The sequence below is a fragment of the Deinococcus wulumuqiensis R12 genome, from assembly GCF_011067105.1.
Lineage (GTDB): Bacteria > Deinococcota > Deinococci > Deinococcales > Deinococcaceae > Deinococcus > Deinococcus wulumuqiensis.
In genome coordinates this window covers 475,429-586,839 of record NZ_CP049357.1, presented here as the reverse complement: position 1 = coordinate 586,839, position 111,411 = coordinate 475,429, and the positions used below count along the sequence as shown (strand labels likewise).

Below are 111,411 nucleotides of genomic sequence, written 5' to 3'. Positions count from 1 at the left end.
CCCAGGCGCTCCAGTTCGCGGCGGGTATCGCTGATGCGGTCGCACTCCTTCAGGCGCAGGGTGGCGACATTTTCCCAGGTCGTTTCGCCCGTGGCGAAGGCGGCGGCGGCGGTGAGTGCCTGCACCGCGTCGGTGAACAGGTCGCCGTCGCGCCGCACGGCCCGCAGCGGGCGGCCCCCGCGCACGGTCAGGGTGTCGCCCTCCCGCACGATGTCGGCCCCCATCTCGCGCAGCACGTTCACGGCTTCCTTTTCGCCCTGCAGGTCGTGTTCGCGCAGGTTGGACAGCCGCACCTCGCCGGGCAAGATGGCCGCCGCCGCCAGAATCGCCGCCGAGCCGGGGTAGTCGCCGGGCACCAGCACCCGTCCGGGGCGGTAGCTCTGCCCGCCGGGAATGGAAATGCGGCTGAGGTCGTCACTGGCCCGCGCCTGCACGCCGAAGGCCGCCAGCGTGTCGAGGGTTTGCCTCAGCGGCGCGTGGCTCTTGATGTCTCCCGTCAGCCGCAGTTCCAGCCCTTGCGACAGCAGCGGCCCCAGGAACATCAGCGCGGAGGCGTACTGGCTGCTGCGCTCGGCGCTGACCTCGACCATTCCGCCGCGCACCGGGCCGGAAATGCCGATGGGCAGGCGTCCTTCCACGCTGCTCACCTTCGCGCCCAGCCGCTCCAGCGCCGCCAGCAGGTCGCCCTGGGGCCGCTTGCCCAGCGAGTCGGGGTAGTCGGTGACGAACGTGGTGCCGATGGTCAGGGCCGCCACGCCCATCAGAAAGCGGGCCACCGCGCCCGCGTTGCCGGGGTTGAGGGTCACGCCGGGCCGGGGACGTGCTCCGAAACCGCGTATGACGGCATCGTCACCCACCCGTTGCACGCCTGCCCCCCAGTCGCGCAGGCAGCGCAGCATGGCCTCGGCGTCCTCGCTGGTCGCCGCGCCCACCACGCGGGTTTCGCCCTCGGCCAGCGCCGCCGCCAGCAGGTAGCGGGTGGTGTAGTTCTTGCTCGGCTGCGCCCGCAGTTCGCCGCGCAGCGCCCGCGCCGGGTGAACGATGACATCGAAGGTGGCGGGGAGACGGTCGGTCATGGGGGCAGGGTAAAGGGAGCGGCGGCGAAACGTGGCCGGGCTGTCTGTGCGGGAAGGCTGTTTTCAGCGCGCCGGAGGCTCGGCAGTCACCCTGCGCGGGTCCGGCACTTCGCATTCCGGCCCTGCCCCGTAGCCCAGAGGCGCGAGGTTGTCGCCGCAGCGGGCGACGTAGGCCCGCGCATAACTTTCGGCAAAGCCTTCCACCGCCGGGCGGTAGTACTCGCCGTACACCGCGCCCTGCGCCCCGATGCCGCCGTGCCCGTACTCCAGCACCGAGGCGTCCAGGCAGTGCCCGACCTCGTGCGCCAGCAGCAGCGTGCGCTGCCGGGGGGTGCCCTTCAGAAAGTAGTCAAGGTCCAGCATGACCAGGCAGCCGTGCCCCACCGGAACGGTGCAGCCCACCAGTTTGGCCGAGCACACGCCGAACTCCTGGCGCGACACCAGCCGCACCGCGCCCTGGGTGTCGCCCACCCGAAAGTTCCAGCCGTCGGCGCTCAGCACGCGGGGCGAGCAGGCCGGGAGCAGCGCGAGAAGCGGCGCGGCGAGGGCGAGGGGAGGAAGGCGGAGAGGCATAGGTACAGTGTCGCACCCCCGTCCTCGCCCGTCGGCGGATGCGCCGGGCGGGGCGACGGGGCTACTCTGACCCCATGAAAGCCTTCGCGCCCGGACAACGCTGGACCTACCGCACCCGCCCCGGCGAGGAGACTTCGACCCTGATGGTGCTGGGGCGAGACCAGAGCGCGGCGGGGCAGGTGGCTGTCAGTGTCCGCATCGAGGACATCGTCCTGCGCCCGCCCATCGGCGGCATCATCACGGAGCTGATGCACGCGCCCATCGAGGAAACGGCGCTCCGGCAGAGCGTGACCGAGCTGCTTCAGGAGGGCCTGCCCCTGCCCAGCGACCTCGGCAGCTACGAAACGTGGCGGCTGGAATTTGAAAAGGGCGGCGCCGGGGCCTTCGACCTGCCGCTGGCCGACACCCTCGACCTGATTGACCGCGCTGCCGAGCATCAGCCGCCGTCCTTGCAACACCCGCTGTTTCGCAAGACCAACGTGCAAATCATCGCGCCCTTCGAGGAGGAGGAAACGCCCGCAGGTCACAGCCAGGGCCGGGGCGGACAGGCTTAAAGCAGTTCTCCAAATGGAGGCGTCTGTGGAAGGGCACCCCAGACGCCTCCATTTTCCGTCCTGCTTATACGGATTCCGCTTAATTCCTGCACAGTCGGGAAAGCGCCGCCTGTGCATCCATATCGCGGAATCCGTATTTTTTCCTACTCGCATCCGCTCGGATTGAATCTGAAACTACCAGATTCAATCGGAATCCGTATTATTGTTTTGCACTCGCTTCGCTCGCCAAAACGCTGTGCCATCTTTCTGTCAAATGCTCTCATCTGCGGCGAGCAGCTCCGGCGACCCGACCTGCACCCGGTTGCGCCCAGCAGTCTTGGCGGCGTAGAGCGCCCGGTCCGCCACCAGAAAGCAGTCCTCCAGGGAACCTGAGCCGCGCCGGGTCACGCCGATGGAAACGGTCAGCGGCTGGCCCCCCAGGGCAGGAAACGCGGTCTGCTCCACCGCCTGCCGCAGCCGCTCGGCCAGCAGCTCAGGCGCAGCGGTCCCCGGCGCCCGGAAAATGACTGCGAATTCCTCGCCGCCGTAGCGGTAAGCCTGGTCGTGACCGCGCAGGCGGCTGCGCAGGAGCTTGCCCAGCTGGGTCAGCACCTCGTCGCCCGCCGCGTGACCGAACGTGTCGTTGACCTTCTTGAAGTGGTCGATGTCGATCAGGCACAGCAGGTCCGCCTCGTCCATCTGCGCGAGGTCGCGGTCGAACTGCCGGCGGTTGGGCAGCGCCGAAAGCACGTCCCGGTGCGCCTGCCGCTCATAGGTCGCGATGAGAGAGAGCAGCCTGTAGCGGTTACGCTGAATGCCCAGACTGACCAGAAAGCCCGCGTAGGTCATGACCAGCAGCGGCAGGTAGACGGTGAGCAGGGCCGCCGGATCGCCCCGCAGGACCGGAATCAGAATGCCGTTGGGCATGAACACCAGCAGCAGGCGCCACCACAGCGAGCGCCAGTCCAGTCTGGGCGCGGACAGGTCGACCGAGCGGTGCAGCAGGCCGCCCAGCAACACCACCCCCACGGCGCTGAACACCGCACTCCAGACTCCGACCCCACCCAGATGAAAGCGGTAGAGCAGCAGCGGAATCAGGGCCAGCAGCCCCGCCCACACGCCCTTGCGGAGGGCCAGGTAGGCGATAGGCACCGCCCGCATGTCGATGATGACGCCCGGCGCCACCTCCGCCGGATAGAGCATCAGGGCAATCGCCATCACTGCCAGCAGCAACAGCCGCGGCACATGAACGGCCGTGGCGTTGATGTCTTCCGCACTCTTGTACGTCAGACTCAGCAGATACATCATGGTGGTCAACAGACAGAAATTGATGATGAGGGTCAGCAGCATGCGGCAAGCTCCTTGCTTCGGAACGGGACGACGGGATGAGGAACTCTACAAATGACCCTCTTTCGGAACTCGCACCGGGGGCGCCGCTCGGGTCTTCATGTTCGTGTCGGCCCGGTGTTCGCCCCCTGCCCCGAATCCCTCCGCAAGCCCCCACCTTACAGTCCCCAAACCCGCCTCCCGCCTACAATGGGGGATGTGCGTCTCTCGGCCCTGTCCACCCTGAATTACCGGAATCTCGCGCCTGGGACGCTGGATTTTCCGGAAGGCGTGACCGGGATTTATGGGGAGAACGGAGCCGGCAAGACCAACCTGCTCGAGGCCGCCTACCTCGCGCTGACCGGGCAGACCGACGCGCCCCGCATCGAGCAACTGATTCAGGCGGGCGAGCAGGAAGCCTACGTGCGGGCCGACTTGCAGCAGGGCGGCAGCCTCAGCATTCAGGAAGTCGGGCTGGGGCGCGGGCGGCGGCAGCTCAAGGTGGACGGCGTGCGGGTGAGGACCGGCGACCTGCCGCGCGGCGGGGCGGTGTGGATTCGCCCGGAAGACAGCGAACTGGTGTTCGGGCCGCCCTCGGGGCGCCGGGCGTACCTCGACTCGCTGCTTTCGCGCCTGAGTGCCCGCTACGGCGAGCAACTGTCACGCTACGAGCGCACCGTGTCGCAGCGCAACGCGGCCCTGCGCGGCGGCGAGGAGTGGGCCATGCATGTCTGGGACGACGTGCTGCTCAAGCTCGGCACCGAAATCATGCTGTTTCGCCGCCGGGCGCTGACGCGGCTCGACGAACTCGCCCGCGAAGCCAACGCGCAGCTCGGCAGCCGCAAACCCCTGGCCCTGACCCTGACCGAAAGCACCTCGCCCGAAACCTACGCCGCCGACCTACGGGGCCGCCGCGCCGAGGAACTCGCACGCGGCTCCACCGTGACCGGTCCGCACCGGGACGACCTGCTGCTGACCCTGGGCGACTTTCCGGCGAGCGACTACGCCAGTCGGGGCGAAGGCCGTACGGTGGCCCTCGCGCTGCGCCGCGCCGAACTCGAACTGCTGCGCGAAAAGTTCGGCGAGGACCCGGTGCTGCTGCTCGACGACTTCACCGCCGAACTCGACCCGCACCGCCGCCAGTACCTGCTCGACCTCGCCGCCAGCGTGCCCCAGGCCATCGTGACCGGCACCGAACTCGCCCCCGGCGCGGCCCTGACCCTGCGGGCGCAGGCAGGACGGTTCACGCCGGTGGAGAGGGCAGAGGGTGAAGGGTCGAGAGGAGAGGGCAGCGCATGACCCCCGCCCTTCACCCTCCCCCCTCCCCCCTCAACTCTCTGCCATCTGCCATCCGCCATCTGCCCTCCCCCCCCGGAGACCTCCCATGACCCGGCGCAGAAGCGGTCCCCTCGACATGTCCACCCTGATGGGCGCGACACTGGGCAAAGGCAAACTCGGCTTCGGCGTGCAGCGGGCGCGGGCGCTGCTGCTGTGGCCGCAGGCCGTCGGCCCTGAGATTGCCCGGATGACCCGGCCCCGCTCGGTGCAGGGCGGCACGCTGTTCGTGGAAGTGCGCGACAGCGCGGCGGCGCACCACCTGACGATGCAGCGCCACCACTTCCTCAAGCGGCTCAACGAGCTGCTGGGCGAGGGGCAGGAACTGAACGACCTGCGGTTTTCGGTCGGTCACATCCGCCCCCCGCCCGACGCCCCCCGCGCCGCGCCGCTGCCCGCGCCGGACCGCGCCCGCGCCCGCAAGCTGGTGCAGGAGGTCACGGACCCGGACCTCAAACAGGCGGCCCTGAAAGCGGCGGAGGCCGTGACCCGCGCCCGGCGCTGGCGCGAGGAACAGGGCTGGCGCGAGTGCCCGGTGTGCGGCGAACCGACCAAGGCCCAGCCCTGCCGCGACTGCGCCCTGACGCTGGACGACCCGCTGGTGCGCCGGGCCTCGCGGCTGCTGCTGCGTGACCCTGAGCAGCTCGGCGGCGTGCGCGAGAGGCTGGGCGACAGCGGCGCGAACGGAGCCAGGCACCTGGCGCTGCGGCACCTCGAAGACCAGCTCGACGTGCTGGCCCTCGAATGCGCCCGCAGCGGCGGCGACGAGGGCTACGTGGTGTTTCTGAAGGCGCAGGCCGAGGTGTACCTGTGTCTCAAACTCGGCAAGGCGAGAACGTCGCTGCGCCGACCCGACCGCCAGCATCTTCCCGAAAAGGCGCGGCAGGTGCTGAGTGCGGGGACAGGGTCATGAGCCGCATCGAAGCGCGCAAGCTGCGCCACATCGACGCCTGTCTGCTGCCCGAAAGCCAGTACCAGAAGGTGAAAACCGGCCTGGAGGCCGTGCCCTGGCCCTACCGCGCCCTGCCGGAGGGCAATCTGGACGACATCAAGCTCGACACCGTGTTTCTGGGGCGCCGCCTCCAGGCTCCGGTCCTCATCGGCGCGATGACGGGCGGGGCCGAGAAAGCGCGTTTCATCAACCGCAACCTCGCCACCGCCGCCAAAACCCTCGGCCTGGGCATGATGCTCGGCTCTCAGCGGGTGATGCTGGAACACCCGGACACCTGGGAGTCGTTCAACGTGCGCGAGGTGGCCCCCGACGTCCTGCTCATCGGCAACCTCGGCGCGGCGCAGTTCATGCTCGGCTACGGCGCAGACCACGCCCGCCGCGCGGTGGACGGGGTCATGGCCGACGCGCTCGCCATTCACCTCAACCCCCTTCAGGAAGCCATGCAGCGCGGCGGCGACACCCGCTGGCAGGGCGTGGCGTACCGATTGAAACAGGTGGCGCGGGCGCTGGACTTCCCGGTCATTGTCAAGGAAGTCGGGCACGGGCTGGACGTTCAGACGCTGCAAGCCTTATCGGACGGCCCCTTTGCCGCCTACGACGTGGCGGGCGCGGGCGGCACCAGCTGGGCACGGGTGGAGCAACTCGTCGAACACGGGCGGGTGCGCACGCCCGACCTGTGCGAACTCGGCGTGCCCACTGCGCAGGCGCTGAGGCAAGCGCGGGAAACGCTGCCACAGGCGCAACTCATCGCCTCGGGCGGCATCCGCACCGGCCTGGACGCCGCCCGCGCCCTGTCGCTGGGGGCCGAGGTGGTGGCGGTGGCGCGGCCCCTGCTCGAACCCGCGCTGGAGAGCAGCGAAGCGGTCGAGGCGTGGCTGCGCGACTTCATTCACGAGTTGCGGGTGGCGCTGTTCGTGGGCGGTCACAAGGACTTGAAGGCGCTGCGAAAGCCGGGTTGATACGGATTCCGCTTAATTCCTGCACAGTCGGGAAAGCGCCGCCTGTGCATCCATATCGCAGAATCCGTATTTTTTCCTACTTGCATCCGCTCGGATTGAATCTGAAACGACCAGATTCAATCGGAATCCGTATGACTCATGAGTTGCATTTATGCAGCCTGCCCAGTTTTTGCCGACAGCAACGTCAGTTCAGCAGCATCCAGGCGGTAAAGGGCCGCAAGGAGCGTGCGGCGGACGACGTGCGGCATGAGGACGAGGCGGACTTCTTCCCCCGCTTCACTCAGGGTCAGGCACCAGGCCGGGCATTGCCCCCCTGTCATCCCTGCCCTGAATTGCTGGTAGAGGGCCAGAGAAATGCTAAGCCACACGAGAAAGATCCAATTGTCGATGCCCGTCTCCGTTCGGAGACGGGTTTCCTTTAGTCCAAAGTCATGCTTGGCCGATTTGAAGAAAGACTCGATGAGCCACCGTCTTTTGTGGCGTCTGGTCAGTGTTCGCGCCGTTCCCGGTTGCGTGTCAAGCACGTAGAAACGCTTCATCTTGTCGTTACGCGGCAGGTCTACCCAGGACACATAGAGGGGCACCCCCGGTAAACCGGCCAGTTCAACACATTCGCCGCGCCCTGCCTCCTTGAGTTGACGACCATCAGCCAAGAGGAGGTTAGACCGGCCACCGATACTGATGTGCTCAAACCCCCACCAACGCAGCAAATCCAGTGCATCTGCGCTGTAGAAGCCCGAATCCATCACCAGGAACTGAGGGAGATCTCCCCAGAGATAGGGGTGAAAGCGCCGGATGAGCTTCAGGGCCAACTGGATCGGTGTTTCTTCCTGTGCTGGGTCATAGATGGCGTGGCCCATCGGAAAGCTGAGCTTTCCGATGCTGACGTGGATGACGACGAGATGGAGACCGAACACACCGTTGTAGGTTCGCGTGTACGGGAGGCTCTTTCCCGTTTTCTCGATGCTGGTCAGGTCCACCCGAATCACCAACCAGGGTTTTTGACCACGCAGACGGTCATAAGCAGCACGGAGAGCCTTCACTTGGAAGCGCAGACGCGCTTTTTCCAGTGGTTGGGTGTTCATTGTATTGAGCAGTCGGCTGACAGTGCTGGGTGAGCAGGTCTTGACCTGACGGAGTTGCTTGCGACTTCCCCCTTCGAGAAACATGCTCAAGGTGCCCTCGAACGTGCGCCATTTCGTCGGGGTCAATTCGGCCTCCAGGGCGCGGTAGAATTCCTGTACGTCTGGGAGCGAGTTTTTCTTTTTGGTCACGCAAGACAGAAAAGCACGTCCCAGACGTGCTTATTGGGACTATTCACTCAATGCAACTCATGAGTATGAGGCTTCGGACGAAGGGGAAGCGCCCGAACATTTGACGGAAGAAGGCCCGCGCGCCCCTCTCCCCTACGCCAGCCGCCGCTCGACCCGGCCTCCCACGCCCGTCAGCAGCTCATATTCGATGACCTCGCCCCAGCGGGCCACCTCCGTCGCGGTCAGGTCGCCTTCGCCCCACAGCTCGGCCCAGTCGCCGGGCTGCACGTCCAGCCCGGTCACGTCCACCATGAACTGGTCCATGCAGATGCGCCCCAGCACCGGGCGGCGCTCTCCGCCGATAAGGACTTCGGCCTTCAGCGTGGCGTTCCGGGGGTAGCCGTCGGCGTAGCCCATGCCGACCACCGCGACCTCGGTTTCGCGCTCCGCCCGCCACAGGGCGCCGTAACTGACCGTTTCGCCGGGATACACGGTGTGGTGCTGGTTGACCCGTGCCCGCACGGTCATCACCGGGCGCAGCGGGCAGACGCGGCGCAGGTGCTCCGGCACGTAGCCGTAGGCCGCCAGCCCTGGCCGGGCCAGACTCATGCCCTCTATCTGCCCGAAGCTGAGGACGCCGCCCCCGTTGGCGCAGTGGGCCAGGGCCGGGGGCAGCGCGTCCAGCACGGCGCGGAAGCGGCCCAGCTGGGTCCGGGCAAAGGTCAAATCGGGTTCGTCCGCCGTGGCGAAATGGGTGTAAATACCTTCGAGTTGCCCGCGTCCGGCCAGCGCCCGCCCCACCGCCACCGCGTCGGCGGGCCGCGCCCCCAGGCGGTTCATGCCGGTGTCCACCTTCAGGTGCGCCTGCGCGTGGGCAGGCAGGGCGTCCACCTCGGCCAGCGTGCCCACCGGCAACCGCACGCCGAGGTCGGCCAGCGGCCCCACCTCCTCCGGCGCAGGCGGCGTGAGCAGCAGCACCGGCCTGCCCAGGTTCAGCCGCGCCAGCGTTTCGGCCTCGGCGGGGGTCGCCACCGCCAGCCCCCACACGTCCGGGTGCGCCGCCGCCCGCCGCGCGACAACCTCCATGCCGTGCCCGTAGGCGTCCGCCTTGACGGGCAGCAGCAGCCGGGTGCCGCTGCGCTGTGCGAGGGTGCTCAGGTTGTGGTCAAGGGCAGCGGCAGAGATGTGGGCGACAGCGCGGGACAGCATGGGGGGCAGGATAGGCCCGGAGGGGAAGGGCTGTCGAATCAGCGCGAACAGGGAGACGCTGCCCCAAACGCTCGCCGCACGTCACGCACGACCCACCTTTCCCACTCCAGCGCCCATGAAGAACTCGCCAGACGCCGGACGACTTGCCCGGCACCGTTGTAATAGAGGCGCAGGGTGTCGCTTTGCCCCCAGATATCGTTGCGTTCGATGAGAACGAAGTTGACCCGGCCCTGACCGTCCAGATAGGCGGAGAGCTTGACGAACGAGTCGTCACTGCCGCCCGATTCCACATATTTGCGTGGAACACCGCGCCCGTCGGTCCAGAGGGTCCGTTCGGAATTTCGGGCGGGACCGCAGTAACCGAAATCCTTGTGACTCGCCCTGAATTTACCCGCCGCAACTGCCGCATTCACCGCCTGATAGTTCTGCCGAATCCCTGGAATCGGGTCCGCCGCCGCCCCCTGTGCCTGGGCCAGAGCCAGCAGCGCCACTGTGAAAGCCACTCGTCTCATCTTTTACCCCCAGAAAAAAGCGGCCAGCCCGCAAGCCAGCCGCCCCCTGACCGCCCTCACTTCCTGAGCAGTTCCAGCACTTCCCGCGCACTTTGCATGATCGGCGTGCCGGGGCCGAAGATGCCCGCCGCGCCCGCTTCGCGCAGGGCCGGGTAGTCCTGCTGGGGAATCACGCCGCCGACGACCACCAGAATGTCGTCCGCGCCCTCGGCCCTCAGCGCCTGAATGAGCTGCGGCACCAGCGTCTTGTGGCCCGCCGCCTGACTGGAAACGCCGACCACGTGCACGTCGTTTTCGACGGCCTGCCGCGCCGCTTCCTCGGGGGTCTGGAACAGCGGACCCACGTCCACGTCGAAGCCCAGGTCGGCAAAGCCGGTGGCAATGACTTTGGCGCCCCGGTCGTGCCCGTCCTGCCCCATCTTGACGACCAGAATGCGCGGGCGGCGGCCCTCGGCTTCGGCAAAGGCGTCGATGTCGCGTTGCAGGGCCGAGAAGTCCTCGTCGCCCTCGTAGCCCGCCGCGTAGACGCCACTCAGCGTCCGCACCTCGGCCTGATGGCGGCCCCAGACTTTTTCCAGCGCGTCACTGACTTCGCCCAGCGTGCAGCGCACCCGCATGGCCTCCACACTCAGCGCCAGCAGGTTGCCCGTGCTGCTGCGGGCGGCTTCGGTGAGGGCGGTCAGGGCCTTTTGCACCGCTGCCGTGTCGCGCTCCGCCCTGACCCTGTTCAGGCGGGCAATCTGCGACTCGCGCACGGCGGCGTTGTCGATGTCGAGCACGTCCACCGGGGTGTCCTGCGTGGGGCGGTACTTGTTGACGCCCACAATCACGTCCTCGCCCCGGTCGATGCGGGCCTGTTTGCGGGCCGCCGACTCCTCGATACGGAGTTTGGGCACGCCTGACTCGATGGCCTTTGCCATGCCGCCCAGCTGCTCCACCTCGCGCATCAGTTCGCGGGCCTTGTCTGCGAGGTCGTGGGTCAGCCGCTCCATCAGGTACGAGCCGCCCCAGGGGTCGATGACGTGGGGAATGCCGGTTTCTTCCTGAATGATGAGCTGCGTGTTCCGCGCAATCCGGGCGGAAAAGTCGGTGGGCAGTCCGATGGCCTCGTCGAAGGAGTTGGTGTGCAGGCTCTGCGTGCCGCCGAACACCGCCGCCATCGCCTCCACCGCCGTGCGGATGACGTTGTTGTAGGGGTCCTGCTCGGTCAGCGACCAGCCCGAAGTCTGGCAGTGGGTCCGCAGGGCGCGGCTCATGGGGTTTTTGGGCTGAAACTGGCTCATCAGCTCGTCCCACAGCAGCCGGGCGGCGCGGAGCTTGGCGACCTCGGTGTAGAAATTCATGCCGATGGCGAAGAAGAAGCTCAGCCGGGGCGCGAAGGTGTCCACGTCCAGCCCCTTGCCCAGCGCGGCGCGGACATATTCCAGGCCGTCGGAGAGGGTGTAGGCGAGTTCGAGCGCGGCGTTGGCCCCGGCTTCCTGGAGGTGGTAGCCGGAAATCGAAATCGAGTTGAAACGCGGCATATGTTGCGCGGTGTACTCGATGATGTCGGCAATAATCCGCATGGACGGCTCGGGCGGATAGATGTAGGTGTTGCGCACCATGAACTCTTTGAGAATGTCGTTCTGGATGGTGCCGGACAGCTCGTCGAGCCGCGCGCCCTGCTCCAGCCCCGCCACGATGTACCCGGCCAGGATGGGCAGCACCGCGCCGTTCATGGTCATGGAGACGGACATCTCGCTGAGCGGAATGTCGTCGAACAGGATTTTCATGTCCTCGACGGAATCGATCGCCACGCCCGCCTTGCCCACGTCGCCCACCACGCGGGGGTGGTCGGAGTCGTAGCCCCGGTGGGTGGCGAGGTCGAAGGCCACCGACAGGCCCTTTTGCCCCGCCGCTAGGTTGCGGCGGTAAAAGGCGTTGGACTCCTCGGCGGTGGAAAAGCCCGCGTATTGCCGAATCGTCCAGGGCCGGGCCGCGTACATGGTGGCGCGGGGGCCGCGGGTGTAGGGCGGCAGGCCGGGCAGGGTGTCGGTGTTCAGCCCCGCCGTGTCGGCGCGAGTGTAGAGCGGTTTGAGGGTCAGGCCCTCGGGGGTTTCGCGGCTGAGCGTCTCCGGCTCGGCCCCTTTCAGGTCCTTGCGGGCGACGGCTTTCCACGCGCTCAGGTCGGTCATGGGTGGTGTCCTCCGTTGCCGCTATTTTGGCACGCACGGACCGAACGGACGTTTGGCAGGAAACAGGGCCGCAGGGCAACGAACCGCCCCCGGCTACACGGACCAGGGGCGGAAAAGGGAAAAACTCGGGCGTCAGTTCGCGCCGATCAGACCGTAATGCCCGTCCTTGCGGCGGTAGACCACGCCGGTCTGCCCCTGCATATCCTGAAAGACGTAGAAGTCGTGGCCCAGGGCTTCCATCTGCACCACGGCGTCCTCGGCGGACATGGGCCGCAGCTCGAAGCGCTTCTGGCGAACGATTTCGGGATGAAACTCGGTCACGTCGTCCATATCCCCACCATTTGCCACCGCCGCCTCGGCGGGACCGGGCAGGGGTTCGGGGCGGCCCTCCTGACGCTGCTTCATGTAGCGGGTCTTGAATTTGCGGAGCTGGCGCTCAAGCACGTCACTGGCCTTGTCGATCGCCGCGTACATGTCCGCGTGGTGCTCCTCGGCGCGGATGATGCCGTGGGGCACGTTGAGCTGCACCTCCACGCGGTTGCGCCGCTCGTTGTTGCGAACGTCGCGCACCGTCAGGGTCACGCGGGCGTCGGTGATCTGGTCGTTGTACCGGTCTAGGCGCGAGAGCTTTTCCTGGACGTACTCGCGCATGGCTTCGGTGACTTCGACGTTGCGGCCAGAGAGCTGATAGATCTGCACGGTTCACGCTCCTTCACACCGGAACACCTCGGGGGAAAGACCTGACGAACTCTGATGTTCCGGTGCCCGCACTCTAGCCCGCGTGTCAGCCTGCCGTCAGGGAAAAGCCTTACAGCGCGGCGAGGGGGCAGACGCTATGCTGGAGAACGGCCCGGAAAAACATTTGACCGCCCCGCGCTGCTCTACACTGGAGCCGACCATGAAGGTGGACCGTCAGGAACAGGACGAAGCCCGGCGCACGCGCATCGCTCGGGCGGCCTTCGAACTCTTCGCCCGCACCGGGCTGGACAGCGTGAGCGCCCAGGACATCGCCCGGGCGGCGTTCGTCAGCCGGACCAACCTCTACCGTTACTTTCCCAGCAAGACCCATATGCTGCTCGCGCACTTCGAGCGCACGGTGGGCGAAACGCGGGCCGAGGCGCTGCGCCGCCTGAGCAGTGGCGCGGCCCCGCAGGCCGTGTGGCAACTGGTCACGGCCCGCATGGCCGACCTCGGCGTGCGTTACCAGCACCTCGTGGGCGCGGTGGGGCAGGCGGTGCTGGGCCGCAGCCGACCCGGTGAGGGCGCGGCGGGCGGCCCCCTGGCGCAGGAGTGGCAGACGGCGCAAACACTGGTGAGCCTGGTCGAGCCGGTGCTCAGCGCCATGCGGCAACAGGGCAAGCTGCGGCCCGACGCCGACACCCGCTTTCTGGCGGCGCTGCTGGTGGACGCCTGCCTGATGTCGCTGCTGCACGGCGGGCACCGCAACCAGCGCGAGGTGCTGCTCGACTGGCAGGACCGCTTCCTGCTGCTGATGCAGGGGGCGCTGCAACCCAAACCGGGCACGGGTGCCCTGCCACCTCTGGACCCGCAGGGCGACGACCCTCCCGGCAACTCGCACGAATCAGAAAAATAGATTTCCCATCAGGTCTATTTTTTAGTTTCGAGGAAACGCTTTCGATCACCTCGAGATGCGCTAAGTATAATTAAGAGATGTAGAAGCATCGGCCTGCTACTCGAGAAGCATGGCGGCCTCATGCGGGGGTGACCTTGAGCTGGCCTTCATCGTTTAGCATGGGGGCCGATGAGTGTCGGCACTTCCGCTTCCCCAACGCCCCGCGTGGCGGTGGTCATTCCGGCCTACAACGAACAGGAGACGGTGGGCAACGTGGTCCGGGCCGCCCTGACCCTGACGCCCGAGGTGGTGGTGGCCTCCGACGGCAGCGCCGACGCCACCGCGCAGGTGGCCCGCACCGCCGGGGCCAAAGTGGTCGAGCTGCTGGAAAACGCGGGCAAGGGTCCGGCGCTGGCCGCCGCCCTTCAGGCCACCGACGCCGAATATGTGGTGATGCTCGACGCCGACCTTCAGGGCCTGACCCGCGAGCACCTCGACGTGCTGCTGCGCCCGGTGCTGGACGGCTCGCTGGACATGACCATCGGCGTGTTCGCGGGAGGCAGCTTCGCGTCGGACTTCGGCAACAAGATGACCCCGCAGCTCAGCGGGCAGCGGGCCTGCCGCCGCGACTGGCTGCTGGGCGTGCCCCGGCTCGCCACCGAGCGTTGGCCCGAACCGGCCATCACCTCGCACCTCAAGGCCACCGACGCCCGCTGGGCCTACGTGGAACTCCCGCAGCTCGCGCAGGTGCTCAAGGAAACCAAACGCGGCTTCTGGAGCGGACTGGGCGCCCGCAGCAAGATGTACGGACACCTGCTGACCTTCTGGGTCCGCAAACGCCGGGGGGAATAGGTCTGTCCCGGCGGGAAGCAGTTTCAGAGAATTGTTCTAGGGTAGGTCCATGAAGCTGACCGACGACCGGGGCGAAAACGTCACTCTCGACATCTCCCGCGACGAACTGACGGTGCTGGCGGGCGGCCTGCTCACCGCGCTCGACCTGCTCAGCCGCGCCGACGCCGCCGAGGACTTGCGGCTGCACCTGGAGGCCGAATTTCATGGGCGGGTGGGGGTCAGCCGCGCCTCGGCCACCGCGCTGCTGACCGAACTGGTGGGCATCATTCAGGCCGGGGAAGAATCGGCCCGCGCCTGAAAGACCATCACTTCGCTGGCCTCGGTCAGCGGGCCGCCCTGAAAACTGCCCGTCACACGCGGCGTTTCAAAGCCCGCGCAGCGCAGCAGCCATTCCATCTCGAAGCGGCTGAAATACCGCTGGGTCAGCGTGTGGTGGGCGCGGCGCAGGGTGCCGTCCGGCGCGGCAGTGTCGGCAAAATACTCGGTGGTGATGAGCTGCCGGGGCGCGTCGTGGCGCTGCAATAAAAAGAGGTCGGTGCGTGAGCCGTCCGGCGCGTGAAAGGTCTCGCCTTCGTGCCGCAGCGTGTTCATGGCCCCGAAACGTGGCACGTACAGGTCAAAGACGAACTGCCCGCCAGCTGCGAGATGGGCGCGGATGTTTTGCAGCGCCGCCAGCTGCTCGGCGGGGGTGTACAGGTGCATCAGGGCATTGAACGGCGCGACAATCAGGCCGAAGCGTTCGTCGCTGCGAAACGTCTGGACGCTGCCTTCCACGATGTCGAGGGTGACGCCTTCCCGCGCCGCCCGCGCCTGCGCCCTGGCCCGCATTTCGCCGCTCGGCTCGACGCCCAGCACCCGCACGCCGCGCCGCGTCAGAAAGGACGTGACCCGCCCGCTGCCCGCGCCGATTTCCAGCACCCGCCCCCCGACACGCTCGGCCAGCCCCGCGTAGAAGTGCAGGTCGTCGCGGTAACTGTCGTACTGCTGGTCGTAGATGGACGCGAGGTCGTCGTAGTTCATGGCTTTCGAGTTTAAAACTCTCAGCCGTAGAGCCGCAAAAACTCCGCCCGCGTCAGCACACTCAGTTGCGGGGCTTTGGCGTTCGGGTCGTTGCCGTAGGCAAGGCGCAGCACGTTGGCCCAGCGGCGCAGGCGGCGGGCGTCGGCGGGCGGCAGGTCGTGGTTTTCGAAGCCCAGCAGCCCCAGCAGCGGCGACACCGCCGAGAGGCAAAAGACATACTGCACGTCCGCGTATTCGGGCCGGGTCTGAAGTTCGCGGGCCACCACCCGGAAATCCTCGCGCCGGGCCTGCCGCACCGAGGCGCGGGGGCCGAGGTCCACCAGAATGGGGTTGTTGACGTGAAATTCCAGCGCCGCTGCTCCATGCGGGATGGGGGTACTGTCCGCCAGCCGCGCCCCGCTCAGCGGAAACGGCACGCGGGCGATGCGAAAGAGGTTGTCGGCCCGCCCGCCCGCAAACCGAATGCCGCCGAGGCGGTCGAACACCGCGTCCAGCGCCAGAAACCCGCGCCGCTTGAGGCCCGGCCAGCCCTGCGGCCCCGCGCCGTCCAGTTCGTCCAGCGTCACCGAGCGGTAGCCCCGCGCCTTCAGGTCGGTCAGCAGCCCCGGCAGCAGCGGCCCCGTGACCCGCGCCCCCGGCCCCGCGTCGTGCAGGACGACCACCGCGCCGGGCACGAGCAGCGCCGCCAGACGTTCGCGCACCGTTTCGGGACTGGACGCCGGGTGCCAGTCGCGCCCCTCGATGCTCCAGTGTGCCCCGCGCACCCCGGCCAGCCGCTGCCCCAGCCACGTCCCCAGCGTGTAGGCCCCGTGCGGCGGACGGTGAAGACGGACAGGCCGCCCGGTCACTTCCGACAGCCCGCGCACGGCCCGCAGCGGGTCGAGCGCCGCGCCCCAGGGCGTGCGAATCCAGGCGTGGACGTGCTTTTCGGCGTGTGCCTCGACCTGATGCCCCTCTCCCAGCATCCGCCGAATCAGGTCGGGGTGTGCCCGCGCCCGGCCCGCGATGACGAAGAAGGTGGCGTGCATTCCCGCTTCCCGCAAGGCGTCCAGCACGGCAGGCGTGGTGACCGGGTCGGGGCCGTCGTCGAAGGTGAGCGCCACCTCGCGCCGCGCCCGTTTGCCCTCGTGCACCAGGCCGAGGTTGCCGACCTGCACCAGCAGATACGGCAGGCCGATGTACAGCCCAGCGGCCAGCAGCGCACGCTTCAGACCGCGTTTCATGCGTTCCCCAGGCGCCCGAGGATAGCCCCGGCCACCCGGTCCGCCGCGTCGGGAATGCCCACCGCCCGCGCTCCGGCACTCAGGCGGGCGTGTTCGGCGGGGTCGAGGGCACGCAGCACCAGGGGCCGGATGTCGTGCCGCTTTCTGGCCCACAGCCCCGCCCCGTGCCGTTCCAGAAAGTCGGCGTTGTACTCCTCCTGTCCGGGAATGGGCCGGTAGACGACCATCGGCACGCCCAGCGCCGTCGCCTCGGCCACCGTCAGCCCGCCCGCCTTGCCCACCACGAGGTCGGAGGCCGCCATCAAGCGGGGCAGGTCGCGCCGGAAGCCGAGGTGGTGAACCGTCGCCCCGCCGATGGTCTCGGCCCCCTCCCCCTGACGCGAGGCGGGCACCAGCACCTGCACGGCGCGGCCCAGGTTGCCGAGTTCGCGCAGCAGCTCCTGCGGCTGGTAGTGCCCGCGCCCGCCGCCCGAGAGCAGCAGCAGCGGCAGCTCGGGGCGCAGGCCCAGTTCGGCGGCGAGTTCACGGCGCAGCGTCTCACGGTTCAGGTTCAGCACCTCGCGGAAGGCCGGGGAAATGGGAATGCCCGTCACCTCCACCTGCTCGGGCCGCACGCCGCGTTCCAGCATCTGCCGCCGCGTTTCTTCCGAGGCGACCATGAGAAGGTCGGTGTCACGCCGCGCCCAGTGGAGGTGTGCGCGGTAGTCGGTGACGATGAGCGTGTTCAGAAAGCGCTGCCCGGTTCGCGCCCGCAGGGTGTCGCACACGGCGGCGGGCGCCCAGAAGCTGTTGATGACGACCTCGGGCCGCAGCTGGCGCAGTTCGTCCTTGAAAGCACCCATGCCCAGCCAGGTGAACATGCGGCTGATGACGTTCCAGGGCTGGTCCTGGTCGGTCAGCCAGTAAAAACCCCGGTACAGCCAGGGGGCGTACCGCAGCTCGAATTCGTAGAGGTCCACCGTGAAACTGCGCTCGAAGGCGCTGAGGTACTCCACCGAATCGTGTTCCGCGCCCGTCAGCTCCACGCCGCGCTCGGCGAAGGCCTGCTTGACCGCCCGCTGCGCCTGGTCGTGCCCCGCACCCAGCGACACCGACATGAACAGGGCACGCAGGGTGCGTTTCACGTTCGCCTCAGCAGCCACAGGCCACCCAGCGCAAAGACGACGTTGGCGAGCCACACCCCGACTTCGGGCAGTCCCGGCAGCATTCCCGCCAGGGTCAGCCCCACGCTGAACAGCAGGTAATACGCCACCGCGATGACGAGCGCCACCCCCAGACTCACCCCCAGCGTGCGCCCGAAGCGCAGGGCGAAGGGCAACGCGGCCAGCACCAGCACCAGATTGGCGAAGGGGAGCGCCAGCTTGCGGCCCAGATTGACCCGTGCCGCTTGCCGCTCGGCGGCGGGGACATCGGGGGCGGTCAGTTTGGTGACGAGTTCGGGCCAGCCTTCCGCGTCGGCCCCGATGGCGTCGGCGTACTGCGCCAGTGTCTGTTTGCGCGAGAGGCCCGTGTCGAGGTTGAGGGGCGAGGCCGCGTCGGGGGCCATCTGCACCAGCGGAAAGACGCTCTGCACGGCCTCACGGAAGGCGGCGGGGTCGTTGTCGGGCACCTGAGCCAGCGCAGCGGCGGCGGCGTAGTCCACCCGGTAGACCTGATACCCGGTCAGCGACAGCTGGTTGTTCTCGAATTTGCCCGCGTCGGCCAGCACAATCATGCCCTGACGAAAGTTGTCCTTCTGCCACTGCTCGACCCGGACGCCCTGCATCTGGCGGGTTTTCGTGTCATAGCCCTGCATGGAGAGGGTCAGGCCCTGGCCCAAGTCCACCGTCTTGCCGACGAGTTGCGACAGGCCCGCGCCGGTCAGGGCGTCCCAGTACAGCCCGCGCGTTTCCACGTTGGCGCGGGGAGCGACCCAGAGGCTCAGCCACACGCTGAGGAGAGTGACCAGCAGCCCGATGACCGCCGCCGGGCGCGTCACCTGCCCCAGCCCGATGCCCCCGGCCTGCACCGCCACGAGTTCGCGCTCGGTGTTCATGCGCCCGAAGGCCACCACCGTCATCAGCACCACCGCCATCGGCAGCACCTTGACCAGCGTGTCGGGCAGCTGATACCCAATCCAGCGGGCGATGAGAGCCACCGGCACCCCGCTGAGCCACTGGCTGGACACGAAAAAGTACCCGAAGCTGAGAATGGCCGTAAACAGCAGCGTGCCCGCCAGCAGCGGCGGCAGCAGCTCCCGGGTGGCGTAGCGGGTCAGGCGCGTCATGGGCGGGGGGTTCCGGGGCGGGGCGGGAAGGGGAAAAGCACGGGAAAAGTCTAAGGGTCTAAGGGTCCAAGGGTCTAAGGGCAAAGCTTAGACCCTTGGACTCTTAGACCTTTAGAGCATTTGACAAAAAGACGCAACGTCTTTTTGGCGAGCGGAGCGAGTGCAAAACACTGAGCAGGGCGGAGAATGGAGGGATGCGCGGTGCCATTCCGCGCATCACGTAATTCGGAGAACTGCTCTAGACCTACTTCGCCACCGCGAACAGAATCTGCATCTCCGCCGCCACCTCGCCGTCCACCTCGGCGCGGCAAGTGGTTTTGCCCAGGCCCCGGCGCAGGAATTCCAGTTTGGCGTGGAGGTGCAGTTGGTCGCCGGGAATCACTTTGCGCTTGAAGCGTGCGCCCTCGATGCCTGCCAGATACCCGATTTGCCCCGGTTCCATCTGCCCGTGCAGACAGAACATGCTCGCCTGCGCCAGCGCCTCGGTGATCAGGACGCCGGGCATGACCGGCTCGGTGGGAAAGTGACCCACAAAAAACGGCTCACCTATGGTCACGTTCTTGATGGCGTGAACTTCGCCGTTTTCGATGCTCAGCACACGGTCTACCAGCACGAAGGGGTAACGGTGCGGCAGGGCGCTCAGGACATCCTGAATCAGCAGGGGGGTCATGGAGGACATGGTAAGGCCAGCCCTCAGCCCTGCGGCGCCGAGGGTTCGGGCACGGCCGCTGGTGCCGGGCGGCGCAGGGTCGCCAGCGCGAGGGCCGTACTGGCCAGGAGCGTCAGCACCAGCGCGCGCACGAAACCGCTCGGGCCGGGACCCCCCAGCGCCACGCTGCCCAGCGAGCGCAGCCACAGCGGGCCGCTGCCACCCAGCACGGCGAACATGCCCAGCGCGAGGGCCGCAAGCAGGAGGCCCACGAGGAACAGGAGGAAGGAGGGAAGCCAGCGCATCGGGAGCATTGTAGCGGTCAGCGCTGATCACGCACATAATCGTCATAGACTCTTTCCAGCAGTTCTGCCCGACCAGCACGCGGAAAACGCTTTGCCTGCCCCGCCACGAGGCGCTCCATCGCCGCCCGGTCGCCCCGAAGTTGTGAAAGAACTTTCCGTTCCCACATCGCGTCCTTCCCCTTCGGCACGGTCACTGCACGGCCTGCCTGACGGTCGAAGGTCGCCTGCACCGCCGGGTCTAGCCAGCGTACCTTCGGCGTGTTCCGGCTCCGTGACGGCTTTTCTCTGGTTCGGGTCAGGAGCATGACCAGCAGCAGCAAGGCCGAAAGACCGACAATCAGCAGCAGGGTGTCCACGACGCCGAAGCTAGAGAAAGAACTCGTACAACACCATGACTCGCTTCGTCAGATAAAGCGACGACCTAACGAGTGTTAGCTTAAACTGGTGCCATGTCAAAAGCAGTCATCGTGGCGGCCTCGCGCACGCCGACGGGGAAATTTCTGGGCGCTCTGGCGGACGTGCCAGCCGTCGAACTGGGAGCCATCACCCTGCGTGAAACCCTGAAACGCTCGGGCCTTCCCGCCGAATTGGTCGAAGAAGTCATCATGGGACAGGTCGTCCAGGCAGGCTGCGGGCAAAACCCCGCGCGGCAGGCGGCGATGCGGGCGGGCGTGCCCCAGGAAGCGGGCGCACTCACCATCAACAAGGTGTGCGGCTCTGGCCTCAAGGCGGTCATTCTGGCGGCCCAGAGCATCCGCGCGGGCGACCAGAGCGCGGTGCTGGCGGGCGGCATGGAATCCATGAGCAACGCGCCGCACCTGCTCCCCGGCGCACGCAAGGGCTATCGCCTGGGCCACGCGCAGGTGCTCGACGCCAACACGCACGACGGCCTGTGGTGTTCCATCAACGACGAGGGCATGGGCCTGACCGGAGAGCGCGTGGCCGAGAAGTACCAGATTGCCCGCGAGGAACAGGACGCCTACGCCACCGGCAGCCACCGCAAGGCGATTTCCGCCCAGCAAGGAGGCCGTTTCAAGGACGAAATCGTGCCCGTGACCGTCAAGGGCCGCAAAGGGGACGTGGTGGTGGACAGCGACGAAGGCCCCCGCAGCGACACCAGCGAGGAAACGCTGGGCAAACTGAAGCCCGCCTTCAAGAAAGACGGCAGCGTGACCGCCGGAAACGCCCCCGGCCTGAACGACGGTGCCGCGTCCCTGATGGTCGTCAGTGAGGAACTGGCGAAGGCACACGGCCTTACGCCCCTGGCCGAAATCGTGGATTACGCGACGGGCGGCCTCGCCCCCGAGTGGGTGATGATGACGCCTGTTCCGGCCACGCAAAAGCTGCTGAAGAAAATGAATATCGGGGCGGGCGACGTTGACCTGTGGGAACTGAACGAGGCGTTCAGCGTGCAGAGCCTCGCTGTGGCCCGCGAACTGGGCCTCGACCCGGAGCGCGTGAACGTGAACGGCGGCGCAGTCGCCCTGGGCCACCCCATCGGCGCGAGCGGGGCGCGGATTCTGGTCACGCTGCTTTCGGCGCTGAAACAGCAGGACAGGGAACTGGGCGTGGCGACCCTGTGCATGGGCGGCGGCAACGGGCTGGCGCTCGCCGTGCGGCGCGTCTGAGGGTCTAATACGGATTCCGCTTAATTCCTGCACAGTCGGGAAAGCGCCGCCTGTGCATCCATATCGCGGAATCCGTATTTTTTCCTACTCGCATCCGCTCTGCTGCGCAGCTTTGCAAGTCGGATTGAATCTGAAACTACCAGATTCAATCGGAATCCGTATAAGAGTCGAAAGGTCCAAGGTTGCCCCTTTTTGACCCTTAGACCCTTCGACTCTTAGACTTCCAACATCATGACGACCCTCTGGTTTATCGAAAGTACCTACCTGAAAAGCGGCGACGAACTCGCGGCGGTCACGCCCCTGCACCGCGCCTGGCTCGACCAGCACTATGTCAGCGGCGTCTTTCTCACCTCCGGGCGCAAGGTGGACGGCACCGGCGGCGTGCTGCTGGCCCAGGCCGAGAGCGAAGAACAACTCCGCGACATTTTCAAGGAAGACCCCTTCGTGCTGAACGGATGCAGCGAGTACCGTTACACCGCCTTCAACCCCGTCAAGCGCGGCAAGGCGATTGAGCTGGAAGGCGTGCCGCTGGTGGAGTGAGAGAGGTCGGAAAACGACGACCTTGAGTCCCTGAGGCGGAGCAACTGAAAGGAGCGACCAACAAATGAAATTCGGAGTGATCGGAGCAGGGCAGATGGGCGGCGGCATCGCGCAGGTGGCGGCGCAAAGTGGATTCGACGTGGTGGTTCACGACCAGAAGCAGGAATTTCTGGACAGAGGACGCGGCGTCATCGAAAAGAGCGTGGGCAAGCTGCACGAGAAGGGCAAACTGACCGACACGCCCGTAACCGTGCTGGGCCGCATGAAATTCACTACGGATTTGCAGGACTTTGCCGACTGCGACCTGGTGGTCGAAGCCATTGTGGAGAACCAGCAGGTCAAGAACGACCTGTTTGGGCGACTCGGGCAGATCGTGAAGCCGGAAGGGATTCTGGCGAGCAACACCAGCTCCATTCCGATTACGGCGCTGGCGTCGGCGTCGGGCCGCCCGGAGCGGTTCATCGGAATGCACTTCATGAACCCGGTGCCGCTGATGCAGTTGGTGGAGGTCATTCGCGGGTATCAGACCAGCGACGAAACCGCGCGCATTGTGACCGAAACGGCGCAGAAGATGGGCAAGACGCCGCTGACCTGCAACGATTTCCCCGGCTTCGTCAGCAACCGCATTCTGATGCCGATGCTCAACGAGGCCATTCAGTGCGTGATGGAAGGCGTGGCCGACAAGGAAGCCATCGACGGCATCATGAAACTGGGCATGAACCACCCGATGGGGCCACTGACGCTGGCGGATTTCATCGGGCTGGACACCTGCCTCGCCATCATGGAAGTGCTGCATCAGGGCCTCGGCAACGACAAGTACCGCCCCAGCCCCCTGCTGCGCAAGATGGTGCAGGCCGGGCTGCTCGGGCGCAAGAGCGGGGAAGGGTTTTACAAGTACTGATACGGGTCTGCCAAGCTGCGCCGCCTCGATCAGGGGCGGCCATTTTTTACCGCACTCGTCCCAGAGATGAGCAGGGTGCGAATGTCGGCCCTGTGACGGTCTAAAGGATAGGTCAAGGACAAGTGGCCTGCCAACCGTCAGACTGCAGGCCATGAAACTCCTCAAGACCGCTGCTGTCCTTGCCGCCCTGGCGCTGCCTGTCGCTGCTTCCGCCCAGGACAGCAACACCACCGACACCACCCAGACCACCACCACGACCACCGAGGAGCGCGGCTTCGACTGGGGCTGGCTCGGTCTGCTGGGTCTGGCCGGCCTGATTCCCCGCCGCCAGGAGCCTGTGCACACCGTGCACACCACCACCAACACCACCCGCCGCTAAACGAGCTTTCAGGCTCCTCCCCGTCCTGACCAGGGCGGGGTTTTTCTATGTGCCGTGTCTCCTGGGCCGACTTCATGTTGTTATACGGATTCCGCTTAGAGCAGTTCTCCGAATTACGTGATGCGCGGAACAGCACCCCGCATCACTCCATTCTCCGCCCTGCTCCGTGTTTTGCACTCGCTCCGCTCGCCAAAAAGACGTTACGTCTTTCTGTCAAATGCTCTAATTCCTGCACAGTCGGGCCTATACAGTTGGGAAGGCGCCGCCTGTGCATTCATATCGCGTAACCCGTATTTTTTCCTACTCGCATCCGCTCTGCTGCGCAGCTTTGCAAGTCGGATTGAATCTGAAACTACCAGATTCAATCGGAATCCGTATTATATGGCTTCGAAAAATAGATTTCCCATAGATCTATTTTTCCGAGCGGGGCGAGGAGAAGAAGTTACGGGTTTGAACGGAACCGGACTTGCAAAGCTGCGAAGCAGAGCGCATTGAGGCGCTGTCCCTGGAGGCGCGGAGTAGAGTTCAAACCCGTATTACACTGCGGCTCATGACCACAACACCCCGGCGCACGTCGCGCCGTGAGCAACACCGTCTGGGTGCGGCGGGGGCCAAGAGGTCCTGGCGCAACACCCTGATTGCCTACGCCTTCATGCTGCCGTTTCTGATTCTGCTGGTGATCTACCACACCTGGCCGGTCATTTTCGGCACCTACCTGGCGTTTACCGAGTACAACATCATCAGCCCGCCGAAGTGGGTGGGGCTGCAAAACTTCCGCACACTGCTGGCCGACGAGCAGTTCTGGTCGGGGCTGCAAAACAGCCTGAAATACATCCTGGTGGTGCCGGTCATCCAACTGGTGTCCATCGCCCTGGCGCTGCTGGTCAACCGGCCCCTCAGGGGCATCGGGTTTTTCCGCACGGCGTATTACGTACCGGTGGTCACCAGTTTTGCGGTGGTGGGCCTGATCTGGTCGTGGCTCTACCAGCAGGGTGGGGTGGTCAACCGCGTGCTGATGGCGCTGGGGCTGATGCAGGACGACCGCAGTCTGCTGGGAAACCCGGCCACCGCGCTGCTCGCCGTGATGTTCGTGACGCTGTGGAAGGGCATCGGCTATTACATGGTGCTGTATCTGGCGGGCCTTCAGAACATCAGCAAGGAACTGGAAGAAGCTGCCGTCATCGACGGGGCGACCCGCGCCCAGGTGTTCTGGAACGTGACGCTGCCGGGGCTGCGGCCCACCATTCTGGTCTGCTCGCTGATGTCCACCATCAGTGCCATCAAGGTCTTCGAGGAAATCTATGTGATGACGCAGGGCGGGCCAGCGGGCAGCACCTACACCGCGCTGTTTTTCACCTATTCGCGGGCCTTCAACGACTTTCAGTACGGTCTGGCGGCGGCGGCGGGCATCATCATCGCCGTCATCTCCATCTTCTTCGGGTTCCTGAACTTCAAATTGACGCGGGGAGGCAAGGCCGATGCCTGAAGTGACCACCCGCCCGATGACCCAAGAAGTCGCCGCCGAACTCAAGGTGCGCCGCAAGCAGCGCGAGCGGATGCGCAACGTGCTGGCCTACGCCGTGCTCATCGTCATCGCGCTCATCATGCTCTACCCGTTTTACTGGACGGTCGTCACCAGCCTGGAATCCACCGGCGGCATCTATCAGCCCAAGTGGTGGCCCAGTGACTTTTCGCTGCGCAACTACGCCGAGGTCTGGCGCGGCACCACCGTTCCCTTCTGGCGGCTGATCGTCAACAGCCTGATTATCTGCACGCTGGGCGTCTTTTTCTCGGTCACGCTGGCGACGCTGGCGGCCTATCCCCTCGCCAAGATGAAATTTCCGGGGCGCGACCTGATTTTCTACGCCATCCTGATGCTGATGGTGCTGCCCAACGAGGCGGGCCTGATCGTCAACTACATCACGACCATCAAGCTGGGGCTGCTTTCACAGACCGATTTTCCGGTGCTGGACATGGCAAAGCAGTATCTGGCGGTGGTGCTGCCGGGCATGGCGAGCATCGTGGGCCTGTTCCTGCTGCGGCAGGCGTACCTGGGCGTGCCGCTGGAACTGCTCGAAGCCGCCCGCATCGACGGCGCGTCCGAGCTGACCATCTGGCGGCGCATCATGCTGCCGCTGGCGCTGCCGACCATCGTGGCCTTTTCGATTCTGGAATTCGTGGCGTACTGGAACTCCTTCCTGTGGGCCAGAATCATGCTGCCCGACAAGGAACTGCTGCCGCTCTCGGCAGGGCTGCTGGAACTGTCCGGCACCTTTTCCACCAACTCGCGGGCGGTCATGGCGGGGGCCGTCATCACCATCATTCCCATCCTCATCGTGTTCGCCTTCGGGCAGAAATACTTCATGAAGGGTCTGGAGGGCGCGGTGAAGGGCTGACATGACACTTCTTTATCGGACGCTGGACCGCGACTGGGACGTGGTGGTGGCCGGGGGCGGCACCGCCGGGGCCATCGCCGGAGTCGCGGCGGCGCGGGCCGGGGCGCGGGTGCTGGTCGTGGAGGCGCAGGGCAGTCTGGGCGGCACCGGCACGAACGCCTGGGTCACGCCGCTGATGCGCAACGTCTCGGCGGGCGAAAACCTCAACCGGGGCCTGACCGACGAACTCAAGCGCCGCCTGCAAGCGCGGGGCGACGGCGCGACTTCTGCCGACGGCAACGACAACTGGTTCAACCCCGAAGGGCTGAAATTCGTGCTGGAGGAGATGCTGCTCTCGGCGGGGGGCGAGGTGCTGTACCACACGAACGTGGTGCAGCCGCTGATCGCGGATGGCAGAAGGCAGATGGCCGATGGCAAACGGATTGAGGCGCTGGTCGTCCACAACAAGGGCGGGTTGCAGGCGCTCGGGGCCAGTGTTTTTATCGACGCCACCGGGGACGCGGACGTGGCGGCGGGGGCGGGTGTGCCCTTTCACGCCGGGGACGCAGACGGCGTGCATCAGGCCATGAGCCTGCGTTTTACCCTCGCCGGGGTGGACATGGCGCGGCTGTCGGCCTCCTTGCAAGAACAGGGGCAGTGGCACGAGTCGCCCGACTTCATGCAGTTCTGGATGGTCTGGGGGCGCGGCTCCTCCCTCGAACCGCTGTTTCGGGAGGCCATTGCTGCTGGGGTGCTGCTGGAGCGCGACGGGGACTACTTTCAGGCGTTCAGCGTCCCGGGGCGGCCCGGCGAGCTGTCGTTCAACTGCCCGCGCATCCGGGCCGACCTCAACGACGCCACCGACCCCTGGCACCTCTCGGCGGCGCAGACCGACGGGCGCGGGGCCATAGGTCGCCTGACCCGCTTTTGCCGCCAGTACTTGCCCGGCTGCGAACAGGCGTTTGTCGGTGTGGTCGCCCCGATGGTGGGCGTGCGCGACTCGCGGCGCATCGTGGGGGAGTACACGCTGACCCTGCAAGACATTCTGGACTGCCGCAAGTTTCCCGATGTCATCTGCAAGAACCACTATCCGGTGGACATCCACTCGGTCAGGGGCGGGGCCAAGCTGCTGCACGAGCGCGACGGGACAGCGCCGTATTTTGCCGGGGACGCCTGGCACGACATTCCTTTTCGCTGCCTGCTCCCGCAGGGCATAGATAATCTGCTGGTACCGGGCCGGGCCGCGAGCAGCACCTTCGAGGCGCAGTCGAGCATCCGCGTGCAGCAAAACTGCCACACGATGGGCGAGGCGGCGGGGCTGGCGGCGGCGTGGGCGGCCCGTGACCATGCCGGAGACGTGCGGGCGGTGCCTGTCCCCGCGCTGCAAGACGAACTGCGCCGCCTGGGAGGGAACGTATGAAGACCTTCGACCCGGCCCTGCACGCCGATAGCCTCAGGAAGGAGCGGGCATATCACATTCGGCCCAGCCTCGACCCCGCGTTTACGCCGCACCTCGGCGCTCTGGTCGAGATGCTGACCTATGCCCGGCTGACGACCCTGCAAGCCGTGCATGACCTGCCGGAAGAGGCGCTGTGGCAGACCGCGCCCGGCTTCACCAACTCCATCGGCACGCTGCTGGCACATATCGCGGCGGTGGAGCGCACCTACCACCTGCTGTCCTTCGAGGGACGCGACGTGACCCCGGAGCAGGACGGCGCCGTGTACTGGGGCCTGACGATGGGCCAGGAAGGAACGCCACCGTCACGCCTCCCCACCCTCGACGAACTGCGGGCCGACCTCGCCGCCGCCCGCGCCGAGACGCTGCGGGTCTTTTCCACCAAGGACGACGACTGGCTGGCGCAACCGATGGCGGAGGGCTGGGCCAATCACCACTGGGCCTGGTTTCATGTGATGGAAGACGAGGTGAGCCACCGGGGGCAGATACGTCTGCTGCGGCGGGTCGTCGCGCCGGAGGCCACATGAACGCGGCGGCACACGCCCTCCCGCTGGTCAGCGGGCAGCCCTACCGGGTGCAGCGGGCGGTGCTCTCAGGCGTGCCCTGCCTGCTCGAACTGCCCCCCGAAGACCGGGACGTGCGCGGCGTCTGCCTCGTCTATCACGGGGCCTGGGCCGCCAAAGAAGGCAAACTGGGCGTGTACGCGGCGCTGACCACCGCCGGAATCGTGACCGTGCTGCCCGACGCGGCGCTACACGGCGAGCGGCAGGGCGACATGCCGCCGGGACTGAACGCCCGCGAATATGTGTGGGACAGCGTGCGGCGCACCGTCGCCGAGACTCCGGCGCTGCTGGACGCGCTGGCTGGGCGCTTCGGCGCGGGGCCGGTCTACGCCGTGGGGTCGAGCATGGGCGGGTACGTGGTTCAGGCGCTGCTGCAAACCGAGCCGCGCCTGACCCGCGCCGCCGCCCTCATCACGTCGGGCGTGTGGAACGAGCCGCAGGTGCAGGTGCCGGACGTGCGGGCCTTTATCGAGGCGCACCGACCCCTGACCCACGCGTGGCGCTCGGCCCCCACCCCCCTGCTGCTTGCCAGCGGCGAGGAAGACCCCGTGTTTCCGCTTGCCGCGCACCACCAGCCCACCGCAGCGGCCTACCGCGAAGCGTATGCGGGCGCGTCCGGCGCTTTCGAGGACCAGACCTTTCCCGGTGTGGCGCACTTCACCAGCGTGGGCCTCAGGGACGCGGCGCTGGCGTTCTTGCTGCGGGAATAACAAAACGCCGCCGAACAGCAAGCAAGCTGTCCGGCGGCGACCTGCCCTACGGCCTTCCGGACGATGATGTACGTCCGGCTCTGATACGGATTCCGCTAAATTCCTGCACAGTCGGAACTACACCGCCTGTGCATCCATATCGCGAAATCCGTATCTTTTCCTACTCCTTTCAGTCGGATTGAATCCAGAAATCTGCTGGATTCAATCGGAATCCGTATGAGTGGCAGAACTTAGAGCAGTTCTGCGAATTACGTGATGCGCGGAACGGCACCCCGCATCACTCCATTCTCTCCTGCGGAGCTGTACCAGTCTGCTTCGCAGCTTTGCAAGTCCGCCCTGCTCCGTGTTTTGCACTCGCTCTCTGCGAGCTGTCCCAGTCCGCTCGCCAAAAAGACGTAACGTCTTTTTGTCAAATGCTCTAGGGGGCGGTCACCCTCACCACGTCGGGGAACGTCTCGACCTTGACGCGGGCAATCTGGGCGTCGAGGTACTTCTGGGCGGCTTCACGCGAGAGCTGCTCACGGATCAGGGGCGCGGCTTCGGTCAGCGGCAGCAGACCGGCGGCGCTGCGGCGGCTGACGGTCAGGACGTGCCAGCCGTACTCGGTCTGCACGACCTGGGGCTGGTTCAGCGGGCCGGAAAAGCTGGCCTTGTCGAAGGCGGCCACCGTGTCGCCCGGCGCGATGCAGCCCAGGTCGCCCCCCTCGGCGGCGCTGCCGGGGTCCTGGCTCTTTTCCCGCGCGACCTCGGCGAAGTCCTTGCCTGCGCCCAGGTCGGTCACGACGGTCTTCGCCTCGGCTTCGCTGGCGACCAGGATGTGCTTGACGCACGCCTCAGCGTCACGGGTAAAGACGTCACGGTGCAGGTTGTAGTAGCCCGCCACCACCGCGTCACCGAAGTTGAAGCGCTTTTGCACGCTCTGAAGGTAAGGAACGACCACGGCCTGACGTTCCAGGCTGGCCCGCAGGTCCTCGGCGCTGGCGTAGCCGGTCTGGTTGAGGGCCTGCTGGAACTCGTCGTCGCTGGCAAATCCGGCGCGGGCCTGGGCAAGCTGGGCGTCCACCGCCGCCGCGTCGGGCTTCACGCTGGGGCGGGCGAGCTGATAGAGGGCCTGCTCGCGCACGAACTGCTTGAGGTAATCGGCGCGGCCAGGCGCGAATTCGGTCAGCAATTCGTCGCTCAGCGGCAGGCCCTGGGCATTGACGACCCCGGCGACGGCGACGCGAAAGGCGCGGTCGAAGTCGGCCAGGGTAAAAGTCTGGCTGCCCACGCGGGCCACCACCGTGTCGGGGGCCTGGGCAGGCTGCGTTGGGGCACTCTGGGCTGGAGTGCTCTGGACAGAAGGTGCAGGCGCCGGGACAGGCTGGCCCGTCTGGGCCAGGGCCGCGCCGCCGGTGAGCAGCGCCAGGGTCAGGACAAGGTTTTTCATGGGGAGCACTCTAGCGGAAGCGGGTCAGGGTCGCTTCACAGGCCGGTGCATGCGGCCAGCACGGTTGAGCGTCTGGCTTCACCGGCTTTCCTGCCCAGTGGCTTTCCTGCCTAGTTTGCCCCTTTGACCCGTGAGCGTCATGCCGGTTACACTCCCAGGCATGTTCGCGGCTTCCCTTGCCAGCACTGGCAACAACAACGACAACGATTCCCGTTAGGGGACGCTTCGTCGTATGCCGCGCCCCCGCCCACCACCGGCGGGGGTTTTTCGTTCAAGGAGAAAAGAGATGACCAGCCAGCTCAAACGCACGCTTACCCGTGAACTGCCCCAATTCGAGGGGCAGACCGTCAAACTTCAAGGCTTCGTCCACGCCCGCCGCGACCTGGGGGGCGTGCAATTTTTGGTGCTGCGCGACGTGAGCGGCGTCACCCAGTGCGTCGGCAGCGGCCTCCAGTTGCCCCTGGCCGAAAGCAGCGTGGAAGTCGTCGGCAAGGTCAAGGCCCACCCCAAGGCGCCCGGCGGCTTCGAAGTGCAGATTGAAGACTTCCGCGTGATTTCGGCGGCCACCGAGCCGACGCCGGTCGAGATTCCCAAGATGGAATGGAACGTCAACCCCGAAACCATGCTGGACTACCGCGTGGTCACGGTGCGCGGCCTGAAGGAGCGGGCGGCGCTGAAGGTGCAGGCCGAACTGGTCGCCGCCTTCCGTGACCACCTGCGGGCCGAGGGCTTTACCGAAATCAGCACGCCCAAAATCGTCTCGGCAGGGGCGGAAGGCGGCGCGAACCTCTTTCCCATCGACTATTTCGGCCAAAACGCCTACCTCGCGCAAAGCCCGCAGCTCTACAAGCAAATCATGGTCGGCGTGTTCGAGCGCGTGTTCGAGGTCGCCGCCGTCTACCGCGCCGAGGAACACGCCACCAGCCGACACCTCAACGAATACCTCTCGCTGGACGTGGAGATGGGCTTCATCGACGACGAAGAGGACGTGATGGGCCTGGAAAACCGCCTGCTGGGCAGCATCATGGAACGCCTGAAGCAGACCTGCGCCGCCGAATTCGAGCTGCTGGGCGCGACGATTCCCGACGTGCCCGCGCACATTCCCCGCATCGAACTGATGGAAGCCCGCCAGCTGGTGACGGAAAAGTACGGCCATCAGGTCGGCGGCAAAGACCTCGACCCCGAAGCCGAGCGGCTGCTCTCGCAGCACTACGCCGAGACGGAAGGCTCGGACTTCGTGTTCGTGACCAAGTACCCCCGCGCCGCCCGGCCCTTCTACGCGCACCCTGAACTGAACGCCGACGGCAGCGTAAACGGCGAAGTCACGCGGGGCTTCGACCTGCTGTTCAGGGGCATCGAAATCACGTCGGGCGGGCAGCGCATCCACGACTACGCCATGCTGATGGACTCGATTGCGAGCTACAAACTCAAGCCCGAGTCGCTGGAAGGCTATACCGAGGTCTTCAAGTACGGGATGCCCCCGCACGGCGGCTTCGCGATTGGGGCCGAGAGGTTGACCGCCAAGCTGCTGGGCATCGCCAACGTGCGCTATGCGCGGGCCTTCCCGCGTGACCGGCACCGGCTGACGCCCTGAGTTGCAGATGGCGGATGGCAGATGGCAGATGGCTTTTCAAACAGGAGCCATCTGCCATCTGCCCTCGGCTTACTTTTCCCGCGTATCCACGCCCGCCACCGTGTACGCGGGGCAATGGCCCGTCGTGGCGGTGGCCAGCAGCATCGCGCCGAGGCCCAGCGCCAGCAGGCGACCTGCGCCTTTGCCTGTCAGGGCGGCAGTCAGGGCGGCGCCGCCCAGGATGGCGCGGATGGTGCGGTCAGTGGAGCCTTCGTTGACAGGCAGATTGTTCATGACCACAGTAGACCGCGTGGGGGAGCGGGGGGCAAGGGGACAAAGCCAAAAGGCGCGTCCTACACTGCAGCTATGGAAATGTTTGCGCAGTTCAGTGTCGAGGGTCAGCGGATGTACGGGATGCTCCACACGCCGGACGGCTCTCCGCCTGCGCAGGGCTGGCCCAGTGTGGTGATGGTGCATGGCTTTACGGGCAACAAGGTGGAGGGCCACCGCAATTTCGTGCTGCTTGCCCGCCGCCTGGCCGCGTCCGGGGTGGCGGCGCTGCGTTTCGACTGCCGGGGCAGCGGCGAAAGCCAGGGCGACTTTTCCGAGATGACCGTGAGCCGCGAAGTGCAGGACGTGGAAGCGGCCTTCGAATATGTCCGCCAGCAGCCCGGACTCGACCCCGAACGGGTGATGCTGCTGGGCTTCAGCATGGGCGGGCTGGTGAGCGCCCTGGCCGCTGAGAAGGTGCGGCCCCACCGCCTCGCGCTGTGGTCGCCCGCCCTGCCCGAACTGTGGCTGCGGCACCTGCGCGGCGGGCTGCTGCCCCCGGTGGTCAGCGACTACGGCGGCTGGCCGCTGGGCCGCGCCTTTTTGCAGGAAGTGGTGCAGGTTCGCCCGCTGGAGGTCGCGGCCCGCTGGGGTGGAGTGGCCCACGTCTTTCACGGGGACGCCGACCAGACCTGCCCGCCTGCCTGGGGCGTGCGCTACGCCGAGGCCCTGCGCTGCGACGCCACCGCCATTCCCGGCGCGAACCACACCTACGACTCCCTGGAACAGGTGGAAATGCTGCACCGGGAGACAGTGCGGTTTTTCAAGGGACTTTGACTACCCCTTCTCCCCCAGCCACACGGTATGCACCGCGCCCTTGCCGACCCGTTCGCGCACCTGCTCGGCGCGCACGGCAAACCCGGCCCTTTCCAGTTTGCGGGTAAACGCCGGGGCCGGGTGCGCCGACCACACCGCCAGCACGCCGCCGGGCCGCAGGGCTTCCCAGGCGCGGCGCAGTCCGGCGGGGCTGTAGAGTCGCCCGTTCTCGTCGCGGGTCAGCCCTTCCGGGCCGTTGTCCACGTCGAGCAGGACAGCGTCGAACGGCCCCGCCTCACCCATCACCGCGCCCACGTCCCCGACCCGGACCTCCACACGGGGGTCACGCAGCGGCCACCCGGCGCACTCGCCCAACTCGCCCCGGTTCCACTCCACGACCTGCGGCACCAGTTCGGCCACCAGCACGCGGGCGTCCGGCCCGAGCGAGCGCAGCGCCTCGGCCAGCGTGAAGCCCATGCCCAGCCCGCCCACCAGCACGCGCGCCCCCCGCCGCGCCGCCACCGGAGCGCACCCCAGCCGGGCCAGCGCGTCTTCCGAGGCGTGCATGCGGCTGTTCATCAGCTCGCCGGGCATGGTGCTGACGGCAATGGCGAAGTCTGCGCCGCGCCGGAAGAGTTGCAACTCGCCTTCCCCACCGGGAACAGGCGCGGAGCCGAGCAGGACGCGGGGAATCAACGGGAGGCTCCGGCACACATGGCGTCAGGGTAGCAGCGGCCCGAACATCTATGCTGCAGCATGCGAGTGCTGAGGGTAAACGTGGGGCAGCGGCGGCCCATCCGCGCCAAAACCGGACACAGCAGCATCTTCAAGGAGCCGGTTTCAGGCCCGGTGTGGGTGGGCGAGTCGGGACTGGCGGGCGACCACATCGCCGACACCCGGTACCACGGCGGGCCGAGTCAGGCGGTGTACGTTTTTACGCGCCCCGACCACGCCGCCTGGGAAGCGGTCCTGGGGAGGGCACTGCCGCCGGGCACCTTCGGGGAAAACCTGCTGCTGTCCGACCTGGAATCGGCCCCGCTCCGGGTCGGGCAGACGCTGCGCCTGGGCGCCGCCATGCTGGAACTCACCGCGCCGCGTATTCCGTGCGTCACCCTGGCCGTGCGGATGGGCGACCCCGACTTCGTCCACACATTCCGCGAGATGAAGCGCCCCGGCTTCTCCTGCCGGGTGCTGCGCGAGGGCTGGCTGGAGGCCGGACAGGACGCAGACCTCGGCCCCGAGCCGCCGCCGTATGCCCCAAGCGTCCTCAAACAATTCGTGACCGCGTTCGGGGGGAGCTGATGGGCAGTTCGGCGTGGTGGTACGTCGTGGATTACCAGCCCGACCTTCAGCAGGCACTGGATGACCTGCGGGAGCGCGAATTTCAGGCCGGGCGGTACTTCCCGGTGCTGGATTTTCCGCCCTTTCCGGTCACGCCCCTCTCCCCCGCGCCGGGGCCGCAGCACGGCAGCATCGACGAAGCGGCGGAGGCGGCTGATACGGATTCCGCTTAATTCCTGCACAGTCGGGAAAGCGCCGCCTGTGCATCCATATCGCGGAATCCGTATTTTTTCCTACTCGCATCCGCTCTGCTGAGCAGCTTTGCAAGTCGGATTGAACCTGAGACTACCAGATTCAATCGGAATCCGTATGAGGAGACCGGGACCCGCAGCATTCTGGATAGCGCTGGCGCAGGACGAGGACGACTGGGGCCTGCGCGAACTGACGCCGGAGCAGCGGCGCACGCTCTTTGGCTTTCACGCCCTCATCGGGCGCGGCGAGGGCTACGTGGTCACGACCTACCGAAACGGCCAGCCGGAATATCTGTACTTCGCCGGGTCCTCGTTCGATTGAGAAAGCCTCTCCCGGAACGCACCAGCCCCAAAGGAAAAAGCCGGAGCTTTCGCCCCAGCCTTTTGCTTTTCCATCTGCCTTCAGCCTTCTGCCATCGGCCTCAGTTCAGGCTGCTCGTCCCGAACGTAAACCCGCTGTCGCCGTAGTCCACGTTCAGCACGCTGCCGTCCTGCACCTTGCCGCCCAGAATCTCGCGGGCCAGCGGCGTTTCGATGTACTGGCTGATGGTGCGCCTGAGCGGACGTGCGCCGTAGGCGGGGTCGTAGCCCAGTTCGGCCAGCTTGTCCTTGGCGGCGTCGCTGAGGTGCAGGGTGATGCGGCGTTCGGCGAGGCGTTTGCGGAGGCTGCCCATCTGGATGTCCACGATGGAATGCAAATCCTTGGCGGTCAGCGCGTCGAACACGATGATGTCGTCCACGCGGTTGAGGAACTCGGGGCGGAACTCGCCGCGCAACTCCTCCAGCACCGCCGACTTGATGGCCTCGGCGTCTTGCCCCCGTGCCTGCATGTCCAGAATCAGCGGCGAACCGATGTTGCTGGTCATGATGATGAGCGTGTTGCGGAAGTCCACCGTGCGGCCCTGCCCGTCGGTCAGACGGCCATCGTCGAGCACTTGCAGCAGCACGTTAAACACGTCGGGGTGCGCCTTTTCGATTTCGTCGAACAGAATCACGGCGTAGGGGCGGCGGCGCACGGCCTCGGTCAGTTGGCCGCCTTCCTCGAAGCCGACATATCCGGGAGGGGCACCAATCAGGCGGGCCACCGTGTGTTTTTCCATGTACTCGGACATGTCGATGCGCACCATCGCGTCGGGCGAGTCGAACAGGAACTCGGCCAGGGCTTTCGCCAATTCGGTTTTGCCCACGCCGCTCGGCCCCAGGAACATGAACGAACCGAGGGGACGGTTGGGGTCGTTCAGGCCCGCACGGGCGCGGCGAATGGCGTCGGACACGCTGACAATGGCGCGGTCTTGCCCAATGACGCGCTGGTGCAGTTGCTCTTCTAGGCGCAAAAGCTTTTCGCGTTCGCCTTCCATCAGCTTGTTCACGGGAATGCCCGTCCAGCGGCTCACCACGGCGGCGATGTCCTCGTCGGTGACTTCCATGTGCGCGAACTCGGCGGTCTTGAGCTTCTTTTCCAGCTCCTGCACGTCCTTTTCCAGCGCGGGCAATTCGCCGTATTCGAGGCGGGCGGCTTCTTCCAGGTCGTAGTCGCGCTTGGCCTTCTCGATCTGGGTGCGTACCGCGTCCAGCTTTTCGCGCTTTTCACGCAGCGCGGCGACTTCCTTGCGCTCGGCTTCCCAGCGGCTGCGGACTTCGTTCAGTTCGTCGGTGATGGACTTGAGGCTCTTTTCGATGTCCAGCAGGCGGTTTTGCGAGTCCACGTCCTTCTCACGCTTGAGGGCCTCACGCTCGATTTCGAGTTGCAGCTTGCGGCGCGAGAGTTGGTCAATGCGCTCCGGGCTGGATTCCAGCGCCATGCGGAGGCGGGCGGCGGATTCGTCGATGAGGTCGATGGCCTTGTCGGGCAACTGGCGGTCAGTGATGTAGCGGTTGGACAGTTGCGCGGCGGCGACCAGCGCGGGGTCGGTGATTTCGACGTTGTGGTGAACCTGATAGCGCTCTTTGATACCGCGCAGGATGGAGATGGTGTCTTCCACGCTCGGCTCGTCCACGAACACGGGCTGAAAACGGCGTTCGAGCGCCGCGTCCTTCTCGATTTCGCGGTACTCGTCCAGCGTGGTCGCGCCAATGAGGTGCAGTTCGCCGCGTGCCAGGGCGGGCTTGAGCATGTTGCCCGCGTCGGGGCTGCCTTCCGTCTTGCCCGCGCCGACGATGGTGTGGATTTCGTCCACGAACAGGATGATTTCGCCCGCCGACTTGACCACTTCGTCAATCACGCCTTTCAGACGTTCCTCGAACTCGCCCCGGAACTTGGCCCCCGCGAGCAGGCTGCCCATTTCCAGCGAGACGATGCGCTTGTTTCGCAGGCCCTCGGGCACGTCGCCCTTGACGATTCGCATGGCGAGGCCCTCGGCAATGGCGGTTTTACCGACGCCGGGTTCACCGATGAGGACGGGGTTGTTCTTGGAGCGGCGCAGCAGAATCTGCATCACGCGGCGGATTTCCTCGTCGCGGCCAATCACGGGGTCGAATTTGCCGTCTCTGGCCCGCTGGGTCAGGTCGGTGCCGTATTTGTTCAGCGCGTCGAATTGCTGTTCAGAAGTTTTGTTGGTCACGGTTTTCCCCTTGCGTTGCTCGGTCACAGCGCGGTTGAGCGAAACTTCGTCGGGCAGGCCGCGCCCCCGGTACTCGCCGCGCAGGGCAAGCAGCAGCGTGTCGGCGGCCACGAAGCTGTCGCCCAGTTGGCCCGCGATGGTGTCGGCCTTGGCAAAAGCGCGGCTCAGCGCCGGGTCGAGGTAAAGCTGCCCGTCGCCGCCCTGAATCTTGGGCAATTTGGCGATTTCGGCGTCCAGTGCGGCACGAATCTGCGTCAGGTCACCGCCTGCCAGGGTCAAGGCGCGGGCAGCGGTGTCGTTATCAAGCAGGGTTCGCAGCACATGGAAGTGGGTGAGATTCTGGTTTTTATTCTGCTGGGCGAGTTGCTGCGCCGCATTGATGGCGACGGCGCTGGCCTCGGTGAAGCGTTCAGGATTCAAGGTTGCACCTCCTCGGTGCGGTCTAAGGGTCTAAGCGTCGAAGGGTCTAAGAGCAGACAGAGTTTTAGACCCACTGAAGCATGCGTCTATTTTGAGACTTGAGTGTGGTTATGTCAAGTTTATTGAGGGTTTAGGGAAGTGGGCATGGTTACAGGTTAGGCCTGACGGGACGTTAAAGGGTAGGCAGTAAAACTCAACAGTCTCGTGTATCTATCAAATCTGTCATATTCAAGATATGCCACATCCCGTTCAAGCCACGACCCTCCGCATTGACAAGGCCCTCTACCAACGGGCCAAAGCTGCCGCCGCCGCGCAGGGCGTGACGCTGACCCGCTTCATTGAACAGAGCTTGCAGGAAAAGCTGGAGCAAAAGCCCGCGCCCAGACGTGAAATCAAGCTGCATACCTTCGACAGTGGGCGGCCCTTCAACTATTCACCCGAAGAACTCAAGCAAATGGCCGTAGACACCGATTACGGTCTAGAACTGCTTGACTCCAACTACGGGCAAGAGAAATGAGCTATCTGGTCGATGCCAACATTCTGATTGATGCCTTTCGGGTCAACTCTCTCAAACACGGCTCGACTCTGGCTTGGCTCAAGGGGGTTTTGAGCGCGGGCGAGACGGTTTACGCCTCGGCAATGGTGGAGGTGGCCATGTTGCGAATCATGACCAACCCGCGTTTGGGGCCAGATGCTGCGCCTGCTGCCGATGTGTTTCAATTCCTCTCTGACCTCCACGCCCTGCCCAACTACTCGCGGCTAGAACTGCAAACTGGGCAATACGGGCGGCTGGAGCAGCTTTGCCAAGACATGAACCTGATGGGCAACGACATGAACGACGCTTATCTGGCAGCGCTGGCACTGGAAAACGACCTGACTTTGGCGACGGCGGACAGGGGCTTTTCACGCTTCACGGGCCTCAAAGTCCTGAATCCAGACTCTAAACTGACCCCATGACCCCACCCAAAATGCAACTCACCTACGTCACCGACACCTACTGCATCTGGTGCTGGGCCTTTGGCGACGCGCTGCGCGAGTTTGCCCGCCGCAACGAAGAGCGCCTGAGCGTAGAAGTTCTGCCCGCCGGAATGCTGGTGGGCGAACGGGTGGTGCCCGTGGGCGAAAAACCCCGCGTGCTGGAAGGGGCAGGGCGCGTCACCGAACTGACGGGGGCGCAGTTTGGCGAAGGCTTCCGCGAGGCCGTGCAGGACGGCAAAACCGTGCTGGACTCGACCGTTTCGGCGGTGGCGTTCTGGGCGGCGATGGAGCAAGCGCCGGAGCGTGCGCTGGACATCGCCCACGCGCTGCAAAAGGCGTGGTATGTGGACGGGGCCGACCTGCACCAGCCGGAAGCGCTGGCGAACGTGGCCCGCGAACTGGGGCTGAATGTCGAGCAATTTCTGGATGCGGTGGCAGACCCCGCGATGCTGGCCCAGGCCGAAAACGGCTTCGAGCGCCGCAAGACCCTGCCCGTGAAGGGCTACCCCACCCTCCTCGTCCACATGCCGGACGGCCCCAAGCGCATCGGCGGCGCGACGGCCACGCCCGAAAAACTGGAAGCCGACTTCGAGGCGGTGCTGCGCGGCGAGGAGATTGCGGACGAGGAGTAGTCCTCCCCTACCCCGCCCACCTCGGCACCAGCGCCAGCGTGGGCAGCACCAGTTCGTAGATTCCGGCCTGTTCGCCCGCGAGGTCGGCGACCAGTTGCACCGCGCCGGGGGTCTGGCCCTCATAGACGCCCTCGAAAAACCAGTGTTCGCCGGGACTCGCCAGCAGATGCACCACCGGGGTCTGTGCCCACGTTTCGCCGGGCGCGACCTCCTCGCCGAAGCAGGTGAGGTCGGCGACCAGCGCGCCGCAGCCGACGATGACGGCGTGGGTTTCGTCGGCGGTAATCAGCGCCCCGCAGGGATGGCCGTACATCCAGCCGACTTCCCAGCGGTGGCCCGACAGATTCAGGACATACACCGTTTCCGTGTCGGCCACCACGCGCCAGCCGCCGCGCTCGGCCAGAACAATTTCACCGGGCAGGACTTCGCCCGACTTCATTGCGTTTCCCCCAGCAGGTCGCGCTGCCAGGCGTGCAGCAGTTCAAGGGCCTGTATCGGCGTCAGCCGCCCGAGGTCGAGGGCCGCCAGCTCCCGCCGCAGTTTGCCTTCGTCGCCCTGGGCATTGAGCGCCGAGAGCAGCCGCGCCGCCCGCGCCGTGACCGGAGCCGGAAGACCCGCCAGTTTCGCCACTTCCACCCCGTAACTTTGCCGCGCCGCGCCGGGAATCACCTGATGGTAAAAGGTCAGCCCCCCCTTGCCATCCACACTGTCGTCCTCCTCGGCGGCGACGTGCAGGTTGACCAGCCCCGGATGGTCGAGTTCCAGGCGCGTGAGTTCGAAATAGTGGGTGGCGAACAGCGTGTGCGCCCCCGCCGCGTGCAGATGCTCCAGCGCCGCCTGCGCGATGGCGAGGCCGTCGAGGGTAGAGGTGCCGCGCCCGACTTCATCGAGAATGACCAGACTGCGCGAGGTCGCCCCGTGCAGGATGCTCGCCAGTTCGGTCATTTCCACCATGAAGGTGGAGCGGCCCCCCGCGAGGTCGTCCGACGCGCCGATGCGGGTGTGAATGGCGTCGTAGACAGGCAATTCGGCGTGGTCGGCAGGCACGAAAGAGCCGATTTGATGCAGCAGCGCACACAGCGCCACCGTGCGGAGGTAGGTGCTTTTGCCCGCCATGTTGGGGCCGGTGAGCAGCAGGGTGTGGCGTCCCGCGCCCAGTTCGGCGTCGTTGGGCACGAACTTTCCGCCCGCCGAACGCTCCACCACCGGGTGCCGTGCCTGGGTCAGCCGCAGCGGTCCGCTTCCCGTCTGGGGCCGCACCCAGCCCGCCTCCACCGCGATTTCGGCCAGCGCCGAGAGCACGTCGAGTTCGGACAGCGCCCCCGCCGCCTCGCCCAGCGCCTCGGCATGGGCGGTCAGCGAATCGCGCAGTTCGGTAAACACGTCCACCTCCAGCCGCCCCGCCGCCGCTTCCAGGCGGGCAATCTCGCGTTCGCGTTCGCGCAGGTCGGTGCGGGTGAAGCGGGCGCGGTCTTTCAGGGTCGCAATCTGCTTGTAGTCGTGCGGCACTTTGGACAGGTGCGCGGACGTGACTTCGAGGTAATAGCCGAACACGTTGTTGAAGCCCACCTTGAGGCTGCCGATGCCGGTGCGCTCGCGCTCGCTGACTTCCAGCGCGGCCAGCCATTCGCGGTGCGAGAGGGCCTGGGCACGCAGGTCGTCGAGTTCGGCATGAAAGCCTTCGCGAATCAGGCCCCCTTCGCCCGACCTCAGCGGCGGCTCGTCCACCAGCGCGGCGCGGATGCGGGTCACGACTTCGGGCAGCGCGGCGAGGCGGTCGCGGATGTGCCCCAGCGTGCCCTCCTGCCCGGCGAGCAGCTTTTCGGCCTCGGGGAGCAGTTCCAGCGTGCGGGCCAGAGACGCCACCTCACGCGGCGCGGCGCGGCGGGTCGAGACGCGGGCGGCGAGGCGCTCCAGGTCGTGCGCCCGGTAGAGCAGCGAGCGCACCCCCCCGCGCAGGTCGGCGGCGCGGGTCAGGGCCTCCACCGCGTCCAGCCGCGAACGAATGCTGAGTTCGTCGAGCAGCGGCGAGCGCAGCCAGGCCCGCAAGCGCCTGCGCCCGCCCGCCGTGCGCGTCTGCGCCAGGATGTCCATCAGCGTGACGCCCTGGGGCGACTGCGCGTGAAACAGTTCCAGCGCCCGCACCGCTGCCTCGCTCAGGCGCATGTGCGCCCCCGGCTCGAAGCGCACCACCCGCCGCACCATGTCCAGCCTTCCCTGCTGCGTCAGCCGGGCGTACCCCAGCACGGCCCCGCAGGCCCGGCGCAGCGCCGCCGTGTTCAGGGTTTCCGGGATTTCGCCCAGCGTGGCGGCTATTTCGGCCTGGGCCGCCGCCTCGTCGAAGTTGGCGGGCGAGAGCATGACCGGAAACCGGGTCTGGAAGTCGGCCAGCAGCGCCGGGTTGCTGCCGAGTTCCGGCGCGAGCAGCACTTCCCGCGCCCGGCAGCGCGAGAGTTCGTCGTACAGCGCCAGCCGCGTGTGAAAGGCCGCCGCCCGGAATTCGCCAGTCGAAACGTCGAGCAGCGAAAGCGCGTAGCCCTCGCCCGTCGCCACCGCCGCGAGGTAGTTCTCGTCGGCGCTGAGGTGCCGCTCCTCGGTCACGGTGCCGGGGGTCAGCAGCTGCACCACCTTGCGCTCCACCAGACCGCTGCCAGGTTCTTCGACCTGGTCGGCCACCGCCACGCACACGCCCGCCGCCAGCAGCTTTTCCACGAACCCGTCGAGGGTTCGCAGCGGAATCCCGGCCATCGGCGTGGAAAAGTCCTTGCTGGATTTGTGGGTCAGCGCCAGCCCCAGCAGCCGGGCGGTGCGCTCGGCGTCTTCCCCGAACGTCTCGTAAAAGTCGCCCACCTGAAACAGCAAAATGGCGTGCGGAAGCTGGGCGGCCACCTCGTCGCGCATGGTGACGTACTGTTCCAGCATCGGCGGCAGCGCCCCGGTTCCTGTGCCTTTCAGGACGCTCTGTGCCGCTTTGCCGGGGGAAACTGCTCGCATAGAGCGGCAGGATAGCGCAGGATTTACGCTGTAAACGAAATCGGGAGGAGAGTTTCATGGGGGCCTGCTTTTCTACGGCCTTCCGTCCCTGCACTGAGGAGCATCACCGAACGCGTTCCCTGGGCAGTGCCGGGAGCAGACCAATAGAGAGCCATCCCGATAAAAATTGCCAGATTATTGCAAAAGGGAGCATTTTTTAGAATATTCAGGCAACTTATGTGCCGAAAAATTGTGGTCCGCTGGGCAGAAATTGCATTGACTTTTCTTCAATGGTTCGTGCAGTTTTGAGGTCACAAAGAAAGACCCACCGAAAATGGGGCTGTGAATACACCGCTTCCAATGGGTCTGATGGCCATCCTACAGCACGTTCTCAGCGCGGTCCCGCTGCGCAAGACGCAGCGGAATTTTCTGACCGTGCTGCTTAGCGTATTTCTCGCTGTTCCTGGACGGCTGAACGTCCTGAACCTCTCCCGATATGCGGCCTGCTCGGAGAGTACGATCCGTCGTTGGCTGCACCGAAGTGACCCCGGGGCCATTCCCTGGGGCGCAGTACACCGGGCGACTGTGAGCACGGCGATTGAGAGTGGGCTGATCAGCCCACTGTGCGTTCTGGCCATCGACGCCTCTTTTCACCGCAAATCTGGTCAGCACACCGCACACCTCGGCTCGTTCTGGAATGGCTGTGCCGCACGGACCGAACGTGGGATCGAGCAATCCTGCTGTGCCCTGATTGACGTCCAGCACCGACAGGCATTTACGGTCGATGTCCGTCAGACCCGGACCGGGTCTGAGGCCCCGAGTCGTCTGGAACAGGCCGCTGACCAGCTGGATGACGTGTTGCTCGATCTCCGGACTGTTCCACGGCTTGATCTGGCCGCTGTGGTTGCGGATGGGAACTATGCGAAAGAATCCATGGTGGAGACCGTGACCGGTCACGGTCTCCCATTCATCTCCAGATTTCCTCGCAACGCCAACCTCAAGTATCTCTATACCGGCGAGCATCCCAGACGACGCGGACGGCCAAAAAAGTTCGACGGCAAGGTGGATTTCAGCGACTTGCAGCGCTTTGACCTCGTTTCTGAAACGTCGACCGAGCGGGTGTGGACTCAGGTGGTCTGGAGCGTGCAGTGGGCGCGAGAAGTGCGTGCAGTCGTCATCCAGCAGGTCGGTAAAAAGGGTCAAGTGACGGGTTACGCGGTGCTGTTCAGCACCGCTGTGACGATGCCCGCTCATGAGATCATGGCGCTGTACCGGAGCCGTTTCGAGATTGAACTGATCTTCCGGGATGCCAAGCAGTTCCTGGGGAGCCAGGATGTGCAACTGCGCTCACAGCAGGGCATTGAAGCGCATTGGAATGTGGTGCTGCTGACCCTGAATCTTTGTCGGCTGGAGGTCCTGCGGGCGGCCGGTGGCGGGCAGGATCTGGTGTTCAGTCTCGAAGACATGAAACGCAGGGCGTATAACGCCCTGCTGGCCCAAGTGATTTTGTCCAAGTTGGATCTCTCGGCCCGCTTTGAAGAATTAGAACATCTGCCGTCCAGTCCGCTAAATTTCGGCCTCAAAGCCGCCTAAAACTGCACGAACCATTGTTTCTTTAAGGCATCTTTAAAATCGGGCCACCTCATCACCAACGTACGGACACAGGTCCGCTGCGTTCCTATACCGGGAGGAACCGATGAAGAACAAGACTTTTGGCCTCGCCACCCTTGCCGCCCTCGCTCTGGGCAGCGCCCAGGCGGCCACCACCGTCAAGATCGCCACCATCACGCCTCTGTCGGGGTCGTCGAGCAACCTCGGTCTCCAGATCAAGAACGGCACCCAGCTCGCCGTGAACGAGTACAAGGCGCAGTTCGCCAAGCTGGGCATGAACCTCTCGCTCGTGGCCTACGACGACCAGGCCGACCCCGCCACCGGCACCGCCGCCGCCCGCCGCATCGCCGCCGACAAGAGCATTCTGGCGGTCGTGGGCACGCTGAACACCGGCGTGGCGATTCCCGCGTCGCAGGCCCTCGCGCCCAGCAAGGTGGCGATGGTCAGCCCCTCGAACACCGGCACCAAGGTCACCGACCGGGGCCTGAAGAACATGAACCGCATCTGCGCCCGCGACGACGCGCAGGGGCCTGCGGGCGCCGACTTCATGGTGGGCACCCTCAAGGTGAAAAGGGTCTACGTCATCAACGACAAGACCCCCTACGGCGAAGGGTTGGCAAGCGAGGCCGAAAAGCGCCTGCGGGCCCAGGGCGTGCAGATCGTGCAGTCCGAGGGTGTGGCCGCCGAGGAACGCGACTTTACCGCCATCATCACCAAGATTCAGGCGCTCAAGCCCGACGCCATCTACTTCGGCGGTCTGTACGGTCAGGGCGGCCCCCTCGCGCAGCAGCTGCGCGCCAAGGGCATCCAGACCCCGCTGGTCGGCGGTGACGGCCTGGACAGCGACGAACTCGCCAAGCTCGCAGGGGCGGCAGGTGCCAACAACATCTACTTCACCACCGTCGCGCCCCCTTTGGACAGCGTGCCTGCCGCCAAGACGATGGCCGCGAACTTCAAAAAGGCCTTCGGCACCGACGTGCAGGGCTACGGCATCATGGGCTACGACTCGGCCAAGGTGGTGCTCCAGGGCATCCTCGACGCCGCCAAGAAAAACGGCAACAAGGCCCCCAGCCGCGCCCAGGTCGAAAGCGCCATTCGCAGCGGCACCTTCAAGAACCTGCTGACCGGCACCGTGCAGTTCGACAAGAACGGGGACCGCAAGGCGGGCAAGATGTACGTGATCGCCCTCAAGAACAGCAAGCGCTCCACCGCAGGCACGGTCAACGTCATTCGCAAGTAAGCGCCAAGTCACCACATCACCGCCCTGGGCGGTTTAAGTCAGCGGGGGAGTGAGGCGACGGCTTGCCGATCTCCCCCCTGACGGTGCTTAAGTGGTCCAGCGCCCAGTTCGACCCTTTTTGCGGCTTGTCGCTCTGCCCGCTTCTGCCCGCTTCTGCCCGAAGATGGACGCCGGGGACGGAGACCTGCGGTGAACCGAAATTCACTCTGCGCGGGAATGCGGGCCGCCCCCCACCCCACAAAGCACACGAAGGGAAACTATGGATCTAAACACGGTGCTCACGATTCTGGCTCAGGTCTTTGTCGGTGGCCTGAGTCTCGGCGTGCTCTACGCCATCATCGCGCTGGGGTACACGATGGTGTACGGCGTACTGCAACTGATCAACTTCGCGCACTCGGAGGTCTTCATCACCGGGGGCGTGGTTGCCTATTTCGTCTTCGACGCGCTCAAGGACTCGCCCATGAACGGGCTGCTCAAGCTGCTGCTCGCGTCCCTGGCAGCCATGACCGTCTCGGGGGCGCTCAACGTGCTGATCGAGCGCCTCGCGTACCGGCCCATCCGGGGCGCGCAGAGGCTGGTGCCGCTGATTACGGCCATCGGGGTGTCGCTGATTTTGCAGGACCTGCTGCGCCTCATCGTCGGTCTGCGCGGGCTGTTCGACCTCAGCGTGACGCTGCCGCAGGGCTTTGCCGACCCCATCAGCAAAGTCGGCGGGGTGGACATCTCCATGCTCAACCTTCAGGTCAAGGACCTGATTCTGATCGCGGTCGCCGGGCTGATGCTCGCCGGGCTGAACCTGCTCGTCAACCACACCCGGCTGGGCCGCGCCATTCGCGCGGTGGCGCACGACCGGCAGACGGCGGGGCTGATGGGCATCGACGCCAACCGCATCATCGCCCTGACCTTCCTGATCGGCGGCGCTCTGGGCGGCCTGGGCGGGGCGATGTTCGCCATGAAGTACCAGGCGCTCAACGCCTACTCGGGCATGATTCCCGGCATCAAGGCGTTTACGGCGGCGGTGCTGGGCGGCATCGGCAACATTCCCGGCGCGGTGCTCGGCGGGCTGGTCCTCGGCTGGCTGGAAACCTTCCTCGGCGTGGTGAGTCTGTTTTCCAGCATTCCCGGCCTGGGCTGGCTCTCGGCGATCAAGGCCGAATACAAGGACCTGGGCGCGTTCCTGGCGCTGATTCTGATTCTGTTTCTCAAGCCTGCCGGTCTGCTCGGTAAGGCGACCACGGAGAAGGTGTAACCATGACGACCCTTCCGACTTCTCCGGCGCCGCTGCGTCCCCTGGACACCCGGGCCGACCGCACCTGGCCGCTGCTGGCCTACTCGGCGGTCACGGCGGCGCTGCTCGTCTTTTTGCGTGACGTGGTGGCCGAAGGCCCGCTGCGCCTGCTGCAACCCGTCCTGTTCGGCGCCTTCCTCCTCTCGCTGCTCTTCGCCTTTCAGTGGAAGGCGGCGGGCTGGGCCAAGACGCTGGTCTATGCCCTGGGCATCGTGTTCGTGCTGCCGTACATGGGCCAGCACAACACGTCGTATTTCGACCTCGTGATCCAGATGCTGATTTTCGCCGCCCTCGCGCTGGGGCTGAACATCGTGGTGGGGCTGGCGGGCCTGCTCGACCTCGGGTACATCGCCTTCTTCGCGGTGGGGGCGTACCTGTGGGGGATTTTCGGCTCGCCGCAGTTCGGGGAAATCACCGGCAACGCGGCTTTTGCAGGCGGCGTGAATCCGGCGCTGTTCTGGCTGTTCATCCCGCTGGCGGTGGCGGCGGCGGCGCTGGTGGGTGTGCTCATCGGCCTGCCGGTGCTCAAGCTCAAGGGCGATTACCTCGCCATCGTGACGCTGGGGCTGGGTGAAGTGATTCGCATCTTCGCCAACAACCTGGAAGCCACGAACGGGCCGCAGGGCATCGACGGGATTCAGAGTGCGCCGGTGCCCTGGCTCAACGGCCTCGCCAAGTCCCTGGGCTTTGCCGAGGACCAGTATCTGCTGTTTTTCCTCTATCTGCTCGTGCTGGCCGTCATCGGCATCGTGATTCTGGTCAACCACCGCCTCGACCGCTCCAAAATCGGGCGCTCGTGGATTGCCATTCGTGAAGACGAAGTGGCGGCGCAGGCGATGGGCGTGCCGCTGCTGCGGACCAAACTGCTCGCCTTTGCCACCGGCGCCTCTTTCGCAGGCGCGATGGGCGTGATTTTCGCCGCCAAGCAGGCGTTTATCGACCCCAAGAGCTTCGACTACTTCCAGTCCATCGGTGTGCTGAGCATGGTGATTCTGGGAGGCATGGGCAACATCGCCGGCGTGATGGTCGGCGCGGTGGTCGTGACCATGCTCAACCTGATGGTTCTACCCACCATCTCGGAAGTCATGCAGGCGCAGTTTCCCAACATCAACCAGAACCTCGACCCCAGCAAGTACCAGCGCCTGATTTTCGGCCTCGTGCTGGTGTTCATGATGCTCTACCGCCCCGAAGGACTGGTGCCCAGCGAGCGGCGCAAGTCGGAGATGCACGACCCGGAGCACAACGGACCGGCACCAGACAGCCTGACGGCGGAAAACCGCCTGGCCGGGGGCAACATCGGCGGGCACCTGAGCGACGGCAGCGCCGGAGAGCCGCTCTCGCCGGGCCTGGCGACCCGCGACAACGAAAGGACGGGCAGCGAGAAATGACCCAGGCCACCTTTACCGGAACCGGCGCTCCCCTGCTGGACGTGCAGCACCTCACCAAGTCCTTCGGCGGGCTGACCGCCGTGAACGACGTGACCTTTCAGGTGCCCGAACGCCGCATCATCAGCGTGATCGGCCCCAACGGTGCGGGCAAGACCACCTTCTTCAACCTGATCACCGGCATCTACGCGCCGGACCGGGGCACCGTGACCCTCGCCGGGCGCAACCTGGTGGGCCTGCGCCCCGATCAGGTGGTGGAGGCGGGCATCAGCCGCACCTTCCAGAACATTCGCCTCTTTCCGTCCATGACCGCCGAGGAAAACATCATGCTGGGGCGCGGCGTGCGGCTCCGGGGCGGCTTCTGGGACTCGGTGCTGCACACCGCGCGCTTTCGCAAGGATGAAGAAGAAGCCCGCACCACCGCCCGGCTGATGCTCGATTTTGTCGGCCTGAGCAAGTGGCGCGGCGAACTGTCCACCAACCTGCCCTACGGCGACCAGCGCAAACTGGAAATCGCGCGGGCGCTGGCGACCACGCCCAAGCTGATTTTGCTCGACGAACCGGCGGCGGGCATGAACCCCCGCGAAACCGAAGACCTCAAGGCCCTGATCCGCGCCATTCGTGACGAACTCGGGGTGACGGTGGTGCTCATCGAACACGACATGCGGCTGGTGATGACGCTGAGCGAAAACATCACCGTGCTCAACTACGGCTCCAAGCTGGCCGAGGGGCTGCCGCACGAGGTTCGCAACGACCCCGAGGTGATGACCGCTTACCTCGGCAGCGGCGCAGTGGCCGGCAACTACGGCAAGGAGGCCCGCTGATGACGGCCCGAAACACCGTGCTGGAACTGCAAAACGTCCACACCTACTACGGTCAAATCGAGGCGCTCAAGGGCCTGAACATGACGGTGGGCGAGGGCGAAATCGTGGCGCTCATCGGCGGCAACGGGGCGGGCAAGACCACCACCCTGCGCACCATCAGCGGCATGATGAAGCCCAAGACCGGGACCGTCGCCTACCTGGGCCAGAACGTGACCGGCGTGCCCTCGCACCAGATGATCGGACGCGGCATGGCGCATGTGCCGGAAGGCCGCCGCATCTTTCCGCAGATGACGGTGCGCGAGAACCTCGAAGTGGGCGCGTACACGGTGGACGACAAGGCGGCCATCGCCAGCCGCATCGAGGAAGGTTTCGACCTGTTTCCGCGCCTGCGCGAGCGCGAGTCGCAGCTCGGCGGCACCATGTCGGGCGGGGAACAGCAGATGCTGGCCATTGCCCGCGCCCTGATGATCGCCCCCAAGGTGCTGCTGCTCGACGAACCGAGCATGGGCCTCTCGCCCCTCTTTGTGGAGAACATCTTCAGCATCATCGAGCGGCTGAACAGGGAGCGCGGCACCACCATCCTGCTGGTCGAGCAAAACGCGAGCATGGCCCTGGCGATTGCCCACCGCGCCTACGTGCTGCAAACCGGCGAAATCAAACTCAGCGGCAACGCGCAGGACATCGCCCGCGACGAAACGGTCCGCAAGGCCTACCTGGGCGACGAATAGGGAACAAGCAAAGGAAGGGGCGGAGGGTGAGAAACCTTCCGCCCTTTTCCTTTGCCGCCCAGGCTCAGCCCAGCGCCACGTCCAGAATCATCATCGCCACGAAGCCGAGCAGGGTGGCCTGCGTGGCGATGTCGGCGTTGCCGCCGCGCTGCGCTTCGGGAATCAGTTCCTCGATGACGACGAAGATCATGGCCCCCGCCGCGAAGCTCAGGGCGTAGGGCATCAGCGGCAGCGAGGCGCCGACGAAAGCCGCGCCCAGCCAGCCGCCCAGCGGCTCGACCAGCCCCGACGCCTGCCCGAACAGGAACGCCCGGCGACGCGACAGTCCCGCCGCCCGCAGAGGCAGGGCGACCGCCAGTCCTTCGGGGATGTTCTGAAGACCGATGCCCAGGGCCAGGGCCAGGGCGCTGCCCAGGGTCGCGCCTTCCACCCCGGCCCCTGCCGCGCCGAACGACACGCCCACCGCCATGCCTTCGGGCAGGTTGTGCAGCGTCATGGCGGCGAGCAGCAGCGCCCCCTGCGACCAGCGGGCGGGCAGTCCCTCGGCCTGATCCCGGGCAAAGCCGGGGTGCAGGTGGGGCAGCACCTTGTCGAGCAGGCCCACGAACGCCGCCCCCAGCAGCAGCCCCAGGGCCGGGGGCAACCAGGGGGTCATGCCCTGGTTTTCGGCAAATTCGATGGCGGGGGCGAGCAGGGACCAGAAACTGGCCGCCAGCATCACGCCCGCCGCCAGCCCCTGTGCGATGTTCAGAAGTCGGCTGCTGACCGAACGGGTAAACAGGACCACCGAGGCCCCCAGGGCTGTCAGCGACCAGGTGAAGATCGTCGCGAGCAGAGCCTGTGTGGGTGGGGCCAGATTGTCAAAGAAAGCGAAATCCACGCCCGGCATTGTTCCACACCCTTCACAGAAGTCCGGCAGGCGGGGCACCGACGACCAGACCATTCAGACCGGCAACTGTCCAGACTGATACGGATTCCGATTGAATCTGGTGGTTTCAGATTCAATCCGACTTGCAAAGCTGCGCAGCAGAGCGGATGCGAGTAGGAAAAAATACGGATTCTGCGATATGGATGCACAGGCGGCGCCTTCCCAACTGTACAGGCCCGACTGTGCAGGAATGAAGCGGAATCCGTATGACGACTACACAGACTGACGACGGCCCAGCCTGCCAGACCTCAGCGCCAGATCAGCTCCGGCCCCAGGTCGCGCACCCGCGTTTTGCCGCACAGGGCCATGCCCAGCCGCACCTCGTCGCGCAGAAGTTCCAGCGTGCGCCGCGCCCCCGCCTCCCCCGCCAGCGCGAGACCGTAGAGCACAGGCCGGGCGAGAAAGACGGCGCTCGCCCCCAGCGCCAGCGCCTTGATGACGTCCGTTCCCCGGAAAATGCCGCCGTCGAGGTAGATTTCGGCCCGCCCGCCCGCCGCCTGAGCGATTTCGGGCAGGGCGTCAAGGGCAGTCACAGCGGTGTCGAGCTGCCGCCCGCCGTGGTTGCTGGCCCAGATGTGGCAGCCGTGCTCTGCGGCCAGCGCCGCGTCCTCGGCGGTCAGCAGGCCCTTGAGCACCATCGGCAGCCCCGTGACGCCCCGCAGCCAGCCGACATCGTTCCAGGTCAGCGCCGGGTCGAGCAGCGAGTCGAAATACTGAAGGTCGTCCAGGTGCTCGCTGCCCGGCACGCGGGGGCCGATGTTGGGCAGGACCGTGCCGGGGGCGATATGCACCGGCGTCCTGAGAATCGCCTCGCGGCGGCCCAGCACGGGCGCGTCCACCGTCAGCACCAGCGCCCGCGCTCCGGCGGCCTCGGCCCGCTGAACCAGGGCGCGGCTGACCTCGCGGTCTTTGTAAAGGTAGAGCTGAAACCAGAACGGTCCGCCCACCGCTTCCGAAACTTCCTCGATGGTGCGGTGGCTCATGGTGGACAGGGTCATCAGGCTGCCCACGCTGGCGGCGGCGCGCGCGGTGGCGACCTCGGCGTCCGGGTGAACGAGGCCGTGCATGGCGCAGGGGGCCACCCCCACCGGGAAGGCGAGCGGCAGGCCCAGCACCGTCGCCGAAGTGTCGATCTGCGACACGTCCACCAGCATCCGGGGCCGCAGCTTCAGGCGGGCGTACCCTTCGCGGTTCTCGCGCAGCGTGTGTTCGTCGTTGGCGCCGCCGGTGTAGTAGGCGAACGCGGCGGGCGGCAACACCTCACGGGCGGCCTGCTCGATGTCGTGGAGGTTGAGGAGGCCAGAGAGGTCAGGGGACATGGGAACTCCTCCTTCGGAGGCAGAGGGGCCAAGAGCAGAGGGTAAAGGGCAGAGAGCAGAGAGAGCGAGCTGATACGGATTCCGCTTAATTCCTGCACAGTCGGGAAAGCGCCGCCTGTGCATCCATATCGCGTAACCCGTATTTTTTCCTACTCGCATCCGCTCGGATTGAATCTGAAACTACCAGATTCAATCGGAATCCGTATTACTTCGCTCCCGGCAACACTTCGCCCAGCCGCCGCACGCCTTCGCGCAACTCCGCTTCCTCGTAGAAGGCGAAGCACAGCCGCGCCCTGTCCGGCTGCGTTTCATGCGGCGAAAACAGGGTGCCAGGCTGAAAGCGCACGCCGCCCTCCAGCGCGAGGGGCAGAAGTGGAGCAGCCTGGGTCGGCAAGGTGGCCCAGATGAAGTAGCCCCCCGCTGGCCGCGCAAAGTCCACTCCCAGGGGACGCAGGTCGTCCAGCGCGTCTGCCAGGGCGGCCGAGCGGCGGCGGTAGGTGTCCCGCAGGCCCGCGACATATTCGGGCAGCGTTCCCAGTTCCAGCATGGAGCGAATCAGGCCGCTCCCCAGGGGGCTGTACCCCCCGCCGCTGACCACCGCGCCGTTGTGCGCCAGCCGGTCCAGCACGTCCTCGCGGGCATTGATCCAGCCCAGGCGGCTGCCGGGGGCCAGAATCTTGGAAAAGCTGCCCAGACTCAGGACGTGTCCGGTGTCCACCCAGGCCGCGAAGCTCTGCGGCGGCGCCCCTTCAAAGGTCAGCAGCTGGTACACCTCGTCGGCCAGCACGTAAAAGCCGTTCTCCTGTGCCAGCCCTACCAGCTTTTCGCGCCGCTCCTGCGTCAGCGTCACGCCCGACGGGTTCTGATGCACGGGAATGGTGTAGACGAGCCGGGGCCTGTGCTGCGCCACGAGTGCTTCCAGCGCGTCCACGTCGAGGCCATGCTCGTCCACCGGCACCGTCACGATGTTCAGGCCGTGGTCGCGGAACATCCCGAACGCGAAGAAATAGGTCGGGTCCTCCACGATGACCGTGTCGCCCGGCTGCGTCAGCATCGCGCAGCACAGGTTGATGGCCTGCGAGGTGCCGCCCGAGATGAAGGTCTGTTCGGGCCGGACGGCAAAACCGTACTCGCGGGTGAGATACGCGGCGAGTTCGGTGCGTAGAAAACCGTCGCCCCACTCGGCGCCGTACTGCAAAAACTCGGCGCTTCCCTGCGCGAAGCGGTGCGCGGCGGCCCGCTCCATCTCGCGCAGCGGCAGCATGTGCAGCGACGGGTGGCCCACCGCGAGGTTGATGACGCCTTCGGTGAGGCTGGTCTGGGCCGTCTTGAGCATGGACATCTCCTACAGCCTCCTACAGAAAAGGGCTGGTGACCCACCGCACCTCGGCTTCCTGCGCCGCCGGGTTGCGCCCGGTGTGGGGAATGCGGCTGGACACGGTGATGCTGTCGCCCTCTTCGAGAAAGTCACTTGCCGCGGAAGTTGGGGGCCTGCACAGATTGTATCCGGGCCTCATACGGATTCCGCTTAATTCCTGCACAGTCGGGAAAGCGCCGCCTGTGCATCCATATCGCGGAATCCGTATTTTTTCCTCCTCGCATCCGCTCGGATTGAATCTGAAACTACCAGATTCAATCGGAATCCGTATCAGAGCTGACAAGTAGGCCCCACCTGCTGCCCGGCATCTGGCGTGGCTGCCCGATACTGGAGGCATGGACCCCGCCGCCCTGGCCGCCCTGCAAGCCCGCTTCGGCGAGCAGCTTTCCACCGCCCACGCCGTGCGCGAAGCCCACGCCCGCGACGAGAGCCGCCTCGACCACCACCTGCCCGACGCGGTGCTGCATATCGGGAGCGAGCAGGACGTGGTGGACGCGCTGCGTATGGCGCGTGAATACCTCTTCCCCATCGTGCCGTTTGCGGTGGGCAGCAGCCTGGAAGGGCAGGTCATCCCGGTGCGCGGCGGCCTGACGCTGAACCTGCTGAACATGAACCGCGTCCTCACCCTAGAGCCGGGCAGCTTTCAGGCGACGGTGCAGCCCGGCGTGACTTACCCCGAACTCAACCGGCAGGCGCGGAGACACGGCCTCTTTTTTCCGGTGGACCCCGGCGCAGAGGCGAGTCTGGGCGGCATGGCGTCCACCAACGCCAGCGGCACCGGCGCGGTGAAGTACGGCACCACCCGAGACAACGTGCTGGAACTGCGGGTGGCGCTGCTGGACGGGCGCGTGATTCGGGTGGGGAGCAAGGCCCGCAAGACGAGCGCCGGGTATGACCTGAAGAACCTCTTTATCGGCGCGGAGGGCACCCTCGGCGTCATCACCGAACTGACGGTAAGGCTCTGGCCGCTGCCTGCCGAAGTGGTGGTGCTGCGCTGCAACTTTGGGACGGTGGCAGAAGCGGCGGCCTGCGCGGTCATGGTGATGGGCGCGGCGCTGCAACCCGAGCGGCTCGAACTCATCGACGAGCGCGAGATTCACGCGGTGAACGTGCAACTCGGACGCGACTACCCCGAGCGGCCCACGCTGTGGATCGAACTCGCCTCCCCCAGCCGCGCCGCCCTGGAAGAATCGCTCTCTGTGTGCAGTGACCTGTGCCGCGACGCGGGCGGGCAGGACCTCGCCGTCGCTGCGGGCGCCGAGGAACGCGCCGCCGTATGGGAGGCCCGCCACAAGGCGTATTCCTCGATGGTGGCGATGTATCCGGGGCATGTGAACCTCAGCACCGACGTGTGCGTGCCGCTGCACCGCCTGCCCGAAGTTGTGGCCGCCACCCGCGCCAGGTGCGACGAGCGCGGCCTGGACGCCAGCTTCGTGGGGCACGTCGGGGACGGCAATTTCCACGTGCTGTTCCACGCGGCCCCCGACGACCGCGCTGGCTGGGACGCCATCCACGCCACCTACGACGAGATGATGGCGCTGACGCTGGCGGCGGGCGGCACCTGCTCGGGCGAACACGGCATCGGCCTGCACAAGCGAAAATATCTGGCGCAGGAAAGGGCCGACACGCTGGAGCTGATGCGCGAGGTCAAAGCGCTGCTCGACCCGCAGGGGCTGCTCAATCCGGGGAAGATCTTCGGGTGATACGGATTCCGCTTAATTCCTGCACAGTCGGGAGAGCGCCGCCTGTGCATCCATATCGCGGAATCCGTATTTTTTCCTACTCGCATCCGCTCTGCTGCGCAGCTTTGCAAGTCGGATTGAATCTGAAACTACCAGATTCAATCGGAATCCGTATGAGACCGGGCGAGATCAGACGGCTTCGCCCGGAAAAATAGATTGAATAGGAAATCTATTTTTCAAAGCCATATCACTTCGTATCGAACCAGTTCGGCCCCGTCCCCACTTCCACCGCCAGCGGCACGCTGAGGCGGACCACGTTTTCCATCACCTGCTTCGTCAGGGCGGCCACCTGCTCGGCCCGGCCTTGCGGGGCCTCGATGAGCAGTTCGTCATGCACTTGCAGCAGCATTCTGGCGCCCAGCGCGTCGAGTTGCGGGTCGAGCTGCACCATCGCCATTTTCATGATGTCGGCGGCGGCGCCCTGAATCGGCATGTTGTAGGCCAGCCGCTCCTCGGCCTCGCGCTGAATGCGGTTGCGGCTGTTCAGGCCCGGCACGTAGCGGCGGCGCCCGTACAGCGTTTCCACGTAGCCCTCGGTGCGCCCGAACTCCAGCGTGCGGTTGATGTAGCGCCGGATACCGGGGTAGGTGGCGAAATAGATTTCGATGAAGCTGGCGGCCTCGCCATACGGAATCCCGAGGTCGCCCGACAGGCGGTGCGCACTCATGCCGTACAGCACGCCGAAATTGACCGTCTTGGCGGCGCGGCGCTGGTCGGGCGTGATGCCCCCTTCGTCGAGCCCCAGCACCTGCGCGGCGGTGCGGCGGTGGATGTCGGCGCCCTCGTTGAAGGCCTGCTGCATCAGCGGATCGTCGGCGATGTGGGCCAGCAGCCGCAGCTCGATTTGCGAGTAGTCGGCGGCGATCAGGGTAAAGCCGCCTTCGGCGATGAAGCCCTTGCGAATCTCGCGCCCGAGTTCGGAGCGGATGGGGATGTTCTGGAGGTTGGGGTTGAGGCTGCTCAGGCGACCCGTCGCCACCGCCGTCTGCGCGAAGGTGGTGTGCAGGCGCCCGGTGCGCGGGTTGACCAGACTGGGAATCGGGTCGAGATAGGTGCCGCGCAGCTTGTCGAGTTCACGGAATTCCAGAACGAGCGGGATGATGGGATGCACCTCGCGCAGCGGTTCCAGGGCCGACACGGCGGTGGAGCGCTGCCCGGTCAGCTTGGTCTTTTTGCTGCTCGCCAGTTCGAGCTTGTCGTACAACACGGTTTCGAGCTGCTTGGGGCTGCGAATCTGGAATTCCTCGCCCGCGTGTTCGTGAATCTGGCGCTCCAGGTCAGCGAGGCGCACCCCGGCCTGAATGGAGAGCGTCTGCAAGAAGTCGCTGTCCACGCGCACGCCGCGCACTTCCATGCGCTTCAGCACCCCCGAGAGCGGCTTTTCCATCTCGCTGTACAGCTTGCGCCGGGGGTCGTCGAGCAGCGGCGGCAACTCGCGCAGCAGGTGCGCGGTGATGGCGGCGCGGGTCGGGGCGTCGGCGGGCCACTCGCGGTCCAGGTAGCGCTTCGTGACAAGGGGCATGTTGGTGTTGCCAGGGTCGAGCAGGTAAGCGAGAAGCAGCGGGTCGTCGCCCGGCTCCACCACCGTGCCGCGTACGCTCAGGTGCGCCGCGAGCGCTTTGGCCGCCGCCGCCGTCACCGTGCGCTGCCCGACGAACTCGGCCTCGTCCACCGTCGCCGGGTACTGGGCCTGAAGCTTGGCGCGGGCTTTTTCGGCGTCCTTCTGCGCCTTTTCCAGGGCCTTTTGCTCTTTTTTGGTCAGGGGCTTATCGCTGGGCAACAGCTCACCGAACAGGCTTTCGGGCGCCTCAGCCTGCGCCCACTCGTCCGGCTCGGAGACGGGGGCGGGCCGGGCCACTCCGTCGGCAAAGGTCGCGGCGCCGAGCAGCGCGGCGGTCAGGTCGTCCTCGCGTGACAGGACATAGCCCCACACCGCCCCCTCGCCGGGGGTCTGCCACCCGGCCAGTTCGGGGGGGGCGAAGGGGGCGAGCACCGGCGCACTTTCCTCCTCGGGGCGCTGCGCGTGCTCCCGCTCCAGTAGGTCGTCGGGGGCGCCCGCACCCTGCTCGGGACCGTTCAGTCCCAGAATCATGGGCCGCAGCGAGTGGAGTTCGAGTTCGGTCAGCAGGTCCTCGGTCACCAGCGGGTTGTCGGGCAGGCGGCGCACGCCGAACTCGATTTGCAGGGGCAGGTCCGTGACCATGCACGAGAGGCTGTGGCTGAACTGCACGTCCTGTTCGGAGTCGAGCAGCTTCTTGCGGGTGCCGTCGGGCTTGAGGGTGCCCGCGTGCGCCGCCTCGTAGATTTTTTCCAGGGTGCCGTATTCCTGCAAGAGCTTGGCCGCCGTCTTGGGGCCGATACCCTTCGCACCGGGGATATTGTCGCTGGCGTCCCCGGTCAGGGCGCGGTAGTCCACCCACTGCCGCACGGTCACGCCGTACTTTTCCTCCACCTGCGCCGGGCCGATGAGGGAAAAGTCGTTGGCGATGACCTTGACGTGGTCGTCGAGCAGCTGGTAGGCGTCGCGGTCACTGGTCACGATGCGGACCTGATAGCCCTTGCCCTCGGCCATGCGGGTCAGCGAAGCGATCACGTCGTCGGCCTCATAGCCGGGTTCTTCCAGCCGGGGAAAACCCAGGGCGTCCACCAGCGCCCGGATGCGGTTGATCTGGCCCGGCAGGTCTTCGGGCGTCTGGGCGCGGCCCGACTTGTAGCCCTCGTACTGCTCGTGGCGAAAGGTTTTCACCGGCGGGTCGAAGACCACGATGACCTGATTCGATTTTTGCCGCGCCAGCCGCAGCAGCAGTTTCATGAAGCCGACAATCGCGTGGGTCATCTCGCCCCTGGAATTGTTCAGCGGCGGCAGGGCGAAATACGAACGGAACGCCAGCGCGTGACCGTCAATCAGCACCAGCGTATCGGGGGAAGCGTCGGCCATAAGGTCAATTCTACTCTGGACGTAATACGCGCGCGTCCGTGAGCTGCCTGGAACGGGGCCATAAAAAAAGAAGCCCCCGAAGGGACTCCCGCTGGGGACCGGGGTTTACTTGACGCGCACGCGCAGGTTGCAGTTCACGGTCTGCCCGGCGCCGAGTTCGGGCAGTTCCCAGCGCACGTTGGTGTAGTCGCTGGGGCTGGCGGGCACCACGCGCTGCACGGCCTTGCCGTTTTCGGTCACGGTCACGGTCTTGGTGGGCTTGGCCGCGAAGGTCTTGCCACGGTCGATGGAAAACAGGGTGTTGGTCCGCGCCGCGTCGCAGTTGGAGGTTTGGTAGGTGGTGGCGGGGTCCACACGCATGTTCAGGCGCAGGCCCTGCACGTTGCGGGTGCTCACGTTCTGGACCTTCTGGCTCATCTGGAGCAGGCTGCCGGGCAGGGCACCCTTGCCCGCAGCGTCGCTCAGGCGCTCGGTGGTCTTGCCGTTCTCGGTCACCTGGGTCACCGCGTAGGTGGCGGCGCTGAGCTTGATGGGGGAAGTTTTGGCGGGCACGGCCTGGGCAGCCAGGGCGGTCGAGGTCAGGGTCAGCAGGGTCAGGGTCAGTTGAGTTTTCACAGTCATTCCTCCGGGAAGCACAGTTGCAAATAGCTTCTGCCAAATATGTGACAGCACTCTGAAAAGGGGATGACCCAGCACCCGGCAACCTGACCGGGCCTTGGGAAAGCAGGGTCACCCGTCGGGGGCGGCCTGACGCAATCTCCGGGCGTGCCCGAGCTATGGGCGTGGATGCCTGCCGGACCGTGATAAGGCACTGTGAAATCCGAGCGGAACGAGCAGGAACTCAGGGGTTCGGAAGAAGATGAAGCCGGAGGCGGTGGCGTCCCACCTCCGGGGGAAACGGACCGAAGTCCGTGGCATAGACAGGGGGCCGGTCAGCCAGCGGTGAGCGCCCGCGCCGCGCCCGCGTAGAGCTGCACGCCGTGTTCGAGCGCCGCCTCGTCGATCATGAACCGGGGGTGGTGGTGCGGCGCGGTGATGCCCTGGGCTTCGTTGCCTGCGCCGATCAGGACGAAAGTGCCGGGCGAGCGGGTGAGGTAGGCGCTGAAGTCCTCGCCGCCCATCAGCGGCACGCCGTCGCTGAGGGTAACGCCGGGCAACACGTCGCGCACGACCTGACGCAGACGCTCGGTGGTCGCCGGGTCGTTGTTCACCGGGCGGTAGCCGGTGTGGTACCTGAACGTGTAGGTCGCGCCGTACGCCTCGCACACGCCGCGCAGCAGGGTTTCGAGGCGCCCCGGCATCTGCGAGCGCAGTTCCTCGCTGAAGGTCCGCACGGTGCCGCCCAGGGTCACGGTGTCGGGAATCACGTTGTGGGCGCTGCCACCGTGAATCTGGGTCACGCTGACCACGCCGGGGTCGATGGGGTCGCGCAGCCGGGACACCGCCGTCTGAAAGGCCATGACCACCTGCGCGGCAATGACCACCGGGTCCACCGTCTGGTGCGGCATCGCGCCGTGTCCACCTTTGCCCTGAATGGTGATGTCAAAGGCGTCGGGCGCGGCCATCAGCGGTCCGTCACGCAGCACCACCGTGCCCACCGGCACCGAACTCATCAGGTGGGTGCCCACCGCGAGGTCCACCCCGTCCATCACGCCCGCGTCCACGAGCTGCTGGGCGCCGCCGGGAAACACTTCCTCGGCGTGCTGAAAGATGAAGCGCACCTCGCCGCGCAGGGTCGCCGCCCCCTCGGACAGCACCTTGGCCGCCCCCAGCAGCATCGCCGTGTGCCCGTCGTGCCCGCAGGCATGCATGACGCCGGGATGTTGCGAGCGGAACTCCACCTCGGCCTCTTCCTCGATGGGCAGCGCGTCCATGTCGGCCCGCAGCAGCACCGTCTTGCCGGGTCCGGCGCCTCCCCTGAGCACCGCCAGCACGCTCGTCTCGGTGGGGCGGCTGAGGTGCAGCCCCGGCATTTCGCGCAGTTGCTCCTCGACGTAGCGGGCCGTTTCGCGCTCCTGAAAGCCGAGTTCGGGGTGCTGGTGCAGCCAGCGGCGCCACGCCACCACCTGTTCGCGCAGCCCGTCGTGGGCAGCGACGCTCACTTCTTGCCGTCCAGGGTGATGTCCTCGAAGGGCGTGAGCACCGACGGCCCCGGCACCCAGCCCTTGACGTAGGTGCGGGTCGCCGCCAGTGGGCGACTGTGGACGATGGGAAAGCGCAGGTTGAGGCCGTAGGTGATCTTGTGCAGTTCGGCATAGGCCTTGGCCTGCGCCGACTGCGACGAACTCGCCGCCGCCCGGTTCATCAGCGCTTCGATGCGGGCGTTCTTGTATTTGATGTCGCTCTCGGCTTCCAGGCCGTAGTGGGTGTTGTAGAAGGTGTAGGGGCTGGCATACGGGCCGGTCCAGCCGATCATGTACATGTCGAAGCCGGGGGTCTTGTTGCGGTCTTCGAGGTACTTGGCCCAGTCCTCGGTCTTGAGCTTGACCTTGATGCCGATGGCGCCCAGGTCCGCCGCCAGCGCCTCGGCAATCGGTTTGGGCGTGGGGAAATACGGGCGCGACACCGGCATGTACCACAGGTCAAGCGCAAAGCCGTTCGGGTAGCCCGCTTCGGCCAGCAGCTTTTTGGCCGCCGCCGGGTCGAACTTGTAGTCGGCGGGCACGGCGGGGCTGTCGGCCCACTTCAGCGCGGGCGGCAGCAGGCTGGCGTTGCTCTCGCCCAGCCCGTTCCAGAAGGCGTCCACGATGGCCTTTTTGTTGATCGCCATGCCGATGGCCCGGCGCACCTTGTCGTTTTTCAGGTACTTGTTCGAGTAGTTCAGGCTCAGCAGCCCGACATTGAACGACGGAATGAGGACCGCTTTGAGGTTGCGGTCGGCCTTCACGCTGCCGAGCTGGTCGGGGTTGAGGTCGGACGTGAAGTCGATGGTCCCGGCCTTGAGTTCGTTGAGGCGCTGGCTGGGGTCCTTGATGAAGCGAATGACGAGCTGGTCGTACTTCGCCTTGGTGCCCCAGTGGGCCGGGTTGGGCGTGAGCACGATGCGGTCGCCGGTTTTCCACGACCCCATGACAAACGGCCCGGTGCCGACGGGCAGCGCGGTGGGCGTGCCGTATTTGGCCCCAGCCTTCTTGACGGCGGTGGGCGAGGCGATACCGAAAAAGGTGGTGGCGAAAGCGGCGGGCAGCGGCGCGAAAGGCCGGTTGAGCGTCAGCACCACCTTGTCGCTGCCCACCGCCTTCACGCTCTTGAGCAGCGAAGCCTTGTCTCCCTTCAGGCCGCCGAACGTAAACAGCCACGAGCTGAAGGTCTTGCCGTGCGCCTTGGCACCGTCGGGGGCCGCCGGGTCCCACCAGCGGTTGATGTTGTAGACCACCGCCGCCGCGTTGAACGGCGTGCCGTCGCTGAACTTGACCCCTTTGCGCAGGGTGAAGGTCCACTGGGTCGAGTCCTTGTTGGCCGCCCAGCTCGTCGCCAGACCGGGCGCGAGTTCGCTCGTTCCCTTCTTGAACTTGACCAGGGTGTCGTAGACCTGCATCTGCACCACCGACGAGTTGCCGTCCACGATGGTGCCCGAGTCGAGCGAGACGGGTTCGCCGCCAGCGCCATAGACGAGCGAAACGGCGGCGGCGGGCGCGGCAGACAGGGCGAGGGCCAGAGTAGTCAGAAACCAGCGTGGGCGCATAAGACCTCCAGAAGCTCAGAACGTAGGGTGAGGCCCCGAGCCTAGAGCTTGCGGCGCAGGCGCGGCCCCGTCTGAGCAGACAACGCGCTAGAGGGTCACGTCGAGCCCGAGGGCCGCTTTCAGCAGGGGCCGGTACTGCGCGTCCGTGACCTCGTAGACCCCCAGGGTCGCGAGGTGCGGGTTTTGAATCTGCGCGTCGAGCAGCAAAAACCCCTGGCGGTGCAGGTGCCCGGCGAGATGAATCAGGGCCGCCTTGCTGCCGTTGGTCACGCGGTGAAACTTGCTCTCGGCGATAAAGGCGCCGCCCAGGGCCAGCCCCAGCACGCCGCCCGCCAGTTCGTCGCCTTTCCAGACCTCGAAGGAATGGGCCAGTCCCGTTTGGTGCAGATGGAGGTAAATCTCGGCCAGTTCGCCCGAAATCCACTCGCCGTCGCGCTCGGGGGAGCCGGGCAGGTGGCCCCGGCAGCCTTCGAGCACCGCTCCGAACGCGAGGTCCACACTGGCCCGGAAGTGCCCAAGGTCGCGCCGCAGCCTCCGGGCGACATGCAGCCCGGCGTCCTCGGTCAGCGGCACCAGCGCCCGGCCACTGACGCCGTACCACTGCAACCCGTCGCCGTTGTCCATCAGAAAACTTCCTGCCGCGTATCCCTGCGCGATTTCGCGGGTCAGGGGGTCGGGATGCTGCAAGAAGGCGCGGGCGGCAGGCATGACGGGCAGCATAGCGGCCTCCTGCAGAGGCGGACGGTCTTTTCAGCCTCGCGTCATCCGCACCCGTTACCCTGGTCCCATGAACCTGCGTGCCCTCCTGCTGCTGCCCCTGCTTGGTCTCGCCGCCGCGCAGACCACTGCGACCCAGACCACCACCCCCCAGAACGTCCCGCCGCAGGGCACTGTGCTTCCGGCGCCGGTGCTGCTGGAAACCCCTGCGGTGCCCGAGCCTGTGACGGTGCCCGCCGCCACGCTGCCCGCCCGTCTGGACAACGTGAGCGCCGTGCTGAGTGCGCCGCGCAGCGTCAAGGGCAAGGTACCGCTGACCCTGACGCTCAAGAGCAACCGCGCCGCCGCCGTGAAACTGGAAGTGCCGCGAGACAACGAACAGAACTGCGTGACCGCCCCCACCGTGCGCGTGCTGAAGGTGGGCAGCCGCGAGGTCGTGTACCCCAAACCCGGCCAGGAGCCGCGTCTGTGCGCCCAGGACCTGCGCAGCGATACGGTGGCAGCGAAGGGGCAGGTGCAGTACACCCGCGACCTCGACCTGCCCGCCGGGGAGTACATGGTGGAAGGCTGGCTGACCGGCTTTGCCGACGGCCTGCGCGTGAAGGTGCCTGCGCAGCCCGTGCGGGTGACGGTGAAGTCGAACTGATACCCAACCTTCTGGGAAAGAGAATTTCCGGGAGAGACACGGCGACAGCCTGAAGGAGGAAAAATCGCCGCCGTCTCCCCCGCGCCGCGCCAGGCCCGTCTCAGAGACCAGCGGTGAGCTGCCGGGCCAGTTCTGCTGCCGGACCGGGGCGCACCTGCCCCACGCCCGTTCCTGCCCATAGGCTGAGGAAGTCGGGGCGTCCGGCCTGAGCCGCTGCCGCACGCATGGCCCGCGTCAGGGCATTCTGGTAGGGGGAAGGCAGGGGGTACGCCACTCCCTCGGTCACGGCGTTTTTCAGCCCCCGCGCCGGGCGCCCGCTGAACGCCCGTGTCAGCACCGTTTCGCCGCCGCGTGCCAGCGCCGCACGGTAAGGCGCAGAGGTGCCCGCCTCGTCAGCCAGCAAAAAAGCCGTGCCGCACTGCGCCAGTTCCGCCCCGGCAGCGAGGGCGGCGGCCACGTCGTCCCGCGTCATCAGGCCGCCCGCCGCCAGCAGGGGGAGGTGGGTCACGGCCCGCGCCGCCCGGACCAGAGCCAGGGTGCCCGCCTGTTCGTCGTGCGCCCAGCCGCCCCGGTGCCCGCCTGCCGCGCCGCCCTGCACGACCACCGCGTCCACCCCGTCGGCGGTGAGCTGCCGGACTTCCTCCAGGCCCGTCGCCGTGCCGATGGACAGGATGCCGCGCCCGCGCAACTCGGCCAGGTGTGCCGCACCCAGCCGCCCGAAGGTAAAGGACAGGGCAGCGGGTCGGCAGGCCAGCGCCGCCGCGAACTGTTCGGCGAAATCGGGTTCGGGCGTCTGCGGCAGCGCCGGGGCGGGCAGGCCCAGTTCGGCGTGAAAGGGGGCGAGTTCGGCGGCGGCGGCCTGCACCTGCGGCAGCGTGATCTGCGGGACCGGCTGCGGCGCGAACAGGTTGATGGCCCAGGGCCGTGAGGTCAGCCGGTGGAGTTCGGCGCCCGCCTGCCGCACCTGTTCCGGCGTCAGATACGCCGCGCCGAGGCTGCCCAGCCCGCCCACTTCCGAAACCGCCGCGACCAGCGCCGGAGTAGAAATGCCGCCCGCCATCGGCGCGAGCACCAGCGGCAGACGCAGGCCCAGTCGTTCGCGCAGAGAAGTCATTTATTCCCCCGCCAGCGCGGCCAGCGGCAGGTCACGCTCGGCGGCCAGCGCTTCCCAGTGGGCGGTGGGCCGGGTACGCAGCGCAGCGGCGGCGTCCTCGCCCAGCGCTTCGGACCAGCGGGCGGCGAAGTGGGGTTCGAGCGGCGCGGCGGCCACCCAGCCGTCGGCGGTGGCGTACAGGCGGTAGTTGTCGTAGGCGCCCGAAAGCAGCCCCCCCGGCGCAGTCAGGCCCACGCGGTAGGGCGCGGCTGCAAAGCGCGCCGCGTCCCCCAGACCCACCACCCGCTCGCGCTCGGCGTGCCCCCGCTCACGGCCCAGCAGCAGACCCAGCGCGGCGGCGTAGGCCTCGCGGCTGCCGGTCAGGTCGGCCACCAGCGTGCGCGGCATGGCGGGCTGCGCGGGGTCGATCAGGCCCGCTTCGGCCTGGTAGGTCAGGTCATGGCCCGCCGCTTCGGGGTCGCGGGTATCGCCCACGATGGTCACGCGGCACAGCCGGGGAAAGTCGCGTGTGAGTCGCTCCGGCGACAGCCCCAGCCGCGCCAGCGCCCCCGGACGCGAACTGGTCAGCAGCAGATCGGCCCCCGCCAGCAGCGTGTCCAGCTCGGCCCGGCCCGCGTCCGTCTTGAGGTCGATGGCCCGCACCTCGATTCCCCGGTGCAGCTCCGCGTACCACTCGGGCGACATCTGCGCGAGGGGGTCGCCCGCCGGACCCTCCACCTTGACGACCCTGGCCCCCGCGTCCCGCAGCGAGGCGGCGGCCAGCGGCCCGGGCACGTTGGGGGCCAGAGAAACGACGGTCAGACCCTGAAGCGGCTGGAACATGGCCCCATCATGCCGCGTGATCCGGACTTTACCCGCTGACGGCCCCGCGCAGCGTCATCACGGCCCGTTTCAGGTCGTCCGACGGCTCGCCCTGGGCCAGCACCTCGCCGGTCACCTTGCTCATCACGCGGGCGACGGCGCGGGGTGGGCCGCCTTCCCCCTGCTCGATGACCAGTTCGAGTTGCTGCTCGTGGTCCAGATGCTCGGCGGCGTAGGCGATAAACCAGTCGGCCCAGTTCACCCGCTCGCGGGGCGGCTGCTGCGCCCTGGCCGCCTGCTTTTCGTGGTAGGCCTGCGCCTTTTGCACCACGTGTTCGCGCACCACCTCGTAGCGCTGCGCCGGGCTGAGGGTGCCCAGTTCGACCTCGTCGCCGGATTCGGGGTGGTAGACGGTCTTTTCGGGCGTCAGCTTCTGGACCACGTTCGCCATGATCTTCAGCTCGGGCGCGGCGGCGTCTTCCCAGGGCGGCACGTCGCTCCCCGCGCCCCGCCGCTCCTCGACCAGCCGCGAAATCAGGCGCTGCTGCTCCGGCTCCAGCGCCCCGATGATCTTCACGGCGGGCTTGAAGGTGCTGGCCTGCCGCTCGTGCCGGGGTTCGATGCCCAGCGGTTCCAGTTGCCGGGCCACCACCGCCGCGTCGATGATGCGGTCGGCCTGCCTCAGGTTGAATCCCCAGCGGTCACGCAGGTACGTCTCGAAATCGGCGTGCGTCTCGCGGAACAGGTGGTTGTCGCGGATTTCGGCCAGCGCCTGCCCGGTGCGCTGAAAGTCGCGCAGGCCGCCTTCTACGGTCTGTTCAAGGGCCTGAAAGCGCTGCTCCTCGTGCGGGGCGAGGCTGTTGTCGGGAAAGGGCAGGTCGAGGTCGGTCATAGGCGTGAGGCAGCCTAACAAGAACGCGGCGCCCCGAATCGGTCCGGCAGGTTGCCCCTGTTCGCCAGCTTTCTGTGTTGTCTCCAAAGTGGTTACAAAGATTTTCTCCGTGCCTGTCCCGGTGACGGTGGTTTCTTCCGCCCAGCGGCTTATGATGAGGCCAACGCCCCCCAACACTGAGTTCTGGCGGGCAAGGAGGACCTTACTCATGGCAGACAAGGCGATGAACCTGTTTGGCGCCCGTGACACCCTGCAGGTGCCCGGCAGCGACAAGAAACTGTACTTCTACAACCTGAGCAAGTTGCAGGGCCACGACGTGTCGCGCCTGCCCGTCAGCATCAAGGTGCTGCTCGAAAGCGTGCTGCGCGAGGCCAACGACTACGACGTGCGGCGCGAGGACGTGGAGACCGTCGCCGGGTGGAGTGCGACCAACCCCGAGGTCGAGATTCCCTTCAAGCCCGCCCGCGTGATTTTGCAGGACTTTACCGGCGTGCCCGCCGTGGTGGACCTCGCCGCCATGAGAAGCGCGATGGTGGGCCTCGGCGGTGACCCCAGCAAGATCAACCCGCTGATTCCGGTGGACCTCGTCATCGACCACTCGGTGCAGGTGGACGAGTTCGGCACCGAGTTCGCGCTCGCGAACAACATGGCGCTGGAATTCGAGCGCAACCGTGAACGCTACGAGTTCCTCAGATGGGGCCAGCAGGCCTTCGACAACTTCGGCGTGGTGCCGCCCGCTTCGGGCATCGTTCACCAGGTCAACCTCGAGTACCTCGCCAAGGGCGTGCAGACCCGCCCCGAGGAAGACGGCGAAGTCGTGTACCCCGACAGCCTCGTCGGCACCGACTCGCACACCACCATGATCAACGGCCTGGGCATCGTGGGCTGGGGCGTGGGCGGCATCGAGGCCGAAGCGGTGATGCTGGGCCAGCCCATCTACATGCTGATGCCCGAAGTCATCGGCTTCAAGATCACCGGCGCGATGCCCGAAGGGGCCACCGCCACCGACCTCGCGCTGCGCGTGACCGAAATGCTGCGTCAGAAGGGCGTGGTCGGCAAGTTCGTCGAGTTCTACGGCGCGGGCCTGAGCAACATGACCCTGCCCGACCGCGCCACCATCGCCAACATGGCCCCCGAATACGGCGCCACCATGGGCTTTTTCCCAGTGGACGACGAAGCGCTGCGTTACCTGCGCCGCACGGGTCGCCTGGAAGACGAAGTCGGTCTGGTCGAGGCTTATTACAAGGCCCAGGGCATGTTCCGCACCGACGAAACGCCCGACCCCGTGTTCACCGACACCATCGAACTCGACCTCGGCACCATCGTGCCCAGCCTGGCCGGTCCCAAGCGCCCGCAGGACCGCGTGAACCTCAGCGACATGCACACCGTGTTCAGTGAGGCGCTGACCGCGCCCGTCAAGAACCGTGGCTTCGAACTCGGTCAGGACAAGCTCGGCGCCCAGGGCACCATCGGCGGCACCGACATCAAGATCGGGCACGGCGCGGTGACGCTGGCGAGCATCACTTCCTGCACCAACACCTCCAACCCCAGCGTGCTCATCGCCGCCGGTCTGGTCGCGAAAAAGGCCGTGGAAAAGGGCCTGAAGACCCGCGCCTGGGTCAAGACCAGCCTCGCCCCCGGCTCCCGCGTGGTGACCGAGTACCTCGAAGCCGCCGGGCTGCAGACCTACCTCGACCAGATCGGCTTCAACACCGTGGGCTACGGCTGCATGACCTGCATCGGCAACTCCGGCCCGCTGCCTGAACCCGTCGTCGAGGCGATTACCGAAGGCGACCTGGTGGTGGCCTCGGTGCTCTCGGGCAACCGCAACTTCGAGGGCCGCGTCAACCCCCACATCAAGGCCAACTACCTCGCCAGCCCGCCCCTGGTCGTCGCCTACGCGCTGGCGGGCACGGTCGTGAACGACATCGTGAACGACCCCATCGGTCAGGACGCGCAGGGTCAGGACGTGTTCCTGAAAGACATCTGGCCCACCGGCGCCGAGATTCAGGAGGCGATGGACCGCTCCATCACCGCCGAGATGTTCAAGAAGGTCTACGACGGCATCGAGAAGAGCAACGCCGACTGGAACGCCATTCCTGTCGCCGAGGGTGACCTGTACGACTGGAAGGAAGACAGCACCTACATCCAGAACCCCCCCTTCTTCGACGACCTCGCGGGCGGCGCCCGTGACATCGAGAGCATCCGGGGCGCCCGCGTGCTGGTCAAGGTGGGCGACTCGGTGACCACCGACCACATCTCCCCCGCCGGCAGCTTCAAGGCCGACACCCCCGCTGGCCGCTACCTCACCGAGCGCGGCATCGCGCCCAAGGACTTCAACTCCTATGGCAGCCGTCGCGGGAACGACCGCATCATGACGCGCGGCACCTTTGCCAACATCCGCCTGAAAAACCAGCTCGCCCCCGGCACCGAAGGCGGCTTTACCACCAACTTCCTGAACGGCGAAGTCACCAGCATCTACGACGCTTCCGTCGCCTACAAGGAAGCGGGCGTGCCGCTGGTCGTGCTGGCCGGCAAGGACTACGGCATGGGCAGCAGCCGCGACTGGGCCGCCAAGGGCACCTTCCTGCTGGGCGTCAAGGCCGTGATTGCCGAGAGCTTCGAGCGCATCCACCGTTCCAACCTGGTCGGCATGGGCGTGCTGCCCCTCCAGTACAAGGACGGCCAGACCGCCGACTCCCTGGGTCTGAGCGGCGACGAAACCTTCGAGTTCGTGCTGCCCGCCGACCTGAAGCCCCGTCAGGACGTGACTGTTCGCGTCACCGGCAAGGACGGCCAGGCCCGAGACATCACCGTGATGTGCCGCATCGATACCCCTGTGGAAATCGACTACTACAAGAACGGCGGCATCCTGCAAACCGTGCTGCGCGGCATCCTGAGCAAGAGCCAGGGCGAAGTCAAGGCGTAAGCGTAGACTTCAGGAAATAGAGCAGTAAAAAAAGCTCCCGCCCAGTTTCACAGGCGGGGGCTTCTTGTCTATTATTGCTCAGTACCTGACAGGTTGCTCCAGAAGACGTACAGGACGGTGTTTTCCAAGCTCTGGCGCCATAAATCGCGTCGTTATCGAACCCGTTGTCCCACCATGCTCTGAGCACTACGGCTGTTGAGTGGCTTGAATCCAGGAGAAATGGAGAAGAGTGGACCTTCGGTCGCTGCCGTCCAGGACGGCTAGGAACCCAACCTGTCAGGTACTGAGCTATTATTGACTTGGGCAGCTCGGGATTACTTTACTCATGTATTTTACATATGCACCATTCATACCAATGGTGAAATTAAAGTTTATTCTTGGATCGCTTCCCTTCGGCAGAATTTGTATTGTGGCTGGATAAGAGTTACGAGTATAGGTGTTATAAAAAACAGCACTGATAATCCCTGCAGATTTATCCGTTTGAGTGACAGTGTAGCCATTCTGAACAAGAAAGGATATGGAGGAGTTGTAAAGGCACTCGCTAGAGGCCGTTTCAATACCCTCAATAGGCGTAGGCTGACTCGTCGCAGTCGGTGCGCACGATGCCAAGACTAACGGAATAAAGAGCGAGAACTTGCGCCTAGTTAGCATATCTTTATAATGCCATGTGTTTTTCACATGAGCAACAATTTTTCTACGCTGTCGCTCCTCAGTAGCGGGCGGGGGCTGAGTTTTGAGGCGAGTTAGAGACTAGTCCCATCGTAGAAGTCTGCGAGGTTCAGGGTCACGGCAGGGCAAGGCAAATCGAAGGTTTCCCCCATCACCTCAAACACCCACCCTTGGCCCTCTCTGCGCCAGATGGCGGCGCCCCGGCTGCGGCTGTCCACCAGCAGGTAGGCTTGCAGGCTGGGAAGCTCGCGGTAACGCTCGGCCTTGACTGTGCAGCCCGGGTCGAAGCGCTCGGGGTCGGGGTACAGCTCGGACAGGCCGTGCGGCACGGTGGTGCCGATGATGACAGGGGTGCCGGCAGGAAGGTGATACCCCGGCGAAGTCCACGTCCTCGGTCAGCGTGCGGCTCAGCGCCGGGGCAATGGGGTGAATCCGCATGGTTTCCATGACGAAGCGGTGCAGCAGCGGCGAGCGGCCCAGGGCCTCGGCGGTGGGGGGCCCGGCCCTGAACAAGGCGTCCACCTCGGCCCGCAGCGCAGGCAGGGACTCGGGGTGCCGGTGCATGCGGTAGAGGACGAAAGCGAGGCTGTTGGCCGCCGTGTCCATGCCCGCGATAAAGGCGCCCATCACCGCCGGCCGCACGTCGGGGTGTCGCCAGCGCTCGGGGTTGAGCTGCTGGGACGAGCGGCACGCCCCCACCTTTACGCCCCGCGGGGGCGGCTGAGCACCTCCAGGTCGCCCAGAATGGCCGCCGCCGCCTTTTCCCCGCCTTCCAGGGCGCCCTGGATGCCGCTGAGCGAGTTGACCTCACTCGCCAGAAAGACGTTCGGCAGCGGCGTCGTGTGGCCGGGCAGGGTGGCCGCGTATCCGGCGGGCTGCGGAAACTGCGTGTGGGGAATACGGTCCACCGAGAGCAGACGCAGCCGCTCCACCCCGGCACCGTACCAGGGGCGCAGTTCGCCCAGCACCTGGGCGCTCAGGCTGGCGTCGTCCACGTCCGGCACGCCCCAGACCGAGACGATCAGCAGGCCGTGACCGTCCGGCACGCGGTTGGGGAACTCCTCCTGCAACCAGAACACCTGATTGAGCTGCCCGGTCGGCAGGGCGCCCAGTTGCAGCCGCCGCTGACGCTCCAGCGGCTCGGGGGCAGCGTAGTGCAGGTAGGTGCTGCCGAGGCTCCCCCGCGCGATGGGCCGCGCCGCGCCGGGCCGCTCGCCCAGCAGCCGCGCCGCCGCATTCGGGTCGGTGGCGACGACGACCTGGACGGCATGCAGCGTTTCACCCGTTTCGATCTGCACGGTCACGCCATCCGGTCCGGCGTGCAGGCCCGTCACCGTCACGCCGAACGACACGTCCAGCGCCCGCGCCAGTTGCCGGGGCAGCTCGCTCATGCCCGCGCGGGGAATGGACACGTCGCCGGTCATCAGCATTCTGAAGTAGTAGCGAAACAGCCCGGCGCTCGTTTCCAGCTGGCGGTCGAGCACCAGCCCGCCGAAAAACGGGGTGAAGAAACGTTCGAGCGAGCGTTCGGAAAAGCCCTGTTCCAGCAGGTACGCGCGGGTGGTCTGGTCGGGGCCGTTCAGGAGTTCATGGGCGGGCCGGGCGAGCAGTTCTGCCGCCAGTTTCGCCGCCACAGCCCGGTCTTTCACTGTGAGCGCCGCCGCGCTCAGGTCACCGGGCAGCGCCGCCGGGTCGCGCAGGGGGTCGCCCACCAGTTCGGCCCGTCCGCCTTCCTGCCGCAGCACCGCCGAGGGCTTGAGCCGCACGAGGTCGAGGGCGTCGTAGTCGAACTGCCGCTTGGCCGCCGGGTACGCCGTGAACATGCCAATAAAGCCCACGTCGAGCGTGTAGCCGTCCACCTGCTTGCTCCACACGCGCCCCCCGAGGTGCTGCGAGCGCTCCAGCACCCGCACGGTTTTCCCGGCCCGTTGCAGGGTGCGGGCGGCGGTCAGGCCCGCGAGTCCGGCGCCTATCACGATGATGTCGGTCCCCATGCTCTCGCTTGATGTCATGGGAGGCAGGGTAGGGCATGGGGCGGCGGGGGGGCTGTCGGGGTTCACCCTTTGCCTGGCGGACCTTAGAGCAGTTCTCCGAATTACGCGTGCGTCGGAACAGCACCGCCACCCGCTCCCTTCTCCGTCCTGCTCTTTGTTTTGTACTCGCTCCGCTCGCCAGAAAGCTGTGCCATCTTTTTGTCAAATGCTCTAGGCCGCTCCCTCTTCCCCGTCACGCTCTGCGTCGGCCCGCGCCTGCTTGCAGCGGCGCCGATGCCCCCCCGCCTGACCGTCGGGACTGGTCGCCACAAGGAAAAACCCCCACCCGACTGGGCAGGGGCTTTCCTCATCACCTCGCTCAGCCGCGCAGGGACCGCTTCCTAGAACGCCAGGCGACTTCACCGATCAGCCCCAGCAGCAACGTGACCGCCAACGCCTGCGCCAGCGCCGGGAAGGGAGCGAGGCCCGCCGGATTGAAGAAAAGACCGCTGATAAGGGCCGCGACGAGGGCCACCGCGAACAGGAGGCCCCAGCGCAAGGCGGGTGCCGGGAAACTGAGGGCGCCCAGATACAGGCCGAAGAAGGCGGCATTCAGCAGCGCGGTGCCGGGGGGCTGCCCATCTGCCCACTGCCACAGGAGGACGCCGAGGACTACGGCCGCACCCACCAAAATATTTTTCTGCCCCTCGTTCACGCGCCCCTCCCCTGCCAGCCCTGGCCTCAAGTTCAGCTTACGCCTGTTCGCCCGCCAGGTGCAGCCAGGTGCTCAGCACGCTGTCGGGGTTCAGGCTCACCGAGTCGATACCCTGGTCCATCAGCCACTGGGCGAGGGCGGGGTGGTCGCTGGGGCCCTGACCGCAGATGCCGACGTATTTGCCCTTGGCCTTGGCGGCCCGAATCGCCATGCCCATCAGGGCGAGGACCGCTTCGTTCTGCTCGTCGAACATGTCGGCCACCAGCCCGGAGTCGCGGTCGAGCGCCAGCGTGAGCTGCGTCAGGTCGTTGGAGCCGATGGAAAAGCCGTCGAACAGGTCGAGGAACTGGTCGGCCAGCAGGGCGTTGCTCGGCACCTCGCACATCATGATGACCTTGAGGCCGTTCTCGCCCTGCGTGAGGCCGTTTTCCTTCAGGATTTCCAGAATGCGCCGCCCCTCGGCCACCGTGCGCACGAAGGGAATCATCAGTTGCACGTTGGTCAGGCCCATGTCGTCGCGCACCTGCTTCATGGCGTCGCACTCCAGCGCGAAGGCGTCGGCAAAGTCGGCGCTGCGGTAGCGGCTCGCGCCCCGGAAGCCGATCATGGGGTTTTCCTCGGTGGGTTCGTAGGCCGGGCCGCCGATAAGGTGGTGGTACTCGTTGCTCTTGAAATCCGAGAGACGCACGATGACCGGCTTGGGCGCAAACGCGGCGGCGATGCTCGCCACACCCTCGGCCAGCTTTTCGCGGAAAAAGTCGCGCGGCGAGGCGTATCCAGCGGTTTTTTCCTCAATCTGGGCCTTCACTTCATCGGGGACGTCCGGGTAGTCGAGCAGGGCGCGGGGGTGAATGCCGATGACGTTGGAGATGACGAATTCCACGCGGGCCAGCCCCACGCCTTCGTTCGGCAGCGCGGCAAAGGAGAAGGCGCGGTCAGGCGAGGCCACGTTCATCATGATTTTCATGCCGACTTCGGGCATGGCGTCGAGTTCCACCCGGTTGACGTGGAAGTCCAGCCTACCGCCGTACACGTAGCCGGTGTCGCCCTCGGCGCAGGACACGGTGACTTCCTGGCCGTTTTGGAGTTCGCGGGTGGCGTTGCCGGTGCCCACGACGGCGGGAATCCCGAGTTCACGGGCGATGATGGCGGCGTGGCAGGTGCGTCCGCCCCGGTTGGTCACGATGGCCGAGGCCCGCTTCATCACCGGTTCCCAGTCGGGGTCGGTCATGTCGGCCACCAGAATGTCGCCGTCCTGCACGGAGTCCATCTGCGAGATGTCCTTCACCACGCGCACCACGCCCGCGCCGATGCGGTTGCCCACGGCGCGGCCCTCGACCAGCACGTCACCCTTGCCGGTCAGCTCGAAGCGCTCCAGCGTGCGCCCGGCGCGGCTCTGCACGGTTTCGGGGCGGGCCTGAAGAATGTAAATCTGCCCGTCGCGCCCGTCTTTGCCCCACTCGATGTCCATCGGGCGGCCATAGTGTTTCTCGATGGTCACGCACTGGCGGGCGAGTTCGGTCAGGTCGTCGTCGGACAGGGAAAAGGCCCGCTGCTCGGCCTCCGCCACGTCCACCGTCTGCACGCCACCTTCCGGGGCGTAAATCATCTTCTTCTGCTTGCTGCCGCGTGTCCGGCGCAGGACGGCCTTTTTGCCCTGCTCCAGCGCGGGCTTGTAGACGAAGAACTCGTCGGGGTTCACGGCCCCCTGCACCACCATTTCGCCCAGGCCGTAGGAGGAGGTCACGAACACCGCGTCCCGGAAGCCGGATTCGGTGTCGAGGGTAAACGCCACGCCCGACACGCCGAGGTCGGTGCGGACCATGCGCTGCACGCCCGCCGAGAGCGCCACTTCGGAATGCTCGAAGTTGTGGTGGACGCGGTAACTGATGGCGCGGTCGTTGTACAGGCTGGCGAACACCAGCTTGACGTGCTTCAGCACCTCGTCGATGCCGCGCACGTTCAGGAAGGTTTCCTGCTGCCCGGCAAAACTCGCTTCGGGCAGGTCCTCGGCGGTGGCGGAGGAGCGCACAGCCACGTCGGGGTCGTCGCCCATCTCGCCGTAAGCCTGACGAATCGCCTCTTCCAGCGCGGCGGGCAGCCTGGCTTCCTCCACCCAGCCGCGAATCTCCTTGCCCGCCGCGACGAGGGCGTTGACGTCGTTCACGTCGAGCGCCTTCAATTTGGCGTTGATTTTGGTTTCGATGTCGTTTTCCTGCAAAAAGAGCCGGAAGGCGTCGGCGGTGGTCGCAAAGCCGCCGGGGACGCGCACCCCCGAGGCGGCGAGGCCCTGAATCATCTCGCCGATGGAGGCGTTCTTGCCGCCGACGATTTCGACGTCGGTCATCCTTAGTGTCCCGAAGGGGCGAATCATGTCCATGCGTTTTCTCCGTTGGCGTGGGTTGAGACGCCGCGCCGCTTGGGGGGATTTGTGTTGCCTTACCACCCAAGTTTAACCGAGTGCAGACGCGGGGGCGCGGGGGTTTGTCTGAGTGAGGTGGACATGTCAGGCTGTGGCATGTCCCGTCCCGTGTTCATCGTGTCCGACCACACCGGCCTGACCGCCGAGAACATCGCCCGTGCGCTGCTCACGCACTTTCCCGCGCAGCCTCTCCGCTACCTGCGCCGACCCTTCACCACCGACATGGCCGCCGCGCAGAGCGTGGTGCGCGAGGCCGAGACCCTGGCCGCGCGGGGCGAGCGCCCACTGATTTTCACCACCACCATTCACCCCGACGTGCTGAACACGCTGCGAACCGCGCCCGCACAGGTGTTCGACCTGCTGACCGAGAACCTGCGGATTCTGGAACAGGAATTTGCCGAGGCCCCCAGGCTGGAAGCCGGCGGACACCACGACATGCAGGACAACGAAGCGTACCTCTCGCGCATGGAGGCGCTGGATTTCGCCCTCGCCACCGACGACGGCGTGGGGGACCGGCAATACGGCCTGAGCGACGTGATTCTGGTCGGCGTGTCGCGGGCCGGAAAAACGCCCACCAGCCTCTTTCTGGCCTTGCAGCACGGCATTCGCGCCAGCAACTACCCGCTGGCCGAGGACGATTTCGAGCGCGACGGCCTGCCCGCGCCCCTGCAGGCACACCGGGACAAACTGTTCGGCTTGACCATCGACCCCCGGCGGCTGCACGCCATTCGCACCCAGCGCAAGCCGGGCAGCAAGTACGCCAGCATCGAGCAGTGCGAGTACGAGGTCCGGCGCACCAATACCCTGTTCGCGCGGCTGGGCATTCCCTCCAAAGACACGACCAGCGCCAGCGTGGAAGAAATCGCGGCGGGCGTGCTGGCCCTGCTGCGGCAGTCGGGGCGGCTGGAGGGGTAAGGGCAGGGGCGGCTGCACTCCCCTAACCTCCGCTCCCCCTCCGGACGCGGCGCGGCCTATCCTCTGCCTATGAACCACGACATTCCCGCCCTCGAAATCGGCCCACAGGGGGAGGTGATGGCCCACGCGATAGACGCCTGCGTCCACTGCGGCTTTTGCCTCCCTGCCTGCCCCACCTACGCGCTGCTGGGCGACGAGATGGACAGCCCACGCGGGCGCATCGTGCTGATGAAGGAAGTGCTGGAAGGGGCGCTGGAACTGGAGGACGCCGCCCCGCACCTCGACCGCTGCCTGGGCTGCCAGGGCTGCGTGACCGCCTGCCCCAGCGGGGTGCCCTACGGCGAACTGATCACCAGTTTTCGCGGCTGGAGCGAACCGAAACGGGAGCGTTCACCACTGGATAAGGCCAAACGCTACGCCATTCTGAAAGCCCTGCCCGCGCCCAAACTGTTCAGCGTGGCGGCCCGCGTGGGCCAGTTCGCCAAGCCGCTCGCGCCCGCGCTGCCCGCCGCCCTGCGTTCTCCGCTGGATTTGCTGCCCGAACACGTTCCGGCCATGCAGCCGCAGCCCAGGGTCACGCCCGCCAGAGGGAAGCGCCGGGGCCGGGTGGCGTTTCTGGCCGGGTGCGCCCAGCAGGCACTGACGCCCAACTTCAACGCGGCGACCCTGCGGGTCTTGAGCCGCAACGGCATCGAGGTCGTGATTCCCGAGGGGCAAGGCTGCTGCGGGGCCGCCGCGCTGCACACCGGGGCGCGGGAGGAGGCGCTGCGGCTGGTGCGGGCCAACCTGCGGGCCTTCGACCCCGACGACTACGACGCGATTCTGTCCAACGCGGCGGGCTGCGGCGCGGGCCTCAAGGAATATCCGGTGGTGCTGCACGGTCTGCCCGACGAGGCCCAGGCGCAGGCGTTCGCCGCGAAGGTGCAGGACATCTCCGAGTATCTGGCCGGGCTGCTGCGGGACGGCGAATTGCAGCCGTTCATGCCGACCAGGGAGCCACTGAACATCGCCTACCACGACGCCTGCCACCTCGCCCACGCGCAGAAAATCAAGGCCGCGCCCCGCGCCCTGCTGCGGGCCATTCCCGGCGTGACACTGACCGAGATTCCCGAAGGCGACCTGTGCTGCGGCTCGGCGGGGACGTACAACCTCGAACAGCCCGAACTGGCCGCGCAACTCGGTCAGCGCAAGGCGAAAAACATCCTGTCCACCACGCCCGACCTGATTGCCAGTGGAAATATCGGCTGCCACACGCAGATTCAGAGCCATGTGCGGCGACAGGGCAGCCCGGTGCCGGTGATGCACACGGTGGAGGTTCTGGATCTGGCTTATCGGGGGGAACTGTAAGGACGCTCAGGCACGTCAAACTGGGAAGGGACTTGCAGAGCCGTTTGCGGAACAGTTTCGGTTCTTTCCCGAAAATGTGGAAGGTAAAGTTCGACGTCCTCAGTTAATCTTGGCGTCGAAACAGACGGTACCTGTGCCGCCAGCTGGCAACCCAGCGGCCCCAAGATCGAGAATGATGCCCTGGCTTGTTCCGCTTGGAGTGGCCGTGGCCACAGAACCAACCGTCAAAGTTGCGCCCGCAGGCAAGGCAGAGGCGGTGGGCGCAGTCGTCCTTCCCGTCAAATCAGCGCCTGATGCCGAGTAAGTCAAGTTCCACTTGGCTGTATCGGTACTGCCATTAGGATAAGCAGCACTTGTATTTGCTGGGAAGGCGTCGGTGAGTTTGAACTTTTTGGCTGGCCCATTTCCCGTATTCTGGAAGGCGATACAGTATTGCAAAATAGTACCGGGCTGAGCGTGAGTCGCCGTCCCGAAAGCCCCGTTGGGCAGATTACGGACATACTTTTTCATTTGAGGCACATTGGGCAAGCGTAATTCATTGTGAATCGTGCAGTCGATGTTGCTGTCTCGTGGAACGGTAAAAGTGGCACTGGTCGCACCTGCTGCACCTGTGACCAAAGTTGTGCCATCAGATACCTTTTTACAAGTAATGCTTGCCAGATAATCATTTACTTGTCCACCAGACTCACCAACCGTGGCTGATGTTCCACCAATAACGAATGCCTGAGTCTTATCTGACGCTTTTGCCGTAACAGTCTTGGTCTGCGGGGTACTTAGGCCACCGCCAGAAATATTGAGATCGACTTGATTTCCTGTCACGGCCAAGGCCCCCCAGGTCTTGGTCAGGGTAACCTGGGTATAGATAGCCAGTGCGTAATCTTCGACCTCGCCGGAGGTGGCAATCCCCGACGGAAGGGCCAGTTCGGCGGCATTTGTCGCGTAGCGAACTCGCAGATAAGACTGGCCCGATTTGATATCAGCCGGGATGGGGAAGGTAAGATTGACCGTCGAACCAGCTCCACCACAGGTTGTCTGCGCCGACTCACCCGCATCAAATATCCCGTTGATATTAAAATCAATCCAGCCCTTTACAGTGCCTGTGCCAGAGCAGGCCACGGGAACGATATAGCTTCCTACAGATTTAACATTAAGCACAGGCAAAGCAGAAGCGTTCACGCCGTCTTCATCATCGGCTCCAGTCGTATCGTCTGTGGTCGCCGCCGTATTACCCGTTAGACCAGTTCCGTCAGGGTCTTCTTGATTTCCCAGTTTGTTGGTGGCAGGAATCGTGTTTAGGGTGCTGACTTGAAAATTGGCAGCGGTAATAGAGGTTTTTGCCCCCGCAGAAAGGCCGTCGGCAGTCAGTGCAGGCGGGTAAAAATGAGCCACTCCGCCATAACTGCTTGGAGCATCCCCTGAGTCAAGATAGGGGGCCAGAACTCCAAGAGCGACCGCTGTTAGACCTCTACCTTTGATAGACACATCAAAAGTAATCTGGCGATTTGCACCCGTATAGGCTGAGGAGTTGAAAGTCAGGAATGTAAGACCCAGTGCATTAGAACCACTCCCCGATTCGTTAACTGCGTTACAATCCCCTTCAGTTGGCGTAGAAAAAGTAATGGTTTTGGAATCGCTCGTAAGCTCGGCGTTGTACTCTCGTGTCCCACAAGTCAGGCGCTCCATCACTTGCCAGGTGCCATCCGCCGTGGCCTTGATAAACTCCGCTCCCGCCATGGATTCGGCATCGGCAACCACCAATCCGGGGAGGCCGTAAGGCTTACCGTCCAGAGTGGCGGAGCAAGTTACGGTAAAGTTGCTGGACAACCCGCTTTGCGCGGTCCGAATACCATTGACCAAGGTATTGCTCGTACCCAGACCACCGATGTTATAGAGGTTGTCGAGGCCGTCATCTTTCCAGCCGCCTGGTGCATAGGAGGTAATACCTCCGCCACCTATGCCGCTTAAGCTACAGCTTACGACCATATTCACGCCATACACGGGAACCGTGGCTGTCGTGGTGGCCCCATTGGTCAGCGTTGTATTGTTGGTTCCGTTCGTTCCCCCGCCCCAGGTCAACCACAGAATCTGCGACTTATATTTCCCCGTACCGCCCGTGGCATAAGCCGCCGCCTGCACCGTGGAGGAGGCCCCCAGCAGAAGGCCCGCGAGCAAAACCTTCAGGAACGGACGCCCCGGCTTGCTGGCCTGAACTGTTCTGGCGAATGTAAAGGAAATGTGTGGTACGTTCATGCTGAACTCCATGCTGGACTTGGCAAGTGCGGACTGAAAACAAGGGGAGGCGATAAGGACAGGATGCTAGACGATTCTGGCCTAAAATTGACATCCAGGCCCTTACCCTTTCCTTACAGCCGGACTCTCCCTGCCTGGGTGCCTGCTTTTTTGCGGCCCTGTCCAGGCTTGCTACAGTACCCACATGAAGCTGCGGCTGACGCCTCCCGTGCCACCCAATCTGGCGCAATGGGAAACAGGATGACCACCACCCACCCCTCACCCCTCACCACCGACCTGCTCCGCGCCCTCAAGCCCCACCAGGTTCTGACCCGACTCTCCGAGCGCCTGAACTACCGCTACGACGCCATTCAGTTCGGCGTCACTCCACTGGCCGTGGTGCTGCCCGAATCCACCGCCGATGTGGTGGTCGCCGTCAAAGCCGCGAAGGCGGCGGGCGTGCCCATCATCGGGCGGGGGGCGGCAAGTGGCCTCAGCGGAGGCGTCACGCCCTTGCAGGAATCGCTGGTGGTCAGCTTTACCCGCATGACGGGCCTCCGCATCTTCCCCGAACGGCGCGAGGCGGTGGCGCAGCCGGGCGTGGTGACGCTGCGGGTCAGCGAAGCCGCCAAGCCCCACGGCCTGACCTATCCGCCGGACCCCGCATCTTTTCGCACCAGCACCATCGGCGGCAACCTCGGCGAGAACGCGGGCGGGCCGATGTGTTTCAAGTACGGCGTGACGGGCGATTATGTGAAGGCGCTGGAATTCGTGGATACGGACGGCGACATTCACCGCCTGACCCGCGACTGCTACGACCTGGCGGGCCTGCTGATTGGCTCCGAGGGCACGCTGGGGCTGATGACCGAGGCCACCCTGCGCCTGATTGCGCCGCCCAAGTTTACCCGCACGCTGATGTGCCATTTCGCGGAAGTCGGGCAGGCCGCCGAGGCCGTGAGCAGCGCGATTGCGGCGGGCGCGGTGCCGTCCAAGCTGGAATTTATGGACACCGCCTGCACCAACGCCATCGAGGACTACCTGCACCTGGGGCTGCCGCGCGAGGCCGGGGCCGTGCTGCTGGTGGACACCGACGGCGACGACCCGGCGATGGTGGACGCCGAGCTGGAACTGGTCGCGCAGGCGTGCGAGGCCGCCGGGGGCACCGTCAAACGCGCCGCCACGCCCGCCGAGGCCGACGCGCTGTGGCAGGCCCGCCGCAGCATCTCGCCCGCACTGGGGCGCATCCGGCCGCAGCGCATGAACGAGGACATCGTGGTGCCGCGCAGCGCCCTGCCCGACGTGGTGCGCGAAATCCGCGCCCTGGGCGACGCCAGCCCGTTTCATCTGGTGCAGTTCGGACACATCGGGGACGGCAACCTGCACCCCAACATCATGTTCGACCCGCGCACCGAGGACGAAGCCGCCGTCCACGACCTCGCCCATCAAATCGCCCTGGTCGCCATCCGGCACGGCGGCGTGCTGAGCGGCGAACACGGCATCGGCACCATGAAACGCGACTTCATGCGCGACGCCGTCGACCCCGTGACACTTTCCGCCCTCTGGGACGTGAAAAGGGCACTCGACCCGGCGGAGCGGCTGAATCCGGGGAAAATCCTGCCGGAGATGTTGATGGTGGATAGGTGATAGTTGATGGAAAAAGACAAAAACGCTGACGCTCACGCCTCTATCAACCATCAACCATCCACCATCAACATTTCCCCCGGCGACCAGACCCTCACCGTCAGCGCCGATACTCCCTTGCTGGACGTGTACGCGGCGCTGCCGCCCGGCCTTTATCCGCCGTTTCCGCCGGTGGAGTTGCCGGGCGGGGTGGGCGGCCTCGTGTCGCGCGGGGGCTTCGGGCAGAACTTCTTTTTCGGGGCGGAGGTGCTGGGCGTGACCTTCCGCGCTCCCAGTGGACGCATCGTGAAGGCGGGCGGGCGCACGGTGAAAAATGTGCAGGGCTACGACCTGACGCGGCCTTTCGTGGGCAGTTTCGGCGCACTCGGGCAGGCGCTGGAGGTCACGCTGAGACTGCGCCCCGGCCTGAGCGTGCGGCATGTGGCCGCGCCGGGCACGCTGGCCGGGCTGCCGCCCACGTCGGCCCGCTTCGTGTGGGAGGAGAGCGGCACGGTTCACCTGATGCACTTCGGGCACCCGGCGGATGTGGAGCGGGCGCTGGAGGCACTCCCCGGCGCGGCGGAGGTGACGGGTGGCCAAGACCTGAGCCGTCATTTCCCTGACGGCGTGGGCGTGGGCGAGGGAGGGAGCGTGCAGGATTTGCGCTTTGGCTGGGTCAACGGCGGGGCGCGGCCCGAGGTTCCGGCGCTGTTCGGCAAGCTGGCGGCGAGGTTGTGAACTTTGCCTTATCGCCGGCTGACGCTCGCCGTCTATGCTGCGGGGCGTGAAACAATTTCCGCTTCTTCTGACCGGTCTGCTTCTTTCCAGCTGCACCGCCATGCAGGGCCAGCGTGCTCAGACCGTCGACCTGCGCATTCTGGAAACGAGCGACCTGCACACGCACGCGCTCGGCTACGACTACTACCAGGACAAGCCCACCGGTGAATTCGGCCTGGAATACACCGCCAGCCTGATTACGGCGGCCCGCGCCGAAAAAGCCAACAGCCTGCTGTTCGACAACGGCGACCTGATTCAGGGCAACCCGCTCGGGGACTACGTGGCCCGCGTGCAGCCGCTGAAGGCGGGCGAAATGCACCCCATGCACCGCGCCATGCAGACCCTGAAGTACGACGGGGCCACCCTCGGCAACCACGAATTCAACTACGGCCTGGACTTCCTCGACCGGGTGCTTAAAGCGGCCCCGATGCCGTATGTCAGCGCCAACGTGCAAAACCTCGACGGCACGCCGCGCTTTACGCCCTACGTCATTCAGCGCAAGGTGATGAAAGACGTGGAGGGCCGCCCCGCCGTCGTCAACGTGGGCATCATCGGCTTCGTGCCGCCGCAGATCATGCAGTGGGACAAGGCCAACCTCGAAGGCAAAGTGAAGGCGGTGGACATCCTCGAAGCCGCCAACCGTTACGTCCCCGAAATGAAGGCGAAGGGCGCCGACATCATCATCGCCCTGAACCACTCCGGCATCGACCGGGGCGAGTACATGGTGGGGCAAGAAGCGGCGGGCGCGGCGCTGACCCGCGTGCCCGGCATCGACGTGGTACTCAGTGGTCACAGCCACCAGGAATTTCCCAGCGCGACCTACAAGGACGTGACGGGCGCGGACATCGCCAAGGGCACCATCGGCGGCAAGCCCAGCACCATGCCCGGCTTCTGGGGCAACAACCTCGGCGTGATTGACCTCAAGCTGAGCTACGACCCCGCCAGCAAGAAATGGAACGTGGTGGACAGCCAGGCCGCGCTGCGCCCCATCTGGGACAAGGCCGCCAAAAAGAGCCTCGTGCAGCCCAGCGCCGCCATCGCCAGCGCGGTCAAGACCCAGCACGAAGGCACCCTGACCTACGTGCGCGGCAAGGTCGCCGACCTGACGGCTCCCATCAACTCCTACTGGGCGCTGGTGCAGGACGACCCCAGCGTGCAGCTCGTGAGCAATGCCCAGGCCGCCTACGTCAAAAATGCGCTGAAGGACACCCAGTACGGGAACCTCCCCGTGCTGAGCGCCGCCGCACCCTTCAAGGCCGGGGGCCGCTCCGGCGCGAGCTACTACACCGACATTCCCGCCGGGACGCTCGCCATCAAGAACGTGGCCGACCTCTACGTGTACCCCAACACCGTGCAGGCCGTGCTGGTCACGGGCGCACAGGTGCAGGAGTGGCTGGAACGTTCGGCGGGGCAGTTCAAGCAGATCGACCCCACCAAGACCGAGCCGCAGGCGCTGGTGGACGAGTCGTTCCCCACCTACAACTTCGACGTGATCGACGGCGTGACCTACGAAATCGACGTGACCCAGCCCTCCCGCTACGGCGCGGACGGCAAGGTCGCCAACGAGAACGCCCGCCGCGTCAAGAACCTCCAGTACCAGGGCAAGCCGATTGACCCCGCGCAGCAGTTCGTCGTCGCCACCAACAACTACCGCGCTTCGGGCGGCGGCAAGTTCCCCGGTCTGGACGGCACGAACATCGTCCTGCAAGCGCCCGACGAAACGCGGCAGGCCCTGATCGGCTACTTTCAGCAGCAGCAGACGGTCAACCCTGCCGCCGACGGCAACTGGAAGCTGACGCCCGTGCCTGGCGTGACCCTGCTGGTGTCGAGCAGTCCCACCGCGCAGAAGTTCCTGCCGACGGGCGCCAGCTACGTCAAGACCCGCGACGACGGCTTTGCCGAGTACACCCTGAAGTTCTGACGATGAGAAGAGCGGGAGCTGTGGCAATAGCCCACGGCTCCCGCTCTTTTGCCATCACCCATCAGCGAAGCGGAACCATCATCCATCATCAACGTGCCAGAGGGCGTCTTCTCCCGAACTCACGTTTTAACGGCTGCCCGCCGACCTCTCATCCCCCGCCGCTAGCCTCGGCCCATGCGCCCTTTGCCCGTCCTCGCGGCCCTGCTGCTTGCCAGTGCGCAGGCCCAGACCCTGCTGCCCCTCGACTCACGCCCAGCGACCCGCACCCTGCCTGCTCAGATAGCGGGGCTGACCGGAAAAACGCCGCACCTGCCCCCGGCGTCTCTGCTGGGCACGGCGGCACGTGGGGCCGACCCCGCCGCCCTGAGCGACTGGCTCCGCGCCCAGCCGACGGACGGGCCGCTGGTCGTTTCGCTCGACGCCCTCGCGTATGGCGGTCTGGTGCAGTCGCGCAACAGTCCACTGAGTGCGGCGCAGGCCCTCGCGCATCTGGCCCCGCTGAAAGACTGGACGGCCCGCACCGGGCAGCCGGTCTACGCCTTCATCACCCTGCCGCGTGAGCCGGACGCTGCCGACCGGGCGCGGAATCTGGCGGTGGTGCGCGAGGTGATGGCGTGGGCACGCCAGGGCCACCTGACCGAGCTGCATATCGCCTGGGACGACGCCCTGCCCGGCAGCCCCGCTCCGGCGGAAGGCGCGGCGCTGGCTGCCGAGGCCCCCGCCAACGTGCGTGTCTACCCCGGAGCCGACGAGGTCGCGTCCATGCTGGTCGCCCGCGCTCTGGCTCCGCAGCCGCAGACCGTGCGCTTCGAGTACAGCGACCCCGCCAGGGCCGAGCAGGTCATCAAGTACGAGGGCATTCCCCTGACCCAGAGCGCCAGAAACCATGCCGAGGCGAGCGGTTTTACCGTGACGGACAGCGGCCCTGCCGACCTGACCGTCTATGTCTACAACGGCGGCGACCCCCGGCAGGCGGCGCTGCGGGTGAGCGCCCTGCTGCGGCGCGGGCCGGTGGGGGTGGCGGACGTGGGCAGCGTCAACATGGGCAACGCCCGAATGTGGCGCGACCTGCAAACGCTGCGCCAGAGCGCCAATTTGCAGGCGCTGGCCGCCTGGGGCACGCCCGGCAACAACCTCGGCACGGCGCTGGCCCACGCCAAACTCGCGCTTTCGGGGGCCGACCCGGTGCGGCAAGACGCCCTGCTCGCCCGCGAGTACGCCAACGACGTGATTTACAGCGCCGAGGTGCGGGCGACGCTGCGCAAAGTCATTCCCGAAAAGGAGATGAACGCGCCCGCCGCACGGGAAGCGCTGCTGCGCCTCGCCCACACCTCTTTTCCGCTGCGGCTGGGGCAGGTGTACGACCTCAGAGACGCTGCCCTGCCCTGGGGCCGCTCCTTCGAGTGGGAATTCGACCTCAGCGTCAATTGATACGAGACGGAGTCCTTCTTCGGAGATCCCAGAAAGCGCCGCCGTCTCCTTCGCTCCATATTTTCTTTGACTTGCCCTGCTCGGAAAAAGAGGGCAAGCGCCCGAACCCCTCCACTTCCACCAGCAGCTCTTTTTTGCGTTCTCGTTTCACTCAGTGTCTCAGCACAGAGGTGCACTTCGATGCACTGAAGCGCCCCTCATCCTGACAGCGGCGGCGTATCCTGCCCGCATGAGCCGCCTGACCGACCTGCCCGCCTGGCAAGCCCTGGAAGACCACTACTACGAGGTGCAGGGGTTGCACCTGCGCGACCTGTTCGCCGCCGACCCGCAGCGCGGCGAGCGCCTGAGCGCCGAGGGGGCCGGGCTGTACCTCGACTACTCCAAGCACCGCGTGACCGACGAGACGCTGCGGCGGCTGCTGGCGCTGGCGGACGAGGCGGGCGTGGCAAGGAAACGTGACGCGATGTTCGCGGGCGAGAAAATCAACGTGACCGAGGGCCGCGCCGTGCTGCACACCGCTCTGCGTGCGCCGCGTGACGCCGTGATTGAGGTGGACGGCAAAAACGTGGTGCCCGACGTTCACGAAGTGCTGGAGCGCATGAGCGACTTTGCCGAGCGGGTTCGCGGCGGGGAGTGGCTGGGCTTTACCGGGCAGCCCATCAAAAATATCGTCAACATCGGCATCGGCGGCTCGGACCTCGGCCCGGTGATGGCGTATGAGGCGCTGAGGCCCTACGCCCAGCGCGACCTGACCGTGCGCTTCGTGTCGAACATCGACGGCACCGACCTGACCGAAAAGGTGCGCGACCTCGACCCCGCGCAGACCCTGTTCATCGTCAGTTCCAAGACCTTCACCACCCAGGAAACGATGACGAACGCGCACTCGGCGCGGGCCTGGCTGCTGAGCAGCCTGAAAGACGAAGCCGCCATTGCCCGGCATTTCGTGGCCGTATCCACCAACGCCGAAGCGGTGCAGAAATTCGGCATCGACACCGCCAACATGTTCGGCTTCTGGGACTGGGTGGGGGGCCGCTACAGCATGGACAGCGCCATCGGCCTGAGCGTGATGGTCGCGGTGGGGACAGAGCATTTCCGCGAGTTGCTCGCCGGATTCCACGACATGGACGAGCATTTCCGCACCGCGCCCGCCGGGGAAAACCTGCCGATGCTGATGGGGCTGCTGGGCATCTGGTACAACAACTTCTTCGGCGCGGAGACGCTCGCGGTGCTGCCCTACGACCAGTCCCTCGCCTACTTCCCGGCCTACCTGCAACAGCTCGACATGGAGAGCAACGGCAAGCATGTGACCCTCGGCGGCGCGGAGGTGGACTACCAGACCGGGCCAGTCGTCTGGGGGCAACCCGGCACCAACGGCCAGCACGCCTTTTACCAACTGATTCACCAGGGCACCAAACTGATTCCCTGCGACTTCATCGGGTTTTGCCGCTCTCATCACCCCCTGCCGCCGCACCACGACCTCCTGATGGCGAACGTCTTTGCGCAGACCGAGGCACTGGCGTTCGGCAAAACATTGGAGCAGGTGCTGGAAGGTGGCGTGGCTCCCGACATCGCCCCCCACCGCGTTTTTGAGGGCAACCGCCCCACCTCCACCCTGCTGGCCGACCAGCTCACCCCGCGCATCCTGGGGGCGCTCATCGCCCTGTACGAGCACAAGGTCTTCGTGCAGGGGGCCGTCTGGGACATCAACTCCTTCGACCAGTGGGGCGTGGAACTCGGCAAGGTGCTGGCAGGCAAAATCGCACCCGAGCTTCAAGCCGAGGCCGAGCCGGAGCTGACCCACGATTCCAGCACGAACGCGCTGATTCGGCGCTACCGGGCAAGGCGGTAGGTCCAAGGGTCTAAGAGTCGAAGGGTCTAAGGATAGGCGTAACCACTTTCCTTAGACCCTTCGACCTTTAGAAGCCATCCGGAAATTCGGCTGCCACTCGAAATAGTTCATTCCTTGTTGGTGGAATCGGCTCTTTACCGGCCTGCAATCCCAAGACCTCAGAGCCTCTGAGATTTTCCGGATGGCTTCTAGACCCTTAGACAGCTCTCTACGCCTCAAACTTCACCTTCTGCGGCTCCGGCAAGCGGTACGCAATCAGCGCACTCGGAATCAGCAGGGCGAGGCTGGCGAGGGCGGCGGTCTGCGGCGTGGTCGCGTCGGCCAGCGCGCCCACCAGAAAGACCAGCACCCCGGCCACGCCCCAGGAAAAGCCCATCATGATGGAACTGGCGACGGCGACATGCTGCGGCGCGTACTCCTGCGCGGTGACGACACCCACCGGAATGCTGGCGTTGACGGCGGCCCCGACCAGGAAGGTCAGCGGGTAAAACCACCAGTCGGCAGGACTGGACAGAATCAGGACGGCGAAAAAGGGAATGGTGCTCAGAATGGCCGCCCGCAGCACCGCCGTGCGGCCATATTTGTCGCTGTAGCGTCCGCCCACGATGCCGCCCACCGCACTCGCCACCGAGTACACGGCGAGGGTCAGGCCGACTTCACGCGCGCCGAAGCCCCTGGCGAGCAGCATGAAAGGCAGCATCACGTTGTAGCCCATGCTGGCGAGCGAACGCAGCACCGCCATGCCCCACAGCCACACCAGCGGCCCCCGGAAAATGCCGACGTATTCGGCCAGCCCTACCCGCTTGGCCTTCTGCACCCCGCTGGGCGTGACGGCGAAGGTCACGGCGGCGATGACCGCGCCGATCAGCGCGAACCAGGGCAGATGCGTCAGCCCCACCCCCGCGAACACCGGGCCGAGCGCCATGCCCCCGGTGCCGCCCGCGCTGAAGAGGCTGGCCCACAGGCCACGCTTGTCGGCGGGGCTGTTTTGCGCCACATACGCCGCGCCCGCCGGGTGAAAAAACCCGGAGCCGAAGCCCGCCACCGCCACGAGCAGAACCAGCGCCCCGAACCAGGGCACGAAGCCCATCAGCGTCAGGCCGATGCCCGTCATCAGCGGGCCGAGCGCGGCGGCGTAACGGCGGTCGATGCGCTCTCCCACGATGCCGAGCAGCGGTTGCAGCACGCTGCTGGTCAGGCTGTAGACACTGCTCAGAAAGGTGACGGCGGCGATACTCACGCCGTATTTGCTTTGCAGCGCGGGCATCAGCGGGGTCAGCATCGCCCCATACGCGTCGTTGATGAAGTGCCCGGCGGTCACGGCCAGGGCGATGGCGGCCCCGTGGCGGCTGGCCACTGCCGCAGACGAGGCGGGAAGGGTGGGCGTGGACATCCTCTCAGGGTACTTCCCCGCTGGCGAGACGTGGCGCACTGCGTCCGCATGGCCCGGCCACCCTCCTGAGCCGGAAATCCTGAGCCGGAAATCCTGAGCCGCAAATCCTGAACCGGGAATTCTGGACCGAGAATTCTGAACTGGGTCAAAGCTGCGGCGCTTAGGTAAACAAAACGTCATTCGCCCCGCCCCGCACTCGTTAAGGTGAGCAGCATGACGCTTGCCTTTCGGGAGTCCCTCACCTCCCTGCTTCCGGCCCCCCAGGACACCCTGCAACGGCACCTGGGGCAGATGACCGCCCAGGACTGGGCCGCGCTGTCCGAGCTGCTCGCCGCCCGGCTGCCCGAGTTCGACGCGGTCATTGCGCTGCCGGGCGCCGAACTGCTGGGTGAGCAGGTGGCGCAGATGCGCGGCGTGCCGCTGCTGCGGGCCGACCTGAGCACGGGACAGCCCCGCTGGGACAAGACGGCCGTGACCGGCGAAGCCCTGCTCGTGACCGCTCAACTCGAAAGCGGAGAAGCCGAACTCGCCGCCGTGCAGCAGGCCCGGGCGCAGGGGCTGACGGTGCCGGTGCTGGCCGCCGCCGTGGAGCGCACCAGTCTGGGCGGACGCCAGCGCCTGACCCAGACGGGCGCCGTCATCCGGGCCGCGCTTCAACTGGCCGACACCCCACGCGGCCTGAACGTGGAGCGGCGTGCGCCTGATCGCTGGCTGACCTCAGCCTGAGCGGCGGTACTCGGCCAGGGCACGTTCCTCGGCGGGAATGCGCAGCCCCAGCAGCAGCGCGGCGTTGAGCAGGGTAAAGGCTGCGGCGGTGCGCCACGCCCCCACCGCCAGCGGCGCGGCGGCGAGTTCCAGCGCGACCACCACGTAGTTGGGGTGCCTGACGAACCGGAACGGCCCCCCGGTGACCCGCTCGCCCCCCGGCACGATCAGAATCTTGGTGTTCCAGTAGCGCCCCAGCGTGTGCATCACCCAGTAACGCAGTGGTTGCAGCACCACAAACAGCAGCAGGGCGGGCCAGTGGACGGGCTGCCCACTGCGCCGACCTTCCAGCAGCAGCGACAGCAGCCACGCCGGATGCAGCACGAAGAAGGTCCAGTAGTGTTCCTGGCCGTACTCCACGGCGCCGCGTTCCCGCGCCCAGCGTTCGTTGGCACGGGCCTGACGCACTTCCAGCAACCGTTGCAACACGAGGCCAGCGACAAGGTAAGGGGTCAGGCGACGTGCTCTCATACGGGCAGTGTAGGGGCAGGGCCGCGCCGACAACAGGGCGGGAGGCTCAAACCGGGCGCCGCTGCCCCAGATGCACCACGGTGGCCGCCACCTCTCCCCTGTCCCCGGCGGCCTCACCTTCGGCAAGGCTCAGCAGCCCGGTGCCGTGCGGCGTGCGAAACAGGGCAGTGTCCTCCGAGTGATGGAGCAGCGCCCAGCCCTGGGCCGCGAGTTGAGGCAAGAGTACCGGCCACAGCGCCGCCGCACCGCCGGGGCCACGCAGAGCGTATTCTTCGCTGCTCACCCTTCCGCCCGACCCCTGCGACATCTGCGAACGCCAGCCTGCCGGAAGCCGCAGCAAAGGCATGGGCAGATGGACATGGTCAAAGGGCGGCTCGTGCTGGCCCAGCAGGTGCCGGATGGTCTGGGCCTCGGCTTCGGTCAGGGTCAGCCAGACCTGGGTCATGGTTCCCGACTCCCCAGCGGCCTCCCGCCCCGCCAGGTCGAGTTGCCAACCCCGCGCCGGATTCAGTGCCAGCCAGCGCGTTTGCCCGGCTTCGACGAAGGTCTGGGCAAAGGCCCGCCCGCTCTCCCAGCCCTGCGAGAGCAGCGCCGTCTGAAAGTCCGCCATCGTCTCGTCCAGCGCCGTGCCCACATCGAGAAAGACACGCCACTGCCGCTGTTGTGGGGAAAAAGATTTGCCCCGATTGAAGCTCCAGCGGGTCGCCACGCCCCGAACACTCCCCAGCACCCGCAGCCCCGGCAATTCGGGCAAGGTCAAGGGGAAATCGTCGGGCAGGGCGTCGGGGAAAATGCCCACCGTCAGCGGGTCGCCCTCCTGCCCGAAGCCCAGCGCCCGCTGCAAGAACTCGCTGCTGACATGAAGTTGCCCGGTCATGGCTCAATTTAACCGAATGGCCGGAAGAAGCGGGGCGGTCCCCAGCCAGTAAGCATCAGCGACTCATACGGATTCCGATTGAATCTGGTAGTTTCAGATTCAATCCGAGCGGATGCGAGTAGGAAAAAATACGGATTCTGCGATATGGATGCACAGGCGGCGCTTTCCCGACTGTGCAGGAATTAAGCGGAATCCGTATCAGCCGCGCAACAACTCGTCCGCAGCGGCGTCGGCGTCCACTTCTCCCCGGGCGACACGGGCGTAGAGGTCAGCCCCCGCCGCCCGCGCCCGTTGCAGCAGGCGCTCCTGCACCAGCGTGCGGACCTCGAACTCGGCCCGGCGCTCCCGGCGGCGTTGCAACCCCGCCTCGCCCAGGTGGTCGCGGTGCTGGCGCACGGCCTCAATCACACTGTCTACGCCCTCCCCCCGGCTGGCGACGGTGCGGCGAATGGGTGCGAACCAGGTGTGTTCGTCGTGCCAGCCCAGCCCCTGCGCGGCCATCAGTTCGCGCACGGTGCGGTCGGCGCCGGGCAGGTCGGCCTTGTTGACAGCGATCACGTCGGCAATTTCCATGATGCCGGCCTTGAACGCCTGAATGCCGTCACCGCCCGCCGGAGTCAGCACCAGCAGGGTGTGGTCGCACACGGCAGCGATGTCCACCTCCGACTGCCCCACCCCCACCGTTTCCAGCACCACCCAGTCGAAGCCCGCGCCTTCGAGCAGGGCGAGGACCGGCATGGTGCGGGGCGAGAGGCCACCGAGCGCCCCCCGCGACGCCAGCGAGCGCACGAACACGCCCGCGTCGGCGTGGTGGCGCAGCATGCGGATGCGGTCACCCAGAATCGCGCCGCCGCTGTAGGGGCTGCTGGGGTCCACCGCCAGCACCGCCACGCGCTCGCCCCGCGCCCGCAGGTCGTGAATCAGTGCGTCGGTCAGGGTGCTCTTGCCACTGCCGGGGCTGCCCGTCACGCCGAGGACGATGGCGCGGCCTGCCCGTTCACGGGCCACGCGCAGCAGGGGGCGGGCGGCAGGCAGACCGGCCTCGGCCAGGGTCAGGGCGCGGGCCAGGGCGCGTGGATCCCCGGCCCGGTAGCGGGCGTCCAGAGTCTGAGCGGTCATGTTCTGCCCAGCGTACCCCGCCCGGCCAGCGGGCGCACCTGTGGCCGCAGGTGGTGGGCGAGAGGCCCTTTCCGGGCCGCCTGATACGGATTCCGCTTAATTCCTGCACAGTCGGGCCTGTACAGTTGGGAAGGCGCCGCCTGTGCATCCATATCGCAGAATCCGTATTTTTTCCTACTCGCATCCGCTCTGCTGCGCAGCTTTGCAAGTCGGATTGAATCTGAAACGACCAGATTCAATCGGAATCCGTATGACATGACCGGCAGACCTGTTCCCTCCCGGCCCCGCTATACTTCCGCTTATGGAAGACCTGATTCAAGGACGCCTGGGTAGTGCCGACGGATACGACATCCGCTGCGCCATCGACGGCGATAAGATCTCGGGCCGCGCAGGTGGCAAGTTGCACGGCAAGGACATCGAACTCGAAATTACCGACCGGGGCGTGCGCGGCAGCGTGGGCACCGAGAGCGTGAACATCGAACTGCAGGAAGGCGAGCTGCGCGGCAACGTCGGCTCGCAGAAGCTGGTGCTGCGTGGCGTGGACCGCGTGACCGGTTTCCTGGGCGAACCCATCGTGGGCTGGAACATCGTGGCGCAGCAGCAGGGCGAAGCCCTCAGCGGACAGCTCGGCTCCACCGTGCTGGGCCGCGTGTTTACCCTCGACCTCGGCAGCGCCCCCGGCTGGGTGGGCACCCTGGTGGCGGTGGTGGCGTTCTACGCCCTCGAACCCCGCGCCAGCATGAGCGTCCGGGCCTCCTGAGCGCACCCGCAACACAAAGCCGCCCTGGTCAAGAGCCGGGGCGGTTTTTTTGGCTGTGTGCTGCTTGGATTGCCGGAGCCGAAGCGCCCCCAAAAAGCACAGGCCCCCACCTGCTGCAGGCGGGGGCCAAGTCATGAGGCCAAACTGGGCGATGAAAGCCTCTGACGTGCTGGACGCTTAGCCGATGACGCGGCGGGCGCCGAGGTAGCGGCTGGCCCAGTAGGGGTTGCTGAACAGAGGCTCGACCACGGTGCGGCCATAGTAGGAGTTGGCGTTCGCCATCATGCCGTTGCCCAGGTACACGCCCACGTGGCTCACGCCGCGCCCGGTGGTGTTGAAGAACACCAGGTCGCCCGCCTGGAGGTTGCGGCTGCTCACCGAGTAACCCACGCCCCACTGGGCGGCGGCGGTGCGCGGCAGGTTCACGCCCATCTGCTGAAACACACGCATGGTGTAGGCGCTGCAATCGATGCCGCCGTAGCCATTGCCGCCCAGCACGTAGCGGATGCCGAGGTAGCGGCTGGCAGCGGCGTTCACGTAGACGCGGCTGCCCCCGGTGGCGGCTGGGGCTTTCGCCGTCTGTGCGGTGTTGGTTTTGGTAAAGCCCGAGCCGACTTGCAGGCGCTGACCCACCTGAATGGTCGTGCTGCGCAGACCGTTGAGGCGCATGAGGCTGGCGGCATCGGTGCCGTATATCCCGGCGATACGGGAGAGGGTGTCTCCGGCTTTAACGGTGTAGGTGGCGGCTCCGGCAGTGGTCAAGCTCAGGGCGGAGATGGTGGTCAGGAGGTGGGCGGCTTTCATCGACCTCGAAAGCTTAACCCAAAACGGTTCACTTGCCCTTAATCCTTAAATGAAACCGGGAGTTTTATGCGCCTATACGGCGTATATGCGAACTTTTAGACTGCATAACGCGATGAATACGGGGTTTCTCCTCAGCGTTCTCAGGGTCTGACTCATTTCTGTCGGGACCCGCCCGAGTGACGTGTCGGAGGGCAGTTTCACCCGTTTGTGGAAATTGAGCTTCCACATGGTTCTCATGCTCCGAAAGCATCGTCTTTAGTGAATTCTGACACTGTTCACCCTGCTTTGGGGGGAGCGGAAGGCAAGGTCTGGAGGCCTCTGCGCCCCGGTCCTATACTCGCCACGTTTGTGTGCGGCCCGCGCACCCGTCCGCAGGAGGGACCATGAAAGAACCGATGACCACCGAGCAGCTGCTCCAGGGCCTCAAGCACTACCGCCGTATCGCCCGGCAGGACATGCTGCGTTCGGCAGAAACGCCCCACCCCGACGCATTTTTGCGTCACGCCGAGGCCCGGCGCGAGGTATACGTCAAGCTGGCGACCTACGCCGAGCAGCACGCCCCCGAGGACGTGGTGGCCCACGCGCTGGAGCTGTACCAGTCGCTTCCCTTCGTCACGGGCACCGCCGAACACGAGCATTCCGACACCAAGGGCCAGGAAAACGCCCTGGAAAACTTCTTTCTGCTGGTCGCCCTCGACCCCAAAACCCGCCGTGAAGCGCGTTCCAGGCGGCCCAAACTGACGCCCGCCCAGCCCTGATAGGGCTTTTATCCGACCTACCCCGAAGCCGTTTCCCGAACCGGAGCGAAGTGCGGAAAGCCGCCCCACTTCGCTCCGTCTTTTGCTGTGGCCTTTTTGGAGAAGGCGGGCCATTAACACGGATTCCGCTTCATTCCTGCACAGTCGGGAAAGCGCCGCCTGTGCATCCATATCGCAGAATCCGTATTTTTTCCTACTCGCATCCGCTCTGCTGCGCAGCTTTGCAAGTCGGATTGAATCTGAAACGACCAGATTCAATCGGAATCCGTATAAACAGTCGTACAGCAAGCCACCTTTGAGCTGCAGGAGGCGACGACCCGCTTCCCCATCATTATCATTGCGGCACCACAATTGACCCTACGCTCAGACTGAGACGCAGCTTTCAGCCTGGGCGCGGGAGCGGGCGCTAGCCTGGGGACATGACCGGCTCCTCTTCCCTGCCGCAGGCCGACTGGCCGGGGTCGGCGGCGCTGCGGGCGCTGGAAGAACGCAACCGGGGCTGCGCCGCCTGTCCGCTGCGGGTCAGCGCCTCGCGGGTGGTGGTGTCCGAGGGCGACCCCAGGGCACCCCTGCTGATCGTGGGCGAAGGCCCCGGCGCCGAGGAGGACCGCGACGGGCGACCCTTCGTGGGGCAGGCCGGGCAACTGCTGGACCGCATTCTGGCGGCGGCGGGCATCGCGCGCGAAGAGGTTTACCTCACCAACGTGACCAAGTGCCGCGCTCCGCACAACCGCCCGCCCCAGCCCCTGGAGACAGCCACCTGCACCGCGCTGTGGCTGGAGCCGCAACTCGCGCTGCTGCGTCCGCGCGTGGTGCTGGCCCTGGGCAACACGGCGGCCCAGTTTCTGCTCGGCACGTCGCAGGGCATCACGCAGCTGCGCGGGCAGTGGTTTTCCTACCGCCACCCCGCCTGGCCGGACCCCGCGCTGCTGATGCCGCTGCTGCATCCCGCCTACCTGCTGCGCCATCCGGCGCGCACTCCGGGCGGCCCCAAGAGCCTGACCTGGCGCGACATTCGTGAGGTGGCCGCCGTCCTGCGCGGTGAAAAGGAGGCGGGTTCCGTCCAGGGTCGGCCCCAGACGGCGCCGGGCGGCCTCTTCGCAGACCTGTAAAGGCGGCCCCCGAAGCGCGACCGGCCTGCCGTATCTGTCGCCCGAAGGCGAACCGAAAAATGGCGTCCTGAACAGATTTTTTCGACCCGGTCCAACAGGGCGTCGGTACCTTATATATATAAGGTCACTGCCGGGCAGTGATTCGAGGCCGTCGTCACCTCACCCGGACTGCACAGGCATGACCCTGCGCTCCGGTGGCCCTTCTGCTCTAGGATGACGCGCGATGCGTTTTCCTCTGTCCCGCACTCCGATCCCCCGCGCTGTCCGGCTGCGCCTGGAATCGGGCCGTGTGGTGGTGCTCAGCGTCCTGCTGGGCGGGGTGGTCGGGGTGCTGTGCATCGGGCTGCGGCTGCTGCTCGACCTGCTGCGTCCGCTCACAGCCTGGCTGAGCGGCTACGCTCCCCCCGGCACCCCCGGCGAGGGCGGCCTGCTGATGGCGTTCGGTCACGTCTCTCCCCTGCTGCTGTTGCTGCTGCCGCTGGCAGGGGCGGCCTCCGCGTGGCTGGTTCCGGCGCTGCCCGGCGGGGCGTTCGCGCAACTGGTGCGCGGCGCCCACCACCCCCAGCGCGGCGCGGCGACGGGCAGTGAAGGCTGGCCGCCCGTGCGTGCCCAGGTCCGCACGCTGCTGGGCACGTTGCTGGCCTACGTGAGTGGCCTGCTGGTGGGACGCGATTCGCTGTTCGTGCTGCTGGGGCAACTCGGCACCCGGGTGCTAGGCAGCCTGACCCGGCTGGACGCGGGCGAGCTGCGCATGCTGATGCTTGCCGGGGCCGCCGCCGGGCTGGGCGCCGTGCTGCACGCGCCGCTGGCCGCCGCCGTGCTCGTGGCCGAGGTGCTCTACCGCCGCTTCGAGTTCGAATTCGAGGTGCTGATGCCGTGTGTGCTGGCGTCGGTGGCGGCCTACGCTGCCTACGGCCTCGCCTTCGGGTTCGCGCCGCTGCTGCGGGTGCCGTATGGCGGCCAACTGCCGCCGCTGGAACAGCTTCCCGCCCTGGCGACGGTGGCCCTGGCCGTGACCGGCGCGGGCTGGCTGCTGCTGCACGCCTGCCGCCTGCTGCCCGCGTCGCTGACCGACGGGCGCTGGCGTCCCGCGCTGGGGGCCGTTTTCGGGCTGGCGACGGCGGGAATCGCCCTGCTGGCGACGCCTGCGGTGCTGGGAGACGGCTCGGGCTGGTTGCAGGTGGGACTGAGTGGATTTATGGGCGCCGACGCCGGGGCGCAGGGGCTGTGGCGCTGGCTGCTGCTGGCGCTGGGGGCCAGGCTCGCTTTCGGGGGCAGCGTGTTGCCTTCGGTGGGCATCGGCGGGCTGCTGGGGGTGGGGCTGAGCCACGTCCTCCACACCGACCCGGCGGTGGCCGGACTGATCGGCGCGGTCGCGTTTCTCACCGTGACCCTCAACGTGCCGCTGGGGGCCACCCTGCTCGCGGTGGCCTGGGGGGGCGACAGCATGTTGCCGCTGGCGCTGCTCGCGGCGGGGGTGGCCCACGTCCTGAGCGGCGAACCCGGCATCGTTCCCGGGCAGTTGCGCTCACGGGCCGACGGCGCCCTCGCCCAGACGCCGAGCGTCCCGGTTCTGCCCGACACGGTGCGTGCCCTTCCCCGGCGCCCGGCCCCGACTTCCGGGACCCCATACGTCCCTGACCTTGAAGCAGCTGACCAGACGGGGCGGCAACTTTACCGCCGCCCCGTTCCCCCCAGCTGGCGCGGAGCCAAACTCAAGCTGCTGGCCCTGCCCCCCGAAGTCGAAGTGGTCGGCGTCATGCGCGGCGGCACCGTGCAGCTTCCCCGCCCCGAACTGCGCCTGACCGACGGCGACGACCTGATTCTGCTGGCCCAGCCGGACGCTTACGCCACCCTGGAAAACCGGCTGCGTCTGCCAGGGGCGTAATACGGATTCCGATTGAATCTGGTAGTTTCAGATTCAATCCGACTTGCAAAGCTGCGCAGCAGAGCGGATGCGAGTAGGAAAAAATACGGATTCTGCGATATGGATGCACAGGCGGCGCTTTCCCGACTGTGCAGGAATGAAGCGGAATCCGTATAATTCGGCACAGCGCAGGGCGGCAGGGCACCTCGGCTTCTTGCCGCCCTGCACCGGAGAGAAGAGTAAGGCCCCCTCGCCTTCTTGAGTGGCAGAGGTAGCACGGAGCACCAGACATAAAAAAAGCCCGCCTCTGACAGGCGGGTGGGTGGTGGAGTCGAGGGGGATCGAACCCCTGACCTCGTCATTGCGAACGACGCGCTCTCCCAGCTGAGCTACGACCCCGGTCACATTCGTTCAGAACATCCTCTTCCTCGAACAGTTCCGACCGGCCCCAAATCGGGCGAGAAAGAATTTACCACGATGTAGGGGGCGGCGCAAGGGGACGCACTCGGGCGCAGCGCCTCCCCTGCCCGATCTACTGCACGTCGATCACGATCATGCCGTCTTGCAGATAAGCCCGCTCGGCCCGTTCGGTGCGGTCGGTGCGGCGCATGTTGCTGCTGCCCTCAGGGGCGCGCGCCACGGCGTCGCCGATGCGAATCTGGGCGCTGGCAATCGGCCGTGCCCACACGATGGGGTCCGGATGGGTGCCGCCGTACCCGGCATGAACCACCCCACGCAGCGCCCCGGCCACGATCACGTCCCCCGCAGCGATCAGTTCGGCGCCGGGGTTCACGTCACCCAGGACCACCACACTGCCCCGGTACTCGCCGCGAAAGCCCGCCCGCACGCTGTGGGGCACGATCACGGTCTGGGCACTCGGCACGGGGTCGGACGCGGCAGCGGTGGGCACGTTGACCGTCACGCGCGGCGCCCGAACCCGCCCCAGGGTGCCCCCGGCTTCGCGCACGCCCTGAAAGGCCGCTTCCACCGCTTCGGGGGGCGTGTCGCCCTGAATTTCCACGGTGATGTGGGCCGCGAGCATATGCCGGTAGGTCTGGAGCGAGCGGCGTACGGTGTCGCCGGTGTCGCCCGGTTCGAGCAGGAGGTTGAGTCCTCCCAGGGTGCCTCGGAGCTTCATATGCCGCAGTCTAGAGCAGTTCTCCGGACGACGTGATGCGTGTGGCCGCGCCCCGCATCCCTGCATTCTCCGTCCTGCTCACTGTTTTGCACTCGCCCTCCGCAGGGTGTCTCCCGACCACTTGCCAGAAGTCAGCAGATTTCTTCGTCAAGTCAGGTCTACTCGTCAACTTTTCCAGAGCAAGCGGGCGCCGCATCCAGCCTGGACCCAGGGCAGCAGCCCACCTAATGTTCGGAACAGGAAAGCCCTAATTCTAAATGCACGCCCACGGACGAATCGTGTAAACTCGCCCCATGCCTTTTGAGGAGAAAACCCTTGGTGCAGCTTGATTCTGGTGCCGTCGCGGAAGGCCGCATCACTCGCGTCACCGACTTCGGCGCGTTTGTTCAGTTCGAGAACGGCGAAACAGGACTGGTTCACATCTCGCAGATCGCACACTCCTTTGTGCGCAACATTCACGACCACGTGCGTGAAGGCGAGAATGTCGAGGTCAAGGTGCTGGGCCGTGACGAGCGCGGTCGCCTCGACCTGTCCATCAAGGAGCTGCTGGAGGAACCCGAAGAAGTTCCCCGTCCCCGTGCCATCGGACGCCAAAGCCCGCAGTTCGAGGCCAAGCTGCGTTCCTTTATGCGTGACGCCAAGGAGCGCGGCCCCGGTGGCGGCGGCTTGGGCGGCAAAAAGCCCGCAGGTAAGCGCAAGAAGTAAAGCCAGAGGACCGGCGAAAGCCCCCCCCACCCTTCAAATGGAGGTGGGGGCTTTTTCACTGGCCTGTCCTCAAGTGGCGGCGAGCAGACTCGAGTTCTCCCTGACCGGGAGGAGAGAGAAGGGCCACCCTGCTTCGAGTGGCCCTTTCTCTCTCCGAACTTTGCTCCGTTCTGCCCCGGTCTGGCTGCGAAACACTGTTTTCTCCCGAATCTATCTTCCGTGCAGGACGGGGAGAAGAAACTGTTGGGTGTGGGTTATTCGCCGCTCTGGCGGTAGCCCGTCGCCACCCAGCCGCAGCCGCTGCGCGAGAGGGTCACGACGCCGCTGTAGGTGCCGCTGACCGGCTGGCCGTTGGTGCGGTTGGTCGCCCGCAGGCTGATGGTGCCAGTCACGGTGGCGCTGTTGCCGTTGATGTTCGCCCCGCCCACCGTGATGTCGTAACTGACGTTGCTGTAGATGGCGCTGTAAGCCGACGCCGCCGAGGACAGGGCGCTGCGGGCCGCCGCATCCGCCGCGCTGCGGGCCGCCGCCGCGTCGGCTTCGGGGCTGACATTGCACTGCGTGGGAGCCGGGGCGCCGCCGCCCGTCCCCGCACCGCCCGCGTCCACGTTCAGGCCGCCTGCGCCGGGAGCGCTGATGTTGCTCGGGCGGCTTTCTCCGGTGCTCGCCGTGTTCAGGTCCACGCCGCGCCACACATAGTTGATCCCCAGCGCGAACCGGGGCGCCGTCAGGCCGCCCAGCATGGTGTTGCGGTACGAGACGCCCCCCTCCACGTAGGCTTCCACCGGCAGCAGCGGCACGCCGTAGCGGGCACCCACGCCGCCGTAGATGCTGGGGCTGCCTCCGGGCTGCGACACCGCGCCGAGCTGGCCGTAGGCGCTCAGGGACAGCGACTGGTAGAAGTCCACCGTCAGGCCGCCGCCGAACGCCGCCGAACCCGACTCGCCCTGCACGTTGCTGGTGCAGTACGACCCCTGCACGTAGCCACCGAAGCGGCCTTCCTGCACCCCGGCCCGCACCCCGGCCACTTCACAGCCCAGGGTGGCGCTGGTGTTCAGCCCCAGGCGCACGTCGGCTGCGCTGGCCGTTCCGGTCACGAGCGCCGTAAGCATCGTCCACTGTAGAAGTTTTTTCATCGCTTCAGGTTGTAACACGTCCGCTCCCCTCCTGGCTGACGGCAACTCACATACTGTCGCCTCACCTCTGCGGGTGCCCGGCGTGGAAGGTCAGGGCAGGGTCAGGGGAGCGCAAAAGCCCGGCGGTCACTGCTGGTTCTGAGGAAACTGGAAGGCCTGCAAGGTGACTTCGACCTCGCGGCTCTGGCCGCCCCGCCGCACGGTCAGGCGCAGGGGCTGGCCTTCGCCGGTCGCCAGCACCGCCTGTTGCAGGCTGCTGGCATCGGTCAGGGGCTGGCCGCCCACTGCCGTGATGAGGTCGCCGTCGGTCGAAAGGGCGGAAGTCCCCTGCGCCGAGGGCAGCGTCAGCTCGCCGTTGCTGCCGCCGCGCAGTCCCGCCGCCGCCGCCGGGCTGCCGGGGTAGACCTTCTGAATCAGGGCGCCGCTCGTGGGGAGGCCCGCTGCCCGCAGCTGCTCGGGGGGCAAACTGCCGAGGTCGGTGAACACCACCCCCAGGCTGGGCGGCGAGACGACGCCCCCCTGACCGGCCTGGAGCTGGGGAAGCAGCCGCTTGACGGTGTTGATGGGAATGGCGAACCCCACCCCGGCGCTCTGGCCCGCGCCGCCGGTCAGAATCTGGGTGTTGACCCCGATGACTTCGCCCGCACTGGACAGCAGCGGCCCGCCCGAGTTGCCAGGGTTGATGGCCGCGTCGGTCTGAATCACCGGCTGCACCACCTCGCGGCTGCCCACCGGCACCTGACGCTCCAGGCTGGAAATGATGCCCTCGGAGACGGAAAAGTCGAGGTTGAAGGGCGCCCCCATCGCAATCGCCTTGAGGCCCACGTCCAGCTTGTCGGAGTCGCCCAGCGGCAGCGGCTTGATGCTGCTGGGCGCCACCCCCTCGGCGCGGAGCAGCGCGAGGTCGTAGTCGGGGGCGCGGGCGATGACCTTGGCCTTGTAGGTCTGCTTGCTGCCGTGCAGACGGATGGTGATTTCACTCGCGCCTTCCACCACATGGTTGTTGGTCACGATGTCGCCCTGGGCACTGACGAAAAAGCCGCTGCCGGTGCCGGTGGCCGGAACCCCGCCCCCCTGGTCCTGGGGCAGGCTGAACCCGAACTGCTCCTGAAGCCGCTGACGCATCCGCGCTTCGGCGCTGGAGCTGTCGGCCTCGGTGACCGAGATGTAGACCAGCCCGTCCTGCCGCTCCTTGACCACCTGCACGGTGTTGGCCTCGGACTCGGTGCGGGCGCGGCCCGCGTCGTAGGCAGTGGTGGCGGTGGCCGGGGGACTTGTCCGGGTCTGAACCAGCGTGCCCGAAGCTGTCACGTCCTGGGCTGTGCTGGCCTGTACTGGGTTGGCCTGCGACGTGGTCGCCGCTCCCTGAGACGGTAAGCCGCCCTCTTTCGCCTGATACCCGAGAACGCCCCCGAGGGCGAGTGTGCCGGTGAGGGCCAGAATCGTGAGGTTCCTGTTCATGGCCCCAGGGTGCGACGCGGCGGTTACAGGGCGGTTAAAAGGGCCTCAAACGGATTCCGCTTAATTCCTGCACAGTCGGGCCCATACAGTTGGGAAGGCGCCGCCTGTGCATCCATATCGCAGAATCCGTATTTTTTCCTACTCGCATCCGCTCTGCTGCGCAGCTTTGCAAGTCGGATTGAATCTGAAACGACCAGATTCAATCGGAATCCGTATCAAACTTCCGCCGCCCACGTTTCCTGCGGCGTTTCACGGCGGCGAATCAGGTGCCACTCCTGGCCGTCCCACAACGCTTCGGCGGGGCGCGGGCGCGAGAGGTAGCTGCTGCTCATGCTCGCGCCGTAGGCCCCGACTTCCCCGATGACCAGCAGCTGCCCCCGTTGCGGGGTGGGCAGCGGCACGCCCCGGGCCAGCAGGTCGCCACTCTCGCAGGCTGGCCCCGCCACGTCCCAGATTTCGGTGGCGAGGGCGTCCCACATGGGGTAGAGCGGGTGCGCCGCGCCGTAGAGCATGGGGCGCAGAAACTCGGTCATGCCCGCGTCCACCAGGCAGAAGTTGCGCCCGGTTCGTTTGGTGCCCACCACGCGGGTGAGCAGCCAGCCCGCGCCCGCCACCAGATACCGGCCCGGCTCGACCCACAGCTCGGCGCCGAAGGCCCGCGCCGCCTCGTGCGCTTCGTAGGCGATGCCGGGCAGGTCGGCGTTGGACTGCCAGCCACCGCCCACGTTGAGCACCCCCAGTTCGCCCACCTGCGAGCGCAGCGCGGTGACGCGCGCAAAGGCCGCCGTGAAGTCCTCGGCCTGTTCGATGGCGCTGCCGATGTGGACGTGCAGGCCCAGCACCTCGTGTCCGGCGTCGCGCAGCTCGTTCAGGGTGCCGGGCACCTGCTCGGGGGTCAGGCCGAACTTGCTGCGGGCGGTGCCGGTGGCGAGGTGGTCGTGGGTGCTGACGGTCAGGGACGGGTTGACGCGCACCAGCACCCGCGAGCCGGGGGGCAGCAGCATGACCTCCTCCTCGCGGTCCACCACGATGGTCGCCCCCAGCCGCGCCGCCGCCGCGTACTCGGCGTCACTCTTGGCCGGACCGTTGAGAATGAGGCGCTCGCCGGACAGCCCCAGCGCCTCGGCGCGGGCGAGTTCGCCCAGGCTGACGCACTCGAAGCCCAGCCCCGCCGCCGCGAAGCCCCTGAGCAGGGTCAGGTTGGGGTTGGCTTTCATGGCGTAAAAGACGCGGGCCGTGCCGAAGGCCTGCTGCACCCGCCGCCGCGCCGCCGTCAGCTCGGCGTCGTCGTAGACGTACAGCGGCGTGCCGAAGCGTTGGGCGGCGTCACTCAGGGCATGGCGGGAAAGCGGCATGGCTCAGAGTGTAGCGGCCCCCGCGCCCTGTCCCACATTCCCGCGCCCGGCACTCTGCTACTCTCCCCGGCGCTATGACGGCTGTTTCCCCGACCCCCGACCAGACCCCCTCGCCCCGGCCCGCTTCCGGTGAGCGGGTGCTGTGCGCCATGTCGGGCGGGGTGGACAGTTCGGTGACGGCCTCGCTGCTCAAGGAACAGGGCTATCAGGTCATCGGCGCGATGATGCGCTTCTGGCCCGACGACAAGCGCGTGGACACCTTCGACTCGTGCTGCTCGCCCGACGCCGCCTACGAAGCCCGCCGGGTGGCCGAACAGGTGGGCGTGCCGTTTTACCTGCTCGATTACCGCGAGCAGTTTCAGCGCCACATCGTCGGGCCGTTTCTGGACGAGTACGCGCGGGGCCGCACGCCCAACCCCTGCGTGAACTGCAACACCAAGGTCAAGTTCGACGAGTTGGTCAAGAAGGCCAAGATGCTCGGCTGCCGCTACGTGGCGACGGGGCACTACGTCAAGCGGGTGGAAAACGCGCAGGGTGAGGTCGAATTCTGGCGGGGCGACGACCCGCGCAAGGACCAGACCTATTTCCTGTGGGGCACGCCGCGTGACGCGCTGCCGTACATCCTCTTTCCGGTGGGTGAACTGGAAAAGCCCCGCGTGCGCGAAATCGCCGCCGAGCGCGGCCTGCTCACCGCCCAGAAGCCCGAAAGTCAGAACATCTGCTTCGTGCCCGGCAAGGTGCAGGATTTCGTGGCCGAGCACCTGCCGGCGAGCCAGGGGTTCATCCGCGAAATCGCGACGGGCGAAGTCGTGGGCGAACACCTCGGCACGCAGTTCTACACCCTGGGACAGAAAAAGGGGCTGGGCCTGTACCAGTCGCACCGCGTCCGGCACGTCGTTCACCTCGACCCGGCGACCGACACCGTCTGGGTGGGCGACTACGAGGACTGCCTGTGGACCGGACTGAGGGCGACGAACGCGAACTACCTGCTCGACCTCCCCGAGCTCCCCACCGACCTCGAAGTGCAGGTCCGCTACCGCACGGCGCCGGTCAAGGCCCGCGTCCTGCGTGCCGACGAGCAGGGCTTCGAACTGGAGTTTGCCGAACCGCAGTTCGCGGTGGCTCCCGGCCAGAGCGCGGTGCTGTACGCCGGGCCGCGTCTGCTGGGCGGCGGGCTGATCGCCGACCACGCCCGCGAGCTGCCAGCGCTGACCTGAGGAGACCGGAACAATAAAAAGACCGGAGCGGCGTGACGGCTCCGGTCTCGGTTTTCCCTCCTTATACGGATTCCGCTTAATTCCTGCACAGTCGGGCCTATACAGTTGGGAAGGTGCCGCCTGTGCATCCATATCGCGGAATCCGTATTTTTTCCTACTCGCACCCGCTCTGCTGCGCAGCTTTGCAAGTCGGATTGAATCTGAAACGACCAGATTCAATCGGAATCCGTATTTTTTCCATGCGCTCCGCGCAAAATTGCGCCCGGACATATCCGGGACTCAATTTGAAACCGTATTACAGCGCTGCCCGGGGCCGCCGCCACGCGCTCAGGCTGCCGAGCAGCACCAGATCCGCCGCCACCGCCACGCCGAGTACGACGGTGGACACCTCAGGCCGGGCGACGTAGACGCCGTAAAAGGCCCACAGCAGCACCGCCGCGAAGGCGTAGTCGCGGAAGCGCCACAGGAAAAACACGCCGATGGCCGCCGCCACCACGAGCAGCAGCGCCGACCACACCGGCCCGGCGATCCCGAGGAAGCTCTGCGTGACCCCCGCACTGACGAGGAACGCCGTGATGTTGGCGATGGTCGCCACGCTGATCCAGGCGAGGTAGAGGCTGACGGGAAGTTGCAACGTCCAGCGCTCGGCGCCCTGCGGCGGCAGACTGCGCACGCTGAGGTACAGACGGACCAGCACCGCGAGCAGCGCCAGCATGATCACCACGCTCAGCCCGATGTTGAGGCTCTGGAACGCGAGCAGCCACGCGACATTGAGCAGGTTACCCAGGAGAAACGGCCAGAACAGCCGGTCCAGCCGCGCCCCACGCTGCGCCGGGAGCGCCTGATAGACGGCGAACACGAGCAGCCCCAGGAAAATCGGCCCCCACACCGCGAACGTCAGCCCCGCAGGGGTGAAGGCGTTCGGCAAACGGTCACTCACCTCCGCGTTGGAATTGCCGAACAGCGGCAGGGCGTTGGAGAGGTAATTCATCACCAGCGTGAGCACGGTTGCGGCGAGGAGCGTCACTTGGCGCGCAAGTCCAGTCATGCCTCAGCTTAAAGGCCCTCTGCCCGCCGGGGCTGTCCGGAAGATGACCCACCCGGCATACAAACATTAGAGAATCAATCGGTTGACTTTTTAAAGCATCTATTCCATCCTGGACCTATGACGCCTCCCCCGCTCTCCCCCACCACGCACCTCGGCCCGGTGACGCTGCTCGCCCGCGATTTGGAGGGACTGACGGCGTTTTACGCACGGCTGCTGGGACTGAGCACGGCGCCGGACGGGGCAAACCGCGTGGTGCTGAGCGCTCACGGCACGCCGCTGCTGCGCCTGGAAGCGGCGCCCGACCTGCCCCGCGCGCCGGTGAGCAGGCCGGGGCTCTACCACACCGCCTTCCTGCTCCCCACCCGCGCCGACCTGGGCCGCTGGGTCGCGCACGCGGCGGGACTGGGCAGCGGACTGGGCAGCGGCGACCACCTGGTGAGCGAGGCGTTTTACCTCAGCGACCCGGAATGCAACGGCATCGAGGTCTACGCCGACCGGCCCCGCGAGGGCTGGACCTGGCGGGGCGGGCAGGTGCAGATGGATACGCTGGCGGTGGACGTGCCGGGCGTGCTCGCCGAGGCCGGAATCACGCTGGACGCGCTGCGGACCGGGGAGGCGCCGCCGTATGCGGGCGCTCCTGCCGGCACGACGCTCGGACACGTACACCTGAAGGTCGGCCACGCTGCCGAAGCCGCGCAGTTCTACCGCGCCGTCTTAGGACTGGAGGTGGTGTCGCACCTCCCCGGCGCCGCGTTCCTCTCCTGGGGCGGCTACCACCATCACCTCGGCCTCAACGAATGGCACACGCGCGGGCAGGGTCACCCGGAAGCGCCCGCCGCCGGCCTCAGCGGGTTCGAGGTGCGGACCCCCGACCTCGCGCCGCTGCGAGAAGAGGGCGGCTGGGAAGACCTCGGAGACGCGCTGCGCCGGGCTGACCCCTGGGGCAACGTGGTGACGGTGCGCCGGGGCTAGGGCGGGGGGCGAGCGGTCAGCGGCTCTGGGTGTGGTACTCGGGGTTGGGAACGAAGCCCAGGGCGCTGCTCACCCGGTTGGTCATGTTGAACATGGCAATGACCTGCACCGCTTCTAGAATCGCCTCGTCGCTCAGGCCGGCGGCGCGCAGGGGTTCCAGGTCCGCTTCGGTCATCTGGTCCGGGTGGCGCGTCAGCTTCTCGGCGTAGGCGCACAGCACCTGCTCGCGCCCGGTCAGGTCAGCCTGCCGCCAGTTGACGGCCACCGCGTCGGCCTTCGCCGCGTCGCCGTCAAACTCGCGCAGGGCCGCCCCGTGGCTGACCGCGCAGTACACGCAGCGGTTCAGGCCGCTGACCACCACCGCCAGCAGCTCACGCTCGGCATTGGAGAGAAAGCCTTCCTTGTTCACCAGCAGGTTGAAGTAGTTCCACCACGCCAGAAACTGCTCACCGTTGAGAGACTGCGCCCGGAACACGTTGGGGACAAAGCCCATGTTGGCCTCGGCCTTGGTCCAGAGCTTTTTCACCCCTTCATGAGCGGTGTCTTCGGTGGGAACGGCAAGGAAAGACAGCCGGGACTGGGTTGTGGGCATACGGACAGCATAGGCCACACAGCAGATTGACCGAGCGCCAAGGAAGGAAGCTAATGAGCATGCCATGAAAAAACTTTTAACTGGAATCGGCCTCACCCTGCTGCTCACCGCCTGTGGCGGCGACAAAACCCCCAACGCGGGCTTTACGACCCTAAGTGGAGTCCTGGTGGAACTTGCTCCCAACAGCTCCGACACGAACCTGGCGACCAAAGCCTGGACCGGCGGGGCCGGAACGGTCAAGCTCGTCAGCGCCAGCGCCAGCGGGGACAATATCCTGTCGACCGGAACACTGCAGGCCAACGGGGCTTTCTCAGTGCAGTTGCAGGCCCCAACCAAAGGCCTCGAAGCCTTCCCTGTCAAGGACCTCGACACGTTGGCCAATGCCTTCATCACCTCGTTGCTCGATATGGATGTTCGTCAGGCCCTGAACTGCTCAGGGACGCCGACCGTCAGTGACGCCGCCGCGCAGACTGCTCTTGGGGGCCTGACAGTTGACGCGGGCAAGGACGGCTACGCCTTTCCCATTACCCTCACGGGCAGCAGCAATCAGACCAGCGGTGCCTACACGTTCAAGATGGGTCTGCTGATGTACACCGACCGCCCTGTCAACGTGACTGGCAGCCAGGTCTGCACGGCCTCTGTCCCTGAAGGCAGCATCAATTACACGACCAATTACAACCTGCGCCTCGGCCAGGGCTGGAACAAGATGACCATCAGCAGCACGCTGGCGAGTCAGGGCGGGTCACCTTCTGTCATCACCATCACCAACGCAGCAGACAGCGGCAGCTTTCCCAGCGACACCTGGGTCTTCATGAACTCGGGTACGGGTTTCGGGCAGTCCCTCTCCCTCAAGTCCTTGAACCTGCCCACCCTGCGCTGAGTTTGCAGTTGTCCTGGGCCGCTTCTCAACGGAGGCGGCCTTTTTGCCTGTTCCACTTTCCCCTTGCCAAGCCGCTGTCCCGCACCGACTGACACTGCCGCCCGACCCGCCGCGTGCGCTATGCTCCTGACATGACCGCCCGCAACGCCCCCACGATTTGGTGGCCCAGCCTCGCCTAGGCGGGCGGCGTTGCTCCGTTTCCTCCCGCGCCTGGGTGAACCTCCACGTTCACCGGGCGCTTTTTCTTTGGAGAATCCATGTCTGCACCCCCCCTGCACCTGCTCCTGATCGACAACTACGACTCGTTCACCTACAACCTCGTGCAGTACTTCGGCTTGCTGGGCTGTGAGCTGACGGTGTGGCGCAACGACGCCTTCACGCTCGACGACGTGCGGCGGCTCGGCCCAGACGGCATCGTGGTGTCGCCCGGTCCCTGCACGCCGCTGGAGGCGGGCCTGAGCGTGGACGTGGTGCGCGAGCTGGGGCCGCAGTACCCGCTGCTGGGCGTGTGCCTGGGCCACCAGAGCATCGGGCAGGCGTTCGGGGCGCGGGTGGAGCGGGCGCGGCGTCCGGTGCATGGCAAAACCAGCGCGGTGCGGCACGGCGGCGAGGACCTGTTCGCCGGTCTGCCGGACGACGTGCGCGTCACCCGTTACCACTCGCTGGTGGTGCGCGACCTGCCGCCCGAACTGCAAGCGACCGCCTGGGCGAGCGACCCCGAGGAAGAGGTGGTCATGGCGCTGCGGCACCGCGAATACCCCATCTACGGCGTGCAGTTTCACCCCGAGAGCGTAGAAACCCAGGAGGGCCTGCGGATGCTGGACAACTTTCTGACCCTGGTGCGGGAGCGGCAGGCACGGGGGGCAGCATGACGGCGCCCCAGACCCCACAGGCACAGACTCCGCAGGTACAGACCCCACAGGCCCAGACTTCACAAGCACAGCCCCTGCACGCCCGGCTGATGGACGGCGAGGTGCTGGGCCAGACCGACGCCACGCAGTTCATGCGCGAGGTGATGTCGGGAGAGATGAGCAGCGTGCGGCTGGCGGCGGCGCTCGCGGCCTTGCGGGTGCGTGGCGAGACACCCGAAGAAATCGCCGGGTTCGCCCGGGCCATGCGCGAAAACGCGGTCACGGTCAACGTCCGGCCCCGCGACGTGCTGATGGACGTGGTGGGCACCGGGGGCGACGGAGCGCACACCTTCAACATCTCGACCACCACCGCTTTCGTGGTGGCGGGGGCGGGCATTCCCATCGCCAAGCACGGCAACCGCGCCGCGAGTTCGCGGGCCGGAAGTGCCGACGTGCTCGAGGCCCTGGGGGTCAACCTCGACGCCTCGCCCGAGGTGATTCAGGAAGCCATCGACACGCTGGGGGTGGGGTTCATGTTTGCCCGCAACTACCACCCGGCGCTGCGGCACGCCGCCCCGGTGCGCTCGGACCTCGCCGCCCGGACGGTGTTCAACATTCTGGGGCCGCTGTCCAACCCCGCCGGGGCGACCCACCTCGTCGTGGGCGTGTTCCGCGCCGACCTGACACGCACGCTGGCCGAGGCGCTGCGGCACCTGGGGGCGAAAGGGGCCACCGTGGTCTACGGCGACGGGCTGGACGAGTTCACCGTCTGCGGCCCCAACACGGTTTCGGGGCTGCGGGACGGCGAGATTATCGACCGGACCATGCACCCGGAGGAGTGCGGGGTGGACCTGCACCCACGCGCCGCCATCGTGGGGGGCACGCCCGCCGAAAACGCCGAGATTACCCGCGCCCTGCTGACCGGCGGCGGCACTCCGGCGCAAAAGGACATCGTGGCGCTCAATGCCGGGGCCGCGCTGCGAACGGCGGGACAGGTGGAGACCATTCGTGAGGGCGTAGCGCAGGCCCGCGAGGTGATGAAAAGCGGGGCGGGCTGGGACATGCTGCAAAAGTACGCCGCATTGACCAAGCGCTGACCCTGGGCCAAGGGAAGGGGCGCCCCCACCCTCGGGAGCGCCCCTTCGTACCGCCTGGAATCAGAGGCGGCTGCGGATGGCCTGGAGGCTGGCGCTGTCGGCCCAGCTCAGGCCCTTTTCCACGTAGGTGCGGGCAGCGGCGCGGTCACCACGCTGCAGGGCGATGTAAGCGAGCTTGGCCGCGCTGAGCGACGCCCACTGCTTCTCGGTTTCGTTGAGATCACCGAGGCGGTTCCAGGCGTTGTAGGCGTTGATCCACCACTGGGTCTTGGTGTAGAGCTGCGCGAGGTAGGCGTTGTAGTCGCGGTTGCCCGCTTCCTGGGTGGCGGCGAAGTAGCTGTGGTCCACGGCGGCCTTCCACAGGGTGCGGTCGTAGAAGGGCGCCGGGTAAGCCACGTCTGCCTGCACGGCGTACTCCTGAGCGCGGGCAAAGTTGTCGCTGGCCGACAGGGTGGCGGGGGTCATCATCGCGTCGCCCGCCGTGGTGCCGGTCACCGTGCTCGTGGTGGTCATCGGGGCCGTGGCGGGCGCCGTGGTGGCAGGAGCGGTCTGCGCGGCGGCGAGGCCAGCCAGCGCAAAAGCAGTCAGCATCAGAGTCTTTTTCATAACGAGTCACATCTTAGGGCGCTAGTTTGAGGCGCGTCCACCAGTTGTCCCAAGGCCCACTCCGTGCGTAAAGGGTGCTTAAAGACACGATCAAAGGCCAACACCGCCGATTCAGACCGACGACCAAGGAGCTGACCTGCCATGTCCGACCCTGCTGCCCGCCGCCCCTTCTTGGCGCTTCCTGCTCTGCCCCTTCTCCCGCTGACGACCTTCATTCTGAGTGCGGGCCTGCTGGCGCATTCTGCTGGCCTGGCGCAAACAGCCGCCCCCACCCCGGCAGCCACGAGCAGCCGCCCCGCCGCAGCCCCCCGGGTGAGCTGGACCAAGCCGCTGAAGGTGTCGTCGCCGGTCAGCATCGGGCCGCGCGGAGAGCTGACCTATATCGGCAACGACAGCCGCCTGCACCGCACCGACGCGGGCGGCCAGGAGCTGTGGTCGTTCGCCCTGGGGGACCTGGGCCGCGCCCAGCCGGTGCTCACCCCCGACGGGGGCGTCATCGCGGCGGCCTACGACGACACGGTGTATTCGCTTTCCCCCAGCGGACAACTGAACTGGAAAGTCAAACTCGACGGGGACATCTTCGCCAGCCCCGCCCTGCGGCCCGACGGCAGCGTGGTCGTGGCGACGGCGGGCGGCAGCGTCTTCGCCCTGAGTCCGGCGGGACAGACGCTGTGGAGTTACAAGGTGGGGGCGCCGGTCTTCAGTTCGCCCGCCGTGTCGAGTGACGGCACCCTCTACTTCGGGGCGCAAAACGGCCGGATGCACGCGCTCAGCCCCGAGGGGCGGCTGCTGTGGACCTACGCGGCGCGGTCGTCGGTGTTCAGTTCACCTGCGCTCGACGCCGAGGGCAACCTCTATTTCGGCTCGGGGGACCGCAGCCTGTACAGCCTGACCCCGGCGGGCACGCTGCGCTGGACGCGGGTCACCGGCCTGTTCGTCAATGCCAGCCCCATCGTCACCCGCGCCGGACTGGTGGTGGTGGGCAGCTACGACGGGCAGCTCTACGCCCTGACCACCGCCGGGCAGGACGCCTGGGCCTACCGCGCCGGAGCCGCCATCGCCGCGCCCGCCGCCGAACTGAGCGACGGCAGCGTGGTGGTCGGTGACCTCGGCGGCACCCTGCACGCGGTCACGCCGACGGGACAGGCACTGTGGACCCTGCCGGGCACGGCAAAAATCGATACCGGGGCGGCGGTGAGCGACCGGGGCACCCTGTACTTCGCGGTGGACGGCGGCCTCCTGAGTGCCATCGAGAACCTGCGCCCACTGGCGACCGGCCCCTGGCCCACCTTCCGCGCCTCGCCGCTGGGACTGGGACGCAGCGCGACGGCGGCAGAACTGGCCGCACAGACCCAGGCCCGGCAGGCGGCGGCAAAGGCCACCACCAGCCAGCAGCCGCCCCTGCCGACGCTGGCACAGGCACCAGCCCCAGCTCAGCCCCAAGCCGCGCCCCGCCCTCTACCTGCTCCTGCCCAGCCTGCGGCTCCGGCGTCGGCTGTCGAAACCCCGGCCACTGCGCTTCTCGTCCCTCAGGTCATCGGCGGGGTCATCTACCTGCCGCTCATGCCCCTCGCAGCGGAGCTGGGGTATCAGGTCACGGCCAGCAGCCCCACCCGCGCTCTGCTGGTGAGCGGCGAGGGGCGGCTGACCGTCCCGGTGCGGACGGCTGGCGGCCAGAGCCTTGTGGCGCTGCGCTCCTTGACCACGCTTCCCGGCGTGAGGACCGAACTGAAAACGGGCGCCCTGACCCTGCAACGCGGGGAGCGCCGCTTCACGTTGCCGCTCGACCTGCCCCGGCTGCTGCCCTGGACGCCGCAGCCGGAGTTTCCGCCCACCCTGCGCCGCTGAAGGCTGAATACAGCTTCGAGTCAATAAAAAGTGAGCGGGCAAAGGGGGTCACCACCCTTTGCCTGCTCTGCTCGTCCTTTCGGTTATTTGCGTTTTGGCGTCGTAGGAGGGGTCTGGGGCGCGGGGGAAGTCTGAGTGACCGTGGAGGCGGCAGGGTCGGCCACGACCACTTCCGTCACCTCCGTGCTGTCGGCAGCGGGGGCCGCCACAGGCGCGGGCCGAGCGGCCTGACGGCGGCGGTGCCAGCGCAGCAGCGTCGTCACGAGTTGCCGCACGAAGCTCAGGGTGACGCCTATTGCCATCGGCAGCAGGGCCATGCGGCGAAACTCGGCGGTGCCCAGCAGCTTGATGGGGGTTTCCAGCGCATGGCCCACCCGGTCGGCCCCCAGCACCGCGCCCGCAAAAATCAGCGCCGCGAAGGGCAAGACGAACGCCCCGCCCGAATGCTTGAGCAGCAGCAGCGCGAACAGGGCCGCGCCGACCAGCGGCAGGACCACGAACCACTGTTCGGGCGTGGCGCCCGGCGCCAGAAACACCAGCGCCCCCAGCGCCACCCCGGCGTAGCCGAACCAGCCCGAGCATTCGTCGGCCAGCAGGGTCAGCAGCACCCAGACGAACAGCTTGTTCGCCCACGCGCCCGGGGTCCACAGGAAGTAGGCCAGTCCGGCCAGCAGCGCCAGCCCGAGCAGAACACGCAGGAACGTCCACAGGGCCTTGCGGTCGGCCTGGGCAGAAGGAGAAGCGGCAACGGTCATGCGCCCTCAGTTTTAGCACGCGCCCCGGCCCCGGTCAGGTTTCGGGGCAGCGCCGTGCAGGGAAAAGGCCCCCACCGCCGCGTGGGCGAGGGGGCCTCAGCAGAGAGGAAGCAGGGCGCGCTCAGGCTCCCGACACCACCTTTTTCCCTTTCTTCGCCGGGGCTTTGGCGGGTTTGTCCGTCTTCTCGGGCTTCCTTGCCTTCTCGGACTTCTGTGCCTGCGCCCTCGGCGCGGCGGCCACGATGCCCGGCACACGGCGCAGGTA

The 111,411-nt window shown here is 66.4% G+C and carries 105 protein-coding genes, 1 tRNA gene and 1 pseudogene (2 of these 107 cut by a window edge); 52 read left to right on the top strand and 55 right to left on the bottom strand.

Translation table 11 applies throughout. The annotated features are described in order from the left end of the window. Positions 1-1,076 carry the 5' portion of a 3-phosphoshikimate 1-carboxyvinyltransferase gene (gene aroA, locus G6R31_RS02925; RefSeq protein ID WP_017870900.1) on the bottom strand. Its footprint begins 247 nt before the window's first position, so the window shows 1,076 of its 1,323 coding nt (coding positions 1-1,076); its start codon is at positions 1,074-1,076; its stop codon lies beyond the left edge, outside the window. Between the two features lie 63 nt (positions 1,077-1,139). Beyond that, a complete protein-coding gene (locus G6R31_RS02920) occupies positions 1,140-1,649 on the bottom strand; it encodes a hypothetical protein (protein ID WP_017870899.1) in 510 nt (169 codons plus the stop codon). Positions 1,650-1,723: 74 nt separating this feature from the next. Between G6R31_RS02920 and G6R31_RS02915 the strand changes: the two genes are divergently transcribed. Then, positions 1,724-2,203 (top strand): hypothetical protein, encoded by a 480-nt coding sequence (locus G6R31_RS02915; protein WP_017870898.1) that lies wholly within the window; start codon positions 1,724-1,726, stop codon positions 2,201-2,203. Between the two features lie 249 nt (positions 2,204-2,452). Here G6R31_RS02915 and G6R31_RS02910 read toward each other — a convergent pair whose 3' ends face one another. Further along, a complete protein-coding gene (locus tag G6R31_RS02910) occupies positions 2,453-3,532 on the bottom strand; it encodes a GGDEF domain-containing protein (protein ID WP_017870897.1) in 1,080 nt (359 codons plus the stop codon). A 186-nt stretch (positions 3,533-3,718) separates the two neighbouring features. Here G6R31_RS02910 and recF point away from each other — a divergent pair, with 186 nt between their 5' ends. The 3 genes from recF (at position 3,719) to fni (ending at position 6,754) form a co-directional block, all read left to right on the top strand. Further along, complete coding sequence (gene recF / locus G6R31_RS02905) at positions 3,719-4,807, top strand: DNA replication/repair protein RecF (protein ID WP_025568172.1); 1,089 nt, start codon at positions 3,719-3,721, stop codon at positions 4,805-4,807. A gap of 85 nt (positions 4,808-4,892) precedes the next feature. Further along, complete coding sequence (locus G6R31_RS02900; RefSeq protein ID WP_017870895.1) at positions 4,893-5,756, top strand: DciA family protein; 864 nt, start codon at positions 4,893-4,895, stop codon at positions 5,754-5,756. Continuing rightward, on the top strand, positions 5,753-6,754 hold the full coding sequence (fni, locus tag G6R31_RS02895) for a type 2 isopentenyl-diphosphate Delta-isomerase (RefSeq protein WP_017870894.1): 1,002 nt from the start codon (positions 5,753-5,755) through the stop codon (positions 6,752-6,754). Before G6R31_RS02900 ends, fni begins: the two co-directional genes overlap by 4 nt. Positions 6,755-6,903: 149 nt before the next feature. Here fni and G6R31_RS02890 read toward each other — a convergent pair whose 3' ends face one another. The 5 genes from G6R31_RS02890 to hpf form a co-directional block, all read right to left on the bottom strand. Further along, the gene (locus tag G6R31_RS02890; protein ID WP_164993955.1) at positions 6,904-8,028 is read right to left on the bottom strand and encodes a transposase; all 1,125 of its coding nucleotides are present in this window, start codon (positions 8,026-8,028) and stop codon (positions 6,904-6,906) included. 132 nt (positions 8,029-8,160) lie between these two features. After that, complete coding sequence (gene alr / locus G6R31_RS02885) at positions 8,161-9,216, bottom strand: alanine racemase (protein ID WP_017871681.1); 1,056 nt, start codon at positions 9,214-9,216, stop codon at positions 8,161-8,163. A gap of 38 nt (positions 9,217-9,254) precedes the next feature. Then, positions 9,255-9,728 carry a hypothetical protein gene (locus G6R31_RS02880; RefSeq protein WP_152423788.1) on the bottom strand — a complete coding sequence of 158 codons (474 nt, stop codon included), beginning with the start codon at positions 9,726-9,728 and terminating at the stop codon, positions 9,255-9,257. 56 nt (positions 9,729-9,784) lie between these two features. Then, positions 9,785-11,902 carry a methylmalonyl-CoA mutase gene (gene scpA, locus G6R31_RS02875; protein ID WP_017871679.1) on the bottom strand — a complete coding sequence of 706 codons (2,118 nt, stop codon included), beginning with the start codon at positions 11,900-11,902 and terminating at the stop codon, positions 9,785-9,787. 132 nt (positions 11,903-12,034) lie between these two features. Then, a complete protein-coding gene (gene hpf, locus G6R31_RS02870; protein WP_017871678.1) occupies positions 12,035-12,601 on the bottom strand; it encodes a ribosome hibernation-promoting factor, HPF/YfiA family in 567 nt (188 codons plus the stop codon). Positions 12,602-12,800: 199 nt separating this feature from the next. Between hpf and G6R31_RS02865 the strand changes: the two genes are divergently transcribed. From G6R31_RS02865 to G6R31_RS02855, 3 genes are all read left to right on the top strand, one after another. After that, positions 12,801-13,496: a TetR/AcrR family transcriptional regulator gene (locus G6R31_RS02865; protein WP_017871677.1), complete on the top strand. Its 696-nt coding sequence runs from the start codon at positions 12,801-12,803 to the stop codon at positions 13,494-13,496. 168 nt (positions 13,497-13,664) lie between these two features. Next, positions 13,665-14,327 (top strand): glycosyltransferase family 2 protein, encoded by a 663-nt coding sequence (locus tag G6R31_RS02860; protein ID WP_025567390.1) that lies wholly within the window; start codon positions 13,665-13,667, stop codon positions 14,325-14,327. 49 nt (positions 14,328-14,376) lie between these two features. Further along, complete coding sequence (locus G6R31_RS02855; protein WP_017871675.1) at positions 14,377-14,625, top strand: hypothetical protein; 249 nt, start codon at positions 14,377-14,379, stop codon at positions 14,623-14,625. Here the strand turns inward: G6R31_RS02855 and G6R31_RS02850 are convergent. The 7 genes from G6R31_RS02850 to G6R31_RS02820 all read right to left on the bottom strand — a co-directional run bounded on the left by G6R31_RS02850 (position 14,595) and on the right by G6R31_RS02820 (position 20,146). Then, entirely contained in the window at positions 14,595-15,347 is a 753-nt protein-coding gene (locus G6R31_RS02850; RefSeq protein ID WP_017871674.1) for a class I SAM-dependent methyltransferase, read from the bottom strand. The two genes, G6R31_RS02855 and G6R31_RS02850, sit on opposite strands and share 31 nt — an antisense overlap. 20 nt (positions 15,348-15,367) lie before the next feature. Continuing rightward, positions 15,368-16,570, bottom strand: a complete 1,203-nt coding sequence (locus G6R31_RS02845; protein WP_017871673.1) for a polysaccharide deacetylase family protein — start codon at positions 16,568-16,570, stop codon at positions 15,368-15,370. After that, on the bottom strand, positions 16,567-17,694 hold the full coding sequence (locus tag G6R31_RS02840) for an MGDG synthase family glycosyltransferase (protein ID WP_017871672.1): 1,128 nt from the start codon (positions 17,692-17,694) through the stop codon (positions 16,567-16,569). Before G6R31_RS02840 ends, G6R31_RS02845 begins: the two co-directional genes overlap by 4 nt. Beyond that, positions 17,691-18,836, bottom strand: coding sequence for an LptF/LptG family permease (locus G6R31_RS02835; protein ID WP_017871671.1), 1,146 nt, complete (start codon positions 18,834-18,836; stop codon positions 17,691-17,693). Before G6R31_RS02835 ends, G6R31_RS02840 begins: the two co-directional genes overlap by 4 nt. A 244-nt stretch (positions 18,837-19,080) precedes the next feature. Then, the gene (fabZ, locus tag G6R31_RS02830) at positions 19,081-19,506 is read right to left on the bottom strand and encodes a 3-hydroxyacyl-ACP dehydratase FabZ (RefSeq protein ID WP_017871670.1); all 426 of its coding nucleotides are present in this window, start codon (positions 19,504-19,506) and stop codon (positions 19,081-19,083) included. Positions 19,507-19,529: 23 nt separating this feature from the next. Continuing rightward, a complete protein-coding gene (locus tag G6R31_RS02825; RefSeq protein ID WP_152423786.1) occupies positions 19,530-19,757 on the bottom strand; it encodes a hypothetical protein in 228 nt (75 codons plus the stop codon). Positions 19,758-19,807: 50 nt separating this feature from the next. Beyond that, positions 19,808-20,146 carry a hypothetical protein gene (locus G6R31_RS02820; RefSeq protein ID WP_017871668.1) on the bottom strand — a complete coding sequence of 113 codons (339 nt, stop codon included), beginning with the start codon at positions 20,144-20,146 and terminating at the stop codon, positions 19,808-19,810. A gap of 93 nt (positions 20,147-20,239) precedes the next feature. Between G6R31_RS02820 and G6R31_RS02815 the strand changes: the two genes are divergently transcribed. The 9 genes from G6R31_RS02815 to G6R31_RS02775 all read left to right on the top strand — a co-directional run bounded on the left by G6R31_RS02815 (position 20,240) and on the right by G6R31_RS02775 (position 28,342). Beyond that, the gene (locus tag G6R31_RS02815) at positions 20,240-21,418 is read left to right on the top strand and encodes an acetyl-CoA C-acetyltransferase (protein ID WP_017871667.1); all 1,179 of its coding nucleotides are present in this window, start codon (positions 20,240-20,242) and stop codon (positions 21,416-21,418) included. A gap of 231 nt (positions 21,419-21,649) precedes the next feature. Beyond that, positions 21,650-21,958 carry a YciI family protein gene (locus tag G6R31_RS02810; RefSeq protein ID WP_017871666.1) on the top strand — a complete coding sequence of 103 codons (309 nt, stop codon included), beginning with the start codon at positions 21,650-21,652 and terminating at the stop codon, positions 21,956-21,958. Positions 21,959-22,022: 64 nt separating this feature from the next. After that, positions 22,023-22,859 (top strand): 3-hydroxyacyl-CoA dehydrogenase family protein, encoded by an 837-nt coding sequence (locus G6R31_RS02805; RefSeq protein ID WP_017871665.1) that lies wholly within the window; start codon positions 22,023-22,025, stop codon positions 22,857-22,859. Positions 22,860-23,010: 151 nt separating this feature from the next. Then, complete coding sequence (locus tag G6R31_RS02800; protein WP_017871664.1) at positions 23,011-23,238, top strand: WGxxGxxG family protein; 228 nt, start codon at positions 23,011-23,013, stop codon at positions 23,236-23,238. A gap of 550 nt (positions 23,239-23,788) precedes the next feature. Continuing rightward, positions 23,789-24,724, top strand: a complete 936-nt coding sequence (locus G6R31_RS02795; protein WP_017869338.1) for a carbohydrate ABC transporter permease — start codon at positions 23,789-23,791, stop codon at positions 24,722-24,724. Further along, on the top strand, positions 24,717-25,634 hold the full coding sequence (locus G6R31_RS02790; RefSeq protein ID WP_017869339.1) for a carbohydrate ABC transporter permease: 918 nt from the start codon (positions 24,717-24,719) through the stop codon (positions 25,632-25,634). The genes G6R31_RS02795 and G6R31_RS02790 overlap by 8 nt, the downstream gene beginning before the upstream one ends. A 1-nt stretch (position 25,635) precedes the next feature. Continuing rightward, positions 25,636-27,033, top strand: a complete 1,398-nt coding sequence (locus G6R31_RS02785; RefSeq protein WP_017869340.1) for an FAD-dependent oxidoreductase — start codon at positions 25,636-25,638, stop codon at positions 27,031-27,033. Continuing rightward, positions 27,030-27,596: a DinB family protein gene (locus G6R31_RS02780; protein WP_017869341.1), complete on the top strand. Its 567-nt coding sequence runs from the start codon at positions 27,030-27,032 to the stop codon at positions 27,594-27,596. The genes G6R31_RS02785 and G6R31_RS02780 overlap by 4 nt, the downstream gene beginning before the upstream one ends. Further along, positions 27,593-28,342: an alpha/beta hydrolase family protein gene (locus G6R31_RS02775; RefSeq protein WP_017869342.1), complete on the top strand. Its 750-nt coding sequence runs from the start codon at positions 27,593-27,595 to the stop codon at positions 28,340-28,342. Before G6R31_RS02780 ends, G6R31_RS02775 begins: the two co-directional genes overlap by 4 nt. A 418-nt stretch (positions 28,343-28,760) precedes the next feature. Here the strand turns inward: G6R31_RS02775 and G6R31_RS02770 are convergent, their stop codons facing one another. Continuing rightward, entirely contained in the window at positions 28,761-29,771 is a 1,011-nt protein-coding gene (locus tag G6R31_RS02770; RefSeq protein ID WP_017869343.1) for a peptidylprolyl isomerase, read from the bottom strand. 286 nt (positions 29,772-30,057) lie between these two features. On the opposite strand from G6R31_RS02770, the gene aspS reads away from it, so the two are divergent. Beyond that, the gene (gene aspS, locus G6R31_RS02765) at positions 30,058-31,365 is read left to right on the top strand and encodes an aspartate--tRNA(Asn) ligase (protein WP_017869344.1); all 1,308 of its coding nucleotides are present in this window, start codon (positions 30,058-30,060) and stop codon (positions 31,363-31,365) included. Positions 31,366-31,434: 69 nt separating this feature from the next. Here aspS and G6R31_RS02760 read toward each other — a convergent pair whose 3' ends face one another. Continuing rightward, positions 31,435-31,638 (bottom strand): YgaP family membrane protein, encoded by a 204-nt coding sequence (locus tag G6R31_RS02760; RefSeq protein ID WP_017869345.1) that lies wholly within the window; start codon positions 31,636-31,638, stop codon positions 31,435-31,437. A gap of 72 nt (positions 31,639-31,710) precedes the next feature. Between G6R31_RS02760 and G6R31_RS02755 the strand changes: the two genes are divergently transcribed. Further along, on the top strand, positions 31,711-32,451 hold the full coding sequence (locus G6R31_RS02755; protein ID WP_017869346.1) for an alpha/beta hydrolase: 741 nt from the start codon (positions 31,711-31,713) through the stop codon (positions 32,449-32,451). On the opposite strand, the gene G6R31_RS02750 is transcribed toward G6R31_RS02755, so the two are convergent. Further along, positions 32,452-33,126 carry a spermidine synthase gene (locus tag G6R31_RS02750; protein WP_017869347.1) on the bottom strand — a complete coding sequence of 225 codons (675 nt, stop codon included), beginning with the start codon at positions 33,124-33,126 and terminating at the stop codon, positions 32,452-32,454. A 60-nt stretch (positions 33,127-33,186) separates the two neighbouring features. On the opposite strand from G6R31_RS02750, the gene G6R31_RS02745 reads away from it, so the two are divergent. From G6R31_RS02745 to G6R31_RS02735, 3 genes are all read left to right on the top strand, one after another. Beyond that, positions 33,187-33,732 carry an MOSC domain-containing protein gene (locus tag G6R31_RS02745; RefSeq protein WP_025567699.1) on the top strand — a complete coding sequence of 182 codons (546 nt, stop codon included), beginning with the start codon at positions 33,187-33,189 and terminating at the stop codon, positions 33,730-33,732. Continuing rightward, complete coding sequence (locus tag G6R31_RS02740; protein WP_017869349.1) at positions 33,732-33,944, top strand: hypothetical protein; 213 nt, start codon at positions 33,732-33,734, stop codon at positions 33,942-33,944. Before G6R31_RS02745 ends, G6R31_RS02740 begins: the two co-directional genes overlap by 1 nt. 136 nt (positions 33,945-34,080) lie before the next feature. Further along, positions 34,081-34,284 carry a hypothetical protein gene (locus G6R31_RS02735; RefSeq protein ID WP_017869350.1) on the top strand — a complete coding sequence of 68 codons (204 nt, stop codon included), beginning with the start codon at positions 34,081-34,083 and terminating at the stop codon, positions 34,282-34,284. 100 nt (positions 34,285-34,384) lie between these two features. On the opposite strand, the gene clpB is transcribed toward G6R31_RS02735, so the two are convergent. Next, positions 34,385-36,943 carry an ATP-dependent chaperone ClpB gene (gene clpB / locus G6R31_RS02730; protein WP_017869351.1) on the bottom strand — a complete coding sequence of 853 codons (2,559 nt, stop codon included), beginning with the start codon at positions 36,941-36,943 and terminating at the stop codon, positions 34,385-34,387. A 235-nt stretch (positions 36,944-37,178) separates the two neighbouring features. Here clpB and G6R31_RS02725 point away from each other — a divergent pair, with 235 nt between their 5' ends. From G6R31_RS02725 to G6R31_RS02715, 3 genes are read left to right on the top strand one after another with little or no spacing between them, the layout of a single operon-like run. Next, positions 37,179-37,460, top strand: a complete 282-nt coding sequence (locus G6R31_RS02725) for a toxin-antitoxin system HicB family antitoxin (RefSeq protein ID WP_017869352.1) — start codon at positions 37,179-37,181, stop codon at positions 37,458-37,460. Further along, positions 37,457-37,900 carry a TA system VapC family ribonuclease toxin gene (locus G6R31_RS02720; RefSeq protein WP_017869353.1) on the top strand — a complete coding sequence of 148 codons (444 nt, stop codon included), beginning with the start codon at positions 37,457-37,459 and terminating at the stop codon, positions 37,898-37,900. The genes G6R31_RS02725 and G6R31_RS02720 overlap by 4 nt, the downstream gene beginning before the upstream one ends. After that, the gene (locus tag G6R31_RS02715; protein ID WP_017869354.1) at positions 37,897-38,553 is read left to right on the top strand and encodes a DsbA family protein; all 657 of its coding nucleotides are present in this window, start codon (positions 37,897-37,899) and stop codon (positions 38,551-38,553) included. The genes G6R31_RS02720 and G6R31_RS02715 overlap by 4 nt, the downstream gene beginning before the upstream one ends. A 7-nt stretch (positions 38,554-38,560) precedes the next feature. Here the strand turns inward: G6R31_RS02715 and G6R31_RS02710 are convergent, their stop codons facing one another. Both G6R31_RS02710 and mutS read right to left on the bottom strand, forming a co-directional pair. Beyond that, positions 38,561-38,992, bottom strand: coding sequence for a hypothetical protein (locus G6R31_RS02710; protein ID WP_017869355.1), 432 nt, complete (start codon positions 38,990-38,992; stop codon positions 38,561-38,563). Continuing rightward, positions 38,989-41,547: a DNA mismatch repair protein MutS gene (gene mutS, locus G6R31_RS02705; protein ID WP_029732769.1), complete on the bottom strand. Its 2,559-nt coding sequence runs from the start codon at positions 41,545-41,547 to the stop codon at positions 38,989-38,991. The genes G6R31_RS02710 and mutS overlap by 4 nt, the downstream gene beginning before the upstream one ends. Before the next feature lie 339 nt (positions 41,548-41,886). On the opposite strand from mutS, the gene G6R31_RS02700 reads away from it, so the two are divergent. The 6 genes from G6R31_RS02700 to G6R31_RS02675 all read left to right on the top strand — a co-directional run bounded on the left by G6R31_RS02700 (position 41,887) and on the right by G6R31_RS02675 (position 48,602). Beyond that, positions 41,887-43,119: a transposase gene (locus G6R31_RS02700; RefSeq protein WP_164993954.1), complete on the top strand. Its 1,233-nt coding sequence runs from the start codon at positions 41,887-41,889 to the stop codon at positions 43,117-43,119. A gap of 103 nt (positions 43,120-43,222) precedes the next feature. Then, entirely contained in the window at positions 43,223-44,377 is a 1,155-nt protein-coding gene (locus tag G6R31_RS02695; RefSeq protein WP_017869357.1) for a branched-chain amino acid ABC transporter substrate-binding protein, read from the top strand. Positions 44,378-44,636: 259 nt separating this feature from the next. Beyond that, complete coding sequence (locus tag G6R31_RS02690) at positions 44,637-45,626, top strand: branched-chain amino acid ABC transporter permease (protein WP_017869358.1); 990 nt, start codon at positions 44,637-44,639, stop codon at positions 45,624-45,626. Between the two features lie 2 nt (positions 45,627-45,628). Beyond that, on the top strand, positions 45,629-47,053 hold the full coding sequence (locus G6R31_RS02685) for an ABC transporter permease subunit (RefSeq protein ID WP_017869359.1): 1,425 nt from the start codon (positions 45,629-45,631) through the stop codon (positions 47,051-47,053). Continuing rightward, positions 47,050-47,874 (top strand): ABC transporter ATP-binding protein, encoded by an 825-nt coding sequence (locus G6R31_RS02680; RefSeq protein WP_017869360.1) that lies wholly within the window; start codon positions 47,050-47,052, stop codon positions 47,872-47,874. Before G6R31_RS02685 ends, G6R31_RS02680 begins: the two co-directional genes overlap by 4 nt. Then, complete coding sequence (locus tag G6R31_RS02675; protein ID WP_017869361.1) at positions 47,874-48,602, top strand: ABC transporter ATP-binding protein; 729 nt, start codon at positions 47,874-47,876, stop codon at positions 48,600-48,602. Before G6R31_RS02680 ends, G6R31_RS02675 begins: the two co-directional genes overlap by 1 nt. Positions 48,603-48,666: 64 nt before the next feature. Here G6R31_RS02675 and G6R31_RS02670 read toward each other — a convergent pair whose 3' ends face one another. The 4 genes from G6R31_RS02670 to G6R31_RS02655 all read right to left on the bottom strand — a co-directional run bounded on the left by G6R31_RS02670 (position 48,667) and on the right by G6R31_RS02655 (position 52,366). Continuing rightward, complete coding sequence (locus G6R31_RS02670; RefSeq protein WP_017869362.1) at positions 48,667-49,491, bottom strand: ZIP family metal transporter; 825 nt, start codon at positions 49,489-49,491, stop codon at positions 48,667-48,669. 287 nt (positions 49,492-49,778) lie between these two features. Further along, positions 49,779-50,849, bottom strand: a complete 1,071-nt coding sequence (locus tag G6R31_RS02665) for an alpha-hydroxy acid oxidase (protein ID WP_017869363.1) — start codon at positions 50,847-50,849, stop codon at positions 49,779-49,781. Between the two features lie 205 nt (positions 50,850-51,054). Continuing rightward, entirely contained in the window at positions 51,055-52,191 is a 1,137-nt protein-coding gene (locus G6R31_RS02660; RefSeq protein WP_225983478.1) for an aminotransferase-like domain-containing protein, read from the bottom strand. Positions 52,192-52,204: 13 nt separating this feature from the next. After that, the gene (locus G6R31_RS02655; RefSeq protein WP_017869365.1) at positions 52,205-52,366 is read right to left on the bottom strand and encodes a cupin domain-containing protein; all 162 of its coding nucleotides are present in this window, start codon (positions 52,364-52,366) and stop codon (positions 52,205-52,207) included. A gap of 196 nt (positions 52,367-52,562) precedes the next feature. On the opposite strand from G6R31_RS02655, the gene G6R31_RS02650 reads away from it, so the two are divergent. Continuing rightward, positions 52,563-53,930 (top strand): FAD-binding oxidoreductase, encoded by a 1,368-nt coding sequence (locus tag G6R31_RS02650; protein WP_017869366.1) that lies wholly within the window; start codon positions 52,563-52,565, stop codon positions 53,928-53,930. A 226-nt stretch (positions 53,931-54,156) separates the two neighbouring features. Here the strand turns inward: G6R31_RS02650 and polA are convergent, their stop codons facing one another. The 5 genes from polA to aat form a co-directional block, all read right to left on the bottom strand. Continuing rightward, on the bottom strand, positions 54,157-56,907 hold the full coding sequence (gene polA / locus G6R31_RS02645) for a DNA polymerase I (RefSeq protein ID WP_017869367.1): 2,751 nt from the start codon (positions 56,905-56,907) through the stop codon (positions 54,157-54,159). A 105-nt stretch (positions 56,908-57,012) separates the two neighbouring features. After that, positions 57,013-57,528, bottom strand: coding sequence for a hypothetical protein (locus tag G6R31_RS02640; RefSeq protein ID WP_017869368.1), 516 nt, complete (start codon positions 57,526-57,528; stop codon positions 57,013-57,015). 311 nt (positions 57,529-57,839) lie between these two features. Beyond that, complete coding sequence (locus G6R31_RS02635) at positions 57,840-59,009, bottom strand: M20 family metallopeptidase (RefSeq protein WP_017869369.1); 1,170 nt, start codon at positions 59,007-59,009, stop codon at positions 57,840-57,842. Next, positions 59,006-60,592 carry an ABC transporter substrate-binding protein gene (locus G6R31_RS02630; protein ID WP_025566843.1) on the bottom strand — a complete coding sequence of 529 codons (1,587 nt, stop codon included), beginning with the start codon at positions 60,590-60,592 and terminating at the stop codon, positions 59,006-59,008. The genes G6R31_RS02635 and G6R31_RS02630 overlap by 4 nt, the downstream gene beginning before the upstream one ends. A gap of 87 nt (positions 60,593-60,679) precedes the next feature. Next, positions 60,680-61,300 carry a leucyl/phenylalanyl-tRNA--protein transferase gene (aat, locus tag G6R31_RS02625; RefSeq protein ID WP_025566844.1) on the bottom strand — a complete coding sequence of 207 codons (621 nt, stop codon included), beginning with the start codon at positions 61,298-61,300 and terminating at the stop codon, positions 60,680-60,682. 79 nt (positions 61,301-61,379) lie between these two features. Here aat and G6R31_RS02620 point away from each other — a divergent pair, with 79 nt between their 5' ends. After that, positions 61,380-61,955: a hypothetical protein gene (locus G6R31_RS02620; protein WP_017869372.1), complete on the top strand. Its 576-nt coding sequence runs from the start codon at positions 61,380-61,382 to the stop codon at positions 61,953-61,955. Between the two features lie 100 nt (positions 61,956-62,055). On the opposite strand, the gene G6R31_RS02615 is transcribed toward G6R31_RS02620, so the two are convergent. From G6R31_RS02615 to G6R31_RS02605, 3 genes are read right to left on the bottom strand one after another with little or no spacing between them, the layout of a single operon-like run. Then, positions 62,056-63,069 carry an NAD(P)H-dependent flavin oxidoreductase gene (locus G6R31_RS02615; RefSeq protein ID WP_017869373.1) on the bottom strand — a complete coding sequence of 338 codons (1,014 nt, stop codon included), beginning with the start codon at positions 63,067-63,069 and terminating at the stop codon, positions 62,056-62,058. Then, positions 63,070-63,891: a CoA transferase gene (locus G6R31_RS02610; RefSeq protein ID WP_017869374.1), complete on the bottom strand. Its 822-nt coding sequence runs from the start codon at positions 63,889-63,891 to the stop codon at positions 63,070-63,072. A gap of 28 nt (positions 63,892-63,919) precedes the next feature. Continuing rightward, the gene (locus tag G6R31_RS02605; RefSeq protein ID WP_017869375.1) at positions 63,920-64,762 is read right to left on the bottom strand and encodes a hypothetical protein; all 843 of its coding nucleotides are present in this window, start codon (positions 64,760-64,762) and stop codon (positions 63,920-63,922) included. Between the two features lie 208 nt (positions 64,763-64,970). Here G6R31_RS02605 and acnA point away from each other — a divergent pair, with 208 nt between their 5' ends. Then, positions 64,971-67,691, top strand: a complete 2,721-nt coding sequence (gene acnA / locus G6R31_RS02600; RefSeq protein WP_017869376.1) for an aconitate hydratase AcnA — start codon at positions 64,971-64,973, stop codon at positions 67,689-67,691. A gap of 743 nt (positions 67,692-68,434) precedes the next feature. Here acnA and G6R31_RS16830 read toward each other — a convergent pair. The 5 genes and pseudogenes from G6R31_RS16830 to ppsA form a co-directional block, all read right to left on the bottom strand. After that, the gene (locus G6R31_RS16830; protein WP_017869377.1) at positions 68,435-68,689 is read right to left on the bottom strand and encodes a cytochrome P450 family protein; all 255 of its coding nucleotides are present in this window, start codon (positions 68,687-68,689) and stop codon (positions 68,435-68,437) included. Between the two features lie 100 nt (positions 68,690-68,789). Continuing rightward, positions 68,790-68,966 (bottom strand): annotated as a pseudogene (locus tag G6R31_RS16825) (cytochrome P450); the annotation flags it as partial. 95 nt (positions 68,967-69,061) lie between these two features. After that, the gene (locus G6R31_RS02590; RefSeq protein ID WP_152423467.1) at positions 69,062-70,372 is read right to left on the bottom strand and encodes an NAD(P)/FAD-dependent oxidoreductase; all 1,311 of its coding nucleotides are present in this window, start codon (positions 70,370-70,372) and stop codon (positions 69,062-69,064) included. Positions 70,373-70,712: 340 nt separating this feature from the next. Then, a complete protein-coding gene (locus tag G6R31_RS02585) occupies positions 70,713-71,021 on the bottom strand; it encodes a hypothetical protein (RefSeq protein WP_152423468.1) in 309 nt (102 codons plus the stop codon). A gap of 64 nt (positions 71,022-71,085) precedes the next feature. Then, on the bottom strand, positions 71,086-73,428 hold the full coding sequence (ppsA, locus tag G6R31_RS02580) for a pyruvate, water dikinase (protein WP_025566847.1): 2,343 nt from the start codon (positions 73,426-73,428) through the stop codon (positions 71,086-71,088). A 138-nt stretch (positions 73,429-73,566) separates the two neighbouring features. On the opposite strand from ppsA, the gene G6R31_RS02575 reads away from it, so the two are divergent. Beyond that, positions 73,567-74,385: a pyruvate, water dikinase regulatory protein gene (locus G6R31_RS02575; protein ID WP_017869381.1), complete on the top strand. Its 819-nt coding sequence runs from the start codon at positions 73,567-73,569 to the stop codon at positions 74,383-74,385. A gap of 69 nt (positions 74,386-74,454) precedes the next feature. Then, positions 74,455-75,732: a glycolate oxidase subunit GlcF gene (gene glcF, locus G6R31_RS02570; RefSeq protein WP_017869382.1), complete on the top strand. Its 1,278-nt coding sequence runs from the start codon at positions 74,455-74,457 to the stop codon at positions 75,730-75,732. Positions 75,733-75,831: 99 nt separating this feature from the next. On the opposite strand, the gene G6R31_RS02565 is transcribed toward glcF, so the two are convergent. After that, positions 75,832-77,982: a CshA/CshB family fibrillar adhesin-related protein gene (locus tag G6R31_RS02565; protein WP_161617821.1), complete on the bottom strand. Its 2,151-nt coding sequence runs from the start codon at positions 77,980-77,982 to the stop codon at positions 75,832-75,834. Positions 77,983-78,222: 240 nt separating this feature from the next. Between G6R31_RS02565 and G6R31_RS02560 the strand changes: the two genes are divergently transcribed. The 4 genes from G6R31_RS02560 (at position 78,223) to G6R31_RS02545 (ending at position 83,710) form a co-directional block, all read left to right on the top strand. After that, on the top strand, positions 78,223-79,605 hold the full coding sequence (locus G6R31_RS02560; RefSeq protein ID WP_017869383.1) for an FAD-binding oxidoreductase: 1,383 nt from the start codon (positions 78,223-78,225) through the stop codon (positions 79,603-79,605). A gap of 6 nt (positions 79,606-79,611) precedes the next feature. Beyond that, positions 79,612-80,319, top strand: a complete 708-nt coding sequence (locus G6R31_RS02555; RefSeq protein WP_017869384.1) for a DUF5639 domain-containing protein — start codon at positions 79,612-79,614, stop codon at positions 80,317-80,319. Positions 80,320-80,353: 34 nt separating this feature from the next. Next, complete coding sequence (cpdB, locus tag G6R31_RS02550) at positions 80,354-82,279, top strand: 2',3'-cyclic-nucleotide 2'-phosphodiesterase (RefSeq protein ID WP_017869385.1); 1,926 nt, start codon at positions 80,354-80,356, stop codon at positions 82,277-82,279. A 174-nt stretch (positions 82,280-82,453) separates the two neighbouring features. After that, positions 82,454-83,710, top strand: coding sequence for a DUF4127 family protein (locus tag G6R31_RS02545; protein ID WP_025566851.1), 1,257 nt, complete (start codon positions 82,454-82,456; stop codon positions 83,708-83,710). On the opposite strand, the gene G6R31_RS02540 is transcribed toward G6R31_RS02545, so the two are convergent. Further along, a complete protein-coding gene (locus tag G6R31_RS02540; protein WP_161617823.1) occupies positions 83,703-83,861 on the bottom strand; it encodes a hypothetical protein in 159 nt (52 codons plus the stop codon). The two genes, G6R31_RS02545 and G6R31_RS02540, sit on opposite strands and share 8 nt — an antisense overlap. A gap of 78 nt (positions 83,862-83,939) precedes the next feature. Here G6R31_RS02540 and pgi point away from each other — a divergent pair, with 78 nt between their 5' ends. Continuing rightward, entirely contained in the window at positions 83,940-85,559 is a 1,620-nt protein-coding gene (gene pgi, locus G6R31_RS02535; protein ID WP_017869387.1) for a glucose-6-phosphate isomerase, read from the top strand. Between the two features lie 208 nt (positions 85,560-85,767). Here pgi and G6R31_RS02530 read toward each other — a convergent pair whose 3' ends face one another. After that, a complete protein-coding gene (locus G6R31_RS02530; protein ID WP_017869388.1) occupies positions 85,768-86,952 on the bottom strand; it encodes an MFS transporter in 1,185 nt (394 codons plus the stop codon). Between the two features lie 213 nt (positions 86,953-87,165). Between G6R31_RS02530 and G6R31_RS02525 the strand changes: the two genes are divergently transcribed. After that, the gene (locus G6R31_RS02525; RefSeq protein WP_017869389.1) at positions 87,166-87,678 is read left to right on the top strand and encodes a hypothetical protein; all 513 of its coding nucleotides are present in this window, start codon (positions 87,166-87,168) and stop codon (positions 87,676-87,678) included. On the opposite strand, the gene G6R31_RS02520 is transcribed toward G6R31_RS02525, so the two are convergent. From G6R31_RS02520 to meaB, 3 genes are all read right to left on the bottom strand, one after another. Beyond that, entirely contained in the window at positions 87,670-88,188 is a 519-nt protein-coding gene (locus G6R31_RS02520; RefSeq protein WP_025566854.1) for an isoprenylcysteine carboxyl methyltransferase family protein, read from the bottom strand. The genes G6R31_RS02525 and G6R31_RS02520 overlap by 9 nt on opposite strands. 46 nt (positions 88,189-88,234) lie before the next feature. Then, on the bottom strand, positions 88,235-89,065 hold the full coding sequence (locus G6R31_RS02515; RefSeq protein ID WP_017869391.1) for a hypothetical protein: 831 nt from the start codon (positions 89,063-89,065) through the stop codon (positions 88,235-88,237). Between the two features lie 198 nt (positions 89,066-89,263). Then, on the bottom strand, positions 89,264-90,184 hold the full coding sequence (meaB, locus tag G6R31_RS02510; protein WP_017869392.1) for a methylmalonyl Co-A mutase-associated GTPase MeaB: 921 nt from the start codon (positions 90,182-90,184) through the stop codon (positions 89,264-89,266). Positions 90,185-90,485: 301 nt separating this feature from the next. Here meaB and G6R31_RS02505 point away from each other — a divergent pair, with 301 nt between their 5' ends. Next, complete coding sequence (locus G6R31_RS02505) at positions 90,486-90,944, top strand: hypothetical protein (RefSeq protein ID WP_017869393.1); 459 nt, start codon at positions 90,486-90,488, stop codon at positions 90,942-90,944. 177 nt (positions 90,945-91,121) lie between these two features. Here the strand turns inward: G6R31_RS02505 and G6R31_RS02500 are convergent, their stop codons facing one another. Next, a complete protein-coding gene (locus G6R31_RS02500; RefSeq protein WP_017869394.1) occupies positions 91,122-91,748 on the bottom strand; it encodes a C40 family peptidase in 627 nt (208 codons plus the stop codon). 383 nt (positions 91,749-92,131) lie between these two features. Here G6R31_RS02500 and G6R31_RS02495 point away from each other — a divergent pair, with 383 nt between their 5' ends. From G6R31_RS02495 to G6R31_RS02485, 3 genes are all read left to right on the top strand, one after another. Then, the gene (locus tag G6R31_RS02495; RefSeq protein WP_017869395.1) at positions 92,132-92,506 is read left to right on the top strand and encodes a hypothetical protein; all 375 of its coding nucleotides are present in this window, start codon (positions 92,132-92,134) and stop codon (positions 92,504-92,506) included. A gap of 419 nt (positions 92,507-92,925) precedes the next feature. Continuing rightward, entirely contained in the window at positions 92,926-93,618 is a 693-nt protein-coding gene (locus G6R31_RS02490) for a uracil-DNA glycosylase (RefSeq protein ID WP_017869396.1), read from the top strand. A gap of 223 nt (positions 93,619-93,841) precedes the next feature. Further along, complete coding sequence (locus tag G6R31_RS02485; RefSeq protein WP_017869397.1) at positions 93,842-95,506, top strand: chloride channel protein; 1,665 nt, start codon at positions 93,842-93,844, stop codon at positions 95,504-95,506. Between the two features lie 302 nt (positions 95,507-95,808). Here G6R31_RS02485 and G6R31_RS02480 read toward each other — a convergent pair. Next, positions 95,809-95,884, bottom strand: a tRNA-Ala gene (locus G6R31_RS02480). Between the two features lie 133 nt (positions 95,885-96,017). After that, positions 96,018-96,623 carry a septum site-determining protein MinC gene (locus G6R31_RS02475; RefSeq protein WP_017869398.1) on the bottom strand — a complete coding sequence of 202 codons (606 nt, stop codon included), beginning with the start codon at positions 96,621-96,623 and terminating at the stop codon, positions 96,018-96,020. A 315-nt stretch (positions 96,624-96,938) separates the two neighbouring features. Between G6R31_RS02475 and G6R31_RS02470 the strand changes: the two genes are divergently transcribed. Then, the gene (locus G6R31_RS02470; RefSeq protein WP_017869399.1) at positions 96,939-97,328 is read left to right on the top strand and encodes a S1 RNA-binding domain-containing protein; all 390 of its coding nucleotides are present in this window, start codon (positions 96,939-96,941) and stop codon (positions 97,326-97,328) included. A 254-nt stretch (positions 97,329-97,582) separates the two neighbouring features. On the opposite strand, the gene G6R31_RS02465 is transcribed toward G6R31_RS02470, so the two are convergent. The 3 genes from G6R31_RS02465 to lysA all read right to left on the bottom strand — a co-directional run bounded on the left by G6R31_RS02465 (position 97,583) and on the right by lysA (position 101,280). Beyond that, entirely contained in the window at positions 97,583-98,464 is an 882-nt protein-coding gene (locus G6R31_RS02465) for a hypothetical protein (protein WP_188713203.1), read from the bottom strand. A 126-nt stretch (positions 98,465-98,590) separates the two neighbouring features. Continuing rightward, entirely contained in the window at positions 98,591-99,925 is a 1,335-nt protein-coding gene (locus G6R31_RS02460) for a S1C family serine protease (RefSeq protein WP_017869401.1), read from the bottom strand. A 215-nt stretch (positions 99,926-100,140) separates the two neighbouring features. Next, complete coding sequence (lysA, locus tag G6R31_RS02455; protein WP_164993953.1) at positions 100,141-101,280, bottom strand: diaminopimelate decarboxylase; 1,140 nt, start codon at positions 101,278-101,280, stop codon at positions 100,141-100,143. A 74-nt stretch (positions 101,281-101,354) separates the two neighbouring features. Here lysA and mnmA point away from each other — a divergent pair, with 74 nt between their 5' ends. Then, a complete protein-coding gene (gene mnmA / locus G6R31_RS02450; RefSeq protein WP_017869403.1) occupies positions 101,355-102,497 on the top strand; it encodes a tRNA 2-thiouridine(34) synthase MnmA in 1,143 nt (380 codons plus the stop codon). A 295-nt stretch (positions 102,498-102,792) separates the two neighbouring features. Here the strand turns inward: mnmA and G6R31_RS02445 are convergent, their stop codons facing one another. Beyond that, positions 102,793-103,545, bottom strand: a complete 753-nt coding sequence (locus G6R31_RS02445) for a tryptophan-rich sensory protein (RefSeq protein WP_025567188.1) — start codon at positions 103,543-103,545, stop codon at positions 102,793-102,795. Between the two features lie 117 nt (positions 103,546-103,662). Here G6R31_RS02445 and G6R31_RS02440 point away from each other — a divergent pair, with 117 nt between their 5' ends. Next, positions 103,663-104,517 carry a VOC family protein gene (locus G6R31_RS02440; RefSeq protein ID WP_017869405.1) on the top strand — a complete coding sequence of 285 codons (855 nt, stop codon included), beginning with the start codon at positions 103,663-103,665 and terminating at the stop codon, positions 104,515-104,517. A gap of 16 nt (positions 104,518-104,533) precedes the next feature. Here G6R31_RS02440 and G6R31_RS02435 read toward each other — a convergent pair whose 3' ends face one another. Beyond that, positions 104,534-105,109 (bottom strand): peroxidase-related enzyme, encoded by a 576-nt coding sequence (locus G6R31_RS02435; RefSeq protein WP_025567186.1) that lies wholly within the window; start codon positions 105,107-105,109, stop codon positions 104,534-104,536. Between the two features lie 64 nt (positions 105,110-105,173). On the opposite strand from G6R31_RS02435, the gene G6R31_RS02430 reads away from it, so the two are divergent. The 3 genes from G6R31_RS02430 to trpD all read left to right on the top strand — a co-directional run bounded on the left by G6R31_RS02430 (position 105,174) and on the right by trpD (position 107,937). Continuing rightward, on the top strand, positions 105,174-105,989 hold the full coding sequence (locus G6R31_RS02430; protein WP_017869407.1) for a hypothetical protein: 816 nt from the start codon (positions 105,174-105,176) through the stop codon (positions 105,987-105,989). A gap of 257 nt (positions 105,990-106,246) precedes the next feature. Then, positions 106,247-106,861: an anthranilate synthase component II gene (locus tag G6R31_RS02425; RefSeq protein ID WP_017869408.1), complete on the top strand. Its 615-nt coding sequence runs from the start codon at positions 106,247-106,249 to the stop codon at positions 106,859-106,861. Continuing rightward, the gene (gene trpD, locus G6R31_RS02420; protein WP_152423475.1) at positions 106,858-107,937 is read left to right on the top strand and encodes an anthranilate phosphoribosyltransferase; all 1,080 of its coding nucleotides are present in this window, start codon (positions 106,858-106,860) and stop codon (positions 107,935-107,937) included. Before G6R31_RS02425 ends, trpD begins: the two co-directional genes overlap by 4 nt. Positions 107,938-107,997: 60 nt before the next feature. Here the strand turns inward: trpD and G6R31_RS02415 are convergent, their stop codons facing one another. Continuing rightward, positions 107,998-108,543, bottom strand: coding sequence for a hypothetical protein (locus tag G6R31_RS02415; RefSeq protein ID WP_017869410.1), 546 nt, complete (start codon positions 108,541-108,543; stop codon positions 107,998-108,000). A 141-nt stretch (positions 108,544-108,684) separates the two neighbouring features. Here G6R31_RS02415 and G6R31_RS02410 point away from each other — a divergent pair, with 141 nt between their 5' ends. Beyond that, a complete protein-coding gene (locus G6R31_RS02410; protein WP_017869411.1) occupies positions 108,685-110,391 on the top strand; it encodes an outer membrane protein assembly factor BamB family protein in 1,707 nt (568 codons plus the stop codon). Positions 110,392-110,474: 83 nt separating this feature from the next. On the opposite strand, the gene G6R31_RS02405 is transcribed toward G6R31_RS02410, so the two are convergent. Then, positions 110,475-111,146: a hypothetical protein gene (locus G6R31_RS02405; RefSeq protein WP_017869412.1), complete on the bottom strand. Its 672-nt coding sequence runs from the start codon at positions 111,144-111,146 to the stop codon at positions 110,475-110,477. 121 nt (positions 111,147-111,267) lie between these two features. Continuing rightward, positions 111,268-111,411 carry the 3' portion of an excinuclease ABC subunit UvrA gene (gene uvrA / locus G6R31_RS02400; protein WP_029732734.1) on the bottom strand. The gene runs 2,940 nt beyond the window's last position, so 144 of the gene's 3,084 nt are visible here — the last part of the coding sequence; its start codon lies beyond the right edge, outside the window; it ends in the stop codon at positions 111,268-111,270.

Bases quoted from the DNA above. Each gene is read 5' to 3' on its own strand.
- G6R31_RS02920 (WP_017870899.1), bottom strand. From the start codon at position 1,649: ATGCCTCTCCGCCTTCCTCCCCTCGCCCTCGCCGCGCCGCTTCTCGCG.
- G6R31_RS02915 (WP_017870898.1), top strand. From the start codon at position 1,724: ATGAAAGCCTTCGCGCCCGGACAACGCTGGACCTACCGCACCCGCCCC.
- G6R31_RS02910 (WP_017870897.1), bottom strand. From the start codon at position 3,532: ATGCTGCTGACCCTCATCATCAATTTCTGTCTGTTGACCACCATGATG.
- recF (WP_025568172.1), top strand. From the start codon at position 3,719: ATGGGGGATGTGCGTCTCTCGGCCCTGTCCACCCTGAATTACCGGAAT.
- G6R31_RS02900 (WP_017870895.1), top strand. From the start codon at position 4,893: ATGACCCGGCGCAGAAGCGGTCCCCTCGACATGTCCACCCTGATGGGC.
- fni (WP_017870894.1), top strand. From the start codon at position 5,753: ATGAGCCGCATCGAAGCGCGCAAGCTGCGCCACATCGACGCCTGTCTG.
- alr (WP_017871681.1), bottom strand. From the start codon at position 9,216: ATGCTGTCCCGCGCTGTCGCCCACATCTCTGCCGCTGCCCTTGACCAC.
- G6R31_RS02880 (WP_152423788.1), bottom strand. From the start codon at position 9,728: ATGAGACGAGTGGCTTTCACAGTGGCGCTGCTGGCTCTGGCCCAGGCA.
- scpA (WP_017871679.1), bottom strand. From the start codon at position 11,902: ATGACCGACCTGAGCGCGTGGAAAGCCGTCGCCCGCAAGGACCTGAAA.
- G6R31_RS02865 (WP_017871677.1), top strand. From the start codon at position 12,801: ATGAAGGTGGACCGTCAGGAACAGGACGAAGCCCGGCGCACGCGCATC.
- G6R31_RS02860 (WP_025567390.1), top strand. From the start codon at position 13,665: ATGAGTGTCGGCACTTCCGCTTCCCCAACGCCCCGCGTGGCGGTGGTC.
- G6R31_RS02855 (WP_017871675.1), top strand. From the start codon at position 14,377: ATGAAGCTGACCGACGACCGGGGCGAAAACGTCACTCTCGACATCTCC.
- G6R31_RS02850 (WP_017871674.1), bottom strand. From the start codon at position 15,347: ATGAACTACGACGACCTCGCGTCCATCTACGACCAGCAGTACGACAGT.
- G6R31_RS02845 (WP_017871673.1), bottom strand. From the start codon at position 16,570: ATGAAACGCGGTCTGAAGCGTGCGCTGCTGGCCGCTGGGCTGTACATC.
- G6R31_RS02835 (WP_017871671.1), bottom strand. From the start codon at position 18,836: ATGACGCGCCTGACCCGCTACGCCACCCGGGAGCTGCTGCCGCCGCTG.
- fabZ (WP_017871670.1), bottom strand. From the start codon at position 19,506: ATGACCCCCCTGCTGATTCAGGATGTCCTGAGCGCCCTGCCGCACCGT.
- G6R31_RS02815 (WP_017871667.1), top strand. From the start codon at position 20,240: ATGTCAAAAGCAGTCATCGTGGCGGCCTCGCGCACGCCGACGGGGAAA.
- G6R31_RS02810 (WP_017871666.1), top strand. From the start codon at position 21,650: ATGACGACCCTCTGGTTTATCGAAAGTACCTACCTGAAAAGCGGCGAC.
- G6R31_RS02805 (WP_017871665.1), top strand. From the start codon at position 22,023: ATGAAATTCGGAGTGATCGGAGCAGGGCAGATGGGCGGCGGCATCGCG.
- G6R31_RS02800 (WP_017871664.1), top strand. From the start codon at position 23,011: ATGAAACTCCTCAAGACCGCTGCTGTCCTTGCCGCCCTGGCGCTGCCT.
- G6R31_RS02795 (WP_017869338.1), top strand. From the start codon at position 23,789: ATGACCACAACACCCCGGCGCACGTCGCGCCGTGAGCAACACCGTCTG.
- G6R31_RS02790 (WP_017869339.1), top strand. From the start codon at position 24,717: ATGCCTGAAGTGACCACCCGCCCGATGACCCAAGAAGTCGCCGCCGAA.
- G6R31_RS02785 (WP_017869340.1), top strand. From the start codon at position 25,636: ATGACACTTCTTTATCGGACGCTGGACCGCGACTGGGACGTGGTGGTG.
- G6R31_RS02780 (WP_017869341.1), top strand. From the start codon at position 27,030: ATGAAGACCTTCGACCCGGCCCTGCACGCCGATAGCCTCAGGAAGGAG.
- G6R31_RS02775 (WP_017869342.1), top strand. From the start codon at position 27,593: ATGAACGCGGCGGCACACGCCCTCCCGCTGGTCAGCGGGCAGCCCTAC.
- G6R31_RS02770 (WP_017869343.1), bottom strand. From the start codon at position 29,771: ATGAAAAACCTTGTCCTGACCCTGGCGCTGCTCACCGGCGGCGCGGCC.
- aspS (WP_017869344.1), top strand. From the start codon at position 30,058: ATGACCAGCCAGCTCAAACGCACGCTTACCCGTGAACTGCCCCAATTC.
- G6R31_RS02760 (WP_017869345.1), bottom strand. From the start codon at position 31,638: ATGAACAATCTGCCTGTCAACGAAGGCTCCACTGACCGCACCATCCGC.
- G6R31_RS02755 (WP_017869346.1), top strand. From the start codon at position 31,711: ATGGAAATGTTTGCGCAGTTCAGTGTCGAGGGTCAGCGGATGTACGGG.
- G6R31_RS02745 (WP_025567699.1), top strand. From the start codon at position 33,187: ATGCGAGTGCTGAGGGTAAACGTGGGGCAGCGGCGGCCCATCCGCGCC.
- G6R31_RS02740 (WP_017869349.1), top strand. From the start codon at position 33,732: ATGGGCAGTTCGGCGTGGTGGTACGTCGTGGATTACCAGCCCGACCTT.
- G6R31_RS02735 (WP_017869350.1), top strand. From the start codon at position 34,081: ATGAGGAGACCGGGACCCGCAGCATTCTGGATAGCGCTGGCGCAGGAC.
- G6R31_RS02725 (WP_017869352.1), top strand. From the start codon at position 37,179: ATGCCACATCCCGTTCAAGCCACGACCCTCCGCATTGACAAGGCCCTC.
- G6R31_RS02720 (WP_017869353.1), top strand. From the start codon at position 37,457: ATGAGCTATCTGGTCGATGCCAACATTCTGATTGATGCCTTTCGGGTC.
- G6R31_RS02715 (WP_017869354.1), top strand. From the start codon at position 37,897: ATGACCCCACCCAAAATGCAACTCACCTACGTCACCGACACCTACTGC.
- G6R31_RS02710 (WP_017869355.1), bottom strand. From the start codon at position 38,992: ATGAAGTCGGGCGAAGTCCTGCCCGGTGAAATTGTTCTGGCCGAGCGC.
- mutS (WP_029732769.1), bottom strand. From the start codon at position 41,547: ATGCGAGCAGTTTCCCCCGGCAAAGCGGCACAGAGCGTCCTGAAAGGC.
- G6R31_RS02700 (WP_164993954.1), top strand. From the start codon at position 41,887: ATGGGTCTGATGGCCATCCTACAGCACGTTCTCAGCGCGGTCCCGCTG.
- G6R31_RS02695 (WP_017869357.1), top strand. From the start codon at position 43,223: ATGAAGAACAAGACTTTTGGCCTCGCCACCCTTGCCGCCCTCGCTCTG.
- G6R31_RS02690 (WP_017869358.1), top strand. From the start codon at position 44,637: ATGGATCTAAACACGGTGCTCACGATTCTGGCTCAGGTCTTTGTCGGT.
- G6R31_RS02685 (WP_017869359.1), top strand. From the start codon at position 45,629: ATGACGACCCTTCCGACTTCTCCGGCGCCGCTGCGTCCCCTGGACACC.
- G6R31_RS02680 (WP_017869360.1), top strand. From the start codon at position 47,050: ATGACCCAGGCCACCTTTACCGGAACCGGCGCTCCCCTGCTGGACGTG.
- G6R31_RS02675 (WP_017869361.1), top strand. From the start codon at position 47,874: ATGACGGCCCGAAACACCGTGCTGGAACTGCAAAACGTCCACACCTAC.
- G6R31_RS02670 (WP_017869362.1), bottom strand. From the start codon at position 49,491: ATGCCGGGCGTGGATTTCGCTTTCTTTGACAATCTGGCCCCACCCACA.
- G6R31_RS02665 (WP_017869363.1), bottom strand. From the start codon at position 50,849: ATGTCCCCTGACCTCTCTGGCCTCCTCAACCTCCACGACATCGAGCAG.
- G6R31_RS02660 (WP_225983478.1), bottom strand. From the start codon at position 52,191: ATGTCCATGCTCAAGACGGCCCAGACCAGCCTCACCGAAGGCGTCATC.
- G6R31_RS02655 (WP_017869365.1), bottom strand. From the start codon at position 52,366: ATGAGGCCCGGATACAATCTGTGCAGGCCCCCAACTTCCGCGGCAAGT.
- G6R31_RS02650 (WP_017869366.1), top strand. From the start codon at position 52,563: ATGGACCCCGCCGCCCTGGCCGCCCTGCAAGCCCGCTTCGGCGAGCAG.
- polA (WP_017869367.1), bottom strand. From the start codon at position 56,907: ATGGCCGACGCTTCCCCCGATACGCTGGTGCTGATTGACGGTCACGCG.
- G6R31_RS02640 (WP_017869368.1), bottom strand. From the start codon at position 57,528: ATGACTGTGAAAACTCAACTGACCCTGACCCTGCTGACCCTGACCTCG.
- G6R31_RS02630 (WP_025566843.1), bottom strand. From the start codon at position 60,592: ATGCGCCCACGCTGGTTTCTGACTACTCTGGCCCTCGCCCTGTCTGCC.
- aat (WP_025566844.1), bottom strand. From the start codon at position 61,300: ATGCCTGCCGCCCGCGCCTTCTTGCAGCATCCCGACCCCCTGACCCGC.
- G6R31_RS02620 (WP_017869372.1), top strand. From the start codon at position 61,380: ATGAACCTGCGTGCCCTCCTGCTGCTGCCCCTGCTTGGTCTCGCCGCC.
- G6R31_RS02615 (WP_017869373.1), bottom strand. From the start codon at position 63,069: ATGACTTCTCTGCGCGAACGACTGGGCCTGCGTCTGCCGCTGGTGCTC.
- G6R31_RS02610 (WP_017869374.1), bottom strand. From the start codon at position 63,891: ATGTTCCAGCCGCTTCAGGGTCTGACCGTCGTTTCTCTGGCCCCCAAC.
- G6R31_RS02605 (WP_017869375.1), bottom strand. From the start codon at position 64,762: ATGACCGACCTCGACCTGCCCTTTCCCGACAACAGCCTCGCCCCGCAC.
- acnA (WP_017869376.1), top strand. From the start codon at position 64,971: ATGGCAGACAAGGCGATGAACCTGTTTGGCGCCCGTGACACCCTGCAG.
- G6R31_RS02590 (WP_152423467.1), bottom strand. From the start codon at position 70,372: ATGACATCAAGCGAGAGCATGGGGACCGACATCATCGTGATAGGCGCC.
- ppsA (WP_025566847.1), bottom strand. From the start codon at position 73,428: ATGGACATGATTCGCCCCTTCGGGACACTAAGGATGACCGACGTCGAA.
- G6R31_RS02575 (WP_017869381.1), top strand. From the start codon at position 73,567: ATGTCCCGTCCCGTGTTCATCGTGTCCGACCACACCGGCCTGACCGCC.
- glcF (WP_017869382.1), top strand. From the start codon at position 74,455: ATGAACCACGACATTCCCGCCCTCGAAATCGGCCCACAGGGGGAGGTG.
- G6R31_RS02565 (WP_161617821.1), bottom strand. From the start codon at position 77,982: ATGAACGTACCACACATTTCCTTTACATTCGCCAGAACAGTTCAGGCC.
- G6R31_RS02560 (WP_017869383.1), top strand. From the start codon at position 78,223: ATGACCACCACCCACCCCTCACCCCTCACCACCGACCTGCTCCGCGCC.
- G6R31_RS02555 (WP_017869384.1), top strand. From the start codon at position 79,612: ATGGAAAAAGACAAAAACGCTGACGCTCACGCCTCTATCAACCATCAA.
- cpdB (WP_017869385.1), top strand. From the start codon at position 80,354: ATGCTGCGGGGCGTGAAACAATTTCCGCTTCTTCTGACCGGTCTGCTT.
- G6R31_RS02545 (WP_025566851.1), top strand. From the start codon at position 82,454: ATGCGCCCTTTGCCCGTCCTCGCGGCCCTGCTGCTTGCCAGTGCGCAG.
- pgi (WP_017869387.1), top strand. From the start codon at position 83,940: ATGAGCCGCCTGACCGACCTGCCCGCCTGGCAAGCCCTGGAAGACCAC.
- G6R31_RS02530 (WP_017869388.1), bottom strand. From the start codon at position 86,952: ATGTCCACGCCCACCCTTCCCGCCTCGTCTGCGGCAGTGGCCAGCCGC.
- G6R31_RS02525 (WP_017869389.1), top strand. From the start codon at position 87,166: ATGACGCTTGCCTTTCGGGAGTCCCTCACCTCCCTGCTTCCGGCCCCC.
- G6R31_RS02520 (WP_025566854.1), bottom strand. From the start codon at position 88,188: ATGAGAGCACGTCGCCTGACCCCTTACCTTGTCGCTGGCCTCGTGTTG.
- G6R31_RS02515 (WP_017869391.1), bottom strand. From the start codon at position 89,065: ATGACCGGGCAACTTCATGTCAGCAGCGAGTTCTTGCAGCGGGCGCTG.
- meaB (WP_017869392.1), bottom strand. From the start codon at position 90,184: ATGACCGCTCAGACTCTGGACGCCCGCTACCGGGCCGGGGATCCACGC.
- G6R31_RS02505 (WP_017869393.1), top strand. From the start codon at position 90,486: ATGGAAGACCTGATTCAAGGACGCCTGGGTAGTGCCGACGGATACGAC.
- G6R31_RS02500 (WP_017869394.1), bottom strand. From the start codon at position 91,748: ATGAAAGCCGCCCACCTCCTGACCACCATCTCCGCCCTGAGCTTGACC.
- G6R31_RS02495 (WP_017869395.1), top strand. From the start codon at position 92,132: ATGAAAGAACCGATGACCACCGAGCAGCTGCTCCAGGGCCTCAAGCAC.
- G6R31_RS02490 (WP_017869396.1), top strand. From the start codon at position 92,926: ATGACCGGCTCCTCTTCCCTGCCGCAGGCCGACTGGCCGGGGTCGGCG.
- G6R31_RS02485 (WP_017869397.1), top strand. From the start codon at position 93,842: ATGCGTTTTCCTCTGTCCCGCACTCCGATCCCCCGCGCTGTCCGGCTG.
- G6R31_RS02475 (WP_017869398.1), bottom strand. From the start codon at position 96,623: ATGAAGCTCCGAGGCACCCTGGGAGGACTCAACCTCCTGCTCGAACCG.
- G6R31_RS02465 (WP_188713203.1), bottom strand. From the start codon at position 98,464: ATGAAAAAACTTCTACAGTGGACGATGCTTACGGCGCTCGTGACCGGA.
- G6R31_RS02460 (WP_017869401.1), bottom strand. From the start codon at position 99,925: ATGAACAGGAACCTCACGATTCTGGCCCTCACCGGCACACTCGCCCTC.
- lysA (WP_164993953.1), bottom strand. From the start codon at position 101,280: ATGCCGCTTTCCCGCCATGCCCTGAGTGACGCCGCCCAACGCTTCGGC.
- mnmA (WP_017869403.1), top strand. From the start codon at position 101,355: ATGACGGCTGTTTCCCCGACCCCCGACCAGACCCCCTCGCCCCGGCCC.
- G6R31_RS02445 (WP_025567188.1), bottom strand. From the start codon at position 103,545: ATGACTGGACTTGCGCGCCAAGTGACGCTCCTCGCCGCAACCGTGCTC.
- G6R31_RS02440 (WP_017869405.1), top strand. From the start codon at position 103,663: ATGACGCCTCCCCCGCTCTCCCCCACCACGCACCTCGGCCCGGTGACG.
- G6R31_RS02435 (WP_025567186.1), bottom strand. From the start codon at position 105,109: ATGCCCACAACCCAGTCCCGGCTGTCTTTCCTTGCCGTTCCCACCGAA.
- G6R31_RS02430 (WP_017869407.1), top strand. From the start codon at position 105,174: ATGAAAAAACTTTTAACTGGAATCGGCCTCACCCTGCTGCTCACCGCC.
- G6R31_RS02425 (WP_017869408.1), top strand. From the start codon at position 106,247: ATGTCTGCACCCCCCCTGCACCTGCTCCTGATCGACAACTACGACTCG.
- trpD (WP_152423475.1), top strand. From the start codon at position 106,858: ATGACGGCGCCCCAGACCCCACAGGCACAGACTCCGCAGGTACAGACC.
- G6R31_RS02415 (WP_017869410.1), bottom strand. From the start codon at position 108,543: ATGAAAAAGACTCTGATGCTGACTGCTTTTGCGCTGGCTGGCCTCGCC.
- G6R31_RS02410 (WP_017869411.1), top strand. From the start codon at position 108,685: ATGTCCGACCCTGCTGCCCGCCGCCCCTTCTTGGCGCTTCCTGCTCTG.
- G6R31_RS02405 (WP_017869412.1), bottom strand. From the start codon at position 111,146: ATGACCGTTGCCGCTTCTCCTTCTGCCCAGGCCGACCGCAAGGCCCTG.